Below are 112,830 nucleotides of genomic sequence, written 5' to 3' on the forward strand. Positions count from 1 at the left end.
TTCGCGCCACCGCGGCGGGTCTCGACGCGCAGCAGGTGGACCTCGTAGCGCGCTGACCGGGGTGGCGGTCGGCGGAGGAGCCGACCGCCACCCAGGACGGGGTGGCGAGTTGACCCTCTCGAAGCGGTGATGCTCACACCGCCGCAGCTCTCCATCGAGTCGTCCGGCGCGTCGGCAGAGCCTCACGATAGCGAGGAAGCGGCGGCTGGAGGCTGAGCGGCCACCAGCCGCATGAACGTGGTGAGCAGGCCGAGGGCATCGCGGGAAGGATCGAGCAGAGCCTGGATGCGCAGTCCGTCGACCATCGCGAGCACGAGCGTCACCTTCTCGTCGGCCGTGAGGAGCTCGCTGTCGCTGGTGGGCAGGGGACCGTCCGTGAAGCGCGACCGCATGCGTTCGCGGCGGCCGAGGAAGAACTCGTGTGCAGGGTGCTCCGGGTTCGTCGCGGCGACGGCGAGGGCGAGCCAGTTGCGCTGGAACTCCGAGTTCGAGAACTCGTCGGCGAGTACCGCACTCAGGATCTGCTCACCTGGAACGTTCGCGGTCATGATGCGTGAGGCGAGGTCTTCCTCGTGCTCCTCGCGCTGCGCGAGCGCGGCGGGGAGGAGTTCCTCCTTTCCGGAGAAGTGCCGCAACAGGGCGGCATGGGTGAGTCCGGCCCTGCTGGCGATGTCACGGAGAGACGCCCGCTCATAACCGTGCTCAGCGAAGCTGGCGAGTGCCGCTTCGACGATCTCGGCCCGTCTCGCCGGCGTGGATGCGCTCTTGCCTCGTCGGCGAGGTGATGGCGTTGCGGTCGGCGGTGACGTCATATCTCCACTTTCTCACTTTTGCCTTCTGTAACCAAAGTGGTTACTATCGCTCAGGATCGACAATCGGTTGCCAAACGGATTTCGACCGCATCTCGCGAAGGACGCCCACTGACGGGCGCCGCGGATCACTGAACGATGAAGGAGTCCAGGTGACCAAGAGTGAATTCGACCGCAGCGACACGATCGACTCGATCGCCGCGGCTCAGCCGGTGGGCGGGAACACCCCGGACGGCACTCCGCTGGAGGCGACCGCGGTCGCCGCCGAGCCGACTGCCAAGGTCAGCGGCGGGTACATCTTCTGGCTGATGCTGGCGAACTTCGGCGCATCCATCGCGATGATGGTGCCGCTGGCCTACGGCCTCGCGCTCCGCATCACCGAGCTCGCGCCCGGGCATGAGGAGGTGCTCGGCTACGTCACCGGAACCGCACAGCTGATCTTCCTGGTGCTGAGCCCCATGATCGGCATCTGGAGCGACCGCACCCGGTCGCGCTTCGGTCGACGCACGCCGTTCCTGTTCCTCGGCGCTGCCCTCGGCCTCGTCGGAGCGGTCATCATCGGCTTCGCCCCGAACCTCCTCCTCGTGGGTGCAGGCTGGGTGGTCGCGATGACTGGATGGTCGACCGCCGGCGCGGCCATCCAGACGCTGCAGGCCGACAAGCTCCCCGAAGAACAGCGCGGTAAGGTGTCGGCGCTCACAGGGCTCATGACGCAGGTGGCGCCGGTGCTCGGTATCGGCATCGCCTACGCCGTGTCGTACAGCACCTTCCTGGTGTTCTTCGTTCCCGCAGTGATCGGCGTCGTGCTGCTCGTCCTGCTCCCGACCTTCAAGAAGGAGGGAAGCTCGAAGGACCTGGTCGTCGACTCGTCGGTGACGCTCAAGAAGGTCATCGCCGGCTACGGCTTCAACGCCCGCAAGTACCCGGACTTCGCCTGGAACTGGGTCGGCCGCATGGTGTTCTTCATCGGCCTGTACTTCAACACGACCTTCGGCACGTTCTTCTATGCCCAGCGCCTCGACCTGCCGGTGCGCGAGGTCGCAGGCGTCGTCGCCACCGTCGGAATGCTCGGAGTCGTCGCCGCCGCAGGTGGCGCGCTGCTGGGAGGCTTCCTCTCGGACAAGCTCAAGCGCCGCCGTCTGTTCGTGCTCGCGGCCGCGTTCATCTTCATCGGAGGCGCGCTCGCCGAGGCGTTCGCCTGGTCGCTGCCGCAGCTGATCATCGGCGCCGTGCTCATGCAGCTCGCGATCGCCGTGTTCGCCACCGTGGATCAGGCCATCGTCTACGCGATCATCCCCGACCGCGCCGAGTCCGGTCGATACATGGCCGTCGTCGCCTTCGCGCAGAAGATCCCCAGTGCGATCGCGCCGCTGATCGCTCCGCTGATCATCACGATCGGTGCCGTGGGAGCGGAGAAGAACTACACGCTGCTGTATCTCATCGGCGCGGTATTCGCGCTGATCGGCGGTCTCATCATCATGTTCAAGGTCAAGGGAGTGCGTTGAGATGACGCTCGCATCGAACCCGGCATCCGTGCCCGCCGCGCCGTACGACCTGCGGATCGACAGCGGCGGAGACGACTTCACCGTGTCGGAAGCCACGCCCCGACTGTCGTTCACCGTGCCCGCCGAGGCGGAGACATCGAACGGTTTCGAGCTCGAGGCGATCGTCGACGGCGAGGGCTGGGCGCGCGTACCGCTCGATGCCGGCTCTCCTCTCTTTGTCGAGTGGCCCTGGGTTCCGCTGACGAGTGGGCAGCGCGTGCGGTGGCGGGCGAGGCTGCAAGCCGGGGACGCCCCGTCGGAGTGGTCCGACTGGTCGACCTTCGAGTGCGGTCTGCTCGACGCCGACTGGTCGGCGGAGTGGATCAGCCCGGTCGAGCACGACGACCCCGGTTACGGAGCTCGCGGCGCCCACACACTGTCCCGCGCGTTCGAGGCGGTTGACGTCGTCGCCGCTCGTCTCTACTCGACGGCGCTCGGGGTCTACGAGGCCAGAGTCAACGGACAGCGGGTCGGCACCGCCGAGCTCGCTCCGGGTTCCACGTCGTACGACCGCACGGTCTACGCGCAGGCGGCCGATGTGACCTCCCTGCTCCAGGGCGGTCGCAACGCACTCGAGATCGAGCTCTCCGACGGCTGGTATCGAGGTCAGGTCGGTGCGTTCCGCCTGCCGGCGGGGTGGGGTACGACGCTCGCGGCCCGGGCGGAACTGCACCTCGAACTCGCGGACGGATCGCGGCGCGTGATCCGCACCGACGGCGAATGGACCAGCGCTCAGTCGATGATCGTCCGGGCCGACCTGATGGACGGGCAGACGACCGACTTCCGTGCAGAGAGCGGATCCGCGCAGCCCGTGATCGTCGGCGCGGTCGACGGGCCGCCCATCTCCTGGTCGCCCGCGCCGCCGGTGCGCGTCGTCGAGACGCGCGACGTGGTGGATGCGAACGGCATCGCAGACGACACGTGGGTGCTGGATTTCGGACAGAATGCCTCGGGATGGATCCGGCTGACGGACCTCGGCCCTGCCGGAACCCGAACGGTGATCGACTATGGCGAACACATCGACCCGGACGGCGATCTGGACACCTCGCACCTCGACTCGACCAAGCCGGGCGAACCGTCCGTGGTGTTCGTCCAGCGCGACGAGGTGGTATCCGCCGGAGGGGGCGAGGTCTTCGAGCCGCGCCACACGGTGCACGGGTTCCAGTACGCGCGGATCACGCGCGAAGGCTCGCCCTTCGAGGCGTCCACAGCGCAGATGCGCATCGTGCAGACGGACCTCCGCCGCACCGCATCGTTCGAGTCGAGTGATCCCTCACTCAACCGCCTGCACGAGATCGCCGACTGGAGCTTCCGCGGCAACGCGGTGGACGTGCCGACCGACTGCCCGACGCGCGAGCGCCTGGCGTGGACGGGCGACTATCAGGTCTTCGCCCCCACGGCGGCGCGGCTGTACGACGTGCTCGGCTTCACTCGCAAGTGGCTGCAGTCCGTGCGCGATGATCAGCTCGATGACGGTCGCGTCGCGAACTTCTCGCCCGACGGCCGTCGCATCAAGCACAAGCTCGACGACCAGTTCGCGATGATGACGGGTTCCTCCGGGTGGGGCGATGCGATCACCTTCGTCCCGTGGGAGATGTACACCGCGTACGGCGATTCTCTGGTTCTCGAGGAGAACTGGGATGCGATGGTCCGCTGGGTCGAGTGGGCCCTCGGAGCCGCGCGCACGACCAGGCATCACTCCCGCGTGGAGCGGTCGGCGGAGCCGCAGTCGCACGAGGAGTATCTGTGGGACGGCACCTTCCATTGGGGGGAGTGGACCGAGCCCGTCCCCAAGGCGGAGGACGGCTCGCGCCTCGACCCGATCAAGACCAACCCCATGGCCTGGTTCATGGCCGACAAGGGAGAGGTCGGCACGGCCTACCTATACCGGTCGACGCGGATCCTCGCGGACGCGGCGACGGTGCTCGGACGGGACGAGGATGCCGAGCGGTACGCCGTGCTGGCCGACCGCATCCTCGAGGCCTGGCGCACCGAGTTCCTCGCCGGTGACGGGCGAACGGTGCAAGATACGCAGGCTGCGTACGTGCGGGCGCTGACCTTCGGCCTCATCCCGGAGTCGCAGCGCGCTGCGGCGGCGGAGCGGCTCGTCGACCTCATCCGCGCTGCCGGCACCCATCTCGGCACTGGATTCCTCGCCACCGGCGACCTGCTGCCCGTGCTCGCCGACACCGGCCATGCCGGCATCGCCTACGAGCTGCTGTTCCAGCGGAGCGCACCGTCGTGGCTGCACATGATCGACAAGGGTGCGACCACGATCTGGGAGGACTGGGAAGGCATAGACGACGACGGCGATGCCCACGAATCGCTGAACCACTACAGCAAGGGCGCGGTCATCCGCTTCCTGCACACCCACACCCTCGGTCTTCGTCAGGACCCGGATTCGATCGCCTGGCAGTCGTTCACGATCGCCCCCGTCCCGGGCGGCGGACTCACCTGGGCGACCGGGCATCTCGACACTCCGCGAGGGCGGATCCGCGTCGAGTGGCGGATCGAGGGTGACGAGCTTCAGATCGATGCGGAGATCCCGGCCGGGGCGAGCGCGACGGTTGTCTTCCCCGACGGCTCGACGCGCACCGCGCCCCCCGGAGCGTTCACCGGTCTCGGGCGTCTCGCCGTCCGCTGAGTGCGACGGCTGTGTATGGCGACGGGTGCGCAGATCCAGGGCTGTGCACCCCCGCCGCCTCAGCGGCCGTCGGAACTCGCGGCATGCAGCTCGCGGCTGATGGCCCGCAGACCGACGGCCAGCGATTCGAGTTCGTCGAGGGAGAGGCCGTCGAGGATGTCGGCACCCATCTCCGGGCGTGCCGCCATGATCTTCCCGATCACGTCGCGACCGAGCAGGGTGGGATGCAGTCGGCGGACTCGGTGATCGTCGGCATCCGTCATCCTCTCGACGAGTCCCTGCTCGACGAGACGTTCGATCAGCTTCGACATCGTCGCGAGGGACACCTCGAAGGTCGATGCCAGTTCGCTCGTGCTGCTCCGCTCGGACACGACGATCGCCGTCAGCACCTTGAGCTGCTGGATCGTCAGCTGGGTGCTGAGCAGGGATCCCACCATGCGGGGGAGCGAACGCACCGAGATCGCGAGGGTGAGCGCATCGATGTTCTCGAGCGCGGCGGTTCGTCTCAGTTCGTCTCCCACGTCTGTACCGTAATGCCTTCATAGCGTCTTCCCAGTGAGATTTACTTAGCTTCAAGCTAACCTTTTGTCGAAGGAACCGATCCGGGGTCGTGTCGGGCCCAGGCTCGTGCGCCATCCCCGACGTCGGCCTCCTGTGCCCGCACCCCCGAAGACAGGAGGGCGGAACGATGGCGTATCAGGTGCAGCAGGCCCGGAGTGGGCAGGAGCGGGAGCGCTCCCTGCAGGCGATCCGAGAGAAGTATGCGTACGAGCGCGATCGGAGGATCCGCCCGGACGGCGCGACGCAGTATCGCTCGGCGCTCGGCGAGTACGGCTACTACGCGAAGGATCCCTACACGACGCGAGTCGAGCGGGAGCCCCTGCACGATCGCGTGGACGCGCTGATCATCGGCGCCGGATTCGGCGGGCTGCTCGCGGGGGCAGGTCTGCGCGACACGGGGCTCTCGTCGATCCGCCTGATGGACGAGGCGGGAGACGTGGGTGGCACCTGGTACTGGAACCGTTATCCCGGCATCCGCTGCGACATCGAGTCGTACGTCTACATGCCCCTCCTGGAAGAGACGGGATACGTGCCCACGGAGCGCTACTCGACGGGGGAGGAGATCCGCCGGCATGCCGTGCGCATCGCCGAGCACTACGACCTGCGACGGGACTTCGTCGGGCACACCCGCGCAACGGGTCTCACGTGGGACGAGGACGCGTCGGAGTGGCAGGTGGAGACGGATCGGGGTGACGTCTTCCGTGCCCGCTACGTCATCACCTCGTCGGGTACCCTGACGCAGCCGAAGCTTCCGGGTATCCCGGGCATCGACCGCTTCGCCGGCCACACGTTCCACACGAGCCGCTGGGACTACGGATACACCGGAGGATCACCGGACGGCGATCTCACCGGTCTGGCAGACAAGCGGGTCGCGGTGGTCGGCACGGGAGCGACCGGGCTGCAGGTGATCCCGCACCTCGCCGAGCACGCGAAGCAGCTGTTCGTCTTCCAGCGCACGCCGTCGACGGTCGATGTGAGGGACAACCGCCCGACCGATCCGGAGTGGGCGGCATCGCTCGCACCCGGATGGCAGCGCGAGCGGATGGACAACTTCCTCGCCGTGCTCGCGGGGGAGGCCGAGGAATCGCTCGTGCAGGACGGATGGACGGCGACGCACGCGCTGCAGCGCAGCATCCTCTCCGGTGCCGTCGACGACGCCGTCTCCGAGGAGGAGCGGCTGCATCGCGAGGAGCTGGACGACGCCGAGACGATGGGCAGGATCCGAGCTCGCGTCGACGAGATCGTCCAGGATCCGGCGACCGCGGAGGTGCTGAAACCCTGGTACCGGTACATGTGCAAGAGGCCCGGGTTCAGCGATCTCTACCTGCAGGCGTTCAATCGGCCGAACGTCACGCTCGTCGACACGGCGGACACGCACGGTGTCACCGCGCTCACCGAGACGTCGATCGTGGTCGGCGACGCGGAGTACGAGGTGGACTGCCTCATCTTCGCCACCGGATTCGACGTGGGTGTCTCGGGTGTGGTCTCGGGAACGCTCCCCGTCGTCGGTCGAGGCGGGCGTTCGCTGCTCGAGGCCTGGGGATACGGGCCGCGCACGCTGCACGGGTTCAGCACGCACGGGTTCCCCAACCTCTTCCAGCTCGGCCCCATGCAGAACGCGAACTCGGTGAACTTCGTGCACATCCTCCAGGAGCAGGCGGCCCACATCTCCGCGGTGATCACCCGCGCCGAGCAGGTCGGGGCTCGCCGTATCGAGCCCACGGCGGAGGCGGAGGATGCGTGGTGCCGCACGGTGGCTGAGACCGCGCGAGACGTCTCGGACTTCCAAGCCCAGTGCACTCCCGGGTACTACAACGGCGAGGGATCCCGATCGATCGGCGGCCTCACGTTCTCGCCGGGGCCGGTTGTCTTCCACCGTCTGCTGCGCGAGTGGCGGGAGGGTGACATGGGTGACGTGCTCGTCGTCTCGGATGCCGATGAGCGCATTCGTGAGACGGCCTCGGTCGGGGTGCCCGCATGAGGGTGCCGATCGCGACGGTCGCGACGGTCGTCGGAGCGACGGTCGTGCTCGCCGGATGCGCGCCTGCGGCGGACGATGGCGGGTCGGTGGGCGAGGCTGCGGGGCCGGCCCTCGAGCAGACCTCGACGGAACTCCTGCAGGTCACCGAGCCGCACGAGCTCACCGGGGGGACACTGCTCGAAGGGCCGACCTTCCACGACGACGGCTCTCTGTTCGTGGTCGACGTGATGGCACCCGCGGGCGAAGCCAAGGTGCTGCGCATCGATGTCGAGGAGGCCTCTGCGGAGCAGGTCTTCACCGATGAGACGAGCGCATTCACCTCGGCGCAGTTCCATCCGAGCGACGGGCGCCTGTATCTGACCGACTTCCTCGGAGGCGGCGTGCTGAGCATCACGCCCGATGGCGAAGACCCGCAGGCCCACTTCGCGGGTGCGGTCGAGGGCGTCGCGATGCTGCCCGACGACATCGCCTTCGCTCCCGACGGGACGATGTTCGTGACCGACACCCGCGGCATGGACGGGCCCGGGTGGGAGACGCCGGGCAGGGTGGTCAGGATCGGCGTCGACGGGACGGCGAGCGTGCTGGCCGACGATCTGCCGTCGCCGAACGGCATCGTGTTCGACGAGGAGGACGCCGGGCTCTGGGTCGCCCAGTACAACGCGAACCGCATCGACTACTTCGCCCTCGACGAGGAGCGCACGCGTGTCGTCTCGGCGTACCCGGCGATCCATGTCGACGGCGGGATCGGACGCATCGACTCGACCGCGGTGGATGCCGAAGGGAACATCTACCAGGCGTTCCACGAGAAGGCGGAGATAGTGGTGTTCGCCAAGACCGGCGAGCAGATCGGGGTGATCCGCGTGCCCGGGGAGGGGCTCGAATCCGCGACGAACATCGCCATCGCGCCGGGGACCACCGACGGCTATCTGGTGGTCAGTGGGCCCGCGGGCGGGTTCGTGCACACCTTCGAGGCGTACGGCGAGGGCACCAGGCAGTCGAACGGGGGATGACGCCTGCTGATCTCGGGTGGAGGGCGCCGACGTGTCCTCCACCCGAGGTCCCCAGTGCTTGAGGCGCTCCACCCGCTCCGATACGCTGAGTTGAAATTGCAAGTTGACTCAGAATTGGAGCATCGATGCCCAGCTTCCCCGCCGACTTCCTCTGGGGCGCCGCCAGCGCGCCGCACCAGGTGGAAGGCAACAACGTCAACAGCGACTTCTGGATGCAGGAGCCGCACATGACGGGAGCAGATCGCAGCGGCGACGCTCTCGACAGCTACAACCGCTATCCCGAGGACATAGCTCTCGTCGCGGAGTCCGGTCTCGACACCTACCGGTTCGGAATCGAGTGGGCGCGTATCGAGCCGGCCCCCGGGCAGTTCTCGCGCGTGCAGCTCGCGCACTATCGGCGCATGATCGACACGGCACTGGATGCCGGCGTGCGGCCTTTCGTCACGCTGCATCACTTCACCTCGCCGAGGTGGTTCGCCGAAGAGGGCGGGTGGCGCTCGCCGCAGGCGATCGACAGATTCCGCGCCTACGTGGAGGTCGTGACGACGATCCTCGATGGTGTCGAGTGGGTGTGCACGATCAACGAGCCGAACATGCTCGCGATCATGGTGGAGGAGGCGGAAGCGGCTCTGGACCCGAACTCCGATACCGAGTGGCTCAGCCCCACGCTGGAGGCGGACACGCCGCGGCCGGTCAAGCCGGCGCCCTCGCAGGAGATCGGCCGACGCCTCATCGAGGCGCACCACGCGGCCAGGGAGATCGTGCGTGCACGCACCGGCGCACGCGTCGGCTGGTCGGTCGCGAGCCGCGCGTTCGAGACGCGCCCAGGCGCGGAGGAGGTGCGTCGTCGTCTCGAATACGTCTGGGAGGACCTGTATCTCGAAGCTGCGGCGGATGACGACTACATCGGCGTGCAGGCGTACTCGGCCCAGTGGGTCGGCCTCGACGGCATCGAGCCCCACCCCGTGCACCCGGACAACACCCTGGTGCGCACGGCCTACAGGCCGGATGCGCTCGGCATCGCGGTGCGTCATACGGCGGACGTGCTCCCGAATGTGCCGGTCGTCGTGACGGAGAACGGGATCGCGACCGGGGACGACACGCGGCGGATCGCCTACACGGAGTCGGCGCTCGCCGCACTCGCCGATGCCATGGCGGACGGCATCGACGTGCGCGGCTACATCCACTGGAGCCTGCTCGACAACTACGAATGGGGCCACTGGTCGCCGACGTTCGGCCTCGTCGCTGTCGATCGGGAGACCTTCGAGAGGCGGCCGAAGCCCAGCCTGGCGTGGCTCGGCGGCTACGCCACGAGGCAGCGGTCGACCGGGGTCGGGGCCGCGTCCTGACCCGCTGCTGAGGTGCGGGTCGGCCGCCCTCTTCGCGGTCAGTCGAGAGCGGTCGGCCCCAGCACCGTGCGGATGTGCCATTCGAGCAGCGCGCGGATGTCGAACGGAGGTCCCTGCATCCACTGCAGCTGCAGGCCCTCCCACGCGGCGAGGAGGATGTGCGCGGCGGAATCGGCATCCACCGACTCGGCGACCCTGCCCTCGTGCTGAAGGCGGCGGATGTCGGTCGCGACGACGCTCACCGAACGCGCCCACCTCTCCTGGAAGAAGGCGTTCGCCGGATGCGTAGGGTCTGCTGCGGCGCCGGCGAGCTCGTTGTACAGCCGCGCATAGTTGGTGCGCTGGACGCCCGCCTCGGCGCGGGACCCCATGTCCGCGATCGCACCTGCCTCGGCTCCCCGTGCGCGGATGTTCTCCTCGTCGTGCTGTGCGAGCGCGGCGATGAAGAGAGCCTCCTTGGTCGGGAAGTGGTAGAACACCGTCGCCTCGCTGGTCTCCGCCATCTCTGCGATCTCGGACACCGACACGTTGCGGTGTCCGTGCCGGCGGACGAGGTCGAGCGCGGCCTTGCCGAGCGTCTGGCGTCGCTGATCCGACTTCGCGTACGGACCTCTCTTCTGGGCCATCAGGGTCCTTCCGATTGCTCTTGAGTGTGGCGCTCAGCCAATGTTATGCTCAATCCGCGAAAGTACTAGTTGACTCAGAATTGAGTCGGAGAATGGTGATGATGCCGTCGTCGAAGATCGACCGCCGCAGTCTCGTGCGTCGACACAACCCTGTGCTGACGGCGGCGCACCCGACGGGCGTGCTCACCGTCGGGAACGGCGACGTCGCGATGACGGTCGACATCACGGGACTCCAGACGCTCCCCGCCTTCCATGAGCTCGTCCCCGATCCGCGCCGCGTCGCCGGGACGGGACTCGACGGTCTTCCGGAGCAGCGACCGCGGGCCTTCGACGCCGACGACTTCCAGATCCCCCTGCGTACCCAGTCGTCGTGGGCCTGGTACCGCACGCGGACCACGCGCGAGTTCGACCGTGACGAGACCGTCACCCGATACGACACGGCAAGAGGGCCCGTTCCCTATTTCGACCGGATGGGTCTGCAGCGCGCAGGGGACGAGATTGCCGACGAGTTCGCCGCCGGCGCCTGGTTCCATTTCAATCCGCGCCGCGCGCACCTCGGTCGGCTGGCCTTGACCCCGCCGGACGACGGATCGCCTGCGCTCGATCCCGACTCCGTGCTCGATCCCCGCACGGAGCTCGATCTGTGGAGTGGGCGTGTGCACGCCACATATCTGCTCCACGGCGAGACCGTGGCTGTGACGACGGTCGGGCACCCCTCGGATGCGTCGTTCGCGGTCCAGGTCGAGTCGCGGCTCCTCAGCCAGGGCTGGGGGGTGTCGTGGATGTTCGATGCTCAACCCGATGATCTCGCTGCCTTCGAGCTGCCTCTGCGCGAGTCGACGCACTGGAGCCGCCGAGCTCCGGGCGCTGCGACCGCGCGTCGCCGAGTCGAGGAGACGATGTATCACGTCGAGGTGTCGACGGACGGCGAGCTCGACGCGCGCGGCGACGCCGCACTCGCCACGACGGGGTCCGGCTCGCTCGAGGTCGTCGTCGTCCTGCATCGTGCTGAGCCGGGTGCTCAGGCGATCGACAGGACGTTCGCCGACGTCGTCGACGCGGCAGCGCTCTGGTGGGAGGGGTACTGGCAGAGCGGTGTCGCGGTGACCTTCGAGGGCAGCGACGACGAGCGTGCCGACGAGTTGGAGCGTCGTGTGGTGCTGTCGCAGTACCTCACCGCCGTGAACGGAGCGGGGGCGACCCCGCCCGCGGAGACCGGGCTGACCTACAACACCTGGACGGGCAAGTTCCATCTGGAGATGCACTGGTGGCACGGCGCCCACTTCGCCCTCTGGGGGCGCGGCGACCTTCTCGAACGCAGCCTCGGGTGGTATCACGATGCTCTCGAGGCGGCGCGTCGCACCGCGGCCTGGCAGGGGTACCGCGGCGCTCGCTGGCCGAAGCAGACCGACCCGACCGCCCAGGAGTCGCCGAGCAATATCGGCGTGTTCCTCGTCTGGCAGCAGCCCCACATCATCCACCTGCTCGAGCTCCTGCGTCGGCAGGGCCGTGAGCCGGAGTTCCTCCTCGAGCACTACCCGCTCGTGGAGGCGACCGCCGACTTCATGGCGGACTTCGTCGAAGAGCGGGATGGCGTCTTCGTCCTGCCCCCGCCGATCATTCCCGCCCAGGAGAGCTACCTCGCCGATCGTCGTTCGAACGCGAACCCGACGTTCGAACTCGCCTACTGGTCGTGGGCCCTCGATGTCGCGAACGAGTGGCGCGCGCTGCTCGGTCTCGCCCCGCGGCGCGAGTGGCAACGGGTCGCGGACAACATGGCGGCGCCGACGCTTCTCGACGACGGCACCTACGTCGCACTGTCGACCCCGCCGCACTTGATCCGCAAGGACCACCCGTCGATGCTCATGGCCCTCGGCTGGCTGCCGCCGACCGAGATGATCTCACCCGATGTCATGCGCGCCACGCTCGACGCGGTGTGGGCGCGGTGGGATCTGCAGTCCAGTTGGGGATGGGACTACCCGGTGATGGCCATGACGGCAGCACGGCTGGGCGACCTGAGGCGAGCCTTCGACGCACTGCTGCTCCCGTCCCCGAAGAACGAGTTCCTCGCGAACGGCCACAACCCGCAGATCCCCGGCTTCCTGTCGCTCTACCTCCCGGCCAACGGCGGATTGCTTGCCGCGATCGCGCACATCGTCGCGGCTATCGAGGCCGGTACGCCAGTGCCGGAGGGATGGCGAGTGGCCTACGAAGGCGGAGCGCCCTCCGCGACCTTGACCGACCGGGCGGCTTTGGCCGTCGGGTGACCCCCGCAACCCCGACACGAGAGGATTGACATTCAAAGGCAACCGGTTGACAACTTCGACTCCGAGTGCCACCGGAAACCCGCACCACCGCAGCAGCAACCGATATCGAACCGCTCGTCGGTTCGCCGTTCGAAGGATTTTCAATGATGAGGACCACGCGTTACCCCCACACGTTCCGAGGCGCTCGGCGTCTTGCGCTCGCCGCCGGCGGTGTCGCCGCAGCGATGGCGATCACCCTCGCGGGCTGCTCGTCGCCCCAGCCCGCGGAGTCCACGGAGAGCTCCGGCGATGTGGAACTGACGTTCATGAACCAGTCGCGCGGCCAGGAGGCCGCGCTCACTCAGCTCGCCGAGCAGTACGGCGAAGAGACCGGCGTCGCGGTCACGATCGACTCGCCCGGGCCGGCTGACTATCTGCCGAAGCTGCAGGCGCGAGCGCAGTCGAACACGATGCCCGACATCTACTCCTCGTTCCAGGCGACCGACATGGCCCCGTTTTACAAGGCAGGCTGGGCGATGGACCTCACTTCGGAGCTCGAGGGGGAGTGGAGCGACGACTTCAGCCCGGCGATCATCGAGATGTCCACCTTCGAGGAGGGCAACAACCTCGATGTCCCCGCGGGGATCTACACGGTGCACTGGGAGACCCAGACTTACGGCTTCCTCGTGAATCCGGCACTCACCGGGATGACGCTCGAGGACGCCCCGACGACAGCCGAGGACTTCATCGACGCGCTTGCCGCGTCCGATGCCGGCAGCTTCTCGGTCGCGGCGTCGCTCACGCCCCAGTTCCTGCAGGCGATCGTCTCCAACTGGTTGACCGACGAAGAGATCGCGGCGACGTTCAACGGTGAGGAGAGCTGGGAGCAGGATGCCTGGCGGGAGGCCTTCCAGGTTCTGGTCGACATGAAGGATGCCGGCGTGATCGCCAATGACGCGCTGGTCGGCGGTCAGGATGACAACCCGAACGTGGAGTCGTCGTTCTTCACCCAGGCGATGGGCTCGATCTTCGACGCGTCCCCCGGCGTCTCGGTGGGCCTTCGCACGAACCCCGAGTTCGAGGACTACTTCTCGGTGGGCATCCCCGCTGTCGACGGCGGCACCGAGGACCCCCGTTCGCCCGGCGTCCCCGGAAAGGGCGCGGTCATCAACCCGAAGGGTGATCACCCTGACGAGGCTCTCGCGTTCGTGAAGTGGCTCACCGAGCCCGAGCAGCAGGCGGTCTTCGCTGAGGTGGGTCGCATCCTTCCGACGAACCCGGAACTGCTCGCGAGCGGCGATGTGCCCACACAGCTCGCGGGCTTCGCCTCGGGAGTCGAGACCGTCCAGGTCATGTCCGCGACGTTCGCGACGGATGTCCGCACCGCGATCGTCGCTGAGGCGCAGCGCGTCGTGCTGGGCGAGGCGACGATCGACGAGGCTCTGGCCAACATCCAGGCCGCCCAAGACCGAGTGTCATGACGACCTCTTCTCTGTCGCTTGCTGCGCGGCGCCCCACCCGGGCGCCGCGCAGCAGGCACTCGCTGCGGGCCAACCTGCTGGGCTGGCTCTTCCTCGGGCCGGCCATCGCGCTGATCGGGATCTTCACGATCGTGCCGTTCGGGCAGGCGATCCTCCTCAGCTTCCAGTCGTGGGACGGGGTGAGCCCGGACACTCCGTGGGTGGGGCTGGCGAACTACGAGTTCATCGCGAGCGATCCCGTCTTCTGGGCCTCGATGAGGAACGTGCTGTTCTTCGGGGTGGTCGGCTTCTTCGTGGGCAATGGCGTGGCCCTGGCGATGGCTCTGGCCGTGAACCGCATCACGCGGGGCAAGACCTTCTTCCGCACCGTCTTCTACCTGCCCGGCGTGCTCTCGGTCGTCGTCGTCGGCCTGCTCTTCTCGTTCATCCTCGCGCCGGGTTCCGGCGTGCTCAATCGGGTCCTCGAGATGATCGGTCTCGGAGGGCTCCAGCAGAACTGGCTCGGCGATCCGTCTGTCGCGCTCCCCGCCGTGGCCGCGGTCTTCGTCTGGTTCCACTGGGGCTTCGGCTTCCTGCTCTTCCTCGCCGGTCTGCAGGACGTTCCCAAGGAGCTCTATGAGGCGGCCGATCTCGATGGCGCGAGCCCGTGGACCCAGTTCCGCTACATCACCTGGCCCCACCTGGCGCCCGTCACCTCGATCGTGAGCCTGCTCACACTTCTGGCAGCCCTGCAGATCTTCGGAACCGTTCAGGTTCTCACGAACGGCGGCCCCGGCTACCACACCATGGTCCCGACGCTGGCGATCTTCAACGAGGCGTTCGTGAACTGGCGCTACGGCAGTGCGGCGGCGATGTCCGTAGTCTTCGGCGGCGCTCTCGTGCTGCTCTCGGTTCTCCAGCTCGCCATCACCGGGCGGAGGTCCCGCGCATGACACTCATCACCCAGCCACCGGTCGAGGGGGCGGAGACCACGGTCGACCAGCCCCGTCCGCGACCGCGTCGTCGCATCCGTGCCGACAAGGTCGGGCTGTACGGGCTTCTCGTCATCGCCGCGCTCACGGCGCTGCTCCCGCTGCTGTGGATGCTCTCGGGATCTCTGCAGAGCCTCACCGAGCTGCTGTCGAACGACACCTTCCTTCCGGCCGAACCCCAGTGGCAGAACTACGTGACGGCCTGGGTGCAGGGCGATCTCGGCACCTATCTGCGCAACAGCGTGATCTACACGGGATGCGCCGTCGCCGGCATCCTGATCGTGTCGAGTCTGGCGGGCTACGCGCTCGCCCGTCTCGACTTCGCAGGCAAGGGCGTCTTCACGTTCATCATCCTGGCCGTGATGATCATTCCGGCTCCGGCGATGTTCCTCGCGCAGTACAAGCTGCTGATCTCGCTCGGTCTGACCAACAACCCGGTGGGTTACATCCTGATCCTGATCACCTCGGGCATACCCATGTCGACTCTGATCATGCGCAGCTTCTTCGTCAGCCAGCCGCGTGATCTGGAGGAGGCCGCGGCGTTGGACGGCGCCGGGCCGCTCCGCATCTTCTGGAGCGTGATCCTGCCGCTCGCGAAGCCCGGGCTCGCAGCCGTGGCGGTCATCCAGGGGCTCGGAGCGTGGAACGAGTACCTGATGGCCCTCGTCCTGTTCGACGACAACGCGCTGATGCCCATCCAGCGAGGCCTCACCGCGTTCACGTCCGCCGAGACGCCGCAGCAGCAGATCCTGCTCGCGGCGACCACCATCTCGATCGTGCCTGTCGTGATCTTCTATCTGATGGCTCAGCGGCACATCGTGAAGGGGATCGGTGCGGGAGCGATCAAGTGATGGGGGCGGGGTCGGAGGTCGCCGTCTCCGATCCCGACCGTCGTCACCTCGTCGGCGCCGCCGTGGACTCCCGCACGACGAGCTCGAGCGGCAGGACGACCTTCGTCGGTGTCCTGCTCCGCTCCGGGTCGATGAGCGTCTCCATCGCGCGGGTGCCGATCTCGCGGAGCGGAGAGCGCAGAGTCGTGAGCGCGGGAACGGCCAGCTCGGCGCTGAAGATGTCGTCGAAGCCGATCACGCTGAAGGCCTCGGGCAGCTGCAGGCCGCTGCTGCGCGCGGCCCGAAGGAGTCCGTGCGCGACGAGGTCGTTGTAGGCGAGGACGGCGGTGACGCCGCTGGCTCGGACGCGTCGGAGGGACTCAGCGCCGCCCGCGACCGTCGGCTCGTCCACGGTGATCTCCACCACCCCCAGCCCTCGTGCGGCCGCGAGATCGAGAGTGAGCTCCCATCGTGCCCGGTTGATCCAGGCGCCGCCGAGACCGAGGTAGGCGACGGAACGGTGTCCGAGGTCGCGCAGATGGTCGAGTGCGTCGGTGAGGCCGGACTCGAGGTCTGGGGTGACGCTCGGCAACGACGGTGTGGAGTGATTGGCTCCGACGATCGGCTTGCTCGCAGCCAGCGCTGCCAGCGAGTCGTCGTCCAGGCGAGAGGCGACGACGAGGAGGCCGTCCACGGACGGCTGCAGCGTCTCGATCGTCTCGAGCTCGATCTCGGCAGCACCCTCGGTCTCAGAGACGATCAGAGTGAAGCCGCTCCTCCGCGCGACCTGCTCCGCGCCACGGATCAGCTCGAAGTGCACGGGGTTGGTGATGTCGGGGAGGACGATCGCATACGTCCCCGAGAGCCCTGTGGGAAGCGCCCGAGCCATGGGGTTCACGCGATAGCCGAGTTCTGCAGCAGCCGCGCGGATCTTCTCCTCGGTGGCGGCGTTCGTGCGACCGGGCTTGTTCAGGGCGCGCGACACGGTCGACGGATTGAGTCCGACCCGCTGGGCGATGTCGTAGATCGTGGGGCGTCGGCCGATGCGACCGTCGATCGCGGCCGCATCCTGCGAGGCGTTCGGCTCGTCTGTCGACATCGTGCTGTCTTCCCCTCGTCGCGACGGCATCCGGTTCCCCGATCGTACGGCAGAAGTCATCCGTCCGATCGAGCCGGGTTTTGGCAACCGCTTGCCAAAACCCGGCGATCATGGTTGTCTGGTCTGACGATGTCGGGGCGGGTCGCCCCGGAGAGGATTGAGCGACGATGCTTCGACCCCAGTGGTCCCCGACGCGGGAACTGGTCTCCCTCGACGGCCTGTGGAGATTCGCGGTGGATGACGACGCGGTGCCCGAGCCGTGGTCGGATCGCCTCCGCACCGAACTCGAGGCGCCGGTCCCGTCGAGCTACGACGACCTGTTCGCCGACCAGGAGATCCGCGACCACGTGGGCTGGGTCTGGTATCAGCGTACGGTCCGCGTCCCGCGCGGATGGGACGGCTCCCGGATCCTCGTGCGGGTCGAAGCGGCATCGCACCGGGCCCGCGTCTATGCCGGACATTCCCTCGTCGCCACCCACGACGGCGGGTTCACTCCGTTCGACGCCGATGTGACCGATCATGCGATCCCCGGCGAGGAGTTCCGCCTGACGATCGGCGTCGACAACGAGCTGACGAAGACCACGCTCCCACCCGGCTTCGTGACCGTGGCCGACGACGGCCGCAGACAGCAGCGGTACCTGCACGACTTCTACAACTACGGCGGTCTGCCGCGCTCTGTGTGGCTCGCGGCTGTTCCGCCCGTGCGGATCGAGGACATCACGGCGGTCCCCGACGTCGACGGCGCCGACGGCATCGTCCGCTACGACATTGTCCTGTCGGACCCGTCCGTCGCCGCCGACCTCTCGATCAGAGTGCTCGACGGCGCCGGACGCCAGGTCGCCGAGGGGCACAGGCGTACCGGGGAGATCCGGATCCCGGACGCGATCCTGTGGCGTCCGGGGGCGGGCCACCTGTACGACCTCGTCGTCGAAGCGACGACCGAGACGGGCGTCCGTGACGTGTACACGTTGCCGGTCGGCATCCGCACCGTCGAAGTGAGAGGAGCCGAGTTCCTCATCAACGGCGAGCCCTTCTACTTCCGCGGATTCGGAAAGCACGAGGACTCCCCGGTTCGAGGCAAAGGTCACGACCCCGCGTACATGGTGCATGACTTCCACCTGATGCGCTGGGCCGGAGCGAACTCGTTCCGCACTTCTCATTACCCCTACGCCGAGGATGTGCTCGAATACGCCGACCGCCACGGCATCGTCGTGATCGACGAGACGGCGGCCGTCGGTCTCAATCTCGCGATCGGCGCCGGGATGGGCACGGGAGCGACCAGGGCGACGTTCGGACCGGAGGGCTTCGGAGACGACACCGAAGCCGCTCACGCTCACGCGATCCGCGAGCTGATCGCCCGGGACAAGAACCACCCGAGCGTCGTGATGTGGTGCATCGCCAACGAGCCGGCGTCGTTCGAGGAGGGAGCCCGCCCCTACTTCGAGCCGCTCGTGGCGCTCACCCGGGAGCTCGACCCGCATCGGCCCGTGACCTTCGCCAACCTCATCCAGGCATCGCATGAGACGGATCGCATCGCTGATCTGTTCGACGTAATCTGCCTCAACCGCTACTACGGCTGGTATGCCGACGGCGGCGACCTGCGCAGCGCGGAACGACACCTCGAGGCCGAACTCCGCGGGTGGGAGAGCACCTACGGCAAGCCTCTCGTCATGACCGAGTACGGGGCCGACACGATCGTCGGGACCCACTCGGTCTACGACCAGCCCTGGACCGAGGAGTATCAGCTCGCCTTCCTCGAGATGTACCACCGGGTCTTCGACAGGATCCCGGCGATCGTCGGAGAGCAGGTCTGGAACTTCGCCGACTTCCACACGCCGGGCAGCGCCTTCCGCGTCGACGGGAACAAGAAGGGGATCTTCACACGTGATCGACGGCCGAAGGCCGCCGCTCACGCACTCCGTACCCGCTGGCGCGGCTGAAAAGGACCTTCCATGTCACACGCATCACTCGTCCGTCGCGACCGCGACCGACTGCTCCCCGCCGATCCGACGACGCGCTCGGTCGCGCGCGCCCTCTACGAGCGCGTCGCCGATGCCCCGATCATCTCGCCGCACGGTCACGTGCCGGTGGAATGGCTGGTCGAGGATCGACCGTTCTCCGACCCGGCATCGCTACTGATCACACACGACCACTACGTCACCCGGCTGCTCCACGCGTCCGGGGTCGGCCTCGACGAGCTCGGGGTCGGCGGCAGTGCCGCGGACCCGCGCCAGGTGTGGCGGAGGTTCGCTGAGCGTTGGCCTCTGTTCGCGGGCACGGCGTCGGGGTACTGGATCTCGGAGTCTCTGCAGAATGTGCTCGACGTGACGGTGCCGCTCTCCGCGGCGACGGCGGATGAGGCGTACGACCGCATCGCGGACCAGCTCGCGACGCCCGAGCTGCGGCCGCGTGCGCTGTTCGAGCGCTTCGGCATCGAGGTGCTGGCGACGACCGACGATCCTCTGGACGATCTCGCAGGGCACGCGGCGCTCGCCGCGGAGGGCGCGGTCGGCCGGGTTCTGCCGACGTTCCGCCCCGACCGGTACCTGGATCCTGACGCGGCAGGGTTCGCGCAGAACGTCGAGCGGCTCGTCGCCGAGACGGGCAGCCCTGGCACGTTCGCCGGGTACCTCGCCGCCCTCGAGCAGCGGAGGCGGTACTTCATCGAGCACGGGGCCGTGTCCGCAGATCACGGTATCGAGGTCCCCGACACGCTCGACCTCGCGCCCGAAGAAGGCGAGGGGCTCTTCGCCCGCGTCGTCTCCGGTGATGCGGATGCCGGGGAGCGTCACTCGTTCCGGGCGCACATGCTGCTGCAGATGGCCCGGATGAGCGTCGACGACGGCCTCGTCATGACGGTGCACGCCGGCGTCGTGCGCAACCACAGCACTCAGACCTTCCGCCGCTTCGGCCCCGACTCCGGGCATGACATCCCGCGGCGCACAGACTTCGTCGGCGGTCTGCGGCCGCTTCTCGAGCGCTTCGGCCTCGAGCGCGATCTGCACCTGGTGCTCTTCGCCGTGGATGAGACCGTCTACTCTCGCGAGATCGCCCCGCTGGCGGGGTTCTACCCGAGCGTCTACATCGGCGCTCCCTGGTGGTTCCTCGATGCCCCGGATGCCATGGCACGGTTCCGCTCGGCGGTGACCGAGACTGCCGGGTTCTCGCGCGGGTCGGGGTTCATCGACGACACCCGCGCCTTCCTCTCCATACCGGCCCGACACGACACCGCACGCCGTGCGGATGCCGCATTCCTCGCCCGGCTGGTCGTCGAGGGACGCGTGGACGAGGAGACGGCGGGTGCCGTCATCGACGACATCATCGGGCCCCAGCCGAAGAGAGTGTTCAAGCTGTGAGCGCCACGACACTCGGAGCACGACGCTCGCCGGCACCGCCCGTGCGGATCGTGCACATGGGCCTCGGCGCGTTCCATCGCTCTCATCTGGCGTGGTACACAGCCCGCGCCGGCGATTCGGACCAGTGGGGGATCGCGGCGTACACCGGACGCAGTGCGGGCCTTGCGGATGACCTGTCTGCGCAGGACGGTCTCTACACGCTGGTGGTGCGCTCCCCGGACGGTGATGAGGCGGAACGCATCGACAACATCGTTCGGGCGCACGCGGGCACCGACATCGTGTCGTTCCTGACCGATGTCGCAGGCCCCGCGACGGCCATCGTCAGCCTGACGATCACCGAGGCCGCATACTCCGATCCGGAGGCGGACCTCGACCGGGCTCTGCTCGCGGGGTCTGCGGACGCGGGCGTCGTCGGCGTGCGACCGGCGACCGCCATCGGTCGCCTCGTGCTCGCTCTCGAGGCGCGCCGGCGTGCGGGTTCGGGAGCTCTCGCGCTGGTGTCGTGCGACAACCTGCCCGACAACGGGGGAGTGCTGCGCGATGCAGTCGGCTCTCTCGCGAGGGAGGTGCCGGGCCTCTCCGACTGGATCGATGGGCACGTCTCCTTCGTGTCGAGCTCCGTGGACCGGATCACCCCGCGGCTCTCCGACGACGAGACGACGGAGCTCATGGAGCGCTACGGCGATCGTGCGCCCGTCGTGGCCGAGCCGTTCTCCGACTGGGTCATCGCGGGAGAGTTCCCCGCGGGCCGCCCGCGCTGGGAGGATGCGGGAGCCCGGTTCACCGAAGACCTCGAACCGTGGGAGGCGCGAAAGCTCTGGCTGCTGAACGGTGCTCACACGCTGCTCGCCTCGCTCGGCCGACTGCGGGGGCACGACACGGTCGCCGAAGCCATCGCCGACCGCGATTGCCTGCACGCCGTCGAGGCCTACTGGGACGAGGCGTGCCGGCATCTTCCGGCGGAGCTCGGACTGCAGGAATACCGGACGGCGCTGCTCGACCGCTTCCGCAACCCCCGTATCCGGCATCTCCTCGCCCAGATCGGCATCGACGCCGAGACCAAACTGCGCGTGCGCATCGCACCCGTGGCAGAGCGCGAACGCCGGGCCGGGCGGTCCGGCGACGCGTGCGCGGCGGTCATCGCGGCGTGGTTGGCCATCGAGGGGTCGGCAGGCGATCGCGCGTCCGCCGAACGAGCGGTCGCCGGCCTCAGCCCCGCACTCGGAGCCGATGCGTCGTTTGTCGACGCCGTGCTCGAGAACTGTCGATCTCTGGGCGATCTCACGCTTCGATAACATTTTGGCAATCGGTTGTCACGTGGCCTAATCCCTGCTTTACTGACCATAGACGCCGCCGTCCTCGTCCGCTGCACCCTCACTGACAAGCGGTTGCGCATCAAGTCGTTTCATCCAAAGGAGTATGAACAATGTGGAACACCCGTAAGCACCGTCGTGGCGTGGTCCTGCCCGCCGCGATGCTCATCACCGCACTCGCGGTGTCCGGCTGCGCGGCCGGAAGCGACCCCGAACCCGAAGGCACGTCGGCCACCGTCGTCGAGAAGGACCTCGCCATCGCGGCGGTCTCGGCGCCGAACTCGCTCGACCCGGCGCAGCTCGTCGATGGGCAGCAGATGTTCGTGTGGTCATCGATCCTCGACACTCTGCTCCGCAAGGATCCGGCCACGGGGGAGATCATCCCGGGTGCCGCGGAATCGTGGGAGTACAACGAGGACGGAACGGTGTTGACGCTCGTGCTTCGAGAGGGAATGACCTTCAGTTCGGGAGACCCTGTCAACGCAGATGCTGTCGTGTCGACGATGCTGCGCTCACGTGACACCGCCGGCAACGTTCAGAGCCGTCTCGCGTCGGTGACAGATGTCGTCGCAGAGGATGACCGAACGGTCGTGGTCTCGTTCGATGGCTTCGACCCTGAGTTCCTCGACGACCTCTCCTCTGGGCCGGGAGCCATCGGCGACCCGGCGACGATCGATGATGAGCGTACGGCGACTGATCCCATCGGATCAGGCCCCTTCACTCTGGACACCGAGAAGACCGTTCCCGGCAGCAGTTACGTGTTGGTCAAGCGGGATGACTATTGGGACGCCGAGAACGTTCCCTTCAAGACGCTGACCGTGAAGGTGATCCAGGACCAGACCGCGTCGTTCAATGCCCTTCAAGCAGGTGAGCTCAACGCTGCGACCGTGCAATCACAGATCGTCGGGCAGCTCGACAAGGAGAAGTTCACGATCACTCAGAATGACGCGGTGGCGACGAGTTTCCTGAATATCCTCGACCGCGGCGGCGAGAAGTGGCCGGCGCTGGGCGACGAGAGGGTCCGCCAGGCTATCAACCTTGCGATCGATCGTGAGTCCGTGCTCAAGGGCCTGTACAGCGGAGTCGGCATCGCGACGACGCAACTGGTGAGTCCGTTCGGAGCCATCTACGATGAGTCCCTGAATGACACCTATGAGTACGACCCGGAGAAGGGGCGCAAGCTCGTGGAAGAGGCGGGGTATGCGGGGGAGAGCTTCCAGATCCCCAGCACGTTCCTGTCGACCACGGTGGAGCCGGTGCTCTCCCAGGCATTCGCCGACATCGGTCTGAGCCTGGAGTGGGTCACCGTGCCGCCGCAGCAGGCGCAGTCGGCTGCTCGCTCCGGTGACTACGGTCTGTACTTCCAGATCCTCGGATTCAACGCGGACAGCGCAGATCTGGCAACGACCTTCGCCACGGACGGCGTGGGCAACCCTCGCGGCTACACCGATGAGACACTGAATTCGCTGTTCTCGGAGATCGATTCCACAGTCGCCTTCGACGACCGCCTCCCGATCTATCGGGAGTTGAACGAGTACGTCGTCGATCAGGCATTCGTCGCGCCGCTGGTCTACGTCGGGGCCACCTGGGCGACGGGGGACGGCATCACCTACGTCGGTGAGGCGAACACCCTCTCCACGATCCGACAGTTCGCCGTCACCGAGTGAGTGACGGGTGGGGGTGCGGTTCGCCGCACCCCCACTTCACACCGGGAGCCCCTTGATGCTCAGCTATATCCTCCGACGACTCGGCGCCGGTATCGTGCTCGCGATACTGGTGACCCTCATCACCTTCCTCTTGCTCAGCACCTCCTTCGACGACGTCGCGCAGACAATACTCGGCAACGCAGCGACGCCAGACGTCATCACTGGGCTCATCGAGCAGAAGGGCTGGGACCGCCCAGTTCTCGTCCAGTACTTCGACTGGCTGGTCCATGCCGTGCAGGGCGACTTCGGAGTCTCCGTGTACACGTCGCTGCCGGTGGGGCCCTCCGTGCTCCAGCGTCTCGCCGTCACGCTGTCGATCATCGTCCCCGCCCTGCTCCTGACCGTCATCATCTCGGTGGTGCTCGGCGTGTGGGCGGCATCGCGCGGCGGAGTCGTCGACCGCATCGCGCAGGGAGTCTCGCTGATCGGGTACATCGTCCCCGGCCTGCTCCTGGCGATCGTCCTCGTGGTCGTCTTCGCGGTGCAGCTCAAGTGGCTGCCCGCCACCGGCTTCACGCCATTCACCGAGGATCCCGGCGCGTGGCTGCGCAGCATCACGATCCCCGTGCTCGTGCTCACCATCGGCGGCGTCGCGAACATGGCGGCGCAGGTGAGGGGACGGATGATCGACGAACTCCGACGCGACTACATCCGCACGCTGCGAACCCGCGGATCGTCGACGACCTCGATCGTCATCAAACACGCGTTGCGCAACGCTGCGAGTCCCGCGCTCACGGTGATGTCGCTGGAGTTCATCCAGATGTTCGGTGGGGCGCTCATCATCGAGAACGTCTTCGCGCTGCCGGGTTACGGCAGCTTCGCGTTCAACGCATCCCTGCAGGGCGACATCCCCGTGATCATGGGCATCACCGCCTTCGGCGTGCTACTCGTGACCGTCGTCAACCTTCTCACCGACCTGGCCAACGGTTGGCTGAACCCGAAAGCGAGAGTCCATTGAGCGACGAACGCACACCCCAGACCCCCACCGGTACTGTGACACCACCGAGCACCGAGCTGCTCGTCACGTTGGAGAACGCGGCGAAGACGCGCACGTCGACCTGGCGGCGGATTCTCCGAGACCCCCAGGCTGTCGCGACGCTCGGCCTCCTCGCGGTGATCTTCCTCTTGGGGGTGCTCACGCCGTGGCTGGCACCGCACGGCCCGAATGAGTCCGATCTCGCGATGATCAATGCCCCTGTCGGAACCCCTGGCTACTTACTCGGCGCGGACGAGGCCGGGCGGGACATCTTGTCGCGCCTGCTTCACTCCATCAACACCGCGGCGATCTCGGGCCTGATCGGTGCCGGAGTGGCGCTGGCCGTCGGCGTCGTCGCCGGCCTCGTCGGCGGATACTTCGGTACCGTCACACGGGCTACCACAGAGTGGTTGTTCAACCTCATCATGACGTTTCCCGGCATCCTGCTGCTGATCATCCTGATGCCGGTCACCGGCGGTGACTACCGCTTCACGATGCTCATCTTCGGAGTGCTGCTGTCGCCGGGCATCTACCGCATCGTCCGCAACCTCGTGCTTGGGGTCAAGAACGAGCTCTACGTCGATGCCGCGCGGGTGTCGGGGCTCGGCAACCTTCGCATCCTCGGACGCCACGTGCTGTTCGTCGTACGGGGACCCATCATCATCGCCGCGGCATTCATGGCCGGGTCCGCGATCGCCGTTCAGTCCGGGCTCGCCTTCCTCGGTGTCGGGTCGCTCCAGATACCGAGCTTCGGTGCGATGATCTCGTCGGGGTTCCGCAACCTCTACATCGCTCCGACGCAGTTCCTATGGCCGAGCCTCCTGCTCGGAGTCATCACGGCGTCCCTCGTACTGCTCGGCAACGCGCTGCGTGACGTCCTCGAAGGCTCGATGCCGAAACCCGCCAAGGTGGGTCGTGGCCAGCGCGTGCTCGACACCGCCGGAGAGGCGACGGCCGCAAGGACCGGTCTGCTCGAGATCAACGACCTCGCCATCGCCTATCCGCGTCCGAGCGGTGGCCTGAATGAGGTCGTGCGCGGAGTGGATCTGTCGATCGCCCGCGGGCAGATCGTCGGGCTGGTCGGCGAATCCGGGTCGGGGAAGTCGCAGACGGCGTTCGCCTCGCTGGGTGTGCTTCCGAACGAGGCGGTGGTCACCCGTGGGTCGATCCGCTTCGACGGACGCGAACTCGTCGGACTCACGGATGCCCAGATGCGTCCGCTCCGGGGCAAGGAGATCGCGTACATCCCCCAGGAACCCATGTCGAACCTCGACCCGTCGTACAAGGTCGGCGCACAGCTCGTCGAGGGCGTGCGGTCGGCGCTCGGGGTGACGCGTGCGGAGGCCTCTGCCCGGGTGCTGGCGCTGCTCGAGAGGGTGGGGATCGCTGACCCGAAGCGGACCTTCGACTCGTATCCGCATCAGATCTCGGGCGGCATGGCGCAGCGTGTGCTGATCGCCGGCGCCGTCGCGAGCCGGCCGAAGCTGCTGATCGCCGACGAGCCGACGACCGCGCTGGATGTCACGGTGCAGGCCGAGATCCTCGACCTTCTGCGTGACCTGCAGTCGGAGCTCGACATGGCGATCCTCCTGGTGACCCACAACTTCGGTGTCGTCGCCGACCTCTGCGATCGCATCGCGGTCATGCAGAACGGCGTCATCGTCGAGTCCGGCACCGCCGCGGAAGTCTTCTCGCACCCGACGCACGAGTACACGAAGATGCTGCTCGGTGCGATCCTCGACGAGAGCACGGTCCGCACGGATCCGCCCGTCACAGCCTCCGATGAAAGGAACGAGCGATGAGCCTCCTCGAGGTCGATGAGCTTCGCGTCGCCTTCCCGGGACGGGGATGGCGGGCCAAGCCGGTCGAGGTGCTGCACGGCGTCTCTCTCGACGTCGCGCCGGGGGAGACCCTGGGGCTGGTCGGTGAATCCGGATCGGGCAAGACCACGATCGGACGCGCGGTGCTGGGCCTGGTGAAGCCGTCCGGCGGCGACATCCGGTTCGACGGGACGTCGATCGCCGGCATCTCACCTCGGGATCGGCGTCGCCTGTCTCGCGACATCCAGGTGGTGTTCCAAGACCCGTACACGTCGCTCAACCCGTCGATGACGATCGGAGACATCCTCGCCGAGCCGTTGGTGATCCAGGGCGCGACGGCGAAGGATGCCCGCTCGCGGGTCAAGACCCTGCTCGACCAGGTGGGGCTTCCGGCGGATGCCATCGAACGGTTGCCCCGGGAGTTCTCGGGCGGTCAGCGTCAGCGTGTCGCGATCGCGCGCGCTCTCGCGCCCGAACCCCGCCTGATCGTGTGCGATGAGCCGGTGTCTGCTCTGGACCTCTCGACCCAGGCGCGCGTGCTCGATCTGTTCGTCGAGATCCAGCGAGCGACCGGGGTCGCCTATCTCTTCGTGTCGCACGATCTCTCGGTCGTCCGCCACATCAGTCACCGGGTGGCAGTGCTGTACCGCGGCGACTTGGTGGAGACCGGGTCGGCCGAGCATGTGACCTCGACCCCCGACCATCCCTACACGCAGAAGCTGCTGCTCGCGGCGCCGGTCGCCGATCCCGCCCGTCAGCGCGAGCGGCGACTCGAGCGCCGCCGCATCATGGAGGCATCGTGACCCAGAACCCGATCATCCCCGGCTATCACCCGGACCCCTCGATCTGCCGGGTCGGCGACGACTACTACCTCGCGAACTCGAGCTTCGAGTACTCGCCGGGCGTGCCGCTGTTCCACTCCCGAGACCTGGTCTCGTGGACGCAGATCGGCAACATCCTCGATCGCCCCGAGCACCTCGACGTGCGCACCGGACTCGCGGGTGCGAGCGGCGGGATCTACGCCCCGACACTGAGGCATCACGACGGCCGGTTCTGGATGATCACGACGAACATCCACGAGGTCGGGCGCGGACACATCCTCGTGCACGCCGAGGATCCCGCCGGCCCGTGGAGCGATCCCGTCTACGTCGCAGGTCTCATCGGCATCGACCCTGACATCGCCTGGGATGACGACGACACCTGCTTCGTGACCTGGAGCGACGTGATGCGCGGCGGCATCTCGCAGGCGGTCATCGATCCGTTCACCGGTGAGGTGTTGTCGGAGCCGCGGTCGCTGTGGGCGGGAACCGGCGGCGCGCACGCCGAAGGGCCGCATCTGATCCGCCGAGGGGAGTGGTGGTACCTGCTCGTCGCCGAGGGCGGCACCGGGCCGGGTCACATGGTGACGATCGCGCGTTCATCGAGCATCAGCGGACCTTTCGAGCCGGCGCCGACGAATCCGATCCTGACCCACCGCAGCACGAGTGCGGCCGTGCAGTCGACGGGCCATTCCGATCTGGTCGAGCTCGCCGACGGATCCTGGGCACTGGTCTTCCTCGCGACCCGGCCCCGCGGCACATTCCCGCGCTGGCACACCAACGGGCGCGAGACGTTCCTCGCCGGCGTGGACTGGATCGACGGGTGGCCCGTCATCGACGAAGAGCGCTACGAGGTGCCGCTCGCGAAGACCTCGTTCGTCGAGGAGTTCCGGGGCGAGCAACTGCATCCGCGGTGGATCTCGCCGGGAATCTCGCCGTCGTCGTTCGCCCGCACGGGCACCGACGGGCTGGCTCTCGGGCGGGGGAGAGGCGCGCTCGCCGAGAGTGCCGAGCGGCTGCTCGGGGTGCGCGCCGAAGACGAACTCTGGAGGGCGCGCCTGCACGCGACAGGCGACGTCGCGCTCTCGGTCCGGATGGACGACGCGCACCAGCTGCTGGTCGAGCGCGTCGGTGCAGAGGTGCGCGCACGCATCGTCATCGGTCCGCTGAGCGACGTCGTCGCGCGGACGGACGCGCCGATGGATACGGTGCTCGAGATCAGAGCCACGGAGTTCGAAGCCGAGCGCGGCGCGCGTCGTGGACCCGACCTGCTGCGCGCCGGCCTGGTCTCGGCGGAGGGCTTCGTCGAACTGGCCACACTCGACGGCCGCTATCTGTCGACCGAGGTGGCCGGTGGATTCACGGGCAGGGTCATCGGTGTCGAGGCTCTCGGAGACCAGGTCGTCGTCAGCCGGTTCGAGTACGAATCGGGTGACGCTGCGGAGTGATCAGTCGTGGGTGTCGCGCTTCAGCTCAGGCACGAAGGTCGACATGAGTGAGGTGACGCACGCGTCGACGTCGATCGCCGAACTGTCGAAGAGCCACTGCGTGTGCAGGCCGTCCATGGCGGCGATCGTGATCGCCGCGAGATGTGCTGCAGGCAGGTCGGTCGACAGGCGTCCCTCGTCTCGGAGTCGGGTGAAAAGGCGGGTCATGAACGAGCGGATATTGCGGTAGCGCGTCTCGAAGTAGTCGTGGGCCGGGTGGGCCGGCGCTGTGGCCTCGCCCGTGAGCACGGCGCTCAGCTCGACGAGGCCGACCCGCTGATCCCGTTCGATCAGAGTGGCCGCCATGCCGCGAAGCACCTCCAGCGGGTCGGCGTCGGTGTCGAGCGCGGCGTTCCGGGAGAGATAGTCGGCGCTGCGTTCGTCCTGCAGCTCGAGAACCGCCATCAGCAGGTCCTCCTTGCGGGGGAAGTGATGCACGAGTCCGGTGTGGCTGATGCCTGCGCGGCGAGCGATCTCGGCCATCGATGCGCCGTGGAAACCTGACTCTCCGAAGATCGTGAGGCAGGCGTCGAGGATGCCGCGACGCACCGCTGCGGTTTTGGCGTACTGGGCCATGCGTCCTCCCGGAAAGCAAAATAGTGAGTGCTTACTGATTTTATGCTATCTTGGGCTGGCAATCGGTTGTCACGATTGCTCACGATCGAGAGGATCCCTCAATGACGAACTTCCCCACCGGCTTCCTCTGGGGTGCCGCCACCGCCGGACACCAGATCGAAGGCAACAACGTCAACAGCGACTGGTGGGAGCGCGAGCTGACCATGCCGGGCATGGAGCCCTCGGGTGACGCGGTCGACAGCTATCACCGGTATCGCGAGGACATCGATCTGCTCGCGGATGCAGGGCTCACGACATACCGGTTCAGCCTCGAGTGGTCGCGCATCGAACCGATCGAGGGCCAGTTCTCGCGCGCCTCGCTCGCGCATTATCGCCGCGTGATCGACCACTGCCTCTCGCGCGGCGTCACGCCTTTCGTGACTCTGCAGCACTTCACGACGCCGCGCTGGTTCGCGAACGACGGCGGGTGGACGTCGCCGAAGGCGAAGGATCGCTTCCTGAGCTTCGTGACCGAGGCGACGACGATCCTCGACGGCGTCGAGTGGGTCGCGACCATGAACGAGCCGAACATGCAGGCGGCCATCATGACGGCCATGCGCCGCATGGCCGCTCAGGGAGGACAGTGGCAAAGCCCCACGGTCGAGGCAGATGCAGTCGAGAGTGACGCACCTGCGGAGAAGAAAGAAGAGAAGAAGCAGCACGGTGCCTTCCTGCAGGACGCAGACCCCGAGATCGGCCGCGCGTTCGTCGAGATCCACCATGCCGCCCGAGAGATCGTGCGCGCCCGCACGAACGCCAAGGTCGGCTGGACCATCGCGGCGGGCGCGCTCACCGCAGCCCCCGGTGGTGAGGAGAAGCTGAAGCAGATCCGGTACGGCAAGGAAGACGTCTACTGGGAGGGGTCGCGCGGCGACGACTTCGTCGGCGTGCAGGCGTACTCGTCGCAGGAGGTCGACGCGGACGGGCTCGTGCCGCACCCGCCGCACCCCGACAACACGCTCGTCGGCACCGCGTTCCGCCCCGACTCTCTCGCCATGGCCGTGCGCCACGCGTGGGAGGTCTCCGAGGGCGTCACGGTCATCGTGACCGAGAACGGCATCGCCACCGCCGACGACACCCAGCGGATCCGCTACACGGATGCCGCGCTGCGGGGACTCGCCGACACGATCGACGAGGGCATCGACGTTCGCGGGTACCTGCACTGGACGCTGCTCGACAACTTCGAGTGGGGTCACTGGGCTCCGACCTTCGGTCTGATCGCCGTGGACCGCGAGACCTTCGTGCGCACACCCAAGCCGAGCCTCGGCTGGTTGGGCGAGGTCGCGAAGCGCAACGGCCTGGCCTGACCGAAGCCGCGTACAGGGGCCGAGCAGATGACCGTCGACGTCGACGATCCCCAGGGCGAAGGCCTTGCGGAAGCTGCGGGGCGCGTTCCCGAGGGCAACCTCGCGCTCCCGCAGCCTCCCTCCTTGGTCCCCGCGCCGGACGATCGCGCGGGGATCGGGCAGGCGTCCGTCTCGTCGTGGTCGATCGTGCTGCTCGTCGCCGCGACCTTCGGGGCGGGGATGGCGATGATCGTGCCGATGGCCTACTCGCTGGCCGTGCGTCTCGATCAGTTGGCGCCCGGGCGCACCGAAGCCCTCGGCATCGTCCTCGCCGTCGGCTCGGCGGCCACGCTCGTGCTCGCCCCTCTCACCGGCATCCTCAGTGATCGCCTGCGCAGCCGCTGGGGGCGGCGGCGTCCGTTCACCGTGATCGGTCTGCTGATCGGTGCGGCCTCTGTGCCGGTCATGGCCCTCGCCCCGAATCTCACCGCCCTCACGATCGGATGGACGCTCTCGACCGTGGGGTGGGGAACGGCGGCTGCGTCACTCGGAAACTGGCAGGCGGATCGTCTGCCGCCGCATCAGCGTGGCCGCGTGTCGGGTCTCACCGGCGTCACGATGCAGGTCGCGCCCGTCGTCGGCATCATCCTCGTCGGATTCTTCCGCGACCAGGTGCTCCTCGTCTTCGCGCTGCCTGCCGCGATCGGCGCCGTACTCGTGGTCGCATTCCTCGCGGTGGTGCATGACCCTGACAGCAGGGGGATGGTGATCGAGCGGCGGCTGACCGTCGGCGCACTGCTGCGGAGTTACGGCTTCGATCCGCGCAAAGCCCCGGACTTCGCATGGAACTGGCTCGGGCGCTTCATCTTCTTCTCGGGGCTGACCCTCACCACCAGCTTCACCGTGTTCTTCGTCGCTCAGCGGCTCGAGCTGCGCGTGCCGGATGTCGCCGGAGTGCTCGCGATCGTCTCGGCGTCGAGCATCGTCACTGCCACCGTCGGCTCGCTCGGCGGCGGATGGCTGAGCGACCGCGTGGGCCGGCGCAAGCCGTTCATCCTCGCGGGGGCCGTTCTCTTCGCGGCGGGATGCAGCGTCTCGGCGTTCGCCCACGACCTGCCGACGCTCATGGTGGGCACCCTGCTGAACTCCCTCGGCATCGCCACGTTCTCGGCCGTCGCCCAGGCGCTGCTGCTCGACGTGCTGCCCGATCGCGAGAGGGAGGCGGGGCGTTACATGGCCATCGCCCTGTTCGCGCAGAAGATCCCGGGGGTCTTCGCCCCAGTGCTCGGCGGGGTGGTGCTGGCCATCGGCGCCGGAGCCGAGAACTTCACCGCGCTCTATCTCCTCGCTGCCGCGCTCGCCTTCGCCGGCGGTCTCCTCATCACCCTTTCGGTGCGCAGCGTTCGCTGAGCATCACCCATTCGAAACGGAGCAATGATGTCCTTTCCCTTCCCCGACGTCTCGTCGACCCCCCTCGCCTCGCTGATCGATCTGACAGGACGCGCCGCGCTCATCACCGGAGGCGCTCAGGGCCTCGGCCGTGCCATCGCGGATCGGCTCGCCGAGGCCGGTGCGAGCATCGTGATCGCCGACCTCGACGAGGGTCGCTCTCGCGCGGCGGCCGGCGAGATCGGCGAGCGCTTCTCGGTGCGGACGGTGGGCGTGCGCATGGATGTGACCGACTCGGCGTCGGTGTCTGCGGCGACAGACGCCGCAGCGGCTGAGGTCGGTGCCCCGGACATCTGGGTGAACAATGCCGGGATCTTCCCCAGTCAGTCCCTGCTCGAGATGAGCGACGAGACCTGGGAGCAGGTCTTCGCGGTGAACACGCGCGGTGTGCGCAACGGTGCCCGCGAGGCGGCGCGTCGGATGCCGCAGGGCGGCGTCATCGTCAACATCATCTCGACGGCGGGCTTTCGGGGAACCGCCCCCGGCCTCTCGGCCTACGTCTCGTCGAAGCATGCGGTGCGGGGGCTCACGAAGCAGCTCGCTCTGGAGCTCGCTCCCCAGGGTGTCCGCGTGCTCGGTGTCGCTCCCAGCTATGTGCCGACCGAGGGGAACATGGCGATGGCGGCCGCGGCGATGGAGCAGATGGCAGCAGCCGGCATCGACCCCTCGACCATGCCTTCGGCGATGTCGCAGAGCCTGATCGGCCGTCAGGGCACGCCCGACGACATCGCGCGCGTGGTGCTGTTCTGCGCCAGTGACCTTTCGGTGGTCATGACGGGCAGCACTTTGCTCGCCGACGCCGGGGAGACCATCTAGCTGGCAATCGGTTGCCATTCTGTCTGAATTCTGCTGTACTGAAACCAAGAACGCAAAGAAGCGCACGAAAGGCATCTGATGCTCAAGCCCATCGCCACCGCGACCCGTGACCTCGTCAAGCTCGACGGAGTCTGGAAGTTCGGGATCGACTCCCGCCTCCCGGAGGAGCCCTGGCTCGCCGCTCTCGATACGCCTCTCGAAGCAGCCGTTCCGGCGAGTTACAACGATCTCTTCACCGATCCGGCGATCCGCGACCACGTCGGCTGGGTCTACTACCAGCGGTCGGTGCAGGTGCCGCGCGGTTGGGCGGGGGAGCGGATCCTCCTGCGTTTCGACGCCGCCACGCACTCGGCGAAGGTCTACGTCGACGACCAGCTCGTCGGTGGACACATCGGCGGGTACACGCCGTTCGACATCGACGTCACCGAAGTCGTGAAGCCGGGCACCGCCTTCCGGCTCACGGTAGCCGTGAGCCCCGACCTCACGAACACCACCATCCCGCCGGGCAAGATCGAAGTCGGCATGACCGGCGCCAAGACCCAGACCTACTTCCACGACTTCTACAACTACGCGGGGCTCGCGCGATCGGTGTCGCTGTACTCACTGCCGCAGGTGCACGTCGACGACGTCACTGTGGTGACGACCTTCGAGGGCACCACCGGTCTCGTCGACTACCGCGTCGAGACCGTCGGCGGTGCCGACGTGCGCGTCAGCCTGGCGGATGCCGACGGCAGCGTCGTGGCGACGGCATCCGGTCTTCAGGGTCGCCTCGAGATCGCAGACGTCGTGCTCTGGAAGCCGGGCGCCGCGTACCTCTACGAGCTGACGGTCGAGGTCGTCGACGGAGAGGACGTGCTCGACACGTACTCCCTGTCAGTAGGTGTGCGAACGGTCGCGGTGCGCGGCGAGGAGTTCCTTGTGAACGGCGAACCGTTCTACTTCACCGGATTCGGCAAGCACGAAGACACGTTCGTGCGTGGCAAGGGTCACGACGACGCCTACATGGTGCACGACTTCCAGCTGATGGAGTGGACGGGTGCGAACTCGTTCCGCACCTCGCACTACCCCTACGCCGAGGACGTCCTCGACTTTGCCGACCGCCACGGCATCCTGGTGATCGACGAGACCGCTGCCGTGGGTCTCAACATGGGTGTCGTCGGCGGCCTGAGCGGCACGCCTCCCTTCCCGACCTTCTCGGAGCAGTACGCGGGAGCAGAGACCCATGCGGCGCACGCGCAGCACCTGCGTGAGCTGATCGGGCGCGACAAGAACCATCCGTCCGTCGTGCTCTGGTGCATCGCCAACGAGCCCGCCTCGAATGAGGACGGCGCGCCCGAATACTTCGAGCCGCTGGTGAACCTGGTGCGCGAGCTCGACCCGACGCGTCCGATCACCTACTCGATGGTGATGTTCGCGACTTTCAAGAACGACCAGATCATCGACCTGTTCGACGTCGTGAGCCTGAACCGCTACTACGGCTGGTACATCAACGCGGGCGACCTCGCTACGGCCGAGATGTATCTGCAGGGCGACATCCAGGGCTGGATCGACCGCACGGGCAAGCCGATCATGATGCTCGAGTACGGCGCCGACACGATGCCGGGCCTGCATTCGGTGTGGGACCAGGTGTGGACCGAGGAGTACCAGACCGACCTGCTTGCGATGTACCACCGCGTCTTCGATCGCTTCCCGCAGTTCGTGGGCGAGCAGATCTGGAACTTCGCGGACTTCGCCACGACCAACGGCCTGCACCGCGTCGGCGGGAACAAGAAGGGCATCTTCACCCGCGAGCGGCGACCGAAGTCGGCGGCCTTCGCGCTGCGACAGCGCTGGCGGGGACTCGACGGGCGCAAGCCCGGCACAGACACGGACACCGGCGCAGACGCCTGACCGACCGCCTTCACGACCAGGAGATACACATGACCATCGACAGAGCCGACGTCATCGTCACGAGTCCCGACCGCAACTTCGTCACGCTGAAGATCACGACCGCAGACGGCGTGACAGGGCTCGGCGACGCGACCCTGAACGGTCGCGAGCTCGCGGTCGTCGCCTACCTGACCGAGCATGTCGTGCCGTTGCTGATCGGGGCCGACGAGTCGCGCATCGAGGACACCTGGCAGTTCCTCTACCGCAGCGCCTACTGGCGCCGCGGACCCGTGACCATGGCGGCGATCGCAGCAGTCGACATGGCACTGTGGGACATCAAGGGCAAGGTCGCCGGCCTCCCGGTCTATCAGCTGCTCGGCGGAGCCAGCCGGAAGGGCCTGATGGCCTACGGGCACGCGTCGGGCAAGGAGCTTCCCGAGCTCTTCGATTCCATCCGGGCTCATCAAGAACAGGGATACAAGGCGATTCGTGTGCAGACCGGGGTGCCCACGCTCAAGGCGATCTACGGCATCGCCGCGCAGGGTGCGGACGTCGGCGATGCCAGCGTCCGGTACGACCACGAGCCGGCCCGTCGCGGTGCGAAGCCGGTCGAGGAGGACTGGGATACCCGGGCCTACCTGAATCACCTCCCGGGTGTCTTCGAGGCCGTGCGCAACGAGTTCGGCCCCGACATCCCCCTGCTGCATGACGGGCACCACCGCATGACGCCGATCCAGGCCGCACGCCTGGGCAAGGACCTCGAGCCGTACGACCTCTTCTGGCTCGAGGACTGCACGCCGGCGGAGAACCAGGAGGCGCTGCGCCTGGTGCGCCAGCACACCACGACGCCGCTGGCGATCGGCGAGATCTTCAACACGGTCTGGGATTTCAAGGACATCATCCGCGACCAGCTGATCGACTACGTCCGCGGAGCCGTCACGCACATGGGCGGCATCAGCGCGCTGAAGAAGACTCTCGACTACGCCGCGATGTACCAGATCAAGTCGGGTATGCACGGCCCGACCGACATCTCGCCCGTGGGCATGGCGGCGGCGATGCACCTGGGCCTCTCGATCCACAACTTCGGCATCCAGGAGTACATGCAGCACGGTTCACGCACTGACCAGGTGTTCCAGCAGTCGTTCACATGGAACGACGGCTACCTGCACCCCGGCGACAAGCCCGGTCTCGGTGTCGATCTCGACGTCGACGAGGCGGGCAAGTACCCGTACGAGCAGGCGTACCTGCCCTACAACCGGCTGCTCGACGGCACCGTCCACGACTGGTGAGCGCACACGCATCGCGCCCGGTCGTGGTGATGGGGGTCTCGGCCGCAGGCAAATCGACAGTGGGGCGCCTGCTCGCGGCGGATCTGGACGTCGAGTTCCTCGACGCGGACGACCTGCATCCTGCATCCAACCGGGCGAAGATGAGTGCCGGGACGCCACTGACGGACGACGACCGGACGCCCTGGCTCGACCGCGTGAGCGAAGAACTCGCCGCGCGGTCGGCATCAGGGGCAGTGATCGCATGCTCGGCGCTTCGGCGCCGCTATCGGGATCGCATTCGCGCTCGGGTGCCGGACGTCGTATTCGTGCACCTGCACGGCAGTGATGCGCTGCTCGCAGAGCGCGCGGCAGGCCGGACCGACCATTTCATGCCGCCTTCTCTCCTTCGCTCGCAGCTCGACACCCTCGAAGCGGTCGACGCCGACGAGGTCGCCGTCGTCGTCGATGTGGGTCGCCCGCCTGCGGAAATCGCCCGCGCCGCCGTCGAATGGGTCGAATCGCTCCGACCATGACACGCTGGGAGCTGGGAGGAACCATGGACGACGATCTGCCCGGCGAACTCGCGGAACGCATCAGGCGCCGCGGCGGTGCCGCGACCATCTATGACATCGCGGAGCTCGCCGGTGTGAACCCGTCGACGGTGTCGCGGGCGCTGAGCAAGCCCGGCCGCATCAGCAAGAAGACGGAGGAGAGAATCCGTCTCGCCGCCGACCGCCTGGACTTCCAGTTCAACCCGATGGCGCGCGCGCTGCCGACCGGGCGAAGCCACACCATCGGGCTGATGGTCGCGGACATCACCAACCCCGTGATCTTCGGCATCGTCCGCGGCGCGGAGCACACGGCAGCCGCAGCCGGATACACGCTGGTGATCGCCGAATCGCAGGAGTCCGGTGAAGCGGAAGCCGAGGCGGTCTCTCGGCTGCTGCCGAGCGTCGACGGGTTGATCCTGGCGACGACCCGTCTCGCGGATGAGCGGATCCTGCGGCTGGCGGAACGCAAACCCGTCATCCTCATCAATCGTCAGGTCGACGGTGTGGTCGGCGTCCTCCCCGAGGTGGAGCAGGGCGTCTCGGATCTCGTCGCGCATCTCGCCGATCTCGGTCACCGCTCGATCGCGTATCTCTCCGGCCCCGAGACGTCATGGATCAGCCGCCGACGCTGGGAGGCTATGCTCGACGCCGCCGAGCGCCTCGGCCTGGCAGTCGTCGAGATCGGCCCGCACACGCCGACGATCGACGGCGGTCGCGAAGCTCTTCGACGAGTGCAGGCATCGCGGGCGACCGCGGTGATCGCCTTCAACGACCTGATGGCGATCGGCCTGATCCAGGCTGCGTCCGCCGCCGGCATCCTCGTGCCCGACGAGCTGAGCATCGCGGGGTTCGACGACATCTTCGGCAGCGAGCTCATCGTCCCCGCGCTGACCACCGTGCGCGCCCAGCTGCAGCTCGCGGGGGAGCGTGCCGTCGGCAAGGTGCTCGAAGCTCTGGGGGATGCGACCGAACCGGTGAGCGACGATCCTCTCGCGACGACCCTCATCATGCGAGGGAGCACGGGCTCCGCTCCACGCAGCTGAGCGCCGGCCGGCGATCGGCGCAGGCCTTCACATTCGATTGGCAATCGGTTGCCGAATTCGCTGATCTCTGATTTGATGTAACTGTCTCAACAGTGAGACGGTCTGGAGACTTCGATGACGAAAGCACAGCTGGGGAAGCCGCGATCATGAGCGAGCAGATCGCGCATCCCACTGGTGAGGAATCCCGGTGGACTTCCAACATCGGCGTCCACTACGACTCGAAGAAGCCGCTGTCGCGGTACATCCGCTGGTACCTGCTGCTCTCGCTCGCAGTCTCTGCGGTGTGGGCGGCGACGAACGGCATCCTCATGCCGAACCAGATCCAGCTGCTGGAGTTCGGATCCTTCTTCAACGGGGCAGACGCCGGCGTCGACCTGCAGGCGCTCACCGAGCTCGGCCGCGCGGTCGCAGCCGGCGATGTCACGCCCACCGCCGACCAGACCAGACAGCTCGCCCTGCTCTCGGACTTCGAGGCAGCGCGAGCGAACGGACTCGCGCTCGTCACCACGACCAGCGCCATCATCGTGATGATCCTGCAACCGGTGATCGGAGTGCTCTCCGACCGCACGCGCTCCCGCCTGGGGCGCCGCGCTCCCTGGATCCTCTACGCGGGACTGATCGGCGCCGTGCTGCTGGTCGCCGTCCGCTACGCGCCTTCGCTCGTGGTGCTCGTCGTGCTGTGGTCTGCCACCGAGCTCGCGCTGAACGTCGCGGGCAATCCACTGCAGGCGACGGTGGCCGACCGGGTGCCGCGGGATCGTCGCGGGCGTGTGACCTCGTGGACGAGCATGGGCGCCATCATCGGCGGCATCCTCGGCGGAATCGGCGCCGGCGCCCTCGTCGGGATGGTCGGCCTCGACTTCTACTTGATCCTGGGCCTGATGGTGGCGATCGCCACCATCCTGTTCGTCACGCGCAATCGCGACGAGTCCTCGATCGACCTGGAACGCGAGCCGTTCGCCTGGAAGCCGTTCCTCCTCGGATACGCGAGCGCGCTCAAAGCCCGCAACTACCGCTGGCTGTGGGTCTCGCGCGTGCTCTTCTTCTTCGGCTACAGCACGTCGACGGTGCTCAACCTGTACATGCTGCAGAGCTATGTCCGCCCTGCGCTCAGCGCCGCCGAGGCATCGGCGATGGTGCCGATCCTGGGGCTCGCGGGGATCCCCTTCACACTCATCGCCGTCGCGATCTCGGGCAGGCTCTCCGACCGCGTGGGGCGCCGCAAGCCGTTCATCATCGTCGCGTCTCTTCTCATGGCCGTGTCCATGGCGATCCCGCTGATCTCGCCGACCCTGCCGGCGCTGTTCGCCCAGGTCGTCCTGACCGGACTCGCCTTCGGTATCTATCTGCCGGTCGACAACGCCATGTTCATCGACGTTCTGCCCGATCCTGCACGTGCCGGACGAGATCTGGGACTCGCGATCGTCGCCATGAATCTCGGCCAGGCACTCGCACCCGCCCTCGCGGCTGCTGTGGTCTCACTGACCGGCGGCTACCAGCTCGTGTGGGGTGCGGCCCTCGTGCTCGTGGCACTCGCGACGCTGACGGTGGCGCCGATCAGAGAACGCAAGGGCGCGGATGCCTAGGTGGGGCATCGTCGGTACGGGAGACATCTCCGACCGGGTCGTCGCCGACCTGCTCGACATCAGCGGTGAGATCAACGGGGTCTGGGGGCGTACCGCTGAGCGAGCTGACGCATTCGCCTCGCGGCACGGAATCCCGTTCGCGACGTCGGATCGTTCTGCGCTCCTGGGGCGTGACGACATCGACGCGGTGTACATCGCCACGCCTGCCGACACGCACACGGCGATCACGCTCGAGGCGCTCGACGGGGGCCTGCACGTGCTCGTCGAGAAACCGATCACCACGTCCGCCGCCGATGCGGAGATGCTCTTCGCCCGCGCCGCACAGGCCGACCGCTTCCTCATGGAGGCGATGTGGATGCGGTTCAATCCGCTCCACGTCGAGCTGATCCAGCGCATCACCGGAGGGGAGCTCGGCGCGATACGCAGCGTGCGAGCGAGCTTCGGCACGCCGTTCTTCCCTCGGCCGGGCAAGGCGCGACCCGAAGACGGTGGCAGCATCCTTCGAGACCGTGGCATCTATCCCGTGACGCTCGCGCACTGGTTCCTCGGTGATCCCGATGCCGTGACCGCGCGGGGTGTGATCTCGGACGGTATCGACCTCGCCGGTCACGCGACTCTCGACCACAGCGGGGGCGCCTTCGCTCAGCTGTCGTGGTCGGGCACGGAGTTCCTGGACCTCTCCGCGGCCGTGAGCGGCGAGCGCGGATGGATCACGATCGACCCGATGTTCTGGGCAGGCAGCACCGCTCGTGTGCACGCGGGCACCGCCGAGCGCATCTTCCGCGCGCCGGAGCGGGTGGAGCATCCGCGAGTCGGCAACGGATACGGGCCGATGCTCGAGGCCGTGACCGCAGCGATCGACTCCGGCCTGCGCGAGCATCCCTGGCACGACGCCGCGACCACGATCTCGATCACCCGAACGCTCGACCGCATCCTCGTCGACATATCTTCCCCGTCGCTCTGATCGCGACCCACCACCCAGAAGGAACCCATGGACATCTCAGGCAAGGTCTTCGTCGTCACCGGCGCAGGGAACGGCATCGGACGCGAGGTCACGCTCAGACTGCTCGACCAGGGGGCCTCCGTCGCCGGCGTCGACCTCAATGCGGTCGGTCTCGACGAGACGGCCCGCCTCGCGGGGGCCGGTGGCCGTTTCACCGCGCACGTCGTGAACATCACCGACCGGGATGCGATCGACGCGCTGCCCGGCGCGGTGATCGGCGCGCACGGTCAGGTCGACGGAGTCGCGAACATTGCCGGTGTCATCCAGAAGTTCGTCAAGGTCAACGATCTGCCGTTCTCCGAGATCGAGAAGGTCATGAACGTGAACTTCTGGGGCGTGATGAACGTGTGCAAGGCGTTTCTCCCGCACCTGCTCATCCGCCCGGAAGCCTCCCTGCTGAACGTCGCGAGCATGGGTTCCTACGCTCCCGTGCCTGGCCAGGCGGTCTACGGAGCGTCGAAGGCGGCGGTGAAGCTGCTCACCGAGGCGCTGTATGCCGAGCTCCTCGACACGAACGTGCACGTCACCGTGATCTTCCCCGGAGCGATCAGCACCGGCATCGCGGCGAACTCGGGTGTCGATCTGGGAGGTGACGCGTCGGCAGAGAACAGCTCGTACAAGACGACCACGCCGCAGGTGGCCGGACGCGTGATCGTCGACGCCATCGTCAAGAACCGCTTCCGCGCGACGATCGGCTCGGACGCGGCCACCATGGATCGCCTCTCGCGCCTCAACCCCAAGCTCGCGACGACGATGATCGCGAAGCAGATGGGAGCCCTGCTGTCATGACCTCGACGACGTCGCCCTCGACCCGCCGGATCTACTGCAACCCGCTCGACCTCGAATACCGCTATCAGGACGTCAGATTCACAGGTGTCGTGCGCGGCCTCACCATCGGGGAACCGCGACGAAGCGTGCACAGGGAAGGTGCTGATCCGTCGCTCGTTCGATACCGCGGTCGGTACTACCTCTTCGTCTCGATGTCGCGGGGATTCTGGCACTCGGATGACCTCCTCGACTGGCAGTACGTCGCGACGGACAAGATCCCCCCGTACGACTACGCTCCGGACGTCAGGGTCGTCGACGACGCCCTCATCATCAGTGCATCCCGGAAGACGAACTCCCCGTTCTTCCGCAGTGTGGATCCGTTGGCCGACGACTTCGAGGAGATCACTCCGGGGACGTTCGAGTTCTGGGACCCGCACGTGTTCCAGGATCTCGATGACCGGGTGTACTTCTACTGGGGCTGCAGCAGTGACGACCCGATCCGCGGGGTGGAGATGGACTCCGCCTTCACGCCCATCGGTCAGCCGGTCGATCTCATCACCACGGACACCACGACCCGCGGCTGGGAGAAGACGGGGGAGGACTATGTCGTTCCCGAGCCGGTCACCGAGCGAGAGAAGCTCGTCGCGTCCTTCTCCAACGGCAAGCCCTATCTGGAGGGCGCGTGGATGACGCGTGTGAATGACACGTACTACCTGCAATACGCCGCGCCGGGAACGGAGTGGAACACGTATGCCGACGGCTACTTCACGGGTGCACATCCCCTGGGGCCATTCACCTATTCGCCGACGAACCCCTTCTCCTCCAAGCCCGGCGGCTTCATCACCGGAGCCGGGCACGGGAGCACCCTGCAGGACGAGTACGGCAACTGGTGGCACACCGCCACCATGCGCATCAGCATCAACGACGTCTACGAACGGCGGGTGGGACTCTTCCCCGCCGGGTTCGATGAAGACGGAGTCCTCTACTGCAACCAGAACTTCGGTGACTATCCCTGCGCCATGCCCGCCGGTCCGGTGGATGCGCGGGAACGGATCGCGCCGGAATGGATGCTGCTCTCCTACAGAGCCGACGCGCGCGCGTCCTCGTCGGCGAAAGGACACCTGCCGGGCCTTGCCGTGAACGAGAACATCCGTGACTGGTGGGCATCCGACGGACCGGGCCGCGGGCACTGGATCGAGATCGAGATGGACGGCGGGCATCGGGTGCACGCCATCCAGGTCAACCTGGCCGATCACGAGCTCGCCGACTACGCGCCCGAAGACCTGATCGTCGAGGGAAAGGATCAGGGGCACACGTGGCGCGGCATCCACGCGGACCATGCGACGGCGCAGTTCACCGTCGAGGGGTCGATCGACGGCCAGGAGTGGGTCACACTCCACGACTCGCGTGACGAAGAGCGGGAGCGCCCGCATGCCCTGATCTTGCTCGACGCCCCTACGGAGTACCGACTCGTCCGGGTGCGGGCGGATCGGGTTCCCTTCGACGGCCCTTTCGCGGTCAGCGGCATCAGGGTCTTCGGCGTCGGAGTCGGAGACCCTCCCGCCGAGACGGCGCCCCGTGCCGTGCGCACGGATGGGACGACCGCCCAACTGGACTGGCCGCCCGCCGACCGAGCGCACGGTTACAACATCCGTTATGGCCATGCGCCAGACCGCCTCTACCACAGCTGGCTCGTCTACGAGCAGAACCACCTGCGCCTCCCGTCGCTGAACGACGGGGAGACCGTGTGGGTGAGCGTCGACTCCTTCAACGAGAACGGCGTGACTCCCGGTCGCGCATTCGAGATTCCTCCCCGTGTGTGAGGACGGTCGCGTCAGAGAATCCCGCTCAGGACCATCGGCCAGGGTTTCATGGTCGGTGTGACCAACCCCAAGAGGATCGTGTTCTCTCATCTCCGTGCGTGACGCGTCGTGGGAGCGGACCTTCGCGTGGTTCGCCGCAAGGCATGCTGCGCACCGCGCCCGAGAACGACGGCAGCCGCTCGCCGGTGTCGACGAGGGCGGGCGATGATCATCGCTGATCCGTTGACGAGGCAGCGATCTGGGGTCAGCGTGCCAGTGAGAGGGTCGCGATCGCCGATTGGATCGCCACCGCGGCGGCTCCGCGCGCCCAGGCGGTGAACCCGGGCTCGTCGATGTAGAGCTCGATGGGATCCGCGAGCGGGTCGCGGTCGGCGGCGATCGCTCGTCGGATGGCGGGTTCAGCGACCGAGAACAGACCGATGCCATCGCCGGCGAGAACCGTGGCGGGCTGCATCGTCAGGTTCGCGGCGAGGGCGATGAATCGGCCGAGCGCTTCGCCTGCTGCATCCGCCACCGCTGTCGCTGCGGGGTCTCCACGCGCGGCGAGCGCCAGGAACTCGTCGTAGTCGACCGCGCGTCGCAAGGCGCCGGAGACCTGGGCTGTGATCGAACCCGAGGTGAGCATCGCCTGCGCGCACCCGCGGTGTCCTCGGTCGCAGAGGGGCCCGTTGGCTGCGAGAGGGATGTGTCCGCCGAGACCCGCGCCGACTTCGCGCGTGCGCACGACCTCGTTGTGAGCGACGACCGCGTATCCGATGCCCTCGCCGATCGTGATCACCGAGAATCCGGGCAGGCCGCGGCCCATGCCGAACCACCTCTCGGCCTCGGCGAGTGCGACGAGGTCGTTCTCGACGGTGACGGGCAGTCCGGTCGCCTCGGCGAGCATCGCGGCGAACGGCACGTCGTGCCAATCGAGGAACGGCGCGAACTCGACGACGCCGCTGTCGACGGAGCCGCCGAGGCTCACGCCGATGCCGCGGATGTCGCCGTCGAAGTCGTCGATCGCCGCGCGGATGTCCGTGACCACGCTCGACGGGTCGGAATCGGTGAGGGGGCGTGTGGAGGAGTCGACGAGAGCGGCGCGGACGTCGGTGAGAGCCGCGTGCAAGGTGTCACCGGTCAACTTGATACCGACGAAGAAGCCCCGGTCGGGGGCGATGTCGAGCGGTCTGGTCGGTCGGCCGACGGAGCCGTCGACGACATCATCGAGCTCAATGAGAAGACCGGTGTCGAGGAACGGCTTCGCCAGGCGGGTCAGGCTCGCTGCCGAGAGCCCGAGTCGACTCGTCAGGGCCGAGCGCGAGATCGGACCGTGGATCAGGACCGCTTCGGCGAGCGCGTTCTCGCTCTCTGTGAGCATGATCACCTCCTCGTTGTTTCCATTGTGGCAGTAAAGCGGAGTTCTTTCGGGAATCGGGGTGTGCAAATCCACTCTTGGCTCATAGTTATTTTCGTGATAGAACTAATCCATGCATTTCAGCAATGAGGCTCTGCAGGAGAGCGTGATGGATGATCTCGAGTCCCCGGCCACCCGCGATCGCGTGATCCACCTTCACCGCGGCGGAACGAGTGTCGTCATCGACCTCGAGTCCGAAGAGGTGCCCGTCATCGTCCACTGGGGCGAGGAACTGCTGGACTCGACCCACGAGACGCTGCGCAGCCTCGCCGTCGCCGCGCGTCCGCAGCGGGTGTCCGGCGGTCTCGACCGCACGCCACGTCTGAGCGCCGTCGCCACCGAGGCCTCGGGCTGGCTCGGCACACCGACCATCGAGGGGCACCGTGGGGGAGTCGGCTTCAGCATCAAGCCCGAAGTCGTCAAGGTGCGCGTCGATCACCATGCAGCCGCGGTCGAGATGGAGGATGCGGAAGCGGAGATCCGCCTTCGGTGGGACATCGAAGTGGGCATCGCAGGGCTTCTGCATCAGCGCATGACGGTGAGCAACACCGGCGACGGCGGCTATTCCCTCGATGCTCTGCAGCTCGCTTTTCCCACCCCGGGGGATGCCACGGAACTGCTCGACACGACCGGTCACCATCTTCGCGAGCGCAGCGCTCAGCGGCACGTCTTCACTCTCGGCACCCACCTGCGCGAGAGCCGGAGGGGGCGTCCGGGGGCAGACGCGACCGTGCTGCTGGCCGCGGGGCGGCCCGGCTTCGGGTTCGAGTCCGGTCGGGTGCACGGCATCCACGTCGCGTGGAGCGGAAACCACCGCGTGCTCGCCGAGCGGGTCGTGACGGGCGATGCGTTCCTCGCCGGCGGTGAGCTGTTCGCCCCCGGTGAGGTCGTGATCGCGCCCGGAGCGTCCGTGTCGTCGCCCTGGGTCATCGGCTCGTGGGGCGACGGTCTCAACCGGCTGGCGCAGCGCTTCCATTCCGAGTGGCGCGACCGCCCCCAGCATCCGCGCCGTGCGCGTCCGGTCACTCTCAACACGTGGGAGGCCGTCTACTTCGACCACCGCTTCGACCGGCTGGCGGCGCTCGCCGATGCTGCGGCGGAGGTCGGGATCGAGCGGTTCGTGCTTGACGACGGATGGTTCACCGGGCGCCGCGACGACACAAGAGGACTCGGCGACTGGGAGGTGGATGCCGAGGTCTGGCCCGAGGGCCTGCATCCCCTCGTCCGCAAGGTCACCGATCTCGGCATGGAGTTCGGACTCTGGGTGGAACCCGAGATGGTGAACCCCGACAGCGACCTCGCCCGTGCGCATCCCGACTGGATCCTCCGCGGGCGCACGTCTCTGCCGCCCTCGGCGCGGCAGCAGCAGGTGCTGGACCTCGCGAATCCCGACGCGTACCGACACATCGCCGATCGGCTTCTCGCCCTCCTGGCCGAGTACCCGATCGCATATCTCAAGTGGGATCACAACCGGGATCTCGTCGATGCGGGCAGCGGCCCCGGCGGATCACCGCGGGTGCGCGAACACACCCTCGCGCTCTACCGACTGCTCGATGAGCTGAAGGCGGCCAACCCCGACCTCGAGATCGAGAGCTGCGCATCGGGCGGTGCTCGAGTCGACCTCGGCATCCTCGACCGCACCGACCGCATCTGGACCAGCGACAGCCTCGACCCGATCGAGCGGCTCGAGAACCAGCGCTACACCGGCCTCGTCGTGCCGCCCGAGATGATGGGCATGCACCTCACGAGTCCGGTCGTGCATTCGTCGGGTCGCACGGTCTCGCTCGAGCTGAGCGCCGCTGTCGCCCTGCTCGGACACTTCGGTGTCGAGTGGGACCTCACCTCCGCCGACGAGGAGACCCGGGGTCGTGTCGCCGCCTGGATCGCCCTCGCCAAGCGGCTGCGTCCGCTGATCGCCGACGGCACCGTCGTCCACGTCGACGGTGTCGAGGCGGGCATCGACGTGCGCGGGATCGTCGCCGAGGATGCCGCGCACGCGGTGTTCACCATCACGCAGGTCGCAACGAGCGCCGCCTACCCGGCGGGGCGCGTCCGGTTCCCGGGGCTCGACCCTGCGCGCTCGTACGCACTCCGCATCCTCTCGCGTCCCGCGCACGACCCTGCGCAGTCGCCGCTCGTGTGGGCCGAAGAGCCCGTGACGATGACCGGCCACGAGCTCGGGAGCATCGGCGTCCGCCCGCCCGTGCAATTCCCGCAGCAGGCGACCGTCGTCGAGATCGTTTCAGAGCACTGACAACCGAGCAGTTTTCCCGCGCAAGGAGGCGCACGCATGAGAATCAGACATCGAAAGACCGCCAGGGGTGTCGCGATGGCGGCTGCCCTCGGCACCGTCGCGGCCCTGGGAGGATGCGCGGCGTCGCCGAGTGACGGCGTCACCACCCTCAGCTTCTTCCAGTTCAAGGGGGAGGCACTCGAGGACTTCAACGCGATCATCGCGGACTTCGAGGCCGAGAATCCCGATATCCGCGTCGTGCAGAATCAGGTCGCGGACTCCGAGACCCTCATCCGCACGCTGCTCGTCAAGGACAAGGCGCCAGACGTCATCACCCTGAACGCGAACGGCGGATTCGGGGACCTCGCTCAAGCCGGGGTGTTCTACGACTTCTCCGATGAGCCGGTTCTCGAGACCATCAACCCCGCGGTGCAGGAGATCCTCGCAGATCTCGGCACCAAGCAGGACGAGGTGAACGGACTCGGTTACGTCAACAACGCCAACGGCGTCATCTACAACCAGGACATCTTCGAGGAGCAGGGGCTCGAGGTCCCCGAGACGTGGGACGAGTTCATCGCGGTGTGCAAGGCCCTCGAGGCTGCGGGGATCACCCCGTTCTACGGCACCCTCGCGGACTCGTGGACCGGCATGCCGTCATGGAACGCTCTGGGGGCGTACGCCTCGCAGGGCGGCTTCTTCGACGACCTTCGCGCTGAGGGTGAAGATGTCGGCGCCGATTCGGCCGTATCGTTCGAGAAGGACTTCCCCGAGGTGATGGCTCAGCAGGCAGAGCTCTTCTCGTACATGCAGGAGGGCTACCGCGGTCGCACATACGACGACGGGAACGCGGCGTTCGCCCGCGGCGAGTCCGCGATGCTGCTGCAGGGGATCTGGGCGCTCAACCCCGTCAAGGCCATCAACCCCGACATCAACGCGGCGATCTTCCCCTACCCGGCTGCCGATGATCCCGACGATCGTCTGCTGGTCTCAGGTGTCGACGTCGTCGTGACCATGGCGAAGGACACACCTCATCGCGAGGAGGCGCTCCGCTTCATCGAGTACCTGTTCGACGTCGGAGTGATCGAAGAGTTCGCCGCTTCTCAGAACATGATCCCGTCGGTGGAGGGCGCGGAGCTGAGCGACGACCCTGCGCTGCAGTCGGTCAAGCCCTTCTTCGACGAGGGGAAGATCACCGGCTTCATCGATCATCAGGTGCCTCCGAGCATCCCGCTGGTCGCGATCGTGCAGCAGTTCCTGTTCGACGGCGACGCGGATGCGGCGCTGGCCACCCTCGACAGCGAGTGGCGCAAGGTCGCCGCGCGCACCATCCCCGTGACGGGAGACGAAGAATGAGCACTCTGACCAGCGCCGTGCGCGCGACGACACCGGGGCCTGAGCGGACGAAGCGCGCGCGGCGCGTCCGCACCGCGAACTCCCGCGCGCTGCCCGCCTACTACTGGATGGTCTGGCCCGCCGTGATCGCCTTCGCGGCGTTCCACACCATCCCCGTCATCGTGGGCATCTTCTTCAGCTTCACGAACTACGCGGGCTACGGCGACTGGAACTTCGTCGGCATCTCGAACTACCTCAACCTCTTCAAGGACGACCGTGTCTTGAAGGCCTACGGGTTCTCGTTCCTGTTCGCGTTCGTCGCTACGATCCTCACGAACGTGATCTCGCTGTCGATCGCGATGGGGCTCAACGCCAAGATCCGCGCTCGGAACTTCTGGCGCGGGGTCTACTTCGTGCCGTACGTGCTCGCGATCCTCGTGATCGGCTACGTCTTCCAGTTCCTGTTCTCGAACTCGCTGCCGAAGATCCTGTCTGGCATCCCGCTGTTCCGCGACAACATCCTCACCAACCCCGACTGGGCGTGGACGGCGATCGTCGCACTCGCGGTCTGGCAGGCCTGCGCGTTCTCGATCATCATCTACCTCTCCGGTCTGCAGACGATCCCGAGCGAGTTGTACGAAGCCGCATCTCTCGACGGTGCATCCTCCTGGCGGCAGTTCGGATCCATCACCTTCCCGCTCATCAGCGCGTTCTTCACGATCAACGTCGTGCTGAGCCTCAAGGGCTTCCTGCAGGTCTTCGACCCGATCGTCGCCCTTACGAACGGAGGGCCGGGCACGTCGACCGAATCGGTCACCCTGCTCGTCTTCCGCGGCGGATTCTCCGGTGGAGAGTTCGCCTACCAGACCGCGAACGCCGTGATCTTCTTCATCGTGATCACGATCGTCTCGCTCCTGCAGTTCCGGGTCCTTCAGCGCAGAGAGGCCGATATCTGATGACCACCGCAACCACGATCCTCGCCGAAGCCGAGGCGACGGCACCTCGCCCCGGATGGCGCGCCAGGCGCGCCTCCGAGAACGACGACACCCGCAAGACGAACTGGTGGGCGACCGCGCTCATCGCCGTCTGCTCGCTGACCGTGCTCATCCCGCTCTACCTCGCGGTCGCCGTCGCGCTGAAGACGCCAGAGCAGCTCGCCGCCGGCAACGGGTTCGAATGGCCGAACCCGATCCGCTGGGAGAACTTCGCCGACGCGTGGGCGCGGACCGCGTTCCCGCAGGCACTGCTCAACACGGCGCTGATCACCGTCGGAGCGGTCGTCTTCACCCTGCTGACCAGCTCGGTGGTGGCGTACGCGCTCGCGCGCAACAGCCACCGACCGTTCTTCAAGGGGGTGTTCTTCTACTTCCTCGCCGCGCTGTTCATCCCGTTCCCGATCATCATGCTGCCCCTGGTCAAGCAGACGTCGCTCCTCGGTCTGGACAACCAGGTCGGCATGATCGTGCTCTACACGATCTTCGGGATCTCGCTGAACGTCTTCATCTACAGCGCGTACATCCGCTCAATCCCGATCGAGCTCGAAGAGGCCGCGCGCGTCGACGGAGCATCCACGTGGCGCGTGTTCTGGCAGATCGTGTTCCCGCTGCTCACTCCGATGAACGCGACCGTCGGCATCCTCACCTGCGTCTGGGCATGGAATGACTTCATCATGCCGCTCGTCGTCCTCACCGACCCCGGTGCGCGCACAATCCCGCTGGCGCAGTATGTGTTCCAGGGCCAGTACAACACCGACTACACGACCGCCTTCGCCTCGTACCTGATGGCGATGGCACCGCTGCTGATCGTCTACATCTTCTCGCAGCGGTGGGTCATCTCCGGCGTCACCCGGGGATCCATCAAGTGATTGATTCGCATGCGTTTCTTGGTCCGCAGAGCGCCTATCTCCTCCCCCGATAGTCCGGAGTGACGTTTACCCGGTGACCGGGCGAGGCGATGACGTGAGATCGCGGTGGGGAAGCGAGACGGGACTGCGCCGATAGTCGGGATGACTGGTCTTATCGTGGCCAATGGGCCAGACGTTGAAGTGAAGTGAAGTGAGGCTGAGTCTGATCGACAGCTGAGCGGGATCGCGGGGGTTCAGACGTCTGCAAAGTGGATGGCTGCATCTCGGGTCGCTTCGATGGTGCCTTTCGAGGAGTGTCAGCGGCTGGATCCGGAAGGCTGTGATCTCAGGTGGTCCGCGACCATGGTGAGCAGACGCGTGAGCTCCTTGCGGTCCGCGGTGCCCAACGCATCGACCAGCACTTCGCGAACCACGGAGACGTGCCCAGGGAGGACGCGCTCGAGGAGCGATGCCCCGTGATCGGAGAGCGTCACGTTCACGCTCCGCTCGTCTAGAGACGACGGCACTCGCGCGACGAGACCCGCCCGTTCGAGTTGACGGATCTGATAGGTCAGACCGCTCCGACTGTGCACGAGTCGGCCGGCGAGGTCGGTCATGCTCAGCGGCCGCGACCGATCCTCGCCCAGGGTCGCGAGGATCTGGAACTGCACGAAGCTGAGGTCGCCGTGCTCGCGAAGCTGTCCCTGCACTCCCCGTTCCAACAGAGCGCCGACATCGACGAGCAGGAAGTAGACGCCGAACTCCTCGGGAAGGTTCGGGGGGACCACCGTATCGGCCATGAGTTGCATCTTATCTCCCGCCCTTCTTGCTCGATCTCACCTTTTTGTTCGAATTGGAAATAGATCTCTCGATCGGTTCGTTGTCCTCCCTCAGAAGTAGTTCAAATTCGAAGGAGTTCACCCATGACCGACCTCGCCACCGCCACCGTGGACCACCTGTGGTCGCCGACCCAGCTCGGCCGGATCGCTCTGACCAATCGGGTCGCAATGGCGCCGATGACACGCAGCCGCGCCACGTCCGACGGCGCCGTGACCGACCTGACCGGCACCTACTATGCTCAGCGCGCCTCGCTCGGCATGCTGATCACGGAGGGCGCCCAGCCCTCCGAAGATGGCCAGGGCTACCTCGCCACCCCCGGAGTGCACACTGAGGAGCAGGCTGAAGCATGGGGGCGAGTCGCTCGCGCCGTGCACGAGGGCGGCTCGAGTCTCGTCGTCCAGCTGATGCACGTCGGCCGTGTCGCGCACCCCTCGAACACACCGCACGGAAGAGCCCCGCTCGCTCCCTCGGCGATCGCAGCCCGAGGCGACATGTTCACCGCCGACGGTCCCCAGCCGATGCCCGTGCCCGTCGAGATGACGCACACCGACATCGACCAGACGATCGCCGACTTCCGTCGCGCGGCGAGGCTCGCGGTCGATGCCGGCGCAGACGGTGTCGAGGTGCACGGTGCCAACGGCTACCTGCTCCAGCAGTTCCTCAGCACCAACGCGAACCACCGCACCGACGGTTACGGCGGCGACATCGCTGGTCGCGTGCGCCTCTCGGTGGAGGTGGCGGCGGCAATCGCCGACGAGATCGGTGCGGACCGCGTCGGCTTCCGTGTGAGCCCGGGCAGCCCGCTCGGTGACATCGAGGAGACCGACGTCGACGTGCTGTACCCGGCACTCGTCCGAGCCCTGGCTCCCTTGGGACTCGCCTACCTGCACGTCGTCCACCTGGGCGACGAGGCGCTCCTGCGCACCATCCGCGCAGCCTGGCCCTCCGGGATCGTCCTCAACCGCGCAGGCGCGGACATCGAACGACGCGCAGAGGATGTTCGCGATGGCCTGGCCGATGTCGTGAGCGTCGGCGCCCTCGCCCTCGCGAACCCCGACCTGATCGATCGCATCATCGCCCGGGCTCCGTTGAACGAACCCGACCGCGCGACCTTCTACGGCGGCGACGAGCGCGGTTACACCGACTACCCGCGCCTCACCCTCTGAACCGCCATCACCGCGACCGCATCCGCATCCCCATCCCCATCCCCATCCCCATCCCCATCCCCATCCCCATCGAAAGGATCCACCCCATGCACACCTACGTACTCGATCACTACGGCCCCGACGGACTCGAACCCGCGACAGCCCAAGACGCGGCGCCCGCTCCGGGCGAGGTCGCTGTCCGTCTCGAAGCCCTCGCCATCAATCCGCTGGACTGGAAGATCCGCAACGGATGGCTGGCACAGATGATCCCTCTGTCGCTGCCGGCGGTCATCGGCTACGAGGGGGCCGGAACGGTCGTCAGCGTCGGTTCCGGCGTCACCGGATTCGCCGTCGGAGACCGGGTCGCCGGCTTCTTCGACAGCGGTGCGTACGCCGAGGTCGCTGTCACTCGGCCGGCTCGACTCACCGCGATTCCGTCCGGCCTCTCGACAGCGCAGGCAGCCGCGTTGCCGACCGCGGCCGAGACGGCGACGCGGATTCTCGGGATGCTGCGACCGCAGCCCGCCTCGACCGTCGTCGTCAACGGCGCCGCGGGTGCGGTCGGAAGCATGGTCACGCAGCTCCTGGTCCGCGACGGCCACCGCGTGGTCGGCACGGCCGGCCCCGCCAATCACGACTATCTGCGCTCGCTCGGCGCGATCCCGATCGGGTACGGCGCCGGCATGGTCGATGATCTCCGTGCCGTGGCCTCCGAGGGGATAGACGCGGGCTACGACACGACCGGGCACGAGTTCGTCGATGCCGTCGCGGAGGTCGTCGATCCGCACCGCATCATCACCACCGCGGACTTCGCTGCGGCGGCTGACGGCGCGATCGTGGCGGGCGGTGACCCCACTCAGGTGATGATGACCGACGCTGCCCGCAACGTCTTCGACCTCGCGGCACGCGGTGAGATCCGTGTCGAGATCGCCAGGACCTTCCGATTCGACGAGCTGCCAGCCGCCCTCGCCCACAACGAACAGGGACACCTGCGCGGGAAGGTGATCGTCGCCGGCTACGACCGCGAGTTCTCGGATATCGGACTCGCCTGAGTCCCCACAGCGACGCGCTGAGCGTCGCCCCACCACCCACAAGAACCGGAAAGAAACCATGGAAACGCACGCACCTGTACGCCCCTCTTACGACCCCGAACTCGCCGACCTTCTTGCCGACAGCCCGTTGCCGACGACGGTCACTGCGGACATGATCGAGTTCCTAAGGGCCAACCCCTTCGGCCCCACGCTCTACGATCTGCTGGCTGCGCGTGCGCTCAGCCACCGCGAAGTCGCCATCCCCGTCGCGGGGGGAACGATGGTCGCGTCTGTCTTCGCGCCGACCACGCGGCCGGTGACATCGGTCATCTATCACCTGCACGGTGGTGGCATGATCATCGGCAACCGATTCACCGGACTCGACCACGTGCTCGATTGGGCACTGGAGCACGGCGCGGTGGTGATCTCGCCGGAGTACCGGCTCGCACCGGAATTCCCGGCGCCGACTCCGGTGGAAGACGCGTATGCGGGGTTCGTGTGGGCCGCTGAGAACAGCGCGGAACTCGGAGCCGGACCCGACCGGATCCTTCTGATCGGCACGTCGGCCGGAGGCGGACTCGCCGCCGGGGTGACTCTGCTCGCGCGAGAGCGCAGCGGCCCCGTCGCCAAGGCCCAGATGCTTCTGAGCCCCATGCTCGATGACCGAGATGAGACAGTGTCCAGTCGTCAGTACACGCAGACAGGCTCCTGGAGCCGCGAGAGCAACGACACGGGCTGGCATGCGCTCCTCGGCGACCGCCGGAAGACGGATGCCGTCGACCCCGCCAGCGCACCGGCGAGGGCCACGGATCTGTCGGATCTCCCGCCGGCATTCATCGACGTCGGATCAGCTGAGGTCTTCCGGGATGAGGATGTCAGTTACGCGAGTCGTCTCTGGGAGGCGGGCGTGCAGGCCGAACTCCACGTGTGGGCAGGAGGATTCCACATCTTCGACGGTGCGGCACCGTTCGCCGCGCTGTCCCGCGCGGCCGTCACGGCGCGAGACTCCTGGATCGAACGCACGCTCGCTCGTTGATCCGCAGGACGGCGGCGGGACAGGATCTTCCGCCGCCGCGCCGGTCTTTCCCGCTTGAGTGTGTGGTGACCACAGGGGTTCTACTACGACATGCACTCGACGGAGGAAAGCGTCGCCACACGCGCCACCGGGAGCCAGAATGAGTCAGTAGACGGCCGCGGAGGAAAGGGGTTCTTCATGGCGTGGAGCACGAGAGAGGTCGCCGACCTCGCCGGAACCACGGTGAACACCGTGCGGCACTATCACCAGGTGGGCCTGCTCGAGCAGCCGAGCAGGTCGTCGAACGGCTACAAGAGCTATGAGGTGAGTCACCTCGTGCAGCTGCTCCGCATCCGTCGTCTGCGCGAACTCGGGGTTCCCCTCGATCAGGTCGATCGTGTCGCCGCCGGTGACGATCGTGCCCTCGTAGCGCTGGAAGACATCGACGCCGAGCTCGCCGTCACGATCGAACGTCTGCAGCAGGCTCGGGTGCAGATCCGCACGATCATCGACGGCGCGACGACGACGGATCTGCCTCGGGGTTTCGAGAACCTCTCCGCACGCCTCACCGAGACCGAGCGGTCGCTGATGCTCATCTACTCTCAGGTCTACGACGACGAGGCCATGCGCGACCTCCGAATGATGCTCGAATCCGACCCGGCCGACGTGCGCCTCGATTTCGATGCGCTGCCGCCGGATGCCGACGAGCAGACGCGGATCCGCATGGCGGAGAGGTATGCGGTCGGACTCGCTCACGATCTGACGACCTATCCGTGGCTGCAGGATCCGCTGGCGCATCACCGGGGGCGACCGCAGATGACGTGGGAGGCGGTCGCGGAGTCGGTCGCCGCGCTCTACAACCCCGCCCAGCTCGATGTGATCGCTCGAGCGCATGTCATCGCGCTGGCGAAGATCGCGGGCGGCTGAGCGGGGGCACGACTCCGGCGCCCCGACTCAGAGACGCGGCAGAACCGTCGCCGCGATCACGGTGTTCATGATGACGGCGTTCATCGTGCGCACCACTGCGCTCGAGGCCGCTGCGGCACCCCAGTCGCCGTCCTCGAGCTGCTTCGCCCGCGTGTAGACGTCGCTGCCCCAGGGGATCTCTGCGTGGAACTGGGGGAGTGTGCCGCTCGCCGACAGGAGGGCGATGCTCGCTGCGGTGCGGGGGTCGGGAGCGTCGCCGTCGATGAGGGCGGCTCGCACTCCGCGGATGAGGTCGGAGCGGCGCTCGCTGGCGAGAGTGAGCTTGGTCGTCGGGAAGAGCCCGAGGACCTTGCCTTCCGCACGGTGCAGGTCACCGCGCGCGACGACCCGGTCGAGGACCGGACCGCGCAGCTGGGGGCCGATGCCGGCGAGAACGGCCTGGACGTCCTGAGGCTTCTTCGACAGCGACGTCAGCGCCGACGCGAGGAGCGGGTCGGGCGCATCGCCGTCGCCCGCCGCGCGCACCCGCGTGAAGAGTCCGTGCTCCTCTGCCTCGACCCGACCCGCGAGCGCCAGGTCGGCCAGCACGGCACCGCCGAGCACGTAGAAGAGGATGTTCTCGCCGGCGATGGTGCCCGAATCGGGCTGGAAGAGCAGGAGCAGGGTGTCTTCGACGATCAGGGGTTCTTCTGACATGGGTGCTCCTTCGGTCTGCAGCGTCGCGGCCGCGACCTGTCGTCATGGTCGTCCCGAACGCCTGTAGACACACAGTCAAGACCCTGTTCCGACCACACGGTCAAGGGGGGCGGGTGAGCAGAGACTTCACGCTTGACCCTGTCCCGGGCACACGGTCTTGACTGCCTTCAGACATCCGCGGCACACACCCGTCCGCGGCATCCGACCGAAGGAGATGCGACCGATGGACAACCCCTATCCCTGGTTGCAGGACTTCATCAACCAGGTTCCCGAGATCCTGCAGCCGGTCATGGTCGCGCTCGTCGCGGCCATCCCGTACATCGAGGGCGAGGGCGCCGCCGCGTTCGGCATCATCGCCGGGATCAACCCGATCGTCGCTGCGCTCGCCGCCATCACCGGCAACGTGCTCTGCGTGATCGCGGTCGTGCTGCTCGGCTCGCGAATCCGCGGCGGCGTCGTCGCGCGTCGCGCGACGCGATCGGCGGCGGCCTCGTCCGCAGCAGAGGGCGGCGGCTCCGGGCTGGCGACGTCGACGATCGCCACGGCGACGGCATCCGATGCCGACTCGGTATCCGGATCCGCGGCTGCCGGCGAGGACGACACGACGCGGCGCGGGAAGGGGCGCACCAAGCTGCGGCGCTGGCTGGTCAGGTTCGGCGTCCCCGGCGCCAGCATCCTGGCACCGATCGCCCTTCCGACGATGCTCACCGCTGCCTTCTTCGTCGCATCCGGCGTGCGCAAGGAATGGGTCATCCTGTGGCAGATCATCGCGATCGTGCTGTGGACGGGAGCCGTCGCGGCCGCTGCTGCGGGGCTCCTCGCTCTGCTGGGCTGGTGAGGCGGCGCCTCTGCCCGCGGACGAACTCCTCCGGTTCTTCGCCCCGCTGAGCAGCCTCAGTTCCGGGCATCCAACGGCGACTCGAGTTCGGACGGGTGGGTGAGTCGCCACCACTCGCCGGGCGGGTCGATGCTCCCCGAGATCATCACGGGAGCGGTGACGGTGTTGGGGCCGGCCGTCCAGGTGATGCTTCCCACGACCGTGCCGTCGCGGTACGTGGGTGGAGCCTCGATGTCCATCGTCATCTCGATCGGGGTGTCCGACCAGGTGAGGATCGACGCGCTCTCGCCGATGACGATTTTGGCCGTGGATTCCCAGGGCGTTGAGATGGACCCGATCTCCTGACCTTCGGTCGCGACGGGCACCTGGTGGAAACCGGAGCGGATGCTCTCGAGTGCGGCGACCACGGTGGCGTTCACCGACTCGTGCGACGATCCCCCGAGGACGACTCCTGTGACCGAGAGCGGATCGGTCGCGCCGACGTCGAGTGTCGCCGTGTACAGCAGGTTGTGGGTGCCCTCGCCCAGGTTCCCGGTCTTCAGTCCGGTGATGCCGGCCGTGCCGAGGAGGCTGTTGGTGGTGTACAGCGCGCCGGCGCCGGGGATCGAGACCGCCGGGGTCGCGACGATCTTCGCGATCGCCGGATGCGCGGCGGCGAGCTTCGCGATGGCCAGCAGGTCGGCGGGCGTGCTCGTGTTGCGCGGACTGAGACCGGTGGGCTCCGTTATCGTCGTTCCGGTGAGCGCGTGGGATGCGAGCCAGTCGCGCGTCGCGCCGAGGAATGCACTCTGCGAGCCGAAGATCCGCGTCGACAGCGCCTCGGCGTAGTTGCTCGCGGAGGGGATCAGCATCGCGGCGAGGGCATCGCGCAGCGACATCGAGGTGCCGGTGGGCATCGGAGCGATGGTGGCGCCCAGCACGTAGTACTCGTCGTACAGATCGTGATCGGCCTTGCCGAACGTGATGGTCGGCCCGGGGTCGTCCGCAGACGTGAGCGGTGCCGCGTCGAGGATGACGAGGGCGGTGATGAGCTTGGTGATGCTCGCGATCGGGAGTGGTTCACCCGTCCCTGTCGCCGACCACGTGCCGCTCGCCCCCTCACCCAGATAGGCATCGGCGCCGGCGATGCTGATCGCTGATGCCGCGGCCGTATGCGTGGGGACGGCAACAGCGTCGCCGACCGGAACCTGCGGTGCGCGAGAGGTCACCGTCGGCGAATCGGTCGGCGCCGTGAGTGCCCACCCGACGTAGCCTCCGGTCACGGCCAGCAGCACGACGAGGCAGACGGCGGTGATGATGAGCCCTCGTCGCCGGCGTCTTCTGCGCACAGCTGGGTCGATCCGATCGCCGCTGAACTCCTGTTCGTGCGCCATGAGCTCCGCGAAATCGGACAGCTCATCCACCGGCTGGTCGGGCGCCGTCATCGAGAGACCCTCATCGCGCCCCACCTGTCGCTTGCAATACTCAGAAAAGGCCATCCTCGCGTATGTCCGCAGCGTTCGGTATCGGCCGTTCGGGGGACAAGGGATGCGATCCGCGGCCCGCGTCCGCGTGAGCGAACTCGGGGCGAGTGCGCCTGCGTGCATGAGCGGCGAAGCGGTCGGCGACCGGATTGCGCACGCGCTCGAGTGATGTGGGCGTCTCGACCAGATCGAACAGGCCCATGCTCAGCAGGTGATCCGCGCGGGGTGCGGTGCTGTGGCGGTAGGTCCACTCGTACATGTCGAAGAGCGGCCACCACGTGTACCCGACCACATCCGTGCCCTCGGCGCGCAGCTGCTCCACCGCGGTCACCGAGGCGTCCATCCAGGCGATGCGTGTCTCGGCGTCATCGGTCACGCAGGTCTCGGCGAGCATGACGGGTGCTCCGTAGCGCTCGGCGTAGCGTCGCAGCATCTCTTTCAAGCCATCCACTCCGTCATCGCGGGTCGGCCGCGGATCGGCGAATCCGCCTCCGTGGTGCACGCCCGCCTCGAACAGCTCGGTCGAGTGCCGGGGGTAGTAGTTCACGCCCATCACGTCGGGCTGCACGGCGTTGTCGCGGAACCACTGCAGGAGCTCAGGCGAGGCGCCGCGTGAGCGCAGGAGCGAGCAGAGCGGATGCCGATCGTCGACCTTGCCGGTGACGAGATCCTCGACCAGGAAGCCCTGATGCGCGTAGCGCCGCGCGGTCTCCCAGTGCTCGGGCGCGTCGATGTCTCCGGCGTACCGCATGGATGCGTCGACGTGGACGAACGTCGCCCGGTCGCCCAGCACGTCGGCTATCGCGCGCTGAGTGAGCACGAACCCCTTCGCGAGGGCCGTCGCGATCTCGACCAGACCGGCGGTTCCCCGACGGTACGGCGGCCAGTAGGCGTACTCGCCGCTGAACAGCGAGTGCAGCATCGGCTCGTTCACCGGGGTGTAGTCGGTGGCGACGTCGCGGTAGCGCTCTGCCGCCCGGGCCGCGTACTCCGCGACGTGCTGCGGGTAGTCGGGATGCGCGAACTGATCGTCGATCCACAGCGGGGTGCCGTAGTGCAGGATGTCGACGATGGGGCGGATGCCGAGCTCGCCGAAGCGGTCCATCACCCGATCTGTCCACGACCAGTCCCACCGGTTGCGTTCGGGCGAGACGACGTGCCAGGGGATGCCCCAGCGCATGAACTCCGCGCCGACCGAGGCGGCGAGACCGAGGTCGGTGCTCCACTGCTCGTAGTGCTCGGTGAGGGCGTATTCGTCGATCGCCCGTTCGCCGGGCCGCTCCTGGGGGATGAAGGTGTTCTCGATTCCGAGGCCGAAGTGCAGCAGGCCGTCGCGGTACCAGGTCATATCGATGTCACTTCAGTCCGGTGGAGGCGATGCTTTCGACGAAGCGTCGCTGAATGAGCAGGAAGACGATGGCGAGCGGCAGCACGGCGATGAGCGAGCCCGCCATCATGACGCCCTGAGGGATGATGCCGCCGGGGCCGGTCAACAGGGTGAGCCCCGATGTGACGGTGCCCATCTCGGCATCCGTCGTGAACACCAGCGGCCAGAGGAGGTCGTTCCAGTTGTTCACGAAGATGTAGATCCCGAGGGTGAGCAGGGCGGGCACCGCGTTCGGCAGCACGACGCTGCGGAAGATGCGGAACTCGCTCGCCCCGTCGATGCGCGCGGCGTTGTCGAGGTCGCGCGGCAGCGACAGGAAGAACTGCCGCAGGAAGAAGATGCCGAACGCATCGGCGGCTCGGGGCGCGATGAGCCCGGCGTAGGAGTTGACCCACCCGAGGTCGGAGACGAGCTGATAGATCGGGATCAGGGTCGCCTGGAACGGGATCATCAGACTCGCGATGATCGCGATGAGCAGCACCTTGCTGCCTCGGAAGTCGAGTCGGGCGAGCGCGTAGGCCGCGAGCGAGTCGAAGACCAGCGCGAACAGGGTGACCCCGCCGGCGAACACGAAGCTGTTCAGTATCAGGCGTGCGAACGGCAGCTCGGTGAAGATCCTCGTGAAGTTGTCGAGGGTCCACGCGCTCGGCAGAAGCGTGGGTGGGTACGCGTTCACCTCGGACACCGGCTTGAAGGCGGTGAACACGATGATGAGGATCGGCAGCATCACCGCGAGCGTCGCCGCAGCCGCGACGACCAGCAGAACGACGGATGCGAGCCGGCGCCGCGTCGCGTATGGCGACCGACGTACGACGGTCGGAGAAGCGAGCGCGGTCACGAGGCATCCGCCTCTCGGCGTGAGAAGAAGAGGAACTGCACGAGGCTCAGCACCAGCGTGATGAGCAGCAGGACGTACGACAGCGCCGATGCGAACCCGAGCTCGAGCTTGCGGAAGCCCGATTCGTAGATCTCCATGACGATCGTCTGCGTGCTGCCGTAGGGGCCGCCGCCGGTCATCACGTAGATCTGATCGAAGGCCTGCAGTGCGGCGATGAGCGCGACGATGAGCACGAAGCCGAGCGAGTTGCTGAGCATCGGCAGGGTGATGCTGCGGAATCGCTGCCAGGCGCTTGCGCCGTCGACTCGGGCGGCCTCATAGAGACTGCCCGGGATGTCCTGGAGTCCGGCGAGGAAGATCACCATGTAGAACCCGAAGCTCTTCCAGACGGCGACGAGTACGACGGTCGGCATGGCGAGCACCGGATCCTGCAGCACATTGCCGAGCTGGATGCCGAAGCCACGGAGCCAGTAGTTGAGGAGGCCGATCTGCGGGTCGAGGAGGTACGACCACGCGAACGCGGCGACGGCCAGGGAGACGATGAACGGCAGGAACAGCATCGTGCGGAAGGCCCCGCGCCCTGGAAGAAGCCGGTTGTTGAGCAGCAGGGCGAAGAGCAGTGCGATCACCACGACGACCGGAGTGAACAGCAGCGAGTACACCGCGGTGTTGCCCATCGCGGTGAGCACGCCGGAGTCGGTGAAGACGTCGACGTAGTTCTGCAGCCCGACCCACTCTTCGTCACCGAAGCCGCTCGCGTCGGTGAACGACAGTCGGAGAGCGGAGAGCATCGGCCACGCGACGAACACCGTGAGGATGATGATCGCCGGAAGGAGGAACGCGATCACCGTCAGGCGGTACCTGTTGCTCCGGCGGAGGGGCGTGCGCCCACCCAGCGGTGCGGGTGGGCGATAGGAACGGCGGGCGGGGGGCGCGGCGGCCTGCGTCGTCATCGGCACTGCTTTCTCGAAGAAGGACGCGGGAGGGGCGACGTGGGCGCCCCTCCCGCGAGCGGGGTCACTCGATGGCCTGCTGGATCTCGCTCTGGGCGTCGGAGAGCAGCTCGTCGATGTCGCCTCCTGCGACGGCCTTCTGAGTGAGGGTGTCGATGGCCGCGAGCACGTCGACGCTGTTGACCACACCGGGAAGCAGTGCGCGGCCGGTCGGCGCGATCTCGGTCAGCGACACGACGACCGGGTTCGACTCGACCGACTCGAGGGGGATGTCGGTGCGCAGCGGGGGCCACCCCGACGCGAGCGACCACTCCGTGGCGACGTCCTCCTGGAAGAAGTACGAGAAGAACGCCTCGGCGCCCGCAACCTGAGCGTCGTCGGCCTGCTCGGTGATGCCCATGGACACCCCGATCGCCGATGCCGCCTGATCCTCCGGACCGGCGGGGATCGCCGCGATGCCGTAGTCGATGTCGTTGTCGGCCGAGATGAACGACATCCACGGTCCACCGACGTGCATCGCCGCCTTGCCCGAGCTGAAGAGCTCGTCGGCGCCGATGCCGTCGAGGCCGGTGGGGGAGATCTTGTCGTTCGTGATGGCGTCGACCCAGTAGGCGATCGACTCGGCGTTCTCGCTCGAGTCGATGACGGCATCCGTCGATCCGTCGACGATTCCGCCGCCGCCGCTGAGCAGCAGACTCGGCCACAGTCCGTTCGCGACGGTCGCGTGATCGGGGAGTGCGAGCCCGTACTGCTCGGGGGTGCCGTCGCCGTCCTCGTCCACCGTGAGCGCCTTGGCAGCCTCGACCCATTCGTCCCAGGTCGTGGGGAACTCGTCGATGCCCGCGGCGGTGAAGAGCGCCTTGTTGTAGAACACCGAGAGCGGCACGAAGCCGGTCGGCACTCCATAGGGCGTGCCGTCGACGGTGACCATGTCGACCGACTGCTCGGCGAGCTCGGCGGTGTTGCTGTCGTCCGAGGCGTAGAAGTCGGTCAGGTCGACGAAGGCTCCGCGGTCGGCGTACACCGGCATCCGCTCTGCCGGCATCGCCACGATGTCCGGGCCCTCGTCCGACGACAGCGCCGGAAGCAGCGTGTCGTCGATGACCGCCCACGTCTTGGTCTCGGTCTCGATGACGTAGTCGTCTTGCGACTCGTTGAAGTCGGCCACGATCTGGTCGAGGACCTCACCATCGGCTTCGGTGTATCCATGCCAGAACGTGAGGGTGGTGGGCCCGTCGGGGTCGTCGTCCGCGGGGGCGGAGCAACCGGCGAGGGCGAGCGCTGTCGCGCTCGCCGCGGCGACGGCCATCATGGTTCGTCTCATCATCATCTTCGATGCCCTTCTGTGACTGCGGTGTCAGGTCGGCTCGGGTGCCGTGGTGCTCGGGTTTACAACGATGGAGGTAAACGTTGTAAATGGATGATCGCGCCTTCGTCGAGCCATGTCAAGAGGGGGTTGCTCGACTAGAGAGCGGCGGCGGTCGACTCGCGCTCGACGAGTGAGAAGTCGGTGAAGACCTCGCGGGGAGGCCCGGCATCCGTGCCGCCTATGCGTGCGACCAGAAGATCCACCGCGGTGCGGGCGATCGCGGACCGCCCGGGGTTGATCGTCGAGAGGGCCGGAAGGCTGTAACGCGTCTCGTCGAGGTCGTCGAAGCCGATCACGGCCACGTCTTCCGGAACCTGCACACCGCGTTCGAGGAGCACCCGCAGCGCACCGAGTGCGAGGGAGTCGTTGAAGGCGACGATGCCGTCGAACTGCACTCCGGCGTCGAGCACGGCGCGCATCGCATCGGCCCCGTCTGCCCGATGCCAGAGGTCCACCGGAACCACGAGGCTGTCGTCGAGGGGGACTCCGGCGGCAGCGAGTGCGTCGGTGTAGCCCTGAAGGCGAAGGCCGGGGGAGCCGAACTCCTCGCTGGGGTGCGAGCCGAGAGCGAGAATTCGTCGACGGCCCAGCGCGAGCAGATGAGCGGTGGCGGCCTGGGCTCCCTCGGTGTTGCGCATCGTCACGTGATCGCGCGACGAGTCGAAGAGGCGTTCGCCCAGCAGCACCATCGGCACCGGCACGCGTTCGAGCAGTGCGGCATCGCCCTGCTCGAGAGTGAGCACCGAATGCAGGATGCCGTCGAGTCCGCGAAGGTGGGCGTCGCGCAACGCGGCGAGCTCACTCTCGCGATCGAGGTCGAACTGCTCGATGAGCACCGAGAAGCCGCGCTCGCGTGCCGCTCGCATGACATCGTCGGCGAGCTCTGCGAAGTACGGGTTCCGCAGATCGGGCACGATCAGCCCGATCATGTCGGTGCGGCCGGAGCGCAGGCTGCGCGCTGCGCGGTTGGGTTGGTAGTGCAGCTGGTCGATCGCCTTCTCGACCCGCTCACGCGTCTCGGCGCGTATATGCGGGTAGCCGTTGATGACGTTCGAGACGGTCTTGATCGACACGCCCGCCGCCCGTGCGACGTCGTGCAGAGTCGCCGTCGTCTCTGACCCAGCTTTCATTCTGCGCACTCTACAACGTTTCCCCTTTGGGCCTCGGGCGCCATGCGATCACGAAAAGGATGCTTGACGCGGGCTCGAGCGTGCCCATGAAGCGAGGAGCGCGATAACCTTATCAAAACGATGCAGTTTGATAAGGTTATCAACATGCGTGATGCACTCGACAACCCGTTCAGTCCCGGTTCCGACACGATCCCGGACGTATGGGCAGGTCGCACGGAGCAGCTGAGCGACTGGCGTGATGTCGTGCGTCCGCGCAGGCTCGCGGGTCTCCCCGAACGAGGCAGAACGATCCTCGGAGAACCCGGCCTCGGAAAGTCCACTCTCGTCCGCCGTATCGCTCAGGAAGCATCCCGTGCGGGGGACTGGGTCACGCCCCAGCTGCGCATCCCCGCCGGTGCCGATCCACTGAAGCTCGTCGCAGAGGCGGTGTTGAAGCTCGCGGCCGACGCGGACCTCTCCTCCTCGAGAGAGAAGCGCATCGGGGACGCAATCGCACGTGTCCAGGCGGTCGCCGTCTCCGGCATCTCTCTGACGCTCCGTGGCGCCGACGGGCGTGAGCCATACACGGCGCTCACCGAGCTGCTCATCGAGGTCGGCGTGGCCGCGATCGCCAGCGGCCGGGTCATGGCGCTCATCCACGTCGACGAGGTCCAGAACATCACAGATGAGAAGGCGCTCTCACAGCTCCTCATCGCGCTCGGAGACGCTCTCACACACGAGGTCGAGGTCGCAGTTCCCGGAGGTGCGCGCGTGAGCCGCTCACTGCCGATCGCCGTCTACCTCACCGGACTCCCGGACTTCGAGGACATGGCAGGCGCGCGCAAGGGCGCCACCTTCGCTCGCCGTTTCAAGACCACCACGCTGTCGGCCATCGACGAGGAGGACCTCGCCGAGGCGCTGCAGGAGTTCGTTCTCGAGGGGTGGGAAGTCTCGGATGGATCCGGCGGCACAGCCCGTGTGCGGATGGAGCCCGATGCTGCGGGTCTTGTCGTCGACGTCTGCCGCGGCGAGCCTTTCCTGTTCCAGCTCGCCGGTGAGCAGGCATGGTATGCAGGCGCGACCCGGACGATCACCGCGGAGCAGGTCCGCCGAGGGTGGCGAGGCGCACAGCGGGAAGCGACCGCACACGTCGAGCGCATCCTCGAGCGTCTTCCGGCACGCGAGCGCCAGATGCTGCAGGCGATGGCCGAGCTGCCCGCCGCCGAGCGCACGGCCACCCGAATCGCAGAAGCGATGGGGTTCTCCAAGGTCACCGAAGTGGGGCCGACGGCTCAGCGTCTGGACACTGTGCGCGGCATCATCGACCGGGGCAAGCCCTATACATTCCGGCATCGCGCGGTCGAGGCGTACCTGACCAGCGACTGGCCGAACGTCTGACGCAGGACCGTCCCATCGCCTGCGCCGGGGAAGCCGGCTGTGCCTGGCGAATGAGCCTCGACCGGATGCAGAACAGCCGGATCTACGTGACAGCCGGCGCGCCGTCAGGTGGGCCTTCCGCAGCAAGTCAACCCCGCCGGCCGTTCTCTCTTTTCCGCACGACACGTGTCACTGTGGACGGATGAGACCAGACGCGCGCAACTACGACCTCGACGATCTGCGGCGGCGGGTCATGCAGGAGCAGGGCGGAGCGGTGGATGACAGCATCCCCGAACTGGCCGACGCCGACGCCGGCCTGTGCGCGCTGGCACTGGTGCTGCCGGATGGGACGATCCGCACCAGTGCTCAGGCGGCGGAGCCGTTCAGCGTGCAGTCGGCGGTCAAGCCGTTCCTCTTCGCCCTGGCTCTGCTCGACACCCGGGGTGAGGCGCTCGACCTCGTCGGCATCGAGCCGACGGGGGAGGCGTTCGACGCGATCAAGCTCGAGAGCGGCACCGGCCGTCCGCCGAACCCGATGGTCAACGCAGGGGCGCTGCTCACAGCATCGCTCGTCGACGGCGGGAACGCGGAAGAGCGCGACGAGCGGATACTCCGAGGACTGTCGGCCTTCGCGGGGCGGCGTCTCGAGGTCGATGAGAGCGTCGCGCGGAACGAGCATCTTCTCGGTGACCGCAACCACGCGCTCGCCCACCTCATGCGGGCCGAGGGAACCCTGCACGTCAGCGCCGACGATGCCGTCGCCGTCTATGCACGGGCGTGCGCCGTGCTGGTCGACGCCGAGGCGCTCGCCGTCATGGGTGCGACTCTCGCCTGCGGTGGAGTGAACCCGGTGTCGGGGGAGCGCGTCGTCTCGCAGAGCGTGGCTCGTGACCTCGTCTCGGTCATGGCGACCTGTGGCGTGTACGACGGTTCCGGACGGTGGATGCGCGAGATCGGCATCCCGGCGAAATCGAGCGTGTCCGGCGCGATCGTGCTCTCGGCTCCGGGGCTGCTCGGCGCGGCCGTCGTCAGTCCGCCGCTGGACGAGCAGGGCACGAGCGTGCGCGGAAGAGTGGCGTGCGACGCGCTGAGCGTCGAGCTCGACCTGCACGCGTTCGGGACAGCCGCGGGCTGAGGGGATGCTTCTCAGTCGGCGTCGGCGGAGAAGACGGGGCTGAGGAAGCGCCGCTCGTAGCGACGGATGCACTGCGTTCTGCGTGCCAGTTCGAACGCCTCGATGCATTCGGGGTCGGTCTTCGAGGCTGTGCGGTAGATCTCGTACTCAGCGAGCGAGGGGAACGTGAACAGCGCGAACGCCTCGTCGCTGTCGCCCTCGCTCGGCATGAAGTAGCCGTGGTGGGTGCCTCCGTGCTTGGCCACCAGCCGGATCCACGCGCGTCCGTACTCGGTGAAGTCGTCGAGCTTGTCGGGGTCGATCTCGTAGCGCAGGTGAATCGTGATCATGTCGTTCATCCTCGCAGAGGGTGAACGTCGTCTCGATCCTCAGCCCGCATCCGCAGCGCTCCGTTCCTCGTCCGAGTTCGGGGTCCAGCCGAACCAGCCGCTGTCGGTGCTCATGACGCTCCAGTCGCCGCAGGCGAAGACCGTCTTCGCTGTGTACGGATCGGGAGCGTCATCGAGCACCCAGGTCGGCGCCGAGAGTCGTTCCACCTCGGTGCAGTCGTCGGCGAGCGCAGATGCGCTGGAGAGCAGGATGACGGCGTCCGCGGCGTTCTCGAGCGTCGATGTCCGCACGGTGATATCGGTGGCATCGGTCGGGATCCAGCCGGCATCGACCTCGGCCCCGTCGTCGAAGGCCTCGACGTCGTCGAAGGTCGAGGTGGCCTGCTTATGGACGATGCTGTCGTAGGCGGAGCATCCGGCGAGAGATGTCAGCCCCAGGAGGACCAGGGCGGAGGCGGCGAGAGCCGTTCGTGCGTTCATACGTTCCAGCCTGGTCGACGCGTGCCGCGTCGACATCGGGCGGGCGAGGTAGCGGCGTACATCTCGAGGATGATCCCGTGCCGAGCCCGCCCCCGAGCGCGAAGGTACGCTGAAGGCATGGGTGATCAATCGCCGCTCGCCTCTCGACCCTTGTGGGCGAGCGTGGCCGACGGCTTCTACGTGGGCAGCCGGGACGGGTCGTTCCTCGGCTACGTCGACCGTCAGGCGGACGGAATGTGGCGTGCGTTCGATGCCGTCTCGCGCTCCATCGGCGACTTCGCAGACCACCACCGCGCGATGGCCGCGGTGACGACTCGGGAAGGGGATGCCGGATGACTGCGGAGAACCCGCTCGTCTCGCTCGTCTACTGCAGCAGTGCGACGCACCCGTTCAGCGAACAGGAGCTCGCCGACCTCCTGGCGGTGAGCCGCGCCCGGAACAGCGCTCATGACATCACCGGCATGCTGCTCTACCGAGGCGGTGAGTTCGTCCAGATCTTGGAGGGCACCAGGTCGGACGTGGAGAGCCTGATGGAGATCATCGGCCGAGATCCCCGTCACGAGGACGTGCGTGTGCTGATAGAGGAGCCGCTGCACGAGCGGCGCTTCGCCGAGTGGACGATGGGCTATCAGTCGCTCGTCGCCGCGGAGCCGAGGATGCTGTCCGGCTATCGCGACTCCTTCGACGACCTCCGCGTGGGAGACCACGACATGATCGGGCGGGCGATCATGGAGCTCACCCTGTGGTTCCGCGTGCGGGAGTCCGCCGCGCGGTAGACGACGCGGCCACGCAGGGTCGACAGCGAGAGACCCGCACCGGGTGACTCGCGATCAGTCCTCGTCGAAGAGCTCGGCGATGCATCTGTGCAAGCGCTCGGCGACCGCCTTCTCGTCGTGCGTGACGGTGCGGCCGCCCACGATCGTGCGGGTGACGTCTGCGCCGGTCGCGGTCAACGGCAGCTGTTCCGCCCTGCTGCCCGCCGTGCGGAGCGAGCTCGGGTCGAGTTCGACGAGGTCGAGCGGACCTCCCAGGCGCGTCGGCTCGGCGAGACCGAGCGAACCGTAGCCGCCGGCCGAGCCGATGTGCCAGAGGGATGCCGGCGCGATGCGCCCGCGGCGCAGCGAACGCAGCCGCTCGCCGGCCTCGAGACCCCGCAGCTCGAGCAGCGGGTCGATGACGGCATTCTGATCCGAGCCCACCGCCAGCCTGGCCCCCGCCGCGATCAGCTCGACGGCCGGACCGATGCCGTCTCCGAGATCCGCCTCCGTCGTGGGGCAGAACACAGCGTGCACGCCTGCGTCTCCGAGCAGGCGGATGTCGTTGTCGGTGAGGTGAGTCGCATGGACGACAGAGAGGCGCCGCGAGAGCACTCCCTCTTCGGCGAGAAGCTCCGTCGGGGTCAGGCCGTACTCGGCGATGCAGTCGGCGTTCTCGGCAGGCTGCTCCGACAGATGGATGTGCAGCGGCACGTCCTCAGGCAGTTCGCGTGCGATGTGCGCGAGAGCATCACGGGGCACTGCGCGCACCGAGTGGAGCGCCGCGCCGAGCGTGACGAGTTCGGACCTGTCGGCCAGGGCTTCGCGCAACGAGTGCCACCGCGCGAGCCACGCGTCGGCATCTCCGTCGCCGAAACGCGCCTGTTCCGGGGTGAGCGGTGCCCCGATGCCTCCCGCGAGATAGCACGTGTCGAGCAGGACCAGGCGGATGCCGGCTTCGACCGCGGCGTCGGCGAGGGCGATCTCCATCGCGTGGTCGGCGTAGGGGGAGCCGTCGGGGCGGTGATGGACGTAGTGGAACTCTCCGACGGTCGTCCATCCCGATAGGGCCATCTCGCAGAACACGGCTGCGGCGAACTCCCGATACGTCGAGGGGTCGAGGCGCCCCGCCGCTCGGTACATGAGCTCTCGCCAGGTCCAGAACGACCCGGACTCGTGAGTGCGCCCGCGAAGAGCCCTGTGGAAGGCATGCGAGTGCGCGTCGGCGAAACCGGGGGCCACGAGCTCGAGGATCGTGGCCCCCGCCGGAGCCGCTGTGCCGGTGGCCTCTGAGACGACCAGCCCCGCGGCATCCGTCTCCCACAGGACTCCGCGCTCGACGCTGCCCGCACGTACGAGCCGATCGGCCCAGACCCTCATGACAGATCCTCGATGGTCCGCACGAGGGCGTCGACGCCGGCCTGCACGGCCGCATCGTCGGCGCCCTCCTCGGGAGCATGCGAGACGCCGGACGGATTGCGCACGAAGAGCATCGCCGTCGGCACGTGCGCCGCGAGGACGCCTGCGTCGTGGCCGGCCCCGGTGGGGAGAACGGGAACACCGCCGAGGGTCGTGGCGATGCGGTCGCGCAGCTGCGGGTCGAAGAGGACCTCGCCACTGTAGGACTCTTCGATCACGGACGCCTCGCAGCCCTCAGCGGCGGCCGCTTCGACGACCGCGGCCCGCACCTCGTCGACGATGTCGCGAGTGTCCGCTTCGGAATCGGCGCGGACATCCATCCATGCCGACACCCGAGACGCGATGACATTGGTCCCGCCGGGCATCGGTTCGAGTCGACCGATCGTCGCCCGCGAGCCGATACGCGCGAGAGCGGCCCGCCGCGCGGCGAGCACTGCGGCCGCAGCCGGCAGCATCGGGTCGTGGCGATCGGCGATCTCGGTGGTACCGGCGTGATTGCCCTGGCCGCGCACGTCGATGCGCCATCGGCCGTGCTCGAGGATCGACGAGCCGACCGCGACGGGCCTGTCGAGGTCGATCAGTCCCTTGCCTTGCTCGACGTGGAGTTCGACGTACATCCCGATGCGCGAGAGCGATTCGGCGTCGTAGCCGGGCTCGGGCAGCGATGCGTCGCGTGCGACATCGATGTACCGCTGACCCGACGCATCCGTCAGCTGTGCCAGGCGGTCGGGGGTCATCGCGCCGGAGAGAAGGCGCGATCCCAGACACGCGACGCCGAAACGAGAACCCTCCTCTTCGGCGAACACGACCACCGCGAACGGGCGGCTCGGCACGAATCCGCCGGCCTTGAGGCGCTCGACGGCGGCCAGCGCGCTCACGACACCGAGAGGACCGTCGTGCGCGCCTCCACCGGGCACGGAATCGAGGTGGCTGCCCGTGACGAAGGCATCGGGCCCCGGCTCTCCCCACCAGGCCCACAGATTCGCGTTGCGGTCGGTGGTGACCCGCAGGCCGAGGCGCTGAGCGCGTTCGACGAACCAGTCGCGAAGGTCGCGCTCGGCGTCGTCGAACACATGCCGCGAGTACCCGCCCCGTCGCCCGTCTCGGCCGACGTCTTCTATCTCTCGGAGAAGCTGGAGTGCATCGAACTCGGTCATGCGCCCTCCCACATGGGAACCCGGAGGCCGCGCTGGCGTGCAAGGGTGTCGACGGCAGTGGTGCCGTCGTCGTAGACCTTGGTGACGTTCTCGAATCGGATCATGACTGCTCCTAAAGGGCGGTTCCGTTGGTGAGCCCGGCCGACATGCGGCGGGCGGCTGCTGCGAGAAGCGCGCCGCACTGCTGGGACGACTTCTCGGTCATCCGGTAGCTCGGCACGAGGACGCTGATGACGGCCACGATGCGTTCCCCCGCGGCGATCGGCGATGCGATGGCGGTCACGTCGCGCTCGATGCCCCGCTCGACGACCACGAAGCCTTCGGGGGGCGTCTCGCCGCGGAGGACGAGTCCGGCCGCCGACCCTTCGAGGGGGATCGTGCGACCGACCCAGTTCGAATGCCGGACGGAGTGGGATCCTTCGACGATGCTGATGTAGAGGGCGGATGCCGCGTGCCCCTCGACGCTCAGGTAGACCGATTCGCCGGTCGCCTCTTCGAGCCCGACCATCTCTTCGTGGCACACGTCGATCAGGGACTCGTGACCGAGAGCCCGCGCACCGAGCTGCATCAGCCGGGAGCCGGCACGATAGCTGCCTTCGTCGTCGCGCCGTACGAAGCCGCTGGACTCGAGTGTGCGAAGCAGCCGCAGCGCGGTGCTCGGCGCGAGGTCGACCGCCCTGGACGCATCCGCGAGGGTGGTGCTTCCCGTCTCGCACACGTTGGCGAGGAGCGAGAGCGCCCGTTCTACGGTGCGCGTGGACTGTTCGCTGATGAGAGCCTCCCTGAACCGACAACGCTGACGATAGGTTCCGCATCTTGCCCGGACCGCTCGAACTGTTTTCTATCTAATAAAATACACGTGCCGCTGGATGGAATGAATAGCCGAGTCGAGATTCTCACGTTCTCCGGATGTAGACCCTGGTACTGCCTCACAGCCAGGGTCAGGACTGCAGCCCGATGTGCCCGCGCGCCGTCGTTCGTAGCGTCGAAGGCGAACGAAAGGCGCGACATGATTCGAGTTCAGTCTCTGACGAAGCACTACGGCGAGAGGGTGGCCGTGAACGGTATCGACTTCACCGTCGAACCGGGCACGGTCACCGGATTCCTGGGACCCAACGGGGCCGGCAAGTCCACGACCATGAGGATGATCGTCGGCTTGGACCGGCCGACCGCGGGTACCGCGGAGGTCAACGGACGGGCCTACGCGGATCTGCCCGCACCGCTGCGCGAGGTCGGCGTTCTGCTCGATGCGCGTTCGGCGCACAGACGCCGCACCGCCTACAAGCACCTGCGGGCGATCGCGGCCACTCACGCCATCGGCGCCGCACGCGTGCGCGAGGTGATCGAGATCGCCGGACTGGATGCTGTGGCGGACAGGCGGGTCGGCGGATTCTCGCTCGGCATGAACCAGCGGCTGGGGATCGCCGCGGCTCTGCTCGGAGACCCGCAGACGATCATCCTCGACGAGCCGGTGAACGGCCTCGACCCCGACGGCATCCTGTGGATCCGCGGCCTGCTGCGGCAGCTGGCGGGGGAGGGGAAGACCGTGCTGCTCTCGTCGCATCTGATGAGCGAGATGACACAGACGGCCGACCATCTGCTGGTCATCGGCCGAGGGACGATTCTGGCCGACGGGCCTCTGCACGACGTGGTCGCGGGTGTGACCCGATCCGTGGTGCGCGTGCGGACCAGAGAGGTCGAGCGACTCATGAGCACGCTCGCGGGCTCCCGGGTCACCATCACGACGCACCCGGATGGCGCGGTCGAGATCGACGGCCTCGCCGCCGAGGAGGTGGCGCGTGCCGCGGCCGACGCGGGCATCGTGCTGTACGAGATCGCCACCGTCGAGGGCTCGCTCGAAGACGCCTACCTCGCCCTCACCGCGCACGACACCGAATACCGCGCGACCGCGCACGACGCCACCGAAGGAGCCGGACGATGACCCTCACCACGAGTCCCCGACGAGCGGATGCGCGCACTCGCCGCCCCGCGTTCGCCCACGTGCTGCGGTCGGAGTGGATCAAGCTGTTCAGCCTGCCCTCCTCCGTGCTCGCCCTCGCGGCGATCTTCCTCATCGGGGTCGGCGGCAGCCTGTTCCTCGGCGTGACGCTCGAGTCGTCGGGTGCGCCGTCGGTGCTCCTGATCGAGCGCACCATGGCCGACGTCACGGTGCCGACCGTCGTCCTCGGCCAGATCATCGCCGGTATCCTCGGAGTCATGCTGATCGGCGCCGAATACGCATCGGGCTCGATTCAGCCCACGTTCGTCGCGGTCCCCGACCGGTTGCGCGTCCTTCGCGCGAAGGCTGTCGTGGCGTTCACCGTCGTCACTGCGACCGCCCTCATCACGGTGTTCAGCGCATGGGCGCTCACCACGCCGATCTATGCACAGTTCGGCCTCGCGGCACCGCTCACCGCACCCGGGGTCGTGCTCGCGCTGCTCAGCTCGGCGGGGTATCTCGGGCTCTGCGCACTGTTCGGGGTGGGCATCGGGGCACTCGTGCGATCGACGACCGCGGGAGCGATCATCGTCTTCCTGGCCACGCTGCTGCTCCCCGTCCTGACGTCGCTGCTTCCGTACGGGCTGCTGTCCCGCGCTCTGCGCATCGCCCAGCTGGGCAATGCGGGCGATGCGATGAGCCGGGTCGGCGCGGAAGGCGGTCCGTTCCTCGACCTGTGGAGCGGTCACATCAGCGTGGGTGCCGGCTGGCTGATCGCGGCGATCTGGGCGGCGACCGCGCTCGCCGCGGGCGCGATCACACTGCGCAAGAGAGACGTATGACACCGCGGCGATCCGACCTCGTGGCTCTCGGGGCGTACTCGGCGGTCTCGCTGGGCCTCGGCTACCTCTCGCTCGAGTCGTCGCTGACCACACCCGCGTGGGCGCTCGTCACGCTGTTCGTCGCCGGCATCGCGACGATCCTCGTCTCGCACCGGCACCCGCTCGTGGCTTTCATCGCCGTCATCGCGCTGCTCCCGCTGTCATTCGCCGGCGGATCAGGCGCCGAAGCGGTGCTCGTGGTCGGGGCGCTGTACCGGTGCGGGGTCGACCTCCGGCCGCGGCACGCCTGGGCGGCGTTCGCCGCGACCGCGGTGTCGGGCACGCTCGCGGCGCTGGTGCTGGCGATCCGCGTGCGCCTCGGCCCGCCGCTGCTCGGGCTGGCACCGCGAGTGGACCTCGACGCCTGGCCCCTCGACTGGCTCGGCATCGCCAGCGTCGTGGTCGCGGTCTCGCTGATGTCCACCCTCGTCGGGCTCAACGTCGGCCACCGGCGGCGCGAGCTCCGCGCACTCGTGGAACGAGCGGAGCAGATGCGCCGCGAGCGCGACCAGGAGGCGCACATCGCCGCCGCGCTCGAGCGCGAGCGCATCGCGCGGGAGATGCACGACGTGATCGCCCACAGCCTCGCCGTGATGGTCGCGGTCGCCGACGGGGCGCAGGCCTCTGCAGTCGCTCGGCCAGAGGAATCCCGCCGGGCGATCGGGCGGGTCGCCGAGACCGGGCGCCGGACTCTCGTCGAGGTGCGGCGCCTGCTGACGACGGTCCGCGGCGAGGGCGACCCGGTCGACCGTCAGCCGACGCAGGCGACCATGGAGCGCATCCCGTCTCTCGTCGAAGAGTCGCGGATCGCGGGTCTGCCGGTGCGACTCGAGCAGACGGGCGTCATCGACGCCGATGCCGTGGTGGGGCTGACGGTCTACCGCATCGTGCAGGAGGCGCTGACCAACGTCCTGCGGCACGCGCGCGACGTGCAGGACGTCGTGGTGAGGATCAGCATCACGGACGAGGAGGTGTCGATCCTCGTGGAGGACAGATCGGCGTCGGCTCCACCGATCGTCGACCCGGGCCGTGGCCTGGTCGGCATCCGCGAGCGCGCCGCGTTCTACGACGGGCACGTCGAGGCCGGCCCCCGACCGGGCGGAGGCTGGCGCGTGTTCGTACGACTGCAGACGGAGAACCGATGACGACACCCGATGCCCACGCCGCTCGCATCCGTGTGCTGATCGCCGACGATCAGGAGCTGGTCCGCTATGGATTACGTCTCGTGCTCGAGGCCGAGAACGACATCCACGTCGTGGGCGAAGCCTCCGACGGAGCGTCAGCCGTCGACGCCGCGATCGCGCTGGGGCCTGACGTGATCCTGATGGATGTGCGCATGCCCGGCAAGGACGGCATCGAGGCGACGCGCGATCTCAGCGCACGGTTGCCACACACCCGGGTGCTCGTGCTGACCACCTACGACCTCGACGAGTTCGCCTTCGGGGCACTCCAGGCCGGAGCCGCGGGGTTCCTGCTCAAGAACACACGACCGGCAGAACTCGTCGCCGCGATCCGCACGGTTGCGACGGGCGACGCCGTGGTCGCTCCGCGGATCACCTCGAAGCTCATCGAAGTCGCCCTGCCGCACCTGGCACCCCGCACCCACCAGGCTCGGGACGATGCCCTCTCGGTGCTGACCGACCGGGAACGCGACGTCTTCGTTCACATCGGGCGCGGCCTCACGAACACCGAGATCGCGAGGGCCATGCATCTGAGCGAATCCACGGTGAAGGCCCACTTCGGCCGCATCCTCGTGAAGCTCGACCTGCCCCACCGTGTGCAGGCGGTGATCCTGGCTTACGAGCTCGGCGTCGTCAGGCCCACCGGCCAGTAACCCCGCGGCGCAGGGCCGCCCATCATCGCAGACTCGCTGCGGAGTGTCCACCACTGCCGTGCGGCCCTGTTCGTTGCAAGACTCGGCGCATGGTCTTCATCGGTTTTCATGCCTCGCACGAGCAGATCGCACCGAGCACGCTTCTCGACGCGGTGATCGGAGCCGAGCGCGCAGGCTTCGACGGAGCGATGTGCTCCGACCACCTGGCGCCGTGGACCCGGGCGCAGGGCGAGTCCGGTTTCGCGCTGAGTTGGATCGCGGCCGCGCTCGCGTGCACGGAGTTCTCGATCGGGATGGTCAATGCTCCTGGTCAGCGCTACCACCCGGTGATGATCGCTCAGGCGTTCGCAACTCTCGAGGAGATGTTCCCCGGTCGCTTCTGGGCGGCGATGGGCAGTGGCGAGGCGGTGAACGAGCACGTGACGGGCGAGGGGTGGCCGGCCAAGCAGATCCGCAACGAACGACTGCGCGAGAGCGTCGACGTGATCCGCCGGCTGATCGACGGCGAGGAGGTCGATCACGACGGCCTGGTGCGCGTGCACCGAGCACGAGTGTGGAGCAGACCGGCCGAGCCGCCGCCGCTGTTCGCGACCGCCGTGAGCGCCGAGACCGCGGAATGGGCGGCGTCGTGGGCGCAGGGCCTGGCGACGGTCGCTCAGGAGCCGGCCGCGCTGCAGCGGGTCGTCGATGCCTATAGTTCCGCCGGGGGCACGGGCCCCTGCATCCTGCAGGTGCACGTCAGCCTCGCGGAGAGCGACGCAGCGGCATTCGCGATCGCTCGCGAGCAGTGGACCAACGGTCTGCTCTCGCCCCCGGAGACGTGGGATCTCGAGCAGCCCGAGGACTTCGAGGCGGCGGTGGCGGGCCTCGACAGGAACGATCTGCAAAAGGCCGTGCTGATCGACCACGACGCCACCGCGCTGGCCGGTCGCGTCGCCGACCTCGCGGAGATCGGATTCGATCGCGTGTACCTGCACCACGTCGGCACCGAGCAGTCGCACTTCCTCGCCGCTGCCGAATCCGAACTCATCCCCGCACTGAAGGAGCGACTGTGAAGATCACCGACACGAGCGACCTCTGGTGGAAGACCGCGGTCGTCTACTGCCTCGATGTCGAGACCTTCCTCGACTCGAACGGCGATGGGATCGGCGACCTGCAGGGGCTGGCCCAGCGGATCGACTATCTGTCGCAGCTCGGCGTCACCTGCCTGTGGCTGATGCCCTTCTATCCGAGCCCCGACCGTGACGACGGCTACGACGTCAGCGACTTCTACGGTGTGGATCCGCGTCTGGGCACTCACGGCGACTTCGTCGAGGTGATCCGCACCGCGCGCGATCGGGGGATGCGGGTCATCGTCGACCTGGTCATCAACCACACCTCTGACAGGCATCCGTGGTTCCTCGCCGCCAAGCGCAGCGTCGACTCGCCCTATCGGGACTACTACGTCTGGCGCGACGACGCTCCGCCGAAAGGCCAGAAGAACGCCGTCTTCCCCGGCCAGGCGAACGGCATCTGGGGCAAGGATGAGAAGTCGGGGCAGTGGTATCAGCACAGCTTCTACGAGCACCAGCCCGACCTGAACATCGCCAACCCTCGCGTGCGTGACGAGATCGCGAAGGTCATCGGGTTCTGGTTGCAGCTGGGCATCTCGGGCTTCCGCGTCGACGCGGTGCCGTTCCTCCTCGAGATCCCCGAGGGCGCCGGCATCCCCGAGCCGCACGAACTGCTGCGCGACATCCGCCGGTTCCTGCAGCGTCGGTCGAGCGAGGCGATCCTGCTCGGCGAGGTCAACCTGCCCTACGACGAGCAGGCGCAGTACTTCGGAGGCGATGACGGCGATGAGCTCACGATGCAGTTCGACTTCGTCGGGATGCAGTCGCTGTACCTCTCTTTCGCGCGCAAGGATCCGGCTCCGCTGATCGAGGCGCTGCGTGCCCGGCCTGTGCTCGGCGCCGAGGTGCAGTGGGCGAACTTCCTGCGCAACCACGACGAGCTGACCCTCGACAAGCTCAGCGACAGCGAGCGGCAGGAGGTGTTCGAGGCGTTCGCGCCCGACGAGCGGCAGCGGGTGTTCGGGCGCGGCATCACCCGGCGCCTCCCGCCGATGCTCGACGGCGACCCGCGTCGCATCCGCATGGCCTACAGCCTGCTGTTCACCCTGCCCGGCACTCCGGTGCTGTTCTACGGCGAAGAGATCGGCATGGGCGAGAACATCGAGATCCCGGGCAGGGAGGCCGTGCGGACTCCGATGCAGTGGTCCCACGATCGCAATGGAGGATTCTCGGATGCCGCGCCCAGCCGGCTCGTCGCTCGTCCGCCGTCCGACGGATATGCGCCGGAGCACGTGAACGTCGCCGCCCAGCTGGATGACCGAGGGTCCCTGCTGCACTTCATCCGTGCTCTCACGACGAGCTACCGGATCTCCCCGGAACTCGGATGGGGCACGTTCGAGGTCATCGACCAGCAGGCCGACTCGCTGCTCGTGCACTCGCTCTCGGCCGACGTCGGCAAGATCATCGCGCTCCACAACTTCGCAGAGGTGCCGGTGACCACCTCGTTCCGGCTGGCTGACGAGCCGGAGGGCACGACTCTCGTCGACCTCCTCGAGTCGTCGCGCCTGACGCTCGACCCGAAGGGCGGGGTCGAACTGGAGGTGCCGGCGTACGGCTACCGCTGGCTTCGCGTATCGCGGCCCGGCGACGGCCGAGTGACCTGAGGCTCCGGGGGCGATCGCGCGCCAGTGACATCGAGACCTGGGCGCCGCACAAAGTGGTCGTGTCGGAGACTCCGATCGACTCTTTCCGCGACGATCTCGTCTAACTCGTCGCACGGATGCCGCGAATGGCCGTCGCCACGAGCGCCCAGGGAACCGCGCCGGCAGCCGGTGCCACCGTCGAGACCACGCCAAGGTGCCCGCGAACGGCGCCGCGAGCAGGGTGGGTGTGCCCGACCCGCCGATTGCGGCCTCTCTGTCCCAGAGCGAAGACCGGGGGATAGCACCCGCTCCACGATCACCGTCATCGGCATCTTCGGATGCTCCGCGGGTGGCGCTCGAATTGGCGGGATGAATGGATCGATCTTCGACCCCCGAGGGCCTCGCGCTTTCTCCGGTGGTTCGTCACCCCGCAACGTCCGACGGACCGCGTTCCGGCGCATCCTCAGCGCACGCGCTATCTGCTCGATCGACAGCTTCTCCGACGGATGCAACCGGAGAGCCTCTACCCACGTGTCCACTGAAATCACCCTCCAAGATTGGGGCTGGGGGTCTATTCCAGTGGCGTTACGGGGTCCGTCCTAGTTCGGCGCTCACGGTGTCACAGATATATTACGCCGCGGGTCCAATATATCCCCCGTGGAACCAATATATAACCCCCCGTGGAACCAATATATAACCCCGCGAGGCCAATATATAACCTGGTAGGACCACATTTCAGGTGTCCACTAACCGCCGACACGTCGCACCGTGGGCGTGTGCTAACGTGGCCGACAGCTTTTGGGAATACGCGATCGGAGAGTGTGAATCTCGTCGGCCGAAAGAAATCGAATAGAGCATGTCAGGGGGGCATTGTGATAGTGGATTCTATCGAAGGATTGCGAGAGACTTCTCTCTTCATGCGTATGCATGAGGCGTACCCGGATCACGAAGTGTACGTGAAACTGGAGGGTCTGAACACGGCGGGTTCGATCAAATTGAAGGCCGCTGTGGCTTTGATTGACCACCTGGAGAAGGACGGTCGGTTGAGGCCTGGTGGTGGAGTCGTCGAGTCTTCCTCAGGCAGCCTGGGTGTCGCCCTCGCCGCCGTGTGTGCGCGGCGCGGGTACAGCCTCACTATCGTCACGGATCCAAACGCGAACGACGCAACCGTTGCGCACATGAAGGCACTGGGCGCTCGAGTCGAGGTCGTCAACGAACGGGATGAATCCGGCGGATACCTAGGAACTCGACTCGCAAGAATTCAACAGCTTCAAAGTCTGAAGAATGGTCCTGTGTGGACGAATCAGTATTCGAACTCGGCGAATTCGAATGCTCACAGCACGCTGACCTATCCGGCAATCGTGGAGGAACTCGGCGATCCAGATCTCATTTTCGTCGGCGCGGGAACGACCGGAACCCTGATGGGTGTCATTCAAGGCGTCTCCGCCCGTCGTGTGCATACCGAGGTGTATGCAATAGACAGTGTGGGATCCGTCACCTTCGGTGGGCCGCCTTCGACAAGACACATTCCTGGTCTGGGGGCGAGTGTCAGGCCTCCGCTATTCGTGGGCGCGCGTGTTCCGCACCAGTATTACGTGCGCGAAGAAGACGCAGTTCGCGAATGTCGGCGAGTGGCCGCTTCTGAGGGATACCTTCCCGGGGGCTCGACCGGAACAATATTGGCAGGATTCCGCGCGCTTTCTTCAAGAATTCCAACGGGGAGTCGAATCGTCGTCGTGGCCCCGGACCTCGGCGAACGTTATCTGAATACCGTATACAACGACATTTGGGTGAACCAGAAATTCGGACACGCGGCGCTCGACGTTGATGTTCCGCCGATGACGACCTCAGCAATCTATGACTACGAGAAAAGCAATGTTTGACACCAAGGATTTGACAGTCATCGGCGCCGATCGTGTCGATGAATTCCTCCGTGGACGTGAGACGGAGATCATCGGCATCGTCGAAGACACCTACCTGACGCACAACCGCGGCGAGACGGTGAACCCCGACAGCTATTTCCTGAGGTTCCCCGAGCAGCGGCAGGACCGCATCATCGCCCTGCCCGCGCACATCGCGAAAGAGGGCTCGCGATCGCTCGGCATCAAGTGGATATCGAGCTTTCCTGCCAACGTGGAGCGCGGACTCCAGCGCGCGTCAGCGGTGATCATCCTGAACGATCCGGACTCCGGATTCGCAACCGCACTGATCGAGGGGAGTCGCATCAGCGCCGCGAGGACGGCCGCCTCGGCCGCCCTTGCCGTGAGATCCCTGCACGGAGAGCCATCCAGCATCGGCGTCGTGGGCTCCGGTCCGATCGCTCGTGCGATCCTCAGATTCATCGGCGCTCTCTATCCGACCGCTGTGCCAGTGCGCGTCCACGACCTGAATCCGGATTCCGTCGCGCGGATGATCGCGGAGTCCAGCGGTGATCACGCAGCAGGAACCCTGGACGAGGTCATGGCGGCCGACGTGGTCGTGTTCGCTACGAGCGCCGGAACGCCCTATGTCTCGCGCGCGAAGCGCTTCCAGCCGGGTCAGCTTGTACTGAACGTGTCGCTTCGCGATCTCGCCCCTGAGACGCTTCGCGACACCAACAACATCTTCGACGATGTGGAGCACTGCCTGAAGGCGAACACCACGCCGCACCTGCTCGAGCAGATGGACGCGAGTCGCGACTTCGTAACAGGGACTCTCGCGCAGGTCATCGAGGGCGATGTCGAGCTGGACCCGACTCGGGCGACCGTCTTCTCGCCCTTTGGGCTCGGTGTGCTCGATCTGGCCATATCGCACGCGCTTTTCGAGCAGGCGAAGATCGACGGCTCAGGCGTTCGGGTCACGGACTTCCACGGCGAGATGGGGCGATAACCACCATGAACTTGACACAGAGTCTGCAGCCGAACGGCTATCAGCTGATCATTCACGGGGCTGCGCTCGTCGGTCCGGCGAGGGAATGGGATCTGGGCCTCACCCTCTACGCCTATCTCGAGGACTGGGCTGAAAGGCAACCGGAGCGCATAGCGGCTGTCGACGTCGAAGGCGAGCAGATCAGTTATCGCGAGATGCTCCTGAGAGTCCGACGTCGCGCGGCCCACCTGCGCGAGGTCGCCGCTGCTCAGCGCTTCGTTCTCTCGCGCAGGGGCAGAAGCGTCGAGTGCCTCATCGACATCGTGGCCTGCAACGCCATCGGTGCCATCTACGTTCCCGTGGATCCGGCCTGGCCTGCGCACCGGCTCGAGCACGTCACGCGGACAACGGATCCCGCGATCATCCTGACCGACGATGCTCAGGCTGACGTGACATACGATCTCGCCACTCATGGTGAGCTCATTCGCCGGGTCGCGGATCCTGCGAATGCGCCCGCCTACTGTCTCTTCACGTCCGGGAGCACGGGGCAGCCGAAGGGCGCGCTCGTAGCGCAGATGGGTATGCTGAATCACTTGCACAGCAAGGTCGAGTTGCTTGATCTCGACCGGGATTCCGTGGTCGCAGAGACGGCTCCGACGACTTTCGATGTGTCCGTGTGGCAGTTCGCTGTGGCGCTGCTGGTTGGCGGAACTGTTCGGGTCGTCCACGATGATGATGCTCAGGATCCGTTCGGACTCTCGGATCTTCTCGGCCGAGAGCGCATCACGCATGTCGAGGTCGTCCCTACCGTGCTCCGTGAACTCATCCACGCGATACCGACGGATGCGAACCTGTCGGCGCTTGCCGGAATGATGGTGACAGGGGAAGAGCTCCCCCTCCGACTCGCGCAGGACTGGGGCGCGAGATTCGAGCACATTCCACTCGTGAACGCCTATGGTCCGACCGAGTGCTCCGATGATGTCACTCATGCGGAGATCAGTGAGAAGACACTCGCACCGGGCACGGTTCCGATCGGCGCGCCCATCGCAAACACTGCGCTCTACGTGCTGGGGCACTCGGAGCATTCCTGGCATTCCGTCTCGCCGGGCGAGCAGGGCGAACTCTTCGTCGCCGGCCCGTGCGTCGGACTCGGTTATGTCGGTGAGGACGAGAAGACGGCCGGAGCTTTCGCGACCGTAGACGGTTACCCCTTCCGCATCTATCGCACAGGCGACCTCGTTCGGGTCCGCGCGGACGGTCTGCTCGTGTACGAGGGTCGTAGCGATCGTCAGGTCAAGATCAACGGGGTTCGCATCGAACCCGGAGAGATCGAGAACAGGATCCTCCGAGAGGCCGCCGGGCTGAGCGCGGTCTCGGTGGTGAAGTACATACCTGCGGTTCGCGAACGAAGCGCCATCGTTATCCGCGAGACGAACGAGTCTTTCCTGCGTCCAGGGGACGCGCGACTCGTGGCCTTCTTCTCAGTGGCCGACGGCAGTCGCGTCACGTCTGAGGCTCTGAAGATGCGGGCGAGGGATGTGCTGCCCGCTGCGATGCGTCCATCGCGGTGGCTTCAGGTCGACGAACTCCCGCTCACGGCGAACGGGAAGGTCGACATCAATCAGCTCGAATCGCTCGCTGTCGAGCTCGGTGGTGCTGACGGGGCGATTGGAAGCACGGCGCTCATCGATCGTCATCGACCTGACGGGGAGCCGGCGAGAACGTCCTTCCTCTCACTGGTCGAGAGCGTTCTCGGTCACGAGGTCGACTCGACGTCCAGTTTCGTCGAGGCCGGTGGTGACTCGCTTCGCGCAATCCAGCTGTCCAGTAGTCTCCGGGCCCAGGGGAAGAGCGTGCGCGTCGCAGATCTCCTCTCTGGCCGCCCGTTGGAGGAGCTCGAACGGGATGTCGCGTCGAAGCGTGAGGACCCCGTTGCAGACTCCACGATCGAATCGCGGGTGATGAGTGGAAGCACGGACGATCGGCTCCCTCCGATCTGCCCGATGAAGCCGTCTCAGATGGGTATCTACTTCCAATGGCTGCTTGAGCCGGAAAGTGCGTACTACAACTACCAGGTACTTCTCGAGAGCCGGGGAGGACTCGACGTTCCCAAAACCCGTCAGGCGCTCTTCTCCGCTCTTCACGCCAACCCTCAGCTGTTCGCGCGGTTCGAAGTGGCAGAGTCCGGCGAGTTTATCCAGGCCTTCCCCTCGACGGGCGACATTCCGCAGACGGCCGATGTCGAGTACGTCTCGTCGCGCGCGGATGCGCGTGCGAGGTCCAAGGATCTCGCCGCTCAGCCGTTCGACCTCGAGAGCGAACCGTCATTGCGCGTGCATGAGCTGCGGGTGGAGACCGGTGAGACCTGGTTCGTCGTGACGATGAACGAGATCCTCATCGACGGCTGGGGCACGATGAAACTCGCCGAGTTCATCTCGGAGCTGTATGACGCAGATGACGCTGACACGGCGGCCGAGTTGGCGCGAGCCAACCTCGCCGCCGTGGCCCGGTACTTCAACCGCGCCGTGGTCGAAGTGGAGATGACGGAGGAGTCTCGTGCCTTCTGGTCGAAGAGTCTGAGCGGCATCTCTGTGCAGCCGCTCCTCAGCGACATCGACGATGCGTCTCACGACGCCTACTCCTCGTCGATCGTGGAGGCATCGCTCGGTCATGACACCACCGTGGCCATCAGAACGAACGCGAGCGCACTCTCCACCACTCCGTTCGCGGTCTTCGTTCTCGCGTACTCTCTCGCGTTGGCGACCGTCACCGAACGCGACGACTTCGTGGTCGGTGCGCCGGTGTCCCGCCGAGAGCTGCACACCCTCGTGGATGTCCCGACGCTCACGCTGAACATGGTCGCGATGCGAATCCTCATCGATCGTGGTCGCCCGTGCGACGAGCTGGCGCGAGATCTGTCTTCGTCGGTGACGCGCGCCGTCTCGTTCAGCGACAGTCCGTTCAGCTCTGTCGTGTCGGAGTATGCCGAGCACACCAACGGGGATCCTCTCTTCAGCACGATGGTGAACATGCTGACCTACCCCACGTCCGAGTCGTGGAAGGGGACTGAGAGCATTCGGTTCGTCGAACTCGACACGGGCTTCACGAAGTATGACGGTTCGCTCTACGTCCAGCAGCACGGCGAGGACTACACGATTCAGCTGGCCTTCAAACAAGCGAATGTCTCGCAAGAAAGGGCGCGACAGATCCTCGCGCTGACCGCCTGGTATCTGCGATCGGATCTGCGTTCGTCCTCGGTCCGCGTGGATGACCTCATGCGGCGGGCCATGCACGATTTCGACCTCTCCGGCATACACGCAGTGGAGTCGGTCGACACCCGAGAGAAGGCCGGATGATGGCTCCGCTGATGAAGATGCCGACTGCTCCGTTGCGGACCGGCACGGTCCGGTCCGATGCTGTCTGCGTGGAAGCGTCCGACGGGGCTTCGCAGACCTATGGCGAGTTCTTCGGCAATGTCGAGAAGTGGCGCCGATGGATCGAGCGGACCCTGGCGAGGGAGCAGGTGGTCGCCGCTCAGCTCGACCTCTCGCCGATTTCGATGGCCCTGATGGTGGCATCGCTGACCGTTCATTCCCGCATTGCCTGGTTACCTCCAGGGGAGGCCGCGTCCCGAGAGCAGCGAATGATCGAACAGCTCGGCGATTCGGTGTACCTCTTGGACGACGCGTCAGCCGCACGCATCCTGGACGAGGCGGAGGCTCCGCGACTCACCGAGATTCGTCTCGATGCTTTCGGACCTGAGCGGTGGGCCACAACGACGAAGTTCATCTACTTCACGTCCGGCTCGGAGGGACGCCCGAAGGCGGTTCAGGTCGGTATCGGCGCGATCGCGAACCGGCTGCAATGGATGTGGACGGAGTTCCCCTTCGCGCACACGGACCGCGTGGTCGTGCAGAAGCCCCTCTCCTTCGTCGCATCGTACTGGGAGATTCTGGGTTCCCTTCTGGGCGGTGTCGTCGCGGTCCTGATCTCGAGCGCGGAACGAGGGCGGCCGGACCTCTTCTTTGACGTCGTATCGTCCGCGGGCGCTACACACCTCTTTACGACCCCCGTGGCGCTGCGCGGCCTGGTGGAAGTCGCAGAGGAGCAAGGATCTGCTCTCCCTGCGCTGAAGCTGGTGTGCAGCAGCGCGGATCGGTTCCCGACGAGCCTCGGCCACGATCTCGCGGAGACCGCTCCTAATGCACGGATCCTCAACCTCTATGGGGCGACTGAGACGACGGCGAACACGAGCGCCTATGAACTCTCAGCGACGGACCTCTCCAGGGCATCGGTTCCACTCGGATCTCCGATCTCTCACACCCGATTTGTCATCCGTGATTCGTCCGGTGTCGAGTGCGACGAGGGGGTGGAGGGATCCGTCGCAGTGCAGGGGCTTCCGCTTGCGGACGGGTACCTCATCCGCGGGGTTCTGTCCGACGGTGACGCGTTCTCAGGATCGGGAGAGTCACGGGAGTTCCTATCAGGTGACCTCGGATATATGCAGGATGGCAAGCTCTTCCTCACCGGTCGTGCCGACAACGCGGTCAACGTCTCAGGGTTCAAAGTGCATCTGGAAGAGATCGAAGCAGCGGCCATGCAGCTCAGTGGCCGGACAGGCCAGTGTGCTGCGGTGCACATCGAAGACTCCGGAGCGAATGTTCTCGCGCTCGTGGTGCCGAAGGACTGGCGAGGCCACATATCGCGCACATCGCTGGCGCGTTCGCTGCCGCCCCACATGGTGCCACGACTGATCGTTCCTGTCGAGACCGTTCCCCTTGTCCGCACGGGAAAGGTGGATCGTTGGGAGTGCGCCGCGCTGGTGAAGGAGGCGATGCGGGAAAGTCGGAATTCGGGGCACTCCATGGGCGGCTCCGACGATGGGGACACCCTTGCTCGACTGTGGACGACTTCGCTCGGCCAGGACTCGACTGCCGTAGGAGATGACTATTTTCGCGACGGCGGCGACTCTCTGCGCGCAGTGGGCCTTCTGGCTGCGGTGCGGCGACAGTTTGGGGTGCGGGTGCCCCTGCGTGGGTTCTATGCCGATCCATCGATGACGTTCGTGCTCAGCGTTATTCGGAACTCGAGTCAGAAAGCACTGAGCCTGTGAAGAACTCCTCTTGGCAGCAGGTGAGTCACGCCGATGATTCGCGCGCGACGGTTCTCTTGTTCCCGCCGACCGGGGCGGGAGCCCCTTCGTTTCGATCGGCGCGGGCGCTTCAGGGCGTGTATGACTCATGGGCGTACTGTCCACCAGGGCGCGGTACCCGCTTCGGCGAACCGGGTTTCACAGTGATGGAGAAGTTCGTAGAGGAAACCGTCGCCACGATCGATCTCGACGACTCGACTCTGATTATCGCGGGAGTGAGCTTCGGTGCGGCTCTGGGCTTCACGGTGTGCGCTGCTCTGGAGAGGCGCGACGTACGAGTCGATCGACTCGTCGCTATTTGCGGTGTCGCTCCGGGCAACTACGTCCGCGCCCAGACGCGGTGGGATCTTGATTCCGCCCGCGCACGCATGATCGACTACGGGCTTACGCCGCGTGAGGTTCTCGAGATGGAGGACGCGGACGAGATCTTCGTGCAGCCGACCCTGGACGATCTTCTGCTCGCCGACTCGTACGGCGGATCCGGTGGTGTGTCTCTGCGCGCCGACCTGACGTGCGTGACAGCGTCCGATGATCACCTCGTTCCAGAATCCGAAGCGGCGTCCTGGGCGAATGCGACGCGATCGAAGTTCACGCACCTGCACGTGCCTGGTGGCCACTACGCACATACGGACTTCGGGACGAAGGGGTGGATTGATGTTCTCTCGTGATCCGGCGGACAACAGCCGTCAGTGGGTGGTTCTGGTGGGAGTGATCACTTCGGGCTCAACGGCGTCGAGAAGCTGGTTCGAATCGTTCGCACGAGCCTGTCGCGACAAGGGAATGCTGATCTGCGGTGTCGACTTCGAGGGCGCACTTCGCGCTGGTCGCGCTCCCATCGTTCTCGATCACGTCGTCACCGTTCCCGGGCCGTATGCGCGAGAGGTGTCGTCGGAGTCTGTGGGGTACGTTGCTCGAGCTCTCCGATGGGCGGGTGTCGATGACATCGGGCTGGTCACGGCCATTCGGGAGAACTATCAGCTCCTCTCCGCGCAGATCGGTGCCGAGATCGGGGCTAGGAGCAACAGTGTCGATGTGGTGAAGACGATCCAGGACAAGCCGGCGTGCAGGGAGGCTCTTCGCAGCGCCGGCATTCTTCAACCTCAGAGCTATCGAGTGGTCGCCCGAGCGAATGGCGACAACGTCCTCGTCGCGGAGGACGGCGACGACGTGTCGGCGCAGGAGATCCACTCAGCCAGCGGCTGGATCCTCAAGCCGGCGACAGGGATGGGCAGCGCTGGAGTTCGGTATCTCAGCTCCTCGGCCGAAGTCGTCGACGCGCTCGCCGCGTCGGAGGCGGACGGATACTGCGTGGAGGAGTTCGTGACGGGCGAGGAGTTCTCGGTCGAAGGCATCACCGTGGACGGAGCGGTGCGAGTCTACGGCGTGACGACAAAAGCGAAGAACACAGGATTCGTCGAGATCGGTCACCGGTTCCCGGCTCACCACCCTCAGCTGCCCGGAGATGAGGAGATCTCTCGTCAGCTGCAACGGTGCGTCGACGTCCTCGCTATCGAATGGGGGCATCTCCATGTCGAGTTCTGGGTCAGTGATGACGGGTGCATCGTGTGGGGAGAGTTCCATGTGCGCCAAGCGGGCGGTCTCATCGCTCCCGACATGATCGAGGCAGCACGACCCGGCCTGCGTGTCTACGATGAGCTCATCGACTCGCTGAGCGGCCGTCCTCTGCCGGCGCTTCCCCAGAGGACGACACATGCGGCTGTGGACTTCATCGAGTCCGAACCTGGTCGCGTGGTGATGGCCGGAGTGAGCTCATCGGCGCCGCCTGCATCGTCGGTTCACTGGGAGTACGGCGTGGGGGAGTACGCTCCGGCCGTCAACGGGCTCCGAGCGAACATCGCCGTGATCTTCGCGGGTGCAGACACCGCCGATGACGCCGAACAGATCGTGCAATCCGCTCGGCAGGCGTGCACGTTCGTTGTCGATTCCGTGGAGGACGAATCATGACTCGCAGTACGGCGATGGTCGGCGTGAATCGCAACGCGACACAGCAGATGCACGCTTCCGGAGCGAGCCCGAGTCACTACTGCGAAGAGCGCGAGATCTGGGACGCGAAGAGTCTCGGGGAGTGGCTTGCCGGTGTCGGTGTGCTCGAAGCGCGCCCCCTGTGGTTCGAGTACCAGCACGAGCCGCTTGAGGTTCCGGCTTCGCTGGTGCGTGATCTTCAGCGAGACGGCGTGGTGGGCATCCTTCCCGGGCTTGAATACGCCGTGGAGGGGGCCGCGCATCTCGCGCTCGCCATGGGCCTTCCCGGCGCGGGTGTGCAGGCGGCTCGCGCGTTGAGGAACAAGTCGCTGCTGCGAGAGGCCACGTCATCGTACGACTGGGGGTCTGTGGCTTACAGGTTGGTGACGTCGCGCGAAGAGCTCTCCGACTTCCTCGCCCATCAGGTGGACAGCGCGATCGTCAAGCCGATCGACCGACAGGGGAGTCTCGGCGTGGCACGAGTGGATCGGCACTCCGATGGGCCGGCGCTCTGGGACGACATTCTCAGTGCTTTCGAGAAGAATCAGACGATCACCGGGTGGTCGGGGCAATCCCGAGCGCTCGTCGAGGAGCTCCTCGTCGGCGACGAGTGCAGTGTCGAAGCTCTGGTCAGTGACGGCAGCGTGCAGTGGGTCAACCTCACTGCGAAGCATGTGCTCGACGGTCGTCATCGAGTGGAGATCGGCCACGAGATCGTCGCGGTTGAGGACTGGTGCCTTCCTGTCATGCAGGAGCTTGCATCGGCCATCGGCTTCGAGTTCGGGTTGCTGCATGCGGAGTTCATGAGAACGGCTCAGGGGCCGCGCTTGATCGAGTGCGCGGGGCGGCCGCCCGGAGATCAGATCCTCAACCTCATCGAGCACGCCTGGGGCTTCTCCCCGACCGCTGCGTGGAGCGCGATCATGTGCGGCGATTCCTTCGCCTTCCCGACTCGTGCGCGGGGGAGGGCCTCCGTCGCATTCATCTACGCGGATGTCGACGGGGAGATCGTCTCGGACGTCGATGCATCGTTGCTCTCGCCGGAGTACGTCTCGTCATACACCGGTGCTCGAGGAGACATCGTTCACCGGCCACGATCCTCGTGGGACCGCCTGGGATTCGTGGTGAGTGCCGAGGCGTTGGGAGCTCGAGGGCTGTACGACGACGCGCGCGAGCGTGCAGATCGGCTCCGCCCGAGAGTCGAAAGCGGGATGCTCGATTGAACGAATCCGCGAAGCGCGACGAGTCGGACGCCACGGAGCGAGGCCTCTCCGCACGCCTGATGAGCCTCATTTCTGCCGACCAGATTCTGAGCCAGGGTGCGTACTTCGCTCTGGTCCCGGTCCTGCCGCTCCTGCTCACGATGAGGCTGGGCGACGACAACGGCCTGTGGGCGGCGTGGGCGATAGGCGCGCTGACTCTGATGACGCGTGGCGGTTCGCTCTTCGTCGCGCCGGTGCTGCACCGGATGTCGGTCCGTACGAGTCTGCGATCCGCGCTCGGCCTGATCGCGATCGCCTACTGCGTGATCGCCATCAGCGAGAGCCCTCTCGTGCTCGTCGCGGCGCTGGGCTTGGCGGGGTTGGGTTTCAGCGCCAATGGGACATCGGTTCGCAGCTTCGTGGTGCTGTCCACCGCCGATCGTGCACGACAGAACCGATGGTTCTCTGTGATCCAGGTCGTGGCCAACAGCTGTGCCGCACTTGGGCCGATCCTTGGGAGCTTCGTCTTCGATGGCGGTCTGTACGTCCAGTTCTTGATCGGCCTGAGCGGCGTCTTCGTACTGGCTGCGGTTCTCGTGCCCTTCACGGTGCCGCGGGGTGTGCTGCTGAGCCAGGGGTCCAGCCGGCCACCGCTGAAATGGGGAATCGTACGGGAGCTTTTCAAGACGCCCGAGGCACGTCGGATCACCGTCATCGCCATCTGCGGAAGCGTGCTCATGGGTCAGTTCTTCTCGAGCTTCGCGCTGGTCTTCTCTGCTGTCTCAGACGATCCCCTGACGCGGGCACTCTTCTACTCGCTGAACGGTGTCCTGGTGGTCGCCATCCAGTTGCCCGTTTCGTTCGTCATCGAAAGGCTGATGAGGCGAGGAGTGTCCCTTCTGGCGATCCTGCTCGGAGGCGTGGTGGTTCTGGGCGGAGCCATGATCCTCTTCATCTTCGAGGAGGGCGAGTTCGCGGTCCTTCTGATCTGCATTGGTGTCGTGATCTTCTCGATCGGAGAGACGGTCTTCACACCCGTGCTGAACGTCGTCTTCTCGAACGCCTCCGCCGGGCGTCCCGTTCTAGAATCGATGAACATGAGGCAGCTGACTTCGGCTGTCGGAGAGAGCCTTGGCTCGTGGGCAGGGCTTTCCGTCTTTCTGTTCTTGTCAGATGCGGGTCTCGCTCCTGCCTACTGGCTTCTTCTCACGTCTCTGGCAGGAGTTGCCATTGCAGCGTTCGTGGTGCGGCCAGTGAGAAAGCTCTGATGTCCGGAGAGATGGCTCCCGAGCAGAATCTGCTCGACCGTTTGACGCCCGATCAGGTCATATGCGTCGAGAGTTTCGGGCGCGGGGCGCCTGGCGGGCTCCGCTCCGACGAAACGGCGTTGATCGAAGGGAGCGTCGAGTCCCGGCGACGCGAGTTCGCTGCGGTCCGGTCGTGCGCTCGGGATGCGCTGGGAGCGCTGGGGGCGCCCGTCGGCTCGATCTTGCCTGGCCCCGGAGGCGCGCCTGTGTGGCCGGATGGCGTGGTGGGATCCATGACTCATTGCGCCGGCTTCCGTGCTGCCGCGGTGGCGCCCAGCCGCAGGGTGTACGCGCTGGGGATCGATGCGGAGGTGAATGAACGCCTCCCGGATGGAGTCGCCTCGGAGATCGCTGATTCTTCCGAGTGGGCGCGCCTCGATCGGCTTCCGGACCGAGGAGTGGCGTGGGATCGACTCCTGTTCAGTGCGAAGGAATCGACGTTCAAGTGTTGGTATCCCGCGACTCATCGGTGGGTGGGCTTCTCTGACATCGTGGTCGACCTCGCTGTCTCGGGGTCTTTCGAAGCCCGACTCTCACCGGGTCTGGCGCGTGGCGCAGGCTTTCCCCGCAGCGTCGTTCGTGGCAGGTGGGGAGTCCTCGGGACAGTCGTGGCAACCGCCGTCGTCCTGTGACGGCCCGCGTCCAGCCCGCAGCGCGCGCCGATCGCGCCCGCAGTCGGCACGAGTCCTTCGGTGCTGTTACTTCGCTCTTTGAGATGCCGTCAAAGAACAGGTCACTGAGTCCGTCACGGAAACTGGCCGGCTTCCCCGTGCCTGACCAGCCACAGCTCTTCCACGTCACAGCTCCCATTCGTCGAACGGAAGGCTCCACGGGCCGTGGTCCGGCTCGACATGGTCGTCTTTCTCGACCGAGATCACCACCCGTGTCGTCGCGCGGATCAGCACGCTGATGCTCCGCCCCTCGGCAGACAGAGTGACGAACGCGGGCGGCGAGGATGCGGCCGCTTCTATCTCCGCCATGATGTCGCTCAGGGGTTGATCGTCTTGGAGCACGAAGCTCCTGCCGTCGATCTCTATGTGAGTTCTCACGGTTGTCTCCTTCCCCTCGTGGCCGACGTTAGGCGAGACGCGCGAGTGCGCAGAGAGCCTTGCGCCCGAGGCGCACAGTGGTTAGCGGATTCGCCGCTCAGGCGGGTTGCACTCTCTACGATGGTGAGATGCAGGCTCTGGACACTCTCGCTCTCGTCGGTGAGGTGCTTTCCTGGGTGGGCCTCGGCATCGGTCTGCCGCTGCTTCTCCTGGCGTTTCTCATCCGCACAGTCGAGGGAGCGTGGCTGCCCGTCGAGATCGCCGTCATCGAGCGCGACGGTTCGCTGATCGGACGCTGGTTCGCCGGCGGAGACTTTCACGAGCGGCCGCTGAAAAGGCATGAGTCCGCCACTGCGGAGGACGGCTGGGCCGAGGGCGTGGTCAGCGCGAACAATCCGGCCCATGCGCGGGTCGGCGAGCCGCCCCACGCACGGCGCGTCATCCTCACTCTGGGGATCGTGTTCGCCGGCGTCGGATTCGTCGGACTCGTCGTGTCGCTGCTGCCGCTGCTGCTGTCGTAGCTCGATAGTGTGGCGCTCATGCAGGACTCCGCCGACATCCCCCCATCCACCCCGCTGGACGATTGGTTGGATGCGCTGAGTCGACCGACGGGTTCTCCCGGGGGCGGTGCGGCGTCAGGGGTGATGCTCGCGATCGCCGCCTCGCTGATGAGCATGGTCGGCGGGTATTCCGATGGCGACCCGCGAGCGGCCGACACCGTCGGCCGCCTCGCCCGGCAGCGGGCCGAGGCGCTGCGGGCGGTCGAGGCGGACGGCGTCGTCTCGTCGAGCTTCGGGGCGGCGCTCGCTCTACCGACCGACGACCCTTCGCGCGACGAGCGCGTCCGCGATGCCGCTGTCGAGGCGGCCCGGTCAGCGGCGCGGGTCGGCGCGATCGGCGTGGCGATGCTGCGCGACGTGCGCGTGCTGGTGGAGGCGGGCAACCCGCATATCGTCGTCGATCTCGCGGTGGCGGCAGAGGCGCTCCGGGCCGGGCTGTCTGGCGGAGCCATGAACATTCGCGCGAACCTGCAGATCGCGCGTCGTCACGGCGCCGCCGCCGAGACGATGGCCGATCTCGAGGCAGACGTCGAGCGCGTCGCGGGTGCGGAGCGAGAGGTCGGCGAGATCATCGGGGAGCTGTCGTCACGCCTGGAATGAACGGAGGTCGGTGCCCGATGCGACGCGGCGGTATCCGTCGCCGTGGGGTTCGACCGCCCCGCCCGCGATGAAGCTGTCTATCCAGCCGCGCATCGGCCACTCGCCCCAGCGCTTTGCGAACAGGGCGCCGTTGCGCAGGATGTCGTCGAGGTGGCGCCACGGCGGAGAACCGGCCGGGTGCCACTGGTGGTAGGCGTGCGCGCCGCCGACCCACTGCACTCGCATGCCGAGTGACCGAGCCCGTCGGCCCAGGTCGGTGTCTTCGGCACCGTACCCCTCATATGCCTCGTCGAAGCCGCCGAGGCGCGTCCACGTCTCTGCGGTCACCGCGAACGACAGCGACCAGAACAGGTCGAACTCGTCATCGGTCGCCGTCACCACCTCGCCGTCCGGTGGCAGGGGGCGAGCCGGGTGCGGCCGGGTCATGGCGTGGAGATCGAGCATCGTCGACGGGCGCTGCACGCTGTGGAGGTAGGTCACCGGTCCGCAGAGCAGGTCGTGCGGGTGGGCCTTCGCTGCCTCGACGTATCTCTCGAGCAGGGTCGGCCCCGGCAGGCAGTCGACATCGAGGAACACGAGCAGGTCGGCCCCGTGATCCAGCGCGAGAGCGGCCGCGGCGTTGCGCGCCGCACCGACGCGCATGCCGTCGCGGCCCGGTGGCACGTGGACTGACGGGGTCGACGGCACTGCGGGCGGCGCGTCGACGTCGAGCCATGCCTCGACACGCACGACCTCGATGCCCGGCGTGCGCACGTCATCGAGGAATCGGCGCTGGCGCTGCAGGTGGTCGAGACGGTTCACCGATGCGGGGGTGATGATGGCGACGCGGATCGTCATCGTGCCAGCTCCTCGATCGCGGCCGCGGCACGACCGGCGGCGCCCGACACCCGCCACCCGTCCCAGCGGGGTGCGGTGTCGGCCGCTCGTCGGATGCTGTCGACCACCTCGGCGGGCGTCGCATCAACCGAGACGGTCTGCGCGAGGCCGTGCGCCGCCAGCACGCGGGCCATCGCCTGCTGCTCGTCGAAGGGTCGCTCCTGGGCGATGACGACAGCTCGGGCATCCGCTGCCGCGAGGTCGGCGATGCTGTTCTGACCCGCCGCGCTCACGACGACCGTCGCTCGGCACAGCAGCGGCCACACATCGTCGACGCGATCGTCCTGACCTGCTCCTGCGCTATCGACGGCCCATCCGTCTGCGCTCAGCAGCTCGATCGTCTGTGCGAGCCGCAGCGGGTCGAGGGCGAGGCCGAGGAACAGCACGCGGCGCACGTCGTCGTGTGCGTCGGTGCGAGCGCGGCCGTCGTAGCGCGAGATCGCGCCGACCGACCGCACGCGGTCCTCGCGACCGACGAGGGCTTTCGCAGGGATCGTCCCTGCAGCCCAGGGTGCCAGGATGCGGTCGGCGAGATCGTACCCGAGACGGTGCGGAGCATCGGTGCGGTCGCCCGGCTGCGCGACGGAGATCGTCGGCACGCCGAGCAGACGAGCGAGCATCGTGACCTCGACGCTGACGTCGACGACGAACGCGGAGATGGGGCGGATCGCGACCCACTCCGCGATCGCCGCGAGGCGAGCCTGGTGCCCAGGATGCCCGACGGGCGCCCAATGCAGCGTGCCGCGGGCCGTGACGTCGCCGAGCTCGCGCGCTTCGCGGCGCACTCCGTCGGGCCCGACCACCGCATCGGAGTCGGAGGGCAGCTGCACCCATGTCGTCCTCGAGGCCAGGGACTCGGGCTCGGGGAGGCTCGAGAACACCGTCACCTCATCGCCGAGGTGCGGGCGGATCGCCTGCATCCGGGTCATGTGGCCCCACCCGTGATGATGCACGTACCAGCCGATCATGCGCCGACCGCCTCGACGAGCTCGTGGCCAGGCACCGCGCTCTGAGCGGCGACCGAGAGAACTCGCTCGATCTCGCGGTGCCTGTGGTCGAGCGAGTGGCGAGCGGAGGCCGCCTCACGCACGTCTTGGCGGCGCAGTCCGAGTCGCGACTGCCCGACCAGCGCCGCTGCGGCGTGGGCGAGAGCATCGGTGTCGGCGGACGGCACGATGGCGGTGCCGGGGATTCCGGCCAGCACCTCGCTGGTCCCGCCGGAGTCGAACGCGGCGACGGGCGTGCCGGTCATGAGCGCTTCGGCCATCACGAGCCCGAAGGGCTCCGACCACACCGGGGTCACGAGGGCGACCGATGCGGCGCCCACGAGGGCAGAGAGCTCGGGCTGTCGCAGCGCCCCGACATAGTCGATGCTGCCGCCGAGGAGCGGTCGCACCTCCCGATCGAAGTACGCGGCGTCGCCCACTCGGCCCGCGAGCTTCAGGCGCGCCCCCGCGCGTCGGGCGGCGATGATGGCAAGGTGCGGGGCCTTCTCGGGGACGATCCGTCCGAACCACACCCAGTCGCCTCCGCCAGGCCCGAGGCTCCACTGCGCCGTGTCGACGCCGTTGGTGAAGACGAAGGCCTCGACGCCCGCGGCCGACCAGGCCCGAGCGGTGTACTGGCTGACCGCAAGGAACCGATGCGGCGATGAGCCGGTGAGCGCGTTCGAGGCGATCACCATGTCGGCGAGGGGCGGCGTGTGCAGCGTGGTGACGACCGGCACCCCGATGTCACGGCTCCAGAGGATCGGATCCCCGTGGAGGCTGTGATTGTCGACGACGTCGACGCGGGTCTCGGGGGAGTCGAGCCGATCCCGCACCCGCGCGAAGGCGTCGGTCATGAGTCGACGATGTCCCTCGGGGAAGTCGGTGTCCGACGCATCCCGTGATTGATGCCATCGGGGGCTGGGCAGGTGCAGGTCGATGTCGGCGCCGAGGAAGTCCGACCCTTCCGCCGCGCAGAGCTGCACGTCATGACCTCGGCTGCGCAGCCAGCGCACGCGGTTCCACACCACGGCTTCCAAGCCGCCGGCATGCGGCTGGCGCAGGGCGTGACGCTCGGGGGCCACGACGAGCACCCGCAACCGCTCGCGAGCGATCACGCGCGGGCCGCCGTCGAGGTAGCGGCGCACGCGGTGGCGTAGAGCCGAGCGTGTGCGTCGCGCACGGCCTCCCGTTCGGCCACTCTCTCGGAGCGCCGCCGTTCGACGAGCGATGCGCGCGGCGACGAGGCCCGTGCGTCGGAGGCGAGCGTCACTGCCTCGACCAGCGTCTGCGGGTCGTCGAGGTCGATCACGAAGAAGTCATCGGGATGCTGCGACCCGATGTGCCCGACGTCCGTTCCGGCCACGGGAACCCCCAGGTCGTAGCAGAGCTCGACCCACCCCGAGTGCGTGCCGTGCAGGTAGGGCAGGACGAAGAGGTCGAGTCCGCCGATCCAGGCATCGATGCCCGCGTCGCTCAGACGCAGGGTGCGTCGCACCCGCACCGCAGGGTGCTCTTCGGCGGCAGCGGTCACACGGGCGGCCGCTGCGTCATCGCGGACGCGATCGTGCATCAGCACCTCGAACTCGACGACCCGCCCCGTCTGTGCGAGCAGGGCGGCGGCGTCGACGGCCGCGCGCACCGCACGCTCGGCGGCGATGTTGGGGCGCAGGTCGCGCAGGTGGCTTCCGATCCGGAGGGTCTCGTCGACCGTGCGCTCGGGCACCGCGGCGCCGTCGAGCAGGGTGGGGTGAGCCAGCACCCGGCTGCTGCGGTGCCACCGCCGTTCGATCTCGGCGGCGGCGGTCGGAGTGAGCGTGATGAGGTGGTCGGCTGACGGGATGATCACGTCGAGCAGTTCTCGGTACGGGCGCTGATCGACGAGCTGCGGGTTCTCCAGGTCGTGCACGGTGTACGCGACGGGGCGGCCGAGCCGGTGCGCGGTCTCGAGAGCCTCGCGCAGTTCGTCCGGCGAGAACGATTCGAGACCGAAGTGCACGTGCAGCAGGTCGAAGTCCGCAGCGTGTGAAACGAGCCACCGTGAGGTGAGCGCCACCGGCGGCCACCACACGTCGGCCGACGCGCCCGCAACGGGAGGGTCGGGCAGCACACGCACACGCTGTGTGTCGGTGATCGCGCGCACGTAGGGGTGGGCGGCCGGAATCGAGGCGACGCGGATGAGGGCAGGTTCGGTGAGGATGTGGTTCTCCGTTGGCGGCACAGCACGACGTGCGGGCATCGCAAGACGGAGGTGACCGGGCAGCAATGGGGACGCACGATCAGATGCGATCGAGGGGGTACGTTCGAATCATGAGCCATGCCCCCGAACTGCGCACGGGCGTTGCGCCCGCTGGCTCCCTGGTGCTAGCGCGCCGCCAACACTACTCGGAGTTCTACGGGCTGGCTCCGCTTCCCGAGAGTTTCGGCGTCGTCCTCGGCAACTGCCAGGCCGAATCGCTGCGCATGGTCATGGATGCTCCCGAGCACCGCTTCGTGCGCGTTCCGGCCGTGCACGAGATGACCGCCGACGACGCTGCGCGGCTGCACGAGGTCGTCCGCGCCGCCGAAACCGTCGTGAGCCAGCCGATCCGCGACGACTATCGTGATCTGCCGTTGGGCACGCGACAGATCGCCGCGGCGACGGATGCCCGCGTGCTGACCGTGCCGCCTGTGCGCTTCGCGGGGCTGCATCCCTTCCAGGCAGCGATCCGCGTGCCCGGCGTCGAGGGCGACCCGCCGGTCGTGGCGTATCACGACATCCGCACGCTCGCCGCAGCCGTCGGCATCCCCGTCGTCGCCGCGCTGACCCCCGACCAGGTGCGCGCCGTGGGCGAGGCGTCGATCGACACGCTGCGTGTGCGTGAGCAGAGCGCAGACGTGCGGGTCTCCGACTTGTTCGACTCGGTCACGGCCGATCACGCACGCACGGTCAACCACCCGGGCGACGCGGTGTGGATGCCGTTGGGTGCTCGCGTGCTCGCGGCACTCGGTCATGCGGGCGGCCCGACCGACCCCGGCCGGCCGCTGTTGAACTCGGTGCGGGCGCCATTGCACCCCGAGGTCATCGAGGCGTGGGCGCTGCCAGACATGCCGCGTGCGCACTGGATCGTCGACGGGACACCGATCGACGATGCCGAGGTGCGGGCCGCGCACCTCGAGTGGTACGCAGCGCACCCGGAGTTCGTCGATGCCGCCCTGACGCGTCTCGCCCCTCTGGTCGACGTATGGCGGGCGGGATGAGCGCCACGCCGCTGCTGCTCGTGCACCCGGGCACCCACGGCGTCGCGATGTATGCGCGCGACATGGCCTCCGCGGTGTGCGCAGCGCGGCCGTCGATCCGGACGATCGACGCGGCAGACCTGGATGCGGCGCCGACGGACGCCGCGCTGCATGTGCACTTCACGGATCGCCTGTGGGGTGATTCCCCCGAGCAGGCGGCGCAGTCGTTCGGAGCGCTCGCCGCGCGCCGGCCGGTCAGCGTCACCCTGCACGATGTGCCGCAGGCGTCCGACGGCGAGCGCAATCGGCCTCGCCGACGAGCGGCCTACGCTGCCGTGGCTGCGGCGGCGCGAGGGGTGGCGGTCAACAGTGAACACGAGCGCGCGCTGCTTCGCGAAGAGGAGGTCTGGTCGGGCACGGCGGTGAGCATTCCGCTGCCGGTGGACCTCGAGACCGACGCGCAGCGGATGCCGGCGGACGGCTCGGTCGGCGTGCTCGGCTACTTCTATCCCGGCAAGGGACACGACGAGGCGGCCCGTGCAGCGGCGCATGCGGGCATCGGGAAGATGACGATTCTCGGTCGCGCCTCGGACGGTCACGCCGCCGAGCTCGAGGAGTTCGTCCGCCGAGCGGGCGCCCTCGGGGTAGAGGTCGAGGTGACGGGGTGGCTCGACGACGCGGAGATCGCGCGACGCGGCCGCGCTGTATCGGTGCCGGTGATCGCACATCGTCATGTGTCGGCATCCGGCTCCCTGGCGTCGTGGATCGGCTGGGGTCGGCGACCCGTCGCGGTGCGCAACCGCTACATGGACGAGATGGCGACGCTGCGCCCCGGAACCCTGCAGACGGTCGACGAACCCGAGCTCGCGGTGGCGGTGCGCGAGGCCTTCGAGCACCCGGAGTCGACCTGGCACGGGCTGACGAGGCTGCCGATGGCATGGCCCGAGGCGGCCGAGGCGTATGTGCGCTGGTGGGGAGGGGTGGCCTGGTGACGCGGCGGCCCTGGGTCGTCGGCAACCGGTGGGACACGCTCGACGGAGTCGACCCCGAGATCCTGCCGAAGGTGTCGGTGATCGTGGCTCACTACGAGCAGCCCGCGGAGCTCGCTCGCACGCTGTCGGCCCTGTCGATGCAGGACTATCCGCCCGAGCTTCTTGAGATCGTGGTCGCCGACGACGGGTCCCCGGGTGACGTTCGCGTGCCAGACGGGGTGATCCTGGTGCGACAGGAGGACCGGGGCTTCCGTCTCGCGGCGGTGCGCAATCTCGGCGTGCGCGCGAGCAGTGGCGACGTGCTCTGCTTCCTCGACGCCGACACGGCCCCCGAACCGGGGTACGTGCGCGCCCTCACCCGTCTTCCGGCTCTGCTTCCCGAGGCCGTCACCGTCGGGCGCCGTCGGCACGCGGATTTCTCGGGCATCGCCCCGGAGGCACCGGTGCTCGAGGCTGTGGTCGACCGTGAACTCCCCGAGCCGGCGTGGCTCGCGCAGGAGTACGCCCGGAGCCGCGATCTGCTCGACGCCGACGACCGGTCGTACCGGTTCGTCATCGGTGCGGTGATCGCCTGCTCGCGCCGCCTGTTCGACGAGACCGGCGGGTTCGACGAGTCCTTCTCGGCCTACGGGGGCGAGGACTGGGAATGGGCGCATCGGATGTGGCAGGCGGGCGCCGTGCTCGCCCACGTGCCGACAGCCGTGGCCTGGCACGACGGACCCGAGTGGGCCGAGCGCAGCGGTTCGGGACTCGAGCGTGCCAACGGCCAGACCATGAGGCTCGTCTCGTCGATTCCGGTCGGCGGGTCCGCCCCGCGAGGCCTGCTGTCAGACGCGCCCGACCTCGTCGTCAGGCTGCGCGGAGCACATGCCCCGGAGGCGCTGTTCGTCGCGGTGGATTCGATCCTCGCCGCATTCCCGCTGGCGCGGGTGATGCTCGATGCGACGACGACCGCCGTCGCGGGAGACCCGCGCGTCGTGGTCGGCGATGAGCAGCCGGACGCCCGGGTGATCTGGGAGCTCGACCGACCGGTCGTGGTGCTCGAGCCGGCCTGGATCGCCGAGTGCGTCGCGGGCCTCGGCACGGGGGATGTCGGCATTGTCGATCTCGCCGCCGCCGACGGATCGTCGCTGGGCGTGCTGCGCTCGCGGCGAGCGATGCGTCGAGCCGTGCGGTGGGGCACGGAAGAGGGGTTCACGACGCGGACGATCGCCGCGAACGGGGTGCACCTCCTGCGCTCCGACCCGAGGGTGGAGGCCTGGGTCGGAGGGTGGGGTGGGCCAGACGAGTTCTGTTCAGCGTAAAGTGCTCACATGGGCAATCTGGAGTACAACAGCTCGCGACCGGCGATCGAGATCGAGGACTCGGTCTTGGCGCACGTGAAGATCGTGATCGGCACCAAGCTGCGTCGCAACGAGAGCTTCATGATGACCTGGCTGTCGAAGCCGGATGCCTCATCGGGTCGCCTGACGATCTGGGTGCACCCTGCCATCCCGCTGGTGTTCGAGTTCGACCAGCCCACCGTGCAGCCGATCGACCCTGCGCGGGTCGCTCACATGATGGACCAGCTGAACTCGCGGGGCGAACTCGTGCTCGACCAGCTCTGATCCGACCGGCGCCTGACCACCCCGGGTCAGAGCAGGTCGTAGTGTCCGCCGTAGGGGAATTCGACGTTTCCTGTGTCGCGGGCATCGAAGAGCACCGTCGCGCTGGCGATGGACACCTGTGAACGGGGCGTGATCAGAAGGCTCACCTGACGGTTTCCGACCACGACGAAGTCGACGAAAGTGCCGGCCGTGGTGATCGCTTCTTCGATGCGGCGTTTCAGCGTGTCGAGGTCTTGGTCCTGAGCGAGCAGATAGGTCACCCCGTCGGCCCGGATCTCCGTCTGCACCATCGTCTTCTGTTCTGCCATGCACTCCACACTACGAGGGATGCGGTCTGTGTTCGCACATCGCTATCAGTCTCACCACACCGGGGCAAGGGGCGGACGGATCAGCCGGAACTGCTCTAGAACGGGATCATGCAGACGATCATCTATGGCGGCGACGCGTATCTGACGGGGGACGACATCGCGGATGCGCTGCTGGCATATGGGCGTGCACTGGGTGAAGAGGTGCGGGCCGAGCTCGTCGAGATTCCGGTGCGAGAGCCGGACGGTGCGGTCGTCACGGCGAAGTTCCTGATCGGGCCCGCCAGCCAGATCGTCGCCAAGGAGATGCCCGACGGAGGCCCCGAACTCGAAGACCCCGAGCTGGTCGACCGGCTGCGCACGCTCACGCGCGGCGTCGAATCGCCCGCCGGTGCCCCGGTGGAGATGCGGGACGACACCGCCTTCGACCTCGGCTAGAGTCGCGCTGTCGTGGCCTCCGCGACGCTCCGGCACGTTCGGTCACTCGTGCTCGGGCAGTATCGGGCTGGACCATCCCGGATCGCGGCCCATCTGCGCCGCACGCGAGACCGAGGTCGCCCCGAACCGGTCGCGCAGGGTGTCGAGCACCGTGTCGAGACGCTCTTCGTCGCCCCAGTCGATCGGCAGCTCGGGCTGCACGCGGTCTGCGTGATCGAGGTGCGACAGTGACACCCCGATCAAGGTCACGCCCCGCTCGGTGATTTCTGGCCCGGCTGCGGCGAGCAGTGTGCGAGCCACCGTGAGCACGATCGCCGTGCGATCGGTGGCGGATCCGAGCGTGCGTGATCGGGTGGCCTTCGCGAAGTCACCGAACCGCAGCCGCAGCACCACCGAGCGGCATACCCGATCACCGTCGCGCAGTCGCCGCGCGAGTCGGTCGACGATCTGCGTCAGGATCAGATCGAGCTCCTCGGCCGAACGCGGGCCTCGACCGAGGGCGCGCTGCGAGCCGATGGATCCTCGCCGCCGGGTCGTGTCGACCGGACGCGGATCCCGCAGGCGGGCGAGGGCGTGCAGGTGCGCGCCGACGGCCTTGCCCAGCATCCGCTCGGCCGTGGCGGACTCGAGTTCGGCCAACTGGCCGACGGTGCGGATGCCGTAGCGCTTCAGCTTCTCAGCCGTGACGGCGCCCACTCCCCACAGCCGCTCGACCGGCAGGGGGAGCAGGAACTCCTCTTCGCGCTCTGGTTCGACGACCAGTAGGCCGTCGGGCTTGCTGGCGGCGCTCGCCACCTTCGCGAGGAACTTCGTGCGCGCGACACCGACCGAGATGGCCAGCCCGACCTCGGTGCGCACCCGCTCGCGCAGGCGCACGGCGACCTCTTCGGGCGTGCCGACGATGCGTCGGAGGCCCCCGACCTCGAGGAAGGCCTCATCGATCGAGAGTCCTTCGACGAGCGGCGTCGTGTCGCGGAAGATCGCGAACACGTCATGGCTCGCGGCGGAGTAGGCCTCCATCCGCGGTGGCACGACGACCGCATCCGGGCAGAGCTCGAGGGCCTGTCGCCCGCCCATGGCCGTGCGCACCCCGCGGGCTTTGGCCTCGTAGCTCGCAGCCAGCACGACCCCGCCGCCCACGATGACCGGCCTGCCCCGCAGCTCGGGGGCATCGCGCTGCTCGACCGAGGCGTAGAACGCGTCGAGGTCGGCGTGCAGCACGGTCGCTTCGCCCCGCATCCTGTTCTCCCGTCGACGTGCAGATCGTCGCACGCACCGGGGACATCGGCTCAGGCGGCGACGAGGCGAGACGAGAAGGCGCGGATGCGCTGCACGAGCGCATCGAAGGCGGAGTCGAAGGCGGCCGGGGTGCCGATGCGAGCGGGATCGCGGATCGACCAGTGCAGATCGTCGCTGTCGTGGAGCCGCTCGTGCGCGTCGTCGCACACCGTGATCACGAGGTCGCCGTCAGCGCGCACCTCGTCGATGTGACGGGGCGGATGATCGGGGTCGATGACGAGTCCGTGTCGAGCGGCCGCCGCGGTGGCCTCGGGATTCACCATCTCGGCCGGTCTGGTGCCTGCCGAAGCGACCGCCACCGGGCTCGTGTCGCGCCAGATCGCCTCGGCCAGCTGCGACCGCGCGGAGTTCGCGGTGCAGACGAACAGCACACGACGAGGCGGGGCGACGCTGGGCGGCGCGAGCGTGTCGAACACCTCGGGGCGCAACCCGATGTAGCTGCGCCGGCGGTCGAACTCCGAGCGGGTGCGCGCGACGATCTGCGCGGACTCCAGCACCCCGAGATGGTGCGCGATGAGGTTCGACCGGAGTTCGAGAGCCGACCCGATCTCGGAGGACGACAGATCTCCGAGCGTGAGCAGATCGACGATCCGCAGGCGCGTCTGGTCGGCGAGTGCGGCGAAGATGCCGGCGCGGCGTTCGAGATCGGTCATCGTTCCCATCCATATCACGGCACGACGAGTGTGTCCATGGCCATTGACTCAATGTGCGTTGACCCTATTGTTGTCGTCGCGAGTCCGCGAACGCGGGCCCGGAGAGGAATGGACACATGGGTATCGGAAGCGGAATCGCGCTCTTCGTCATCGGAGCGATCCTCGTCTTCGCACTCAACATCGACACCGGCGGCTACGTCGATCTCGACCTGATCGGCTACATCCTCATGGGTGCAGGAGTCGTCGTCTTCCTGATCAGCCTCGTCCTCGTGATGCGCAGCCGTCGCACCGAGACCGTCGACCGCACCGCCGTCGACCCGGCGACCGGCGACCGCGTGACCCGTCGCAGCATGCGCGACAACGAACCCCTCGCCTGACTTCGGATGACCGAGGCGCAGCGCGGCACCGGCGCGATCGTCGTCGGTGCCGCTGCGACCCTCGCGTTCGTCGTGCTGCGGGCCGTCGTGGCCCTCGGCGGTCATGAACCGCTCGGGGTCGACATCTGGTGGAACGAGCTGATGGTGGCGCTGACCAGCGATGCCTGGATCGTCGTCGCCTGGGTGCCTGCGGTCGTGGGCGGCACGATCGGCATGATCGTGGTCGGCGCGCTGCTGATCGCCGCGTTCCTGTGGCGCGGACGGCGGTGGGATGCGGCGACGCTCGCGATCGCGATGGTCGCTGTGGTCGCGATCGGAGCGACCATGGCCGCGGTGATCGGCCGCACCCGTCCCGCCGACTCGCTCGCAGAGAGCGTCGCGACCTCCTTCCCCTCCGGGCACACCGCCGTCGCCACGACGGTCGTGGTGATCCTGGGACTCGCGCTCCGACGCCGGTGGGTTTGGGTCGTCGGTGTCGCGTGGGTCGCGCTCATGATGTGGAGCCGCACTTACCTCCACGCCCACTGGCTCAGCGACGTCGTCGCCGGAATGCTCGAGGGCGTCGCCGTCGCCACGTTCGTCTGGGCCTGCGTCCAAGCGACGCGTGCGCGCCGACTCGCTCGGGCTCGCAGCACCTCAGTTATCTCCGAAGAACCGATCGAAAGCACCGTGACTCCATGAACACTCGCGACTCGGCCGCCTCCACCGCGAGGGCCGCCCAGGACTCGACCGCCTTCCGCGTGCTCGCGCGCGTCGGCTACGTCGTGCTCGGCATCCTGCACATCCTCATCGGCGGGATCGCGATCTCGATCGCCACGGGCGGCGGCGGCGAGAACGCCGACCAGGGCGGTGCGCTGCAGCAGATCCAGGAGTCGCCGGCCGGTGTGTTCCTGCTCTGGCTGATCGTGCTCGGACTGTTCGCACTCGCGATCTGGCAGATCGCCGAGGCCGTCGTCGAGCGCGATCCCGATACGAAGAAGATGTGGGCGCATCGGGCGAAGTTCGTGGGCACGGCCGTCGCCTACCTGGCGATCGGCGCGACGGCGCTGGTCTATGCGCTCGGCGGTCAGTCGCAGTCGTCGCAGTCGTCGCAGTCGTTCAGCGCGAAGCTGCTGGCGGCCCCAGCCGGTGTCGTGCTGCTCGTGCTTGTCGGGCTCGGGGTGGCCGCGGTCGGGATCGCCTTCATCGGGCGCGGAATCACCCGCGCGTTCATGGAGCACCTCTCCGTGCCTTCGGCGAAGGCGCGCTCGGGCATCACCGCGTTCGGAGTGGCCGGCTACGTCGCCAAGGGCATCGCGGTCGGGGTCGCCGGCGTGCTCTTCGTCATCGCGGCGCTCACCCACGACCCCGAGACCGCAGGTGGTCTCGACTCGGCACTGCGCGCTCTGGCCGGGCTGCCGTTCGGTGCGGTCATCCTGTGGGTCGTCGGCGCGGGTCTCGCCCTCTACGGACTGTTCTGCTTCGCCCGCGCGCGCTACGCCCGGATGTGAGCGGGCTGATCCGGATCGGGGCGCTTATCGAACCGCAACGGGTCGCGCAACCCTGAACCGCGGATCCGCGACCTCGGCCAGGATGGAGCGATGAAGATCGTCTCGTATGCAGGCCAGCAGCTGGTGACCACGGATGACGTGGCCGATTCTCTCGTGACCCTCGCGGCCGCCGTCGCGAAGGAGGGGGAGGCCGACGCAGTGGAGATTCCCATCCTCGTCGGCGGCCGAGAGGACTGCGCCGATCTGGTGATCGGCGTCGGGAACGACCTGCTGGTCGGACCGCACGAGTTCGACGACGACGAGCCGGACTTCAGCGAGCACGCGGCGCGCTTGCAGGCGCATCGTCTCTATCCCGACTCGCCGGATGCCGTCGACGGCGGTTCCGAGCCCGACTGGCACGTCGACGTGGATATCGACCTCGACCGCTCTGCCTCGATCCCGCACTGAAAGCGACTGCTCCGGAACGGCGGGATCGGACTGACTCGCGCTACGGCCGGAGGGACGGGAAGGTCCAGCTGCCGTCGGCGATCTCCGCTCGCGGACGGTAGAGCCGCACGAGGTAGTTCCATCCGTCCGGGGTCGGGATGGCGTTCGCCGTTCCCGCCGGCCAGTCGCCGAACCGCACCGTGATCGAGCCGTCCGGATTCGGCTCGCCGGTGATGCTGTTGACCGTGTAGGCGCCGGCGTCATTGGGCTCGAAGTAGCCCGCGGCGTTGTACACCGAGATGGACCAGAAGCCGTCGACGGGAACATCTGCGACGGTGAGCTCGTATCGTCCGGGAGGCAGGCCGGGGTCGACGCCGATGTACCTCGCCTCGCTGGTCGGCAGGCCGCCCCACCCGGCCGCCGTGCCGATGAGGTGTCGGATCGGGTCGGTCTCCTCGATCGATCCGAACATGCGGTCGAACCCGGTGAGATGCCGGGCGAGAGCGAGCAGGGCGTTGCGCGTGTCATCGAAGGACGCGCGGTCGTAGTCGGGTGACACGAAGGGCGACGCGGATGCCGAGTTCAGGCCGAGCTGATCCTGCAGCGCGGCGACGGCCTCGAGGTCCGCAGCATCCTGAGGGTCGACGAGGATGCGCACGGCCAGCACGACGTAGGGGGAGCCGAACTCCTCGACGGTCAGCGTGTGCTCTCCGGGGTCGTGGAACACGCGGTTGATGTGGTGGTCCTGGTTGACGACCATCACCGAGAGGTAGCGGTCGCCGTGCTCGGGAATCGTGAAGCGGGCGCCGGCGGAGATGTCGACGACGGCGAAGCTGTAGAGCGTGTCGCGGTTGAGGCGGATGACGGTCTGGCGGTCGATCGCGGCGGGGGCCCTGTTGTGCAGGAACCGATTGACTCCACCCGCGTCTCGCTGGAGGTCCTGGAGCATGCGGTCGTTCTCGGCTCGGACGAAGTTGTCGGAGTTCACGATGATGGCCATGCCCGATGCTCACACATCTGCATCGTCGCGCACCACCCCTGAGAACGAGGCTCCGACAATGGTTGCTCCCGGTCTACAGTTGCACTTTCGCAACCAATAGGCGTATAGTTGACTCTTATCAACTTTCTACACAGGAGCACTCCACTGTGACCAACATCTCTCACACCTCTTCAGCCGAGGCGACGCGCTCGCCTCGCGAGGTCTTCACCGCGATCTCGGGCCTCGTCGTCGGCATGTTCGTCGCCGTGCTCTCGGGAACCGTGGTCTCGACCTCGATGCCCGTCATCATCGCCGACCTCGGCGGCACCCAGTCGCAGTACACCTGGGTCATCACGGCCAGCCTTCTGGCGACCGCCGTCTCGACGCCCATCTGGGGCAAGCTCGCCGACCTCGTCGATCGCAAGATCCTCGTGCAGCTGTCCCTCATCATCTTCACCGTCGGCACCGTGATCGCCGGCTTCTCGACCGACACGAACATGCTCATCGCCGTCCGCGTGATCCAGGGCATCGGCGTCGGCGGACTGATGTCGCTCGTGATGATCGCGGTGGCCCTCATCATCTCGCCGCGCGAGCGTGGCAAGTACATGGGCGTCGTCGGCGGCATCATGGCGCTCGGCACCATCGGCGGCCCGCTGCTCGGCGGGCTTCTCACCGACGTGTGGGGCTGGCGCTCCAACTTCTTCGTCGGCGTGCCCTTCGCGATCCTGGCCCTCGTGCTGCTGCAGTTCACTCTGCACCTGCCCAAGCCGCAGCGAGACAGCAAGGTCTCGATCGACTACTTCGGCATCGTCCTGCTCGCCGTCGGCGTCTCGACCCTGCTCATCTGGGTCTCGATGGGCGGCAGCGAGTTCGATTGGGACTCGTCGACCAGCATCGTGCTCGCCGTCATCGCCGGTGTCGCGATCGCCGGCTTCATCACGGTCGAGTTCTTCGTCAAGGAACCGATCGTGCCGATGTCGCTGTTCCGCAACCGCACGTTCACGCTGTCGGTCATCGCCTCCATCGCCATCGGCGTCTCGATGTTCGCGACGTCGGTGTTCCTCGCCCAGTACTTCCAGCTCGCCCGCGGTGCCACACCGACCGAGTCCGGTCTCATGACGATCCCGATGATCATCGGCCAGATGGGTGCGTCGATCATCATCGGCCAGCTCGTGAGCCGGTTCGGCAAGTGGAAGGGCTGGATGATCACCGGCTCCGTGCTCACCACGGTGGGCGTCAGCCTGATGTCGACGCTGCGCTACGACACACCGTTCCCCCTGGTCGCGACTTACATGTTCGTGCTCGGCGCCGGGCTCGGCATGGTCATGCAGAACCTCACCCTCATCGTGCAGAACGACACGGCTCCGCAGCAGCTGGGCGCGGCCTCATCGAACGTCAACTTCTTCCGCACGATCGCCGGCACCATCGGCGTGACGGTCATGGGTGCGACCCTCTCGACGAGCGTCGCGAACTACATCACCGATGCGCTCGACGGATTCGCGCCGACGACGCCCGAAGAGGTCGACGCACTGAAGCACCTCGCTTCGGGCGACGTGCCCAAGGTCACGCAGCTCCCCGACACGATCCGCTCGATCGTCGAGGGCGCCTACGGCCACGGCATCGCCGACGCCTTCATCATCGCCATCCCGCTCGCGATGATCGCGATCATCGCGATCGCGTTCATCAAGAACAAGCCGCTGTCGACCAAGAACGCCGCCGAGCAGCTGCGCGAGCAGGCCGAGGAGTCGGTGCTCGAGGTCTCCGAGGCAGAGGTCGGTGCCACGATGTCGACCGGAGCGATCCGGCTCTCCGGCGCCGACTCCGCCTCACCATCCACCGGATCGGTGACCGTGCTCGAGCGAGACGACCAGGAGTCGAGGCGCTGACATGACCACCCCCGTGGCGGTCGAGCCCGCCGATGTCGACACGGCGCTCGGCGACCTGCAGACGCATCTGAACCTGATCTTCGCGAGGACCAGGACGCTCTGGAAGGAGTCGGCGGCGCGAATCGATCCCGAGCTGCAGGTGGGCGGCTACAAGCTGCTGACCTTCATCGAACGGGCCGAGTCGGCGAACGCGCACGAGCTGGCCGAGCGCTTCGAGATGGACAAGTCGGTCATCAGCCGGCAGGTGCGGATGCTCGAGGAACTGGGTCTGATCGAGTCGCGGCCGGACGAGCGAGACGGCCGGTTGCGCGTGCTCACTCCCACACCGACCGCCTGTGCCGTGCTCGCCGAGCTGCGCAGAGATCACGCCTCACGTCTGCGCACGGTCGTGGCCGAGCTCACGCAGGACGAGATCCGGGCGGCATCCAAGGTCTTCCGCCTGTTGGCCGAGGTTTGACAGACACGACATCCACCTCGATCGAAGCCCCGCCGTCTCTGAGACGGCGGGGCTTCGCCGTAAGCTGACGACCATGAGTGCCTCGCCCGACGAACCCGCCCGCGAGGGCGCGCCCGCCGCTGACATCGAAGGCGCCGAGCCCCTCGCGCCGGCCGAGCTCGACCAGGCGATCTCGAGGGTCGAGCACGAGCTGGGAAGGCTCTTCGCCCGCATCCGGGTGAGCTGGCGTGAAGCGGCGCAGACCGTGCATCCCGACCTGCAGCCCCTCGGGTACCAGGTGCTGACGTCGATCGCGACCGGCAAGGCCACGTCGGCCGGGGCGATCATCGAGCGCCTGCAGACCGACAAGTCGGCCGTCAGTCGGCACGTGCGCCAGCTCGAGCAGCTCGGGCTGGTCGAGAGCGTGCCCGACCCTGACGATCGCCGGGCGCGGGTGCTCGTCGCGACCGAGCTCGCGCAGGAGCGCGTCGCCCTGGCCCGCTCTCGCTATGAGGAGCGACTCGGCGAGCGGCTGCGCCGCTGGTCGTCCGAGGACCTCGACCACTTCGCCGAGCTGCTCGCCGCGTTCGGTGACTGACCGAGGTCGGCGGCGTTCTCGTCGCGCAAGGGCTGGACTCGGCGACGAGCCAGGACGAGACTGATCCCACCGCTACAGAAATGAGGGACAGTCATGGCGTACAGGGTCGGATACTTCGTCGGAAGCCTCTCGTCCACCTCGATCAACCGCATCCTCGCGACGGCGCTGATCAAGCTCGCTCCGTCTGATCTCGAGTTCTTCGAGATCCCGATCAGAGACCTCCCGCTCTACAGCCAGGACTACGACGCCGACTATCCCGCGGTGGCGGTGGATCTCAAGGAGTCGATCGCCTCGGCGGATGCCGTGCTCTTCGTCACCCCCGAGTACAACCGATCGATCCCCGGGGGACTCAAGAACGCGATCGACTGGGCCTCGCGGCCGTGGGGCCAGAACTCGTTCGACCACATCCCGGCCGCCGTCATCGGGGCATCGGTCGGCGCGATCGGCACGGCCGTCGCCCAGCAGAGTCTGCGCGGCGTGCTCAGCTTCTGCAACGCGCGTCAGATGACCGCCCCCGAGGCCTACATCCAGTTCTCTCCCGAGACGTTCTCCGACGACGGCACGGTCACGAACGAGGGCACGGCGAAGTTCCTTCGCGACTACCTGGTCGAGTTCCGCGACCACATCGAGCGCGTGCTCACCGTGCTGCCGCGCGACACGGACGTGTGAATCAGGTCGCGCCTCGACCTCGAGCTCGCGGCGCATCCCGCCCATGGGGCGCGTAGCCTGAAGCACATGACGCTCACGAAAGCCCGCACCGCCGCCGAGGTCGTCGACTGGAGGCGTCGGGTCTTCGCCCTGTACGACGCCGTACGTCGGGCGGACTCCGCCGAAGAGGCGCACGAGCTGTGGAGGATCGAACGCGACGACCTCATGCTGCACCATCCGGCGACCCCGCTGCTGGCCGACGATCGACCGCTCTTCGAGGGACTGCCGATCGCCTCGCACGACCCGCAGTGGCGCTTCGAGCTGCCCATCCTGCCCGCAGAACCCGGCGGTTTCGACTTCGCGACCGGCACCGACGGCGTCGTGCCGTTCGAGCGCATCGGCAGGGTCGAGATCCCCGACACCGGTTCGCTCGATGTCTGGCGGCTGACGACCTACGGCGGCGGCATCTTCATCCCGGTGCGTGACGCGCTCGCGGGTCGGCCTGGCGGCACGTACGGGGGAGGCCGCTACCTGATCGACACGATCAAGGGTGCGGACCTCGGGTCCGATGCCGACCGCGGCACGATCGTGCTCGACTTCAACTTCGCCTACAACCCGTCGTGCGCATACGACCCGGAGTGGGCGTGCCCGCTCGCGCAGCCGGGCAACGTGCTGCCGGTGGCGGTTCCGGTGGGCGAGATGTACGGCAGCGCGGCCGACTGAGCATCCGGCCTGCAAGTTGCAGGCGAGGGAATACCGCGCCCGTCACGGGTCTTGTTCCTGAGCGTGACTCTTTTCGAACCGGCCGTCTTCGGCGCCCTCCAGCTGTCCAACCGCGTCGTCATGGCGCCCCTCACCCGCACGCGTGCGGACGATGAAGGAGTGCCCACCGAGACCATGGTCGAGTACTACCGCCAGCGCGCCGGTCAGGGCCTCATCATCTCGGAGGGAACATGGCCGGCGGCCGAGGGCAAGTCCTACTCGGGTCAGCCCGGAATCGTCACCCCCGAGCAGATCGCCGGCTGGAGCCGCATCGCCGACGCTGTGCACGAGGCGGGCGGCACCATCGTCATGCAGCTGATGCACGGCGGACGAGTCTCGCACCCCGCGATCTCGGGTGAGCCGCGCGTCGTGGCTCCGAGCGCGCTCGCCGCTCCCGGCCAGACCCACACCCCGGTCGGCAAGGTCGACATGCCGGTGGCCCACGCCCTCACCCTCGAGGAGATCCCCGGGGTCGTCGAGCAGTTCGCGCAGGCCGCGCGCAACGCGATCGACGCAGGTTTCGACGGAGTCGAGGTGCACGGCGCGAACGGCTACCTCGTGCAGGAGTTCCTGTCGCCGGTGTCGAACATCCGCGACGACCAGTACGGCGGATCGCCCGAGAACCGCGCCCGCTTCGCGATCGAGGTCACCCGCGCGGTCGCGGAGGCCGTCGGCGCCGACCGCACCGGCATCCGTCTGTCGCCCCAGCACAACATCCAGGGCGTCCTCGAAGAAGATGACGACGATGCACTCACCACCTACCTCGCCGTCGCCGAGGGCCTCGCCCCGCTCGGCCTCGCCTTCGTCGACGTGCTCAGTGCCGTGCCGACGAGCGAGCTGGTGCAGCGCATCCGCCGCACCGCCGGAGCACCCCTCATCGTCAACTCCGGCTTCGGCTCGCCCACGACCCGCGACGAGGCCGAGATGCTCGTCTCAGAGGGATGGGCGGATGCCGTGGCCGCCGGCCGCCCGGTGATCGCGAACCCCGACCTGGTCGAGCGCTGGCGCCAGGATGCTGAGCTCAACGAGCCCCGGCCCGCGCTGTTCTACGGCCGCACCGCCGAGGGCTACACCGACTATCCGTCGCTGGAGTCCGTGCGCGCCGACGCCTGATCGCGGGCGTGCGGGTCGGCGCGGCTCAGCGTCGCACGACCCGCGCCCGCGTCTTCGCGACGCTGCTGAGGGTGGCGCGCACCGGTGTGCCCAGGTACAGCCCGAGCGATGCGCCGGAGGCGAGCGCGATGCCGATGACCACGGCGTCGACCAGAGAACCTCCGATGCCCACGACACCCGATGCCGACCCTGCCGAGTGGATCATCTCGAGCAGCCCCTGGAACACCGCGACACCGGGCACGAGCGGCACGATGGCCGCCGTCGTCACAGCGACGGACGGCACGTGCAGCTTCACGGCGATCAGCATCCCGATGAAGCTGGCCAGCAGTGCGCCGATCGCGCTCGCCGCTGCGGGATGCAGGTTCAGGCCGACCATGGCGGCGTATCCGGCGATCGTCACAGCGCTGAGCAGCGCGCTCACGAGGATGATGCGGATGCCGGCGCCGTTGAAGACGGCGACGGCGATCGCGATGATGATCGCGCCCAGGAACTGATTCAGCAGCGGACCGAACGGGGCGGGGTCGTCTGGCAGGCCCATCGTGAAGCCGAGCACGCTGCCGAGTTCGAGTCCGACGAGGATGCCGATCACGACGCCGAGCGTCTGCATCGTCAGGTCGAGGATGCGTCCGCCCGCGGTGAGCGCGAACCCGTCGATCGCATCCTGCGCGGCCCCGACGACGGTGAGGCCCGCGAGCATGAGCACGATTCCCGAGGCCACGATGATCGAGGGACGGATGCCGACGAACGGCTCGATGCCCGCAGACCCCAGTGCCGAGACGGCGACCGCCACCACCGTGGTGACGAAGCCTCCGGCGATCTGGCTGAAGAACAGGGGGACCCTGGCGCGAGCGAGTCCCGCCTGGGTCAGCGCCGCGCACAGCGCCGCGATGAAGGTGAGCCCGACGATGAGCGCCGAGGCGCCGAGCATGATGCTGACGCCGACCGCCAGCAGTGCCCTGGCCACGATGACGACCGGCTGCTGGTAGCGGAACGGCACGCGGCGCAGCACTCGGAAGGCGGTGCGGGCCGATTCGAGGTCGAGGCCGTCGTCGATGTCGGCGACGAGGGCCTGCACGCGCTGCAGCTTGGCGTGATCGGGTGCTGCGACGCGGACGACGCGCACGAGCGTCTCGGGCCAGACCTCACCGCTGAGGTGGAACGAGACCGTGATCGAGTTGTAGGTCACATCGACCTGCACGTCTCGCATGCCGTAGGCGGCGCAGACGCGGGTGATCGCCAGCGTCACCTCGTGAGCGGAGGCACCGACACCGAACATCGACTCGCCGATGCGGGTGGCGAGATCGAGGACCCTCGGCACCATGCGTTCGTCGATGACGGGCATCGCCTCGGTGTGGGCGACGGCGGAGGGATCTGTATGCAGGATGCGCTGCACGGAGGCGAGCAGTCGCCGCGGGGGGTTCGGGGACACCTCCCCATTCTCCCCTTGGTCAGGCGTGCGCGGGAACGTCGAGACGCTCAGCCGGCGGTGCGCTGCCCTCTGCGGGCTCGGGCACGAGGTACAGACCGCTCGGCGCACTGGCCGTGAACGCGAGGGCTTCGATCCAGGCGCGGTTGATCGAGGGTTGACGGCTTCCGCTGTACTTGAAGACGAGCGAGCTGCCGGCATGCACCCAGACGGTCGTGCGGCCGCCACCGACGCTCATGTCCTCACGCCAGGTGAAGCTGAAGGGCTCTCCTCGACGCAGCTTGGCTGTGATCACGAGCTGCAGGTGAGTGAGCGCGCGGTCTTCGATATCGGCCTTGACGCTGCCTTCATAGACGAGCTTTCCCATGATGATCTCCTCACTGCGCCACGGAACAAATGTCATCAGACGCGATCGGATGATCACCGGGGCGATACCAGCATCCCATATATCGTGGGCCGGCGGCTGTGCGTCCGCCGACCCATCACTGCGTCGT

The 112,830-nt window shown here is 67.3% G+C and carries 103 protein-coding genes; 73 read left to right on the forward strand and 30 right to left on the reverse strand.

The annotated features are described in order from the left end of the window. Window positions 1-182: 182 nt before the first annotated feature. Window positions 183-812, reverse strand: a complete 630-nt coding sequence (locus ACLKOY_RS14165) for a TetR/AcrR family transcriptional regulator (RefSeq protein ID WP_079114061.1) — start codon at window positions 810-812, stop codon at window positions 183-185. A gap of 149 nt (window positions 813-961) precedes the next feature. On the opposite strand from ACLKOY_RS14165, the gene ACLKOY_RS14170 reads away from it, so the two are divergent. After that, window positions 962-2,314 (forward strand): MFS transporter, encoded by a 1,353-nt coding sequence (locus ACLKOY_RS14170; protein WP_436454222.1) that lies wholly within the window; start codon window positions 962-964, stop codon window positions 2,312-2,314. Between the two features lies 1 nt (window position 2,315). Continuing rightward, window positions 2,316-4,997, forward strand: a complete 2,682-nt coding sequence (locus ACLKOY_RS14175) for a family 78 glycoside hydrolase catalytic domain (protein WP_436454223.1) — start codon at window positions 2,316-2,318, stop codon at window positions 4,995-4,997. A 59-nt stretch (window positions 4,998-5,056) separates the two neighbouring features. On the opposite strand, the gene ACLKOY_RS14180 is transcribed toward ACLKOY_RS14175, so the two are convergent. Next, the gene (locus tag ACLKOY_RS14180; protein WP_436454224.1) at window positions 5,057-5,518 is read right to left on the reverse strand and encodes a MarR family winged helix-turn-helix transcriptional regulator; all 462 of its coding nucleotides are present in this window, start codon (window positions 5,516-5,518) and stop codon (window positions 5,057-5,059) included. A 167-nt stretch (window positions 5,519-5,685) separates the two neighbouring features. Here ACLKOY_RS14180 and ACLKOY_RS14185 point away from each other — a divergent pair, with 167 nt between their 5' ends. From ACLKOY_RS14185 to ACLKOY_RS14195, 3 genes are all read left to right on the forward strand, one after another. After that, the gene (locus tag ACLKOY_RS14185; protein WP_436454225.1) at window positions 5,686-7,539 is read left to right on the forward strand and encodes a flavin-containing monooxygenase; all 1,854 of its coding nucleotides are present in this window, start codon (window positions 5,686-5,688) and stop codon (window positions 7,537-7,539) included. After that, window positions 7,536-8,549, forward strand: coding sequence for an SMP-30/gluconolactonase/LRE family protein (locus ACLKOY_RS14190; protein ID WP_436454226.1), 1,014 nt, complete (start codon window positions 7,536-7,538; stop codon window positions 8,547-8,549). Before ACLKOY_RS14185 ends, ACLKOY_RS14190 begins: the two co-directional genes overlap by 4 nt. Before the next feature lie 125 nt (window positions 8,550-8,674). After that, a complete protein-coding gene (locus ACLKOY_RS14195) occupies window positions 8,675-9,898 on the forward strand; it encodes a family 1 glycosylhydrolase (protein ID WP_436454227.1) in 1,224 nt (407 codons plus the stop codon). A 38-nt stretch (window positions 9,899-9,936) separates the two neighbouring features. On the opposite strand, the gene ACLKOY_RS14200 is transcribed toward ACLKOY_RS14195, so the two are convergent. Further along, complete coding sequence (locus tag ACLKOY_RS14200) at window positions 9,937-10,524, reverse strand: TetR/AcrR family transcriptional regulator (RefSeq protein ID WP_436454228.1); 588 nt, start codon at window positions 10,522-10,524, stop codon at window positions 9,937-9,939. Between the two features lie 101 nt (window positions 10,525-10,625). Between ACLKOY_RS14200 and ACLKOY_RS14205 the strand changes: the two genes are divergently transcribed. The 4 genes from ACLKOY_RS14205 (at window position 10,626) to ACLKOY_RS14220 (ending at window position 16,073) form a co-directional block, all read left to right on the forward strand. Further along, on the forward strand, window positions 10,626-12,791 hold the full coding sequence (locus ACLKOY_RS14205) for a hypothetical protein (protein WP_436454229.1): 2,166 nt from the start codon (window positions 10,626-10,628) through the stop codon (window positions 12,789-12,791). A gap of 146 nt (window positions 12,792-12,937) precedes the next feature. Next, window positions 12,938-14,251, forward strand: a complete 1,314-nt coding sequence (locus ACLKOY_RS14210; RefSeq protein ID WP_436454230.1) for an ABC transporter substrate-binding protein — start codon at window positions 12,938-12,940, stop codon at window positions 14,249-14,251. Next, window positions 14,248-15,183, forward strand: a complete 936-nt coding sequence (locus ACLKOY_RS14215) for a carbohydrate ABC transporter permease (RefSeq protein WP_436454231.1) — start codon at window positions 14,248-14,250, stop codon at window positions 15,181-15,183. The genes ACLKOY_RS14210 and ACLKOY_RS14215 overlap by 4 nt, the downstream gene beginning before the upstream one ends. Beyond that, a complete protein-coding gene (locus tag ACLKOY_RS14220) occupies window positions 15,180-16,073 on the forward strand; it encodes a carbohydrate ABC transporter permease (protein ID WP_436454232.1) in 894 nt (297 codons plus the stop codon). The genes ACLKOY_RS14215 and ACLKOY_RS14220 overlap by 4 nt, the downstream gene beginning before the upstream one ends. A gap of 43 nt (window positions 16,074-16,116) precedes the next feature. Here the strand turns inward: ACLKOY_RS14220 and ACLKOY_RS14225 are convergent, their stop codons facing one another. Further along, the gene (locus ACLKOY_RS14225) at window positions 16,117-17,151 is read right to left on the reverse strand and encodes a LacI family DNA-binding transcriptional regulator (protein WP_436454233.1); all 1,035 of its coding nucleotides are present in this window, start codon (window positions 17,149-17,151) and stop codon (window positions 16,117-16,119) included. A 167-nt stretch (window positions 17,152-17,318) separates the two neighbouring features. Between ACLKOY_RS14225 and uidA (ACLKOY_RS14230) the strand changes: the two genes are divergently transcribed. The 8 genes from uidA (ACLKOY_RS14230) (at window position 17,319) to ACLKOY_RS14265 (ending at window position 28,588) form a co-directional block, all read left to right on the forward strand. Beyond that, complete coding sequence (gene uidA / locus ACLKOY_RS14230) at window positions 17,319-19,091, forward strand: beta-glucuronidase (protein ID WP_436454234.1); 1,773 nt, start codon at window positions 17,319-17,321, stop codon at window positions 19,089-19,091. 12 nt (window positions 19,092-19,103) lie between these two features. Continuing rightward, the gene (uxaC, locus tag ACLKOY_RS14235; protein ID WP_436454235.1) at window positions 19,104-20,507 is read left to right on the forward strand and encodes a glucuronate isomerase; all 1,404 of its coding nucleotides are present in this window, start codon (window positions 19,104-19,106) and stop codon (window positions 20,505-20,507) included. Continuing rightward, the gene (locus ACLKOY_RS14240; protein WP_436454236.1) at window positions 20,504-21,802 is read left to right on the forward strand and encodes a mannitol dehydrogenase family protein; all 1,299 of its coding nucleotides are present in this window, start codon (window positions 20,504-20,506) and stop codon (window positions 21,800-21,802) included. Before uxaC ends, ACLKOY_RS14240 begins: the two co-directional genes overlap by 4 nt. A gap of 131 nt (window positions 21,803-21,933) precedes the next feature. Next, on the forward strand, window positions 21,934-23,487 hold the full coding sequence (locus ACLKOY_RS14245; protein WP_436454237.1) for an ABC transporter substrate-binding protein: 1,554 nt from the start codon (window positions 21,934-21,936) through the stop codon (window positions 23,485-23,487). A gap of 55 nt (window positions 23,488-23,542) precedes the next feature. Then, window positions 23,543-24,484 carry an ABC transporter permease gene (locus ACLKOY_RS14250; protein ID WP_436454238.1) on the forward strand — a complete coding sequence of 314 codons (942 nt, stop codon included), beginning with the start codon at window positions 23,543-23,545 and terminating at the stop codon, window positions 24,482-24,484. Next, the gene (locus ACLKOY_RS14255) at window positions 24,481-26,304 is read left to right on the forward strand and encodes a dipeptide/oligopeptide/nickel ABC transporter permease/ATP-binding protein (protein ID WP_436454239.1); all 1,824 of its coding nucleotides are present in this window, start codon (window positions 24,481-24,483) and stop codon (window positions 26,302-26,304) included. The genes ACLKOY_RS14250 and ACLKOY_RS14255 overlap by 4 nt, the downstream gene beginning before the upstream one ends. Next, complete coding sequence (locus ACLKOY_RS14260) at window positions 26,301-27,125, forward strand: ATP-binding cassette domain-containing protein (protein ID WP_363574252.1); 825 nt, start codon at window positions 26,301-26,303, stop codon at window positions 27,123-27,125. The genes ACLKOY_RS14255 and ACLKOY_RS14260 overlap by 4 nt, the downstream gene beginning before the upstream one ends. Next, on the forward strand, window positions 27,122-28,588 hold the full coding sequence (locus ACLKOY_RS14265) for a family 43 glycosylhydrolase (protein WP_436454240.1): 1,467 nt from the start codon (window positions 27,122-27,124) through the stop codon (window positions 28,586-28,588). The genes ACLKOY_RS14260 and ACLKOY_RS14265 overlap by 4 nt, the downstream gene beginning before the upstream one ends. Here the strand turns inward: ACLKOY_RS14265 and ACLKOY_RS14270 are convergent, their stop codons facing one another. Continuing rightward, a complete protein-coding gene (locus ACLKOY_RS14270; protein ID WP_436454241.1) occupies window positions 28,589-29,203 on the reverse strand; it encodes a TetR/AcrR family transcriptional regulator in 615 nt (204 codons plus the stop codon). Between the two features lie 101 nt (window positions 29,204-29,304). Between ACLKOY_RS14270 and ACLKOY_RS14275 the strand changes: the two genes are divergently transcribed. The 11 genes from ACLKOY_RS14275 to ACLKOY_RS14325 all read left to right on the forward strand — a co-directional run bounded on the left by ACLKOY_RS14275 (window position 29,305) and on the right by ACLKOY_RS14325 (window position 42,704). Then, the gene (locus tag ACLKOY_RS14275; RefSeq protein WP_436454242.1) at window positions 29,305-30,549 is read left to right on the forward strand and encodes a glycoside hydrolase family 1 protein; all 1,245 of its coding nucleotides are present in this window, start codon (window positions 29,305-29,307) and stop codon (window positions 30,547-30,549) included. Window positions 30,550-30,576: 27 nt separating this feature from the next. Then, the gene (locus ACLKOY_RS14280) at window positions 30,577-31,938 is read left to right on the forward strand and encodes an MFS transporter (RefSeq protein WP_436454243.1); all 1,362 of its coding nucleotides are present in this window, start codon (window positions 30,577-30,579) and stop codon (window positions 31,936-31,938) included. 24 nt (window positions 31,939-31,962) lie between these two features. Next, window positions 31,963-32,793, forward strand: coding sequence for an SDR family NAD(P)-dependent oxidoreductase (locus tag ACLKOY_RS14285; RefSeq protein ID WP_436454244.1), 831 nt, complete (start codon window positions 31,963-31,965; stop codon window positions 32,791-32,793). Between the two features lie 78 nt (window positions 32,794-32,871). After that, on the forward strand, window positions 32,872-34,683 hold the full coding sequence (gene uidA / locus ACLKOY_RS14290; protein ID WP_436454245.1) for a beta-glucuronidase: 1,812 nt from the start codon (window positions 32,872-32,874) through the stop codon (window positions 34,681-34,683). A gap of 29 nt (window positions 34,684-34,712) precedes the next feature. Continuing rightward, on the forward strand, window positions 34,713-35,951 hold the full coding sequence (gene manD / locus ACLKOY_RS14295; protein WP_436454246.1) for a D-mannonate dehydratase ManD: 1,239 nt from the start codon (window positions 34,713-34,715) through the stop codon (window positions 35,949-35,951). Continuing rightward, on the forward strand, window positions 35,948-36,463 hold the full coding sequence (locus ACLKOY_RS14300; protein WP_436454247.1) for a gluconokinase: 516 nt from the start codon (window positions 35,948-35,950) through the stop codon (window positions 36,461-36,463). The genes manD and ACLKOY_RS14300 overlap by 4 nt, the downstream gene beginning before the upstream one ends. A gap of 23 nt (window positions 36,464-36,486) precedes the next feature. Further along, window positions 36,487-37,524: a LacI family DNA-binding transcriptional regulator gene (locus ACLKOY_RS14305; protein ID WP_436454248.1), complete on the forward strand. Its 1,038-nt coding sequence runs from the start codon at window positions 36,487-36,489 to the stop codon at window positions 37,522-37,524. A gap of 146 nt (window positions 37,525-37,670) precedes the next feature. Further along, the gene (locus ACLKOY_RS14310; protein WP_436454249.1) at window positions 37,671-39,110 is read left to right on the forward strand and encodes an MFS transporter; all 1,440 of its coding nucleotides are present in this window, start codon (window positions 37,671-37,673) and stop codon (window positions 39,108-39,110) included. Then, window positions 39,103-40,074: a Gfo/Idh/MocA family protein gene (locus ACLKOY_RS14315; protein WP_436454250.1), complete on the forward strand. Its 972-nt coding sequence runs from the start codon at window positions 39,103-39,105 to the stop codon at window positions 40,072-40,074. The genes ACLKOY_RS14310 and ACLKOY_RS14315 overlap by 8 nt, the downstream gene beginning before the upstream one ends. 27 nt (window positions 40,075-40,101) lie before the next feature. Continuing rightward, window positions 40,102-40,902, forward strand: coding sequence for an SDR family NAD(P)-dependent oxidoreductase (locus ACLKOY_RS14320; RefSeq protein ID WP_436454251.1), 801 nt, complete (start codon window positions 40,102-40,104; stop codon window positions 40,900-40,902). Next, the gene (locus tag ACLKOY_RS14325) at window positions 40,899-42,704 is read left to right on the forward strand and encodes a family 43 glycosylhydrolase (protein ID WP_436454252.1); all 1,806 of its coding nucleotides are present in this window, start codon (window positions 40,899-40,901) and stop codon (window positions 42,702-42,704) included. The genes ACLKOY_RS14320 and ACLKOY_RS14325 overlap by 4 nt, the downstream gene beginning before the upstream one ends. A gap of 244 nt (window positions 42,705-42,948) precedes the next feature. On the opposite strand, the gene ACLKOY_RS14330 is transcribed toward ACLKOY_RS14325, so the two are convergent. Beyond that, the gene (locus ACLKOY_RS14330) at window positions 42,949-44,064 is read right to left on the reverse strand and encodes an ROK family protein (RefSeq protein WP_436454253.1); all 1,116 of its coding nucleotides are present in this window, start codon (window positions 44,062-44,064) and stop codon (window positions 42,949-42,951) included. 145 nt (window positions 44,065-44,209) lie between these two features. Here ACLKOY_RS14330 and ACLKOY_RS14335 point away from each other — a divergent pair, with 145 nt between their 5' ends. The 4 genes from ACLKOY_RS14335 to ACLKOY_RS14350 are packed head-to-tail and all read left to right on the forward strand — an operon-like array spanning window position 44,210 to window position 49,529. After that, complete coding sequence (locus tag ACLKOY_RS14335; RefSeq protein WP_436454376.1) at window positions 44,210-46,354, forward strand: alpha-galactosidase; 2,145 nt, start codon at window positions 44,210-44,212, stop codon at window positions 46,352-46,354. Window positions 46,355-46,390: 36 nt separating this feature from the next. Next, complete coding sequence (locus ACLKOY_RS14340) at window positions 46,391-47,686, forward strand: ABC transporter substrate-binding protein (protein WP_436454254.1); 1,296 nt, start codon at window positions 46,391-46,393, stop codon at window positions 47,684-47,686. Continuing rightward, window positions 47,683-48,621 (forward strand): carbohydrate ABC transporter permease, encoded by a 939-nt coding sequence (locus tag ACLKOY_RS14345; protein WP_436454255.1) that lies wholly within the window; start codon window positions 47,683-47,685, stop codon window positions 48,619-48,621. Before ACLKOY_RS14340 ends, ACLKOY_RS14345 begins: the two co-directional genes overlap by 4 nt. Then, on the forward strand, window positions 48,621-49,529 hold the full coding sequence (locus tag ACLKOY_RS14350) for a carbohydrate ABC transporter permease (protein WP_042539955.1): 909 nt from the start codon (window positions 48,621-48,623) through the stop codon (window positions 49,527-49,529). Before ACLKOY_RS14345 ends, ACLKOY_RS14350 begins: the two co-directional genes overlap by 1 nt. A gap of 296 nt (window positions 49,530-49,825) precedes the next feature. Here ACLKOY_RS14350 and ACLKOY_RS14355 read toward each other — a convergent pair whose 3' ends face one another. Continuing rightward, window positions 49,826-50,308: a MarR family winged helix-turn-helix transcriptional regulator gene (locus ACLKOY_RS14355; protein ID WP_436454256.1), complete on the reverse strand. Its 483-nt coding sequence runs from the start codon at window positions 50,306-50,308 to the stop codon at window positions 49,826-49,828. Between the two features lie 123 nt (window positions 50,309-50,431). Between ACLKOY_RS14355 and ACLKOY_RS14360 the strand changes: the two genes are divergently transcribed. The 4 genes from ACLKOY_RS14360 to ACLKOY_RS14375 all read left to right on the forward strand — a co-directional run bounded on the left by ACLKOY_RS14360 (window position 50,432) and on the right by ACLKOY_RS14375 (window position 54,466). Beyond that, entirely contained in the window at window positions 50,432-51,514 is a 1,083-nt protein-coding gene (locus ACLKOY_RS14360; RefSeq protein ID WP_436454257.1) for an alkene reductase, read from the forward strand. Between the two features lie 86 nt (window positions 51,515-51,600). Further along, window positions 51,601-52,545 (forward strand): NADP-dependent oxidoreductase, encoded by a 945-nt coding sequence (locus ACLKOY_RS14365; RefSeq protein ID WP_436454258.1) that lies wholly within the window; start codon window positions 51,601-51,603, stop codon window positions 52,543-52,545. A gap of 58 nt (window positions 52,546-52,603) precedes the next feature. Next, the gene (locus ACLKOY_RS14370; protein WP_436454259.1) at window positions 52,604-53,560 is read left to right on the forward strand and encodes an alpha/beta hydrolase; all 957 of its coding nucleotides are present in this window, start codon (window positions 52,604-52,606) and stop codon (window positions 53,558-53,560) included. Between the two features lie 177 nt (window positions 53,561-53,737). After that, window positions 53,738-54,466 carry a MerR family transcriptional regulator gene (locus tag ACLKOY_RS14375; RefSeq protein ID WP_436454260.1) on the forward strand — a complete coding sequence of 243 codons (729 nt, stop codon included), beginning with the start codon at window positions 53,738-53,740 and terminating at the stop codon, window positions 54,464-54,466. Window positions 54,467-54,493: 27 nt separating this feature from the next. Here the strand turns inward: ACLKOY_RS14375 and ACLKOY_RS14380 are convergent, their stop codons facing one another. Then, window positions 54,494-55,162, reverse strand: coding sequence for a GOLPH3/VPS74 family protein (locus ACLKOY_RS14380; protein ID WP_436454261.1), 669 nt, complete (start codon window positions 55,160-55,162; stop codon window positions 54,494-54,496). A 223-nt stretch (window positions 55,163-55,385) separates the two neighbouring features. Here ACLKOY_RS14380 and ACLKOY_RS14385 point away from each other — a divergent pair, with 223 nt between their 5' ends. Continuing rightward, window positions 55,386-56,000, forward strand: coding sequence for a small multidrug efflux protein (locus ACLKOY_RS14385; RefSeq protein ID WP_436454262.1), 615 nt, complete (start codon window positions 55,386-55,388; stop codon window positions 55,998-56,000). A 56-nt stretch (window positions 56,001-56,056) separates the two neighbouring features. Here ACLKOY_RS14385 and ACLKOY_RS14390 read toward each other — a convergent pair whose 3' ends face one another. The 6 genes from ACLKOY_RS14390 to ACLKOY_RS14415 all read right to left on the reverse strand — a co-directional run bounded on the left by ACLKOY_RS14390 (window position 56,057) and on the right by ACLKOY_RS14415 (window position 63,140). After that, window positions 56,057-57,424 carry a D-alanyl-D-alanine carboxypeptidase family protein gene (locus tag ACLKOY_RS14390; RefSeq protein WP_436454263.1) on the reverse strand — a complete coding sequence of 456 codons (1,368 nt, stop codon included), beginning with the start codon at window positions 57,422-57,424 and terminating at the stop codon, window positions 56,057-56,059. 40 nt (window positions 57,425-57,464) lie between these two features. Next, window positions 57,465-58,811, reverse strand: coding sequence for a family 1 glycosylhydrolase (locus ACLKOY_RS14395; protein WP_436454264.1), 1,347 nt, complete (start codon window positions 58,809-58,811; stop codon window positions 57,465-57,467). Window positions 58,812-58,818: 7 nt separating this feature from the next. After that, complete coding sequence (locus ACLKOY_RS14400) at window positions 58,819-59,688, reverse strand: carbohydrate ABC transporter permease (RefSeq protein ID WP_436454266.1); 870 nt, start codon at window positions 59,686-59,688, stop codon at window positions 58,819-58,821. Further along, window positions 59,685-60,641 (reverse strand): carbohydrate ABC transporter permease, encoded by a 957-nt coding sequence (locus ACLKOY_RS14405; protein ID WP_436454267.1) that lies wholly within the window; start codon window positions 60,639-60,641, stop codon window positions 59,685-59,687. Before ACLKOY_RS14405 ends, ACLKOY_RS14400 begins: the two co-directional genes overlap by 4 nt. Before the next feature lie 64 nt (window positions 60,642-60,705). Then, entirely contained in the window at window positions 60,706-61,965 is a 1,260-nt protein-coding gene (locus ACLKOY_RS14410; protein ID WP_436454268.1) for an ABC transporter substrate-binding protein, read from the reverse strand. A gap of 140 nt (window positions 61,966-62,105) precedes the next feature. Next, a complete protein-coding gene (locus ACLKOY_RS14415) occupies window positions 62,106-63,140 on the reverse strand; it encodes a LacI family DNA-binding transcriptional regulator (RefSeq protein WP_436454269.1) in 1,035 nt (344 codons plus the stop codon). A 144-nt stretch (window positions 63,141-63,284) separates the two neighbouring features. On the opposite strand from ACLKOY_RS14415, the gene ACLKOY_RS14420 reads away from it, so the two are divergent. Together ACLKOY_RS14420 and glsA are read left to right on the forward strand one after the other, a co-directional pair. Next, complete coding sequence (locus ACLKOY_RS14420) at window positions 63,285-64,517, forward strand: ATP-binding protein (protein ID WP_436454270.1); 1,233 nt, start codon at window positions 63,285-63,287, stop codon at window positions 64,515-64,517. Window positions 64,518-64,698: 181 nt separating this feature from the next. Further along, on the forward strand, window positions 64,699-65,631 hold the full coding sequence (gene glsA, locus ACLKOY_RS14425) for a glutaminase A (protein ID WP_436454271.1): 933 nt from the start codon (window positions 64,699-64,701) through the stop codon (window positions 65,629-65,631). 11 nt (window positions 65,632-65,642) lie between these two features. On the opposite strand, the gene ACLKOY_RS14430 is transcribed toward glsA, so the two are convergent. Next, the gene (locus ACLKOY_RS14430) at window positions 65,643-65,960 is read right to left on the reverse strand and encodes an NIPSNAP family protein (protein WP_363574319.1); all 318 of its coding nucleotides are present in this window, start codon (window positions 65,958-65,960) and stop codon (window positions 65,643-65,645) included. Window positions 65,961-65,999: 39 nt separating this feature from the next. After that, window positions 66,000-66,440, reverse strand: coding sequence for a hypothetical protein (locus ACLKOY_RS14435; RefSeq protein ID WP_436454272.1), 441 nt, complete (start codon window positions 66,438-66,440; stop codon window positions 66,000-66,002). A 117-nt stretch (window positions 66,441-66,557) separates the two neighbouring features. Between ACLKOY_RS14435 and ACLKOY_RS14440 the strand changes: the two genes are divergently transcribed. Next, entirely contained in the window at window positions 66,558-66,776 is a 219-nt protein-coding gene (locus ACLKOY_RS14440) for a hypothetical protein (protein WP_140038071.1), read from the forward strand. After that, window positions 66,773-67,216 (forward strand): BLUF domain-containing protein, encoded by a 444-nt coding sequence (locus ACLKOY_RS14445; RefSeq protein ID WP_436454273.1) that lies wholly within the window; start codon window positions 66,773-66,775, stop codon window positions 67,214-67,216. The genes ACLKOY_RS14440 and ACLKOY_RS14445 overlap by 4 nt, the downstream gene beginning before the upstream one ends. 54 nt (window positions 67,217-67,270) lie before the next feature. Here the strand turns inward: ACLKOY_RS14445 and ACLKOY_RS14450 are convergent, their stop codons facing one another. From ACLKOY_RS14450 to ACLKOY_RS14460, 3 genes are all read right to left on the reverse strand, one after another. Continuing rightward, complete coding sequence (locus ACLKOY_RS14450) at window positions 67,271-68,575, reverse strand: formimidoylglutamate deiminase (RefSeq protein WP_436454274.1); 1,305 nt, start codon at window positions 68,573-68,575, stop codon at window positions 67,271-67,273. Continuing rightward, a complete protein-coding gene (locus ACLKOY_RS14455; RefSeq protein ID WP_436454275.1) occupies window positions 68,572-69,771 on the reverse strand; it encodes an allantoate amidohydrolase in 1,200 nt (399 codons plus the stop codon). Before ACLKOY_RS14455 ends, ACLKOY_RS14450 begins: the two co-directional genes overlap by 4 nt. Before the next feature lie 112 nt (window positions 69,772-69,883). Continuing rightward, entirely contained in the window at window positions 69,884-70,543 is a 660-nt protein-coding gene (locus tag ACLKOY_RS14460; RefSeq protein ID WP_436454377.1) for an IclR family transcriptional regulator, read from the reverse strand. A gap of 237 nt (window positions 70,544-70,780) precedes the next feature. Between ACLKOY_RS14460 and ACLKOY_RS14465 the strand changes: the two genes are divergently transcribed. The 15 genes from ACLKOY_RS14465 (at window position 70,781) to ACLKOY_RS14535 (ending at window position 90,243) form a co-directional block, all read left to right on the forward strand. After that, window positions 70,781-71,713 carry an ATP-binding cassette domain-containing protein gene (locus tag ACLKOY_RS14465; RefSeq protein WP_436454276.1) on the forward strand — a complete coding sequence of 311 codons (933 nt, stop codon included), beginning with the start codon at window positions 70,781-70,783 and terminating at the stop codon, window positions 71,711-71,713. Further along, window positions 71,710-72,552, forward strand: a complete 843-nt coding sequence (locus ACLKOY_RS14470; protein ID WP_436454277.1) for a hypothetical protein — start codon at window positions 71,710-71,712, stop codon at window positions 72,550-72,552. The genes ACLKOY_RS14465 and ACLKOY_RS14470 overlap by 4 nt, the downstream gene beginning before the upstream one ends. Continuing rightward, window positions 72,549-73,736: a sensor histidine kinase gene (locus tag ACLKOY_RS14475; protein WP_436454278.1), complete on the forward strand. Its 1,188-nt coding sequence runs from the start codon at window positions 72,549-72,551 to the stop codon at window positions 73,734-73,736. The genes ACLKOY_RS14470 and ACLKOY_RS14475 overlap by 4 nt, the downstream gene beginning before the upstream one ends. Beyond that, window positions 73,733-74,425 (forward strand): response regulator transcription factor, encoded by a 693-nt coding sequence (locus ACLKOY_RS14480; RefSeq protein WP_436454280.1) that lies wholly within the window; start codon window positions 73,733-73,735, stop codon window positions 74,423-74,425. The genes ACLKOY_RS14475 and ACLKOY_RS14480 overlap by 4 nt, the downstream gene beginning before the upstream one ends. Before the next feature lie 89 nt (window positions 74,426-74,514). After that, window positions 74,515-75,480, forward strand: a complete 966-nt coding sequence (locus ACLKOY_RS14485) for a TIGR03885 family FMN-dependent LLM class oxidoreductase (protein WP_436454281.1) — start codon at window positions 74,515-74,517, stop codon at window positions 75,478-75,480. Further along, complete coding sequence (locus ACLKOY_RS14490; protein ID WP_436454282.1) at window positions 75,477-77,141, forward strand: alpha-amylase family protein; 1,665 nt, start codon at window positions 75,477-75,479, stop codon at window positions 77,139-77,141. Before ACLKOY_RS14485 ends, ACLKOY_RS14490 begins: the two co-directional genes overlap by 4 nt. A gap of 857 nt (window positions 77,142-77,998) precedes the next feature. Then, window positions 77,999-79,003: a 2,3-diaminopropionate biosynthesis protein SbnA gene (sbnA, locus tag ACLKOY_RS14495; protein ID WP_436454283.1), complete on the forward strand. Its 1,005-nt coding sequence runs from the start codon at window positions 77,999-78,001 to the stop codon at window positions 79,001-79,003. Next, window positions 78,996-79,988: a 2,3-diaminopropionate biosynthesis protein SbnB gene (sbnB, locus tag ACLKOY_RS14500; RefSeq protein WP_436454284.1), complete on the forward strand. Its 993-nt coding sequence runs from the start codon at window positions 78,996-78,998 to the stop codon at window positions 79,986-79,988. Before sbnA ends, sbnB begins: the two co-directional genes overlap by 8 nt. Before the next feature lie 5 nt (window positions 79,989-79,993). Further along, window positions 79,994-83,323, forward strand: a complete 3,330-nt coding sequence (locus ACLKOY_RS14505; RefSeq protein ID WP_436454285.1) for an amino acid adenylation domain-containing protein — start codon at window positions 79,994-79,996, stop codon at window positions 83,321-83,323. Continuing rightward, window positions 83,320-85,080 carry a non-ribosomal peptide synthetase gene (locus ACLKOY_RS14510; RefSeq protein WP_436454286.1) on the forward strand — a complete coding sequence of 587 codons (1,761 nt, stop codon included), beginning with the start codon at window positions 83,320-83,322 and terminating at the stop codon, window positions 85,078-85,080. The genes ACLKOY_RS14505 and ACLKOY_RS14510 overlap by 4 nt, the downstream gene beginning before the upstream one ends. Window positions 85,081-85,100: 20 nt before the next feature. Further along, entirely contained in the window at window positions 85,101-85,787 is a 687-nt protein-coding gene (locus ACLKOY_RS14515) for an alpha/beta fold hydrolase (protein ID WP_436454378.1), read from the forward strand. Window positions 85,788-86,151: 364 nt separating this feature from the next. Next, a complete protein-coding gene (locus ACLKOY_RS14520; RefSeq protein ID WP_436454287.1) occupies window positions 86,152-87,084 on the forward strand; it encodes an ATP-grasp domain-containing protein in 933 nt (310 codons plus the stop codon). Next, a complete protein-coding gene (locus tag ACLKOY_RS14525) occupies window positions 87,081-88,325 on the forward strand; it encodes an ATP-grasp domain-containing protein (RefSeq protein WP_436454288.1) in 1,245 nt (414 codons plus the stop codon). The genes ACLKOY_RS14520 and ACLKOY_RS14525 overlap by 4 nt, the downstream gene beginning before the upstream one ends. Window positions 88,326-88,384: 59 nt before the next feature. Continuing rightward, window positions 88,385-89,572: an MFS transporter gene (locus ACLKOY_RS14530; protein ID WP_436454289.1), complete on the forward strand. Its 1,188-nt coding sequence runs from the start codon at window positions 88,385-88,387 to the stop codon at window positions 89,570-89,572. Between the two features lie 11 nt (window positions 89,573-89,583). Continuing rightward, the gene (locus ACLKOY_RS14535; protein WP_436454290.1) at window positions 89,584-90,243 is read left to right on the forward strand and encodes a 4'-phosphopantetheinyl transferase family protein; all 660 of its coding nucleotides are present in this window, start codon (window positions 89,584-89,586) and stop codon (window positions 90,241-90,243) included. Window positions 90,244-90,408: 165 nt separating this feature from the next. Here the strand turns inward: ACLKOY_RS14535 and ACLKOY_RS14540 are convergent, their stop codons facing one another. Next, complete coding sequence (locus tag ACLKOY_RS14540; RefSeq protein ID WP_436454291.1) at window positions 90,409-90,660, reverse strand: hypothetical protein; 252 nt, start codon at window positions 90,658-90,660, stop codon at window positions 90,409-90,411. A 128-nt stretch (window positions 90,661-90,788) separates the two neighbouring features. Between ACLKOY_RS14540 and ACLKOY_RS14545 the strand changes: the two genes are divergently transcribed. Further along, complete coding sequence (locus tag ACLKOY_RS14545; RefSeq protein ID WP_436454292.1) at window positions 90,789-91,181, forward strand: hypothetical protein; 393 nt, start codon at window positions 90,789-90,791, stop codon at window positions 91,179-91,181. Window positions 91,182-91,199: 18 nt separating this feature from the next. Then, window positions 91,200-91,820 carry a cyclodeaminase/cyclohydrolase family protein gene (locus ACLKOY_RS14550; RefSeq protein ID WP_436454293.1) on the forward strand — a complete coding sequence of 207 codons (621 nt, stop codon included), beginning with the start codon at window positions 91,200-91,202 and terminating at the stop codon, window positions 91,818-91,820. Here ACLKOY_RS14550 and ACLKOY_RS14555 read toward each other — a convergent pair. From ACLKOY_RS14555 to ACLKOY_RS14570, 4 genes are read right to left on the reverse strand one after another with little or no spacing between them, the layout of a single operon-like run. After that, window positions 91,806-92,657 (reverse strand): glycosyltransferase family 2 protein, encoded by an 852-nt coding sequence (locus ACLKOY_RS14555; protein WP_436454294.1) that lies wholly within the window; start codon window positions 92,655-92,657, stop codon window positions 91,806-91,808. The two genes, ACLKOY_RS14550 and ACLKOY_RS14555, sit on opposite strands and share 15 nt — an antisense overlap. Further along, window positions 92,654-93,664 carry a glycosyltransferase gene (locus tag ACLKOY_RS14560; protein ID WP_436454295.1) on the reverse strand — a complete coding sequence of 337 codons (1,011 nt, stop codon included), beginning with the start codon at window positions 93,662-93,664 and terminating at the stop codon, window positions 92,654-92,656. The genes ACLKOY_RS14555 and ACLKOY_RS14560 overlap by 4 nt, the downstream gene beginning before the upstream one ends. Next, window positions 93,661-94,830 (reverse strand): glycosyltransferase, encoded by a 1,170-nt coding sequence (locus ACLKOY_RS14565; RefSeq protein ID WP_436454296.1) that lies wholly within the window; start codon window positions 94,828-94,830, stop codon window positions 93,661-93,663. Before ACLKOY_RS14565 ends, ACLKOY_RS14560 begins: the two co-directional genes overlap by 4 nt. Continuing rightward, complete coding sequence (locus tag ACLKOY_RS14570) at window positions 94,797-95,921, reverse strand: glycosyltransferase (protein WP_436454297.1); 1,125 nt, start codon at window positions 95,919-95,921, stop codon at window positions 94,797-94,799. The genes ACLKOY_RS14565 and ACLKOY_RS14570 overlap by 34 nt, the downstream gene beginning before the upstream one ends. Before the next feature lie 71 nt (window positions 95,922-95,992). Here ACLKOY_RS14570 and ACLKOY_RS14575 point away from each other — a divergent pair, with 71 nt between their 5' ends. From ACLKOY_RS14575 to ACLKOY_RS14590, 4 genes are read left to right on the forward strand one after another with little or no spacing between them, the layout of a single operon-like run. Then, a complete protein-coding gene (locus ACLKOY_RS14575) occupies window positions 95,993-96,922 on the forward strand; it encodes a WcbI family polysaccharide biosynthesis putative acetyltransferase (RefSeq protein ID WP_436454298.1) in 930 nt (309 codons plus the stop codon). Then, window positions 96,919-97,893 carry a hypothetical protein gene (locus ACLKOY_RS14580; protein WP_436454299.1) on the forward strand — a complete coding sequence of 325 codons (975 nt, stop codon included), beginning with the start codon at window positions 96,919-96,921 and terminating at the stop codon, window positions 97,891-97,893. The genes ACLKOY_RS14575 and ACLKOY_RS14580 overlap by 4 nt, the downstream gene beginning before the upstream one ends. Then, window positions 97,890-99,197, forward strand: a complete 1,308-nt coding sequence (locus ACLKOY_RS14585; RefSeq protein WP_436454300.1) for a glycosyltransferase — start codon at window positions 97,890-97,892, stop codon at window positions 99,195-99,197. The genes ACLKOY_RS14580 and ACLKOY_RS14585 overlap by 4 nt, the downstream gene beginning before the upstream one ends. A 9-nt stretch (window positions 99,198-99,206) precedes the next feature. Continuing rightward, a complete protein-coding gene (locus ACLKOY_RS14590) occupies window positions 99,207-99,500 on the forward strand; it encodes a DUF7882 family protein (RefSeq protein WP_436454301.1) in 294 nt (97 codons plus the stop codon). Window positions 99,501-99,526: 26 nt separating this feature from the next. Here the strand turns inward: ACLKOY_RS14590 and ACLKOY_RS14595 are convergent, their stop codons facing one another. Further along, window positions 99,527-99,808: a hypothetical protein gene (locus tag ACLKOY_RS14595; protein ID WP_436454302.1), complete on the reverse strand. Its 282-nt coding sequence runs from the start codon at window positions 99,806-99,808 to the stop codon at window positions 99,527-99,529. 108 nt (window positions 99,809-99,916) lie between these two features. Here ACLKOY_RS14595 and ACLKOY_RS14600 point away from each other — a divergent pair, with 108 nt between their 5' ends. After that, window positions 99,917-100,243, forward strand: coding sequence for a hypothetical protein (locus ACLKOY_RS14600; RefSeq protein WP_436454303.1), 327 nt, complete (start codon window positions 99,917-99,919; stop codon window positions 100,241-100,243). 42 nt (window positions 100,244-100,285) lie between these two features. Here the strand turns inward: ACLKOY_RS14600 and dinB are convergent, their stop codons facing one another. Together dinB and ACLKOY_RS14610 are read right to left on the reverse strand one after the other, a co-directional pair. Continuing rightward, window positions 100,286-101,482: a DNA polymerase IV gene (gene dinB / locus ACLKOY_RS14605; RefSeq protein WP_436454304.1), complete on the reverse strand. Its 1,197-nt coding sequence runs from the start codon at window positions 101,480-101,482 to the stop codon at window positions 100,286-100,288. Between the two features lie 50 nt (window positions 101,483-101,532). Next, on the reverse strand, window positions 101,533-102,195 hold the full coding sequence (locus tag ACLKOY_RS14610; protein ID WP_363574389.1) for an ArsR family transcriptional regulator: 663 nt from the start codon (window positions 102,193-102,195) through the stop codon (window positions 101,533-101,535). A gap of 116 nt (window positions 102,196-102,311) precedes the next feature. Here ACLKOY_RS14610 and ACLKOY_RS14615 point away from each other — a divergent pair, with 116 nt between their 5' ends. The 4 genes from ACLKOY_RS14615 (at window position 102,312) to ACLKOY_RS14630 (ending at window position 104,509) form a co-directional block, all read left to right on the forward strand. Further along, on the forward strand, window positions 102,312-102,572 hold the full coding sequence (locus ACLKOY_RS14615; protein WP_140038040.1) for a DUF6458 family protein: 261 nt from the start codon (window positions 102,312-102,314) through the stop codon (window positions 102,570-102,572). Window positions 102,573-102,578: 6 nt separating this feature from the next. Further along, window positions 102,579-103,253, forward strand: coding sequence for a phosphatase PAP2 family protein (locus ACLKOY_RS14620; protein ID WP_436454305.1), 675 nt, complete (start codon window positions 102,579-102,581; stop codon window positions 103,251-103,253). Further along, entirely contained in the window at window positions 103,250-104,062 is an 813-nt protein-coding gene (locus tag ACLKOY_RS14625) for a DUF1206 domain-containing protein (protein ID WP_436454306.1), read from the forward strand. Before ACLKOY_RS14620 ends, ACLKOY_RS14625 begins: the two co-directional genes overlap by 4 nt. Before the next feature lie 90 nt (window positions 104,063-104,152). Continuing rightward, on the forward strand, window positions 104,153-104,509 hold the full coding sequence (locus ACLKOY_RS14630; protein ID WP_140038037.1) for a hypothetical protein: 357 nt from the start codon (window positions 104,153-104,155) through the stop codon (window positions 104,507-104,509). Window positions 104,510-104,549: 40 nt separating this feature from the next. Here the strand turns inward: ACLKOY_RS14630 and ACLKOY_RS14635 are convergent, their stop codons facing one another. Further along, window positions 104,550-105,488, reverse strand: coding sequence for a DUF1214 domain-containing protein (locus ACLKOY_RS14635; protein ID WP_436454307.1), 939 nt, complete (start codon window positions 105,486-105,488; stop codon window positions 104,550-104,552). Between the two features lie 146 nt (window positions 105,489-105,634). On the opposite strand from ACLKOY_RS14635, the gene ACLKOY_RS14640 reads away from it, so the two are divergent. From ACLKOY_RS14640 to ACLKOY_RS14665, 6 genes are all read left to right on the forward strand, one after another. Further along, window positions 105,635-107,353 (forward strand): DHA2 family efflux MFS transporter permease subunit, encoded by a 1,719-nt coding sequence (locus ACLKOY_RS14640; protein ID WP_436454308.1) that lies wholly within the window; start codon window positions 105,635-105,637, stop codon window positions 107,351-107,353. Between the two features lies 1 nt (window position 107,354). Continuing rightward, the gene (locus ACLKOY_RS14645) at window positions 107,355-107,810 is read left to right on the forward strand and encodes a MarR family winged helix-turn-helix transcriptional regulator (RefSeq protein WP_436454309.1); all 456 of its coding nucleotides are present in this window, start codon (window positions 107,355-107,357) and stop codon (window positions 107,808-107,810) included. 73 nt (window positions 107,811-107,883) lie between these two features. Continuing rightward, entirely contained in the window at window positions 107,884-108,387 is a 504-nt protein-coding gene (locus tag ACLKOY_RS14650; RefSeq protein ID WP_436454310.1) for a MarR family winged helix-turn-helix transcriptional regulator, read from the forward strand. 93 nt (window positions 108,388-108,480) lie between these two features. Next, on the forward strand, window positions 108,481-109,056 hold the full coding sequence (locus tag ACLKOY_RS14655; protein WP_436454311.1) for an NADPH-dependent FMN reductase: 576 nt from the start codon (window positions 108,481-108,483) through the stop codon (window positions 109,054-109,056). A gap of 66 nt (window positions 109,057-109,122) precedes the next feature. After that, window positions 109,123-109,758, forward strand: coding sequence for a DUF1684 domain-containing protein (locus ACLKOY_RS14660; RefSeq protein WP_436454312.1), 636 nt, complete (start codon window positions 109,123-109,125; stop codon window positions 109,756-109,758). 63 nt (window positions 109,759-109,821) lie between these two features. Further along, a complete protein-coding gene (locus tag ACLKOY_RS14665) occupies window positions 109,822-110,910 on the forward strand; it encodes an alkene reductase (RefSeq protein WP_436454313.1) in 1,089 nt (362 codons plus the stop codon). A gap of 25 nt (window positions 110,911-110,935) precedes the next feature. Here ACLKOY_RS14665 and ACLKOY_RS14670 read toward each other — a convergent pair whose 3' ends face one another. After that, window positions 110,936-112,339, reverse strand: a complete 1,404-nt coding sequence (locus ACLKOY_RS14670) for a threonine/serine ThrE exporter family protein (RefSeq protein ID WP_436454314.1) — start codon at window positions 112,337-112,339, stop codon at window positions 110,936-110,938. A gap of 19 nt (window positions 112,340-112,358) precedes the next feature. Continuing rightward, the gene (locus tag ACLKOY_RS14675; protein ID WP_042540154.1) at window positions 112,359-112,703 is read right to left on the reverse strand and encodes a DUF7882 family protein; all 345 of its coding nucleotides are present in this window, start codon (window positions 112,701-112,703) and stop codon (window positions 112,359-112,361) included. Window positions 112,704-112,830: the final 127 nt, after the last annotated feature.

The sequence above is a fragment of the Microbacterium sp. K2 genome, from assembly GCF_051365005.1.
Classification (GTDB): domain Bacteria; phylum Actinomycetota; class Actinomycetes; order Actinomycetales; family Microbacteriaceae; genus Microbacterium; species Microbacterium foliorum_B.

What these genes read in the sequence shown, in the direction of transcription:
- ACLKOY_RS14165 (WP_079114061.1), bottom strand. Translation starts at nt 812, where the DNA reads ATGACGTCACCGCCGACCGCAACGCCATCACCTCGCCGACGAGGCAAG.
- ACLKOY_RS14175 (WP_436454223.1), top strand. Translation starts at nt 2,316, where the DNA reads ATGACGCTCGCATCGAACCCGGCATCCGTGCCCGCCGCGCCGTACGAC.
- ACLKOY_RS14185 (WP_436454225.1), top strand. Translation starts at nt 5,686, where the DNA reads ATGGCGTATCAGGTGCAGCAGGCCCGGAGTGGGCAGGAGCGGGAGCGC.
- ACLKOY_RS14190 (WP_436454226.1), top strand. Translation starts at nt 7,536, where the DNA reads ATGAGGGTGCCGATCGCGACGGTCGCGACGGTCGTCGGAGCGACGGTC.
- ACLKOY_RS14195 (WP_436454227.1), top strand. Translation starts at nt 8,675, where the DNA reads ATGCCCAGCTTCCCCGCCGACTTCCTCTGGGGCGCCGCCAGCGCGCCG.
- ACLKOY_RS14200 (WP_436454228.1), bottom strand. Translation starts at nt 10,524, where the DNA reads ATGGCCCAGAAGAGAGGTCCGTACGCGAAGTCGGATCAGCGACGCCAG.
- ACLKOY_RS14205 (WP_436454229.1), top strand. Translation starts at nt 10,626, where the DNA reads ATGCCGTCGTCGAAGATCGACCGCCGCAGTCTCGTGCGTCGACACAAC.
- ACLKOY_RS14210 (WP_436454230.1), top strand. Translation starts at nt 12,938, where the DNA reads ATGAGGACCACGCGTTACCCCCACACGTTCCGAGGCGCTCGGCGTCTT.
- ACLKOY_RS14215 (WP_436454231.1), top strand. Translation starts at nt 14,248, where the DNA reads ATGACGACCTCTTCTCTGTCGCTTGCTGCGCGGCGCCCCACCCGGGCG.
- ACLKOY_RS14220 (WP_436454232.1), top strand. Translation starts at nt 15,180, where the DNA reads ATGACACTCATCACCCAGCCACCGGTCGAGGGGGCGGAGACCACGGTC.
- ACLKOY_RS14225 (WP_436454233.1), bottom strand. Translation starts at nt 17,151, where the DNA reads ATGTCGACAGACGAGCCGAACGCCTCGCAGGATGCGGCCGCGATCGAC.
- uidA (WP_436454234.1), top strand. Translation starts at nt 17,319, where the DNA reads ATGCTTCGACCCCAGTGGTCCCCGACGCGGGAACTGGTCTCCCTCGAC.
- uxaC (WP_436454235.1), top strand. Translation starts at nt 19,104, where the DNA reads ATGTCACACGCATCACTCGTCCGTCGCGACCGCGACCGACTGCTCCCC.
- ACLKOY_RS14245 (WP_436454237.1), top strand. Translation starts at nt 21,934, where the DNA reads ATGTGGAACACCCGTAAGCACCGTCGTGGCGTGGTCCTGCCCGCCGCG.
- ACLKOY_RS14250 (WP_436454238.1), top strand. Translation starts at nt 23,543, where the DNA reads ATGCTCAGCTATATCCTCCGACGACTCGGCGCCGGTATCGTGCTCGCG.
- ACLKOY_RS14260 (WP_363574252.1), top strand. Translation starts at nt 26,301, where the DNA reads ATGAGCCTCCTCGAGGTCGATGAGCTTCGCGTCGCCTTCCCGGGACGG.
- ACLKOY_RS14270 (WP_436454241.1), bottom strand. Translation starts at nt 29,203, where the DNA reads ATGGCCCAGTACGCCAAAACCGCAGCGGTGCGTCGCGGCATCCTCGAC.
- ACLKOY_RS14275 (WP_436454242.1), top strand. Translation starts at nt 29,305, where the DNA reads ATGACGAACTTCCCCACCGGCTTCCTCTGGGGTGCCGCCACCGCCGGA.
- ACLKOY_RS14280 (WP_436454243.1), top strand. Translation starts at nt 30,577, where the DNA reads ATGACCGTCGACGTCGACGATCCCCAGGGCGAAGGCCTTGCGGAAGCT.
- ACLKOY_RS14285 (WP_436454244.1), top strand. Translation starts at nt 31,963, where the DNA reads ATGATGTCCTTTCCCTTCCCCGACGTCTCGTCGACCCCCCTCGCCTCG.
- uidA (WP_436454245.1), top strand. Translation starts at nt 32,872, where the DNA reads ATGCTCAAGCCCATCGCCACCGCGACCCGTGACCTCGTCAAGCTCGAC.
- manD (WP_436454246.1), top strand. Translation starts at nt 34,713, where the DNA reads ATGACCATCGACAGAGCCGACGTCATCGTCACGAGTCCCGACCGCAAC.
- ACLKOY_RS14305 (WP_436454248.1), top strand. Translation starts at nt 36,487, where the DNA reads ATGGACGACGATCTGCCCGGCGAACTCGCGGAACGCATCAGGCGCCGC.
- ACLKOY_RS14310 (WP_436454249.1), top strand. Translation starts at nt 37,671, where the DNA reads ATGAGCGAGCAGATCGCGCATCCCACTGGTGAGGAATCCCGGTGGACT.
- ACLKOY_RS14315 (WP_436454250.1), top strand. Translation starts at nt 39,103, where the DNA reads ATGCCTAGGTGGGGCATCGTCGGTACGGGAGACATCTCCGACCGGGTC.
- ACLKOY_RS14320 (WP_436454251.1), top strand. Translation starts at nt 40,102, where the DNA reads ATGGACATCTCAGGCAAGGTCTTCGTCGTCACCGGCGCAGGGAACGGC.
- ACLKOY_RS14325 (WP_436454252.1), top strand. Translation starts at nt 40,899, where the DNA reads ATGACCTCGACGACGTCGCCCTCGACCCGCCGGATCTACTGCAACCCG.
- ACLKOY_RS14330 (WP_436454253.1), bottom strand. Translation starts at nt 44,064, where the DNA reads ATGCTCACAGAGAGCGAGAACGCGCTCGCCGAAGCGGTCCTGATCCAC.
- ACLKOY_RS14335 (WP_436454376.1), top strand. Translation starts at nt 44,210, where the DNA reads ATGGATGATCTCGAGTCCCCGGCCACCCGCGATCGCGTGATCCACCTT.
- ACLKOY_RS14340 (WP_436454254.1), top strand. Translation starts at nt 46,391, where the DNA reads ATGAGAATCAGACATCGAAAGACCGCCAGGGGTGTCGCGATGGCGGCT.
- ACLKOY_RS14345 (WP_436454255.1), top strand. Translation starts at nt 47,683, where the DNA reads ATGAGCACTCTGACCAGCGCCGTGCGCGCGACGACACCGGGGCCTGAG.
- ACLKOY_RS14350 (WP_042539955.1), top strand. Translation starts at nt 48,621, where the DNA reads ATGACCACCGCAACCACGATCCTCGCCGAAGCCGAGGCGACGGCACCT.
- ACLKOY_RS14355 (WP_436454256.1), bottom strand. Translation starts at nt 50,308, where the DNA reads ATGGCCGATACGGTGGTCCCCCCGAACCTTCCCGAGGAGTTCGGCGTC.
- ACLKOY_RS14360 (WP_436454257.1), top strand. Translation starts at nt 50,432, where the DNA reads ATGACCGACCTCGCCACCGCCACCGTGGACCACCTGTGGTCGCCGACC.
- ACLKOY_RS14365 (WP_436454258.1), top strand. Translation starts at nt 51,601, where the DNA reads ATGCACACCTACGTACTCGATCACTACGGCCCCGACGGACTCGAACCC.
- ACLKOY_RS14370 (WP_436454259.1), top strand. Translation starts at nt 52,604, where the DNA reads ATGGAAACGCACGCACCTGTACGCCCCTCTTACGACCCCGAACTCGCC.
- ACLKOY_RS14375 (WP_436454260.1), top strand. Translation starts at nt 53,738, where the DNA reads ATGGCGTGGAGCACGAGAGAGGTCGCCGACCTCGCCGGAACCACGGTG.
- ACLKOY_RS14380 (WP_436454261.1), bottom strand. Translation starts at nt 55,162, where the DNA reads ATGTCAGAAGAACCCCTGATCGTCGAAGACACCCTGCTCCTGCTCTTC.
- ACLKOY_RS14385 (WP_436454262.1), top strand. Translation starts at nt 55,386, where the DNA reads ATGGACAACCCCTATCCCTGGTTGCAGGACTTCATCAACCAGGTTCCC.
- ACLKOY_RS14390 (WP_436454263.1), bottom strand. Translation starts at nt 57,424, where the DNA reads ATGACGGCGCCCGACCAGCCGGTGGATGAGCTGTCCGATTTCGCGGAG.
- ACLKOY_RS14395 (WP_436454264.1), bottom strand. Translation starts at nt 58,811, where the DNA reads ATGACCTGGTACCGCGACGGCCTGCTGCACTTCGGCCTCGGAATCGAG.
- ACLKOY_RS14405 (WP_436454267.1), bottom strand. Translation starts at nt 60,641, where the DNA reads ATGACGACGCAGGCCGCCGCGCCCCCCGCCCGCCGTTCCTATCGCCCA.
- ACLKOY_RS14410 (WP_436454268.1), bottom strand. Translation starts at nt 61,965, where the DNA reads ATGAGACGAACCATGATGGCCGTCGCCGCGGCGAGCGCGACAGCGCTC.
- ACLKOY_RS14415 (WP_436454269.1), bottom strand. Translation starts at nt 63,140, where the DNA reads ATGAAAGCTGGGTCAGAGACGACGGCGACTCTGCACGACGTCGCACGG.
- ACLKOY_RS14420 (WP_436454270.1), top strand. Translation starts at nt 63,285, where the DNA reads ATGCGTGATGCACTCGACAACCCGTTCAGTCCCGGTTCCGACACGATC.
- glsA (WP_436454271.1), top strand. Translation starts at nt 64,699, where the DNA reads ATGAGACCAGACGCGCGCAACTACGACCTCGACGATCTGCGGCGGCGG.
- ACLKOY_RS14430 (WP_363574319.1), bottom strand. Translation starts at nt 65,960, where the DNA reads ATGATCACGATTCACCTGCGCTACGAGATCGACCCCGACAAGCTCGAC.
- ACLKOY_RS14435 (WP_436454272.1), bottom strand. Translation starts at nt 66,440, where the DNA reads ATGAACGCACGAACGGCTCTCGCCGCCTCCGCCCTGGTCCTCCTGGGG.
- ACLKOY_RS14440 (WP_140038071.1), top strand. Translation starts at nt 66,558, where the DNA reads ATGGGTGATCAATCGCCGCTCGCCTCTCGACCCTTGTGGGCGAGCGTG.
- ACLKOY_RS14445 (WP_436454273.1), top strand. Translation starts at nt 66,773, where the DNA reads ATGACTGCGGAGAACCCGCTCGTCTCGCTCGTCTACTGCAGCAGTGCG.
- ACLKOY_RS14450 (WP_436454274.1), bottom strand. Translation starts at nt 68,575, where the DNA reads ATGAGGGTCTGGGCCGATCGGCTCGTACGTGCGGGCAGCGTCGAGCGC.
- ACLKOY_RS14455 (WP_436454275.1), bottom strand. Translation starts at nt 69,771, where the DNA reads ATGACCGAGTTCGATGCACTCCAGCTTCTCCGAGAGATAGAAGACGTC.
- ACLKOY_RS14465 (WP_436454276.1), top strand. Translation starts at nt 70,781, where the DNA reads ATGATTCGAGTTCAGTCTCTGACGAAGCACTACGGCGAGAGGGTGGCC.
- ACLKOY_RS14470 (WP_436454277.1), top strand. Translation starts at nt 71,710, where the DNA reads ATGACCCTCACCACGAGTCCCCGACGAGCGGATGCGCGCACTCGCCGC.
- ACLKOY_RS14475 (WP_436454278.1), top strand. Translation starts at nt 72,549, where the DNA reads ATGACACCGCGGCGATCCGACCTCGTGGCTCTCGGGGCGTACTCGGCG.
- ACLKOY_RS14480 (WP_436454280.1), top strand. Translation starts at nt 73,733, where the DNA reads ATGACGACACCCGATGCCCACGCCGCTCGCATCCGTGTGCTGATCGCC.
- ACLKOY_RS14485 (WP_436454281.1), top strand. Translation starts at nt 74,515, where the DNA reads ATGGTCTTCATCGGTTTTCATGCCTCGCACGAGCAGATCGCACCGAGC.
- sbnB (WP_436454284.1), top strand. Translation starts at nt 78,996, where the DNA reads ATGTTTGACACCAAGGATTTGACAGTCATCGGCGCCGATCGTGTCGAT.
- ACLKOY_RS14505 (WP_436454285.1), top strand. Translation starts at nt 79,994, where the DNA reads ATGAACTTGACACAGAGTCTGCAGCCGAACGGCTATCAGCTGATCATT.
- ACLKOY_RS14510 (WP_436454286.1), top strand. Translation starts at nt 83,320, where the DNA reads ATGATGGCTCCGCTGATGAAGATGCCGACTGCTCCGTTGCGGACCGGC.
- ACLKOY_RS14525 (WP_436454288.1), top strand. Translation starts at nt 87,081, where the DNA reads ATGACTCGCAGTACGGCGATGGTCGGCGTGAATCGCAACGCGACACAG.
- ACLKOY_RS14530 (WP_436454289.1), top strand. Translation starts at nt 88,385, where the DNA reads ATGAGCCTCATTTCTGCCGACCAGATTCTGAGCCAGGGTGCGTACTTC.
- ACLKOY_RS14535 (WP_436454290.1), top strand. Translation starts at nt 89,584, where the DNA reads ATGGCTCCCGAGCAGAATCTGCTCGACCGTTTGACGCCCGATCAGGTC.
- ACLKOY_RS14545 (WP_436454292.1), top strand. Translation starts at nt 90,789, where the DNA reads ATGCAGGCTCTGGACACTCTCGCTCTCGTCGGTGAGGTGCTTTCCTGG.
- ACLKOY_RS14550 (WP_436454293.1), top strand. Translation starts at nt 91,200, where the DNA reads ATGCAGGACTCCGCCGACATCCCCCCATCCACCCCGCTGGACGATTGG.
- ACLKOY_RS14555 (WP_436454294.1), bottom strand. Translation starts at nt 92,657, where the DNA reads ATGACGATCCGCGTCGCCATCATCACCCCCGCATCGGTGAACCGTCTC.
- ACLKOY_RS14560 (WP_436454295.1), bottom strand. Translation starts at nt 93,664, where the DNA reads ATGATCGGCTGGTACGTGCATCATCACGGGTGGGGCCACATGACCCGG.
- ACLKOY_RS14570 (WP_436454297.1), bottom strand. Translation starts at nt 95,921, where the DNA reads ATGCCCGCACGTCGTGCTGTGCCGCCAACGGAGAACCACATCCTCACC.
- ACLKOY_RS14575 (WP_436454298.1), top strand. Translation starts at nt 95,993, where the DNA reads ATGAGCCATGCCCCCGAACTGCGCACGGGCGTTGCGCCCGCTGGCTCC.
- ACLKOY_RS14580 (WP_436454299.1), top strand. Translation starts at nt 96,919, where the DNA reads ATGAGCGCCACGCCGCTGCTGCTCGTGCACCCGGGCACCCACGGCGTC.
- ACLKOY_RS14590 (WP_436454301.1), top strand. Translation starts at nt 99,207, where the DNA reads ATGGGCAATCTGGAGTACAACAGCTCGCGACCGGCGATCGAGATCGAG.
- ACLKOY_RS14595 (WP_436454302.1), bottom strand. Translation starts at nt 99,808, where the DNA reads ATGGCAGAACAGAAGACGATGGTGCAGACGGAGATCCGGGCCGACGGG.
- ACLKOY_RS14600 (WP_436454303.1), top strand. Translation starts at nt 99,917, where the DNA reads ATGCAGACGATCATCTATGGCGGCGACGCGTATCTGACGGGGGACGAC.
- dinB (WP_436454304.1), bottom strand. Translation starts at nt 101,482, where the DNA reads ATGCGGGGCGAAGCGACCGTGCTGCACGCCGACCTCGACGCGTTCTAC.
- ACLKOY_RS14610 (WP_363574389.1), bottom strand. Translation starts at nt 102,195, where the DNA reads ATGACCGATCTCGAACGCCGCGCCGGCATCTTCGCCGCACTCGCCGAC.
- ACLKOY_RS14615 (WP_140038040.1), top strand. Translation starts at nt 102,312, where the DNA reads ATGGGTATCGGAAGCGGAATCGCGCTCTTCGTCATCGGAGCGATCCTC.
- ACLKOY_RS14620 (WP_436454305.1), top strand. Translation starts at nt 102,579, where the DNA reads ATGACCGAGGCGCAGCGCGGCACCGGCGCGATCGTCGTCGGTGCCGCT.
- ACLKOY_RS14625 (WP_436454306.1), top strand. Translation starts at nt 103,250, where the DNA reads ATGAACACTCGCGACTCGGCCGCCTCCACCGCGAGGGCCGCCCAGGAC.
- ACLKOY_RS14630 (WP_140038037.1), top strand. Translation starts at nt 104,153, where the DNA reads ATGAAGATCGTCTCGTATGCAGGCCAGCAGCTGGTGACCACGGATGAC.
- ACLKOY_RS14635 (WP_436454307.1), bottom strand. Translation starts at nt 105,488, where the DNA reads ATGGCCATCATCGTGAACTCCGACAACTTCGTCCGAGCCGAGAACGAC.
- ACLKOY_RS14645 (WP_436454309.1), top strand. Translation starts at nt 107,355, where the DNA reads ATGACCACCCCCGTGGCGGTCGAGCCCGCCGATGTCGACACGGCGCTC.
- ACLKOY_RS14650 (WP_436454310.1), top strand. Translation starts at nt 107,884, where the DNA reads ATGAGTGCCTCGCCCGACGAACCCGCCCGCGAGGGCGCGCCCGCCGCT.
- ACLKOY_RS14655 (WP_436454311.1), top strand. Translation starts at nt 108,481, where the DNA reads ATGGCGTACAGGGTCGGATACTTCGTCGGAAGCCTCTCGTCCACCTCG.
- ACLKOY_RS14660 (WP_436454312.1), top strand. Translation starts at nt 109,123, where the DNA reads ATGACGCTCACGAAAGCCCGCACCGCCGCCGAGGTCGTCGACTGGAGG.
- ACLKOY_RS14675 (WP_042540154.1), bottom strand. Translation starts at nt 112,703, where the DNA reads ATGGGAAAGCTCGTCTATGAAGGCAGCGTCAAGGCCGATATCGAAGAC.